This window comes from Natribaculum luteum, assembly GCF_023008545.1.
In the GTDB taxonomy this organism is placed as follows: Archaea; Halobacteriota; Halobacteria; order Halobacteriales; family Natrialbaceae; genus Natribaculum; species Natribaculum luteum.
Genome location: NZ_CP095398.1, coordinates 632,872 through 748,214, shown reverse-complemented (window position 1 = coordinate 748,214; position 115,343 = coordinate 632,872). Strand labels below are relative to the sequence as shown.

The window sequence follows — 115,343 nt, the reverse complement described above, 5'->3', positions numbered from 1 at the left end:
TCGCTGGATCCTGTCTACGGGTCGCCGAAGACGTCAGCTGTCTCCGGGATGTGGTCGGTGGTCGCTTCTGGTTCGCCCGGGACATCAGCGTCGTCGGCGAGGACGGGTCGGGTTCAATGTACTCAAGGCCGTTCTTTCGTTCGGTCTTCTTGCGAACGGCGAGGCGGTTTTTCGACAGTTCGAGAGCGTCAAGAGGTATGGTTCTTCTCAACGAACGAGTAGTATGAGCGACCGAGGTGACCGGACCGAACCGTTCCCCGCCCGTCGCCGGGGAACGGTCGACTATATGCAAACGGCGGGTCGGCGGAGCAACGTCCACGGGCTCGTCGAAGTCGACGTGACCGAGGCGCGACGACGTATCGAGGCCATCGAAGCGGAGACGGGAGAATCCCAGTCGTTTACAGCGTTTCTCGTGTGCTGTCTCGCACGGGCCATCGACGACCATCCCCACGTCAACGCGTATCGAGATTGGCGTGGTCGCGTACACGTGTTCGAGGACGTCGACGTGAACGTCCTCGTCGAGACGACGGTCCGGGGCGATCGAATGGGCGTTCCACATGTGGTGAGAAAAGCCAACGAGCGGTCTGTCCGCTCGATTCACGACGAGATCCGGTCGGCACAGCAATCCCGTGACCCGGCGGATCTCTCACCGTTGGCCGAGTTGGCATTTCGGCTCCCCGGGTTCGTTCGACGACTCGTCTGGCGGCTCCCGCAGTGGTTTCCCGAGCGCTGGAAGGACATGGCGGGGACTGTCACCGTGACCTCCGTAGGGATGTTTGGTGAAGGGGGTGGATGGGCCGTCAGCCCGACGAACTACACGTTGCAGTTGACCGTGGGTGGCATCAGCGAGAAACCGAGGGTCGTCGACGGGGAGATCACGACTCGTGAGTTGCTCGACATCACGGTGACGTTCGATCACGACGTCGTCGACGGGGCATCCGCTGCGCGGTTCGTCCAGCGACTGCGGGAACTCGTCGAAGACGGCCACGGGCTCGAAACGTAGCGGGAACCGGGAGCAGCCCCAATCAACAGTGCAGGATGGGGATTCCATCTGGCCCATCGGACCGATGGACATGAGCAGGCTCACGAGCGCGACAGGGAACTCGTGACGAAAAGACAGACGTGCCGGACCATCACCGTTCTTCGGTCGTCGCGACGCCCTCGCTACGACGGGGCTCTCGAGTACGTTCGTTGATAGGTCCGGAACTGCCGGGTCCGCATCACTCGTCGCAAGACACCGAAGCGCCCGCAGTCTCACTCGGTGAAATTGTCTCAATGTCATCTATAGCGTGAGTTTGCGCCGCTGGCGATTCCAGATACCTGTCGTCTCCAAACTCACTTGCGACCACCGTCTGTAGCGACAACCACTGAGGACCACTCGGGGGAGCCACCCACGAGTAGCCATCCTCGAAGCCGCGATCGTGGTGTGAATCGGTCGTCCTCTGAGACGTGGGGTGCTCTCGAGGAGGGCTCTCGCCCCCTGTCCCAGCCGAAGACGGGTGTCATCTGGATCAGGACCTGAAATTCCGACGTTCACGATCGCAACTCGAGCCGATAGTCTCTCCTGGAACGGCGACGTCCGCCGGGAGGACGAGCCGCCGTTTGGTGTACTTATGGACGAAACGTGACCGTCAAGAAATACATCAATCTATCGACGGAAAGACGCTGATCAAGGGGTAGAACTAGACAGTGACCCAGAACAAAGATTACCAGTCAACTGTAACCTCCACTGGTTGATGTCTACCGACATTGAATTCGATTGCGAGACATATGATGCTCTTGAAGATCAAATCAAAAGCAAGCCGACTGGATTATTCTCGAAAGTCCTTCCTGAAACGCTGTACCGGTTGTTCTTTGGTTCACAACCACTTGACTTAGATTTAGTTGTTTCTCGTCGAGAGCAGGCGTTTCAAGCATATCAAAGCCTTATCTATAAGCACCGTTCAATTTGTGAGAACCTCTCAGTAGCTCTAGAAGGGGGGCCAACAGATCAATCTTCGGACAGGGAACTCATTATGGACTTTGAGAATATCTCGCTCGATAGTTCCTCGTTCGAGGTCTCGGACACAACCCAAAAAAATGTCCAAAGACATCTACGTGTACTCGAAACGAAAATTGATCGAATTGAAAAACTCTGTACCGATATTGAATCTTTACTGAGTGGGGATAATCGAGTATTCCTTCGTGCAGATGAACAGGACCAACTTGAGCTCGCTCAACAGACGCTAAAAGCGTATCTTCGAAAACTCAATATTAGACGGAAAGAGATACGAGTAGCGCAGTTCGATCAGCAGATCGACTGTTTGGAAGCGAGACTGGAGACGCTCGAAGCGCGAATGGAGCCCTACCTTTCCTATGAAAGATATGAACTCGAGAATGGCCTTGACAGGTCTCTTAACCAGCTTCAAGATGAACTAGCATCAGCAGAACAAGAAGTGGATCTCAGTATTCTCACCGATGATCAAGTAAATGAATTGAAGAGAATCAGACAGCGCATCCAAGATTTTTCCAGCCATTTGCAGGGTTATCAACACGAATATGTAGATCGTCTGTTCACGGAACGAGTGGAGGAACTCAAGGATGAATTACTGGACCTACAACACGCTCTCACACCTGCCAAAGCTCAGGGACAGCCGATAGATCGAGAATCCAAACTCCGGGATCAGATAGCCGAGATTCGTAGTAAAATAGCCGAGCTGAAGAAGTATCCCTTCCAGGATCATCTCACTGAATCTCGAATTAGTACACTCGACTCATTGCGATCCCGTACTGACGATATCGAGGCGTATATCGATTCGAAAGTTGCGTTTGATGCTCGAATTGACTCGGTCGAATCGAAAGTTTCGTCGTTACAACACACTGCTTCTTCATACCTAAACTACGAGGAGTATCTCACTCAACCTTCTCGCTCACGTATCAATCAGATAATCGAAACGATCACCTCTAATCTTCAGACGGTACGCCGTGAAGTCGATCTCGATCAATTGAGTTCTCCTGATCAAGAGCGATTTGCTGAGCTCGTTGAGGCTGTTTCTGAAGTCGACGACTGTCTCGATGGATATAATGACTCGTTCATCAGTCGTGAGCGCGATCGATACGAAGATCTGTTCTCTGATATCGGGTCGAACGATCTGAGTTTAACTCCTGAACAACAGCGAGCCGTTATCCGAAATGGCATCTATAATCAGGTGATCGCTGCTGCTGGCACCGGTAAGACCTTGACACTCACGACGCGGGTCGCTTATTTAATAGAAAGCCAAGAAATCGACCCCAGCGATATTCTCGTCATTGCGTTCACCAAGGAAGCGCGCGACGAAATGGAGGAGCGGTTGTCAGACCACTTTGGAATTACTGACGTTCAAATCGAAACCGTTCACGCGTTCGGGAATAGTATTATTCAATCAAAACTTGGTAGAGATATTAATCCGATCGGTGGGAATCAAATACGTAACCTCGTAGATAGATTCATTCGAACGGCTCGCTCCGAAGATGACGAACGATTCCTTTCACATTACTATCAATTTTTAGTCCATTTTGATGATGTCTACTTTGATGAGGCCGATTTCGAAAAAAAAGAGGACTACGTTCAGGCTCGAGTAGAACAGCGATATCAGACGCTTCAGGGCGAAGAAGTCAGGTCTCGGGCCGAAAAGCGAATTGCTGACTTCCTGTTTACCCATCAGGTTGACTATCGATACGAGGACATAGCGACGTGGGCCGAAACGAGCGAGGAGAAACGTTCCTACGAACCAGATTTCTATCTTCCCGAATACGACATTTACATCGAACACTTAGGAATCGATCTAGCGGGCGAGATTGCTCCGTGGTTTTCGTGGCCTACGAAGGAGTACCACGAAAAGATTCGATGGGCACGCGAACAATTCGCAACTGCTGAATCTACGCTCATCGAGACATACGAATTCGAACACGAAGCGGGGTGTCTCGATCGCTCGCTCCGAGCTCGGTTAGAACATCATGGTGTCGAACTCGATCGAATGCAATTTGAAGACCTAGTCGAATCTGCCTTCGATTATAACCAACGTGTGGGGTGGATAAAGCGCAAATTCGCGGACTTCATTCAAAGCGCTAAGCGATTCGACGTTAAGCCAGACGATATTGAGAAGCAGCTAGATCCGGACAACCCTCGCCAATACCACTTTGGTCACTGTGGTATTATTCTTCTTCAACGATATCAGCGTTTCCTCGTCGAGAACAATCTGATCGATTTTAGTGACATGATCACTCGTTCGCTGGAACTGATACAGGCCAATCGCGATCAGTACCGATCCCGATACGATCATGTCCTCGTCGACGAATTCCAGGATATCGGAAAAGGAAAACTTGAGCTGATCCGAGAGTTCGTTGGTCCAGCATCGGCACATCTGTTCGCTGTCGGTGACGATTGGCAGAGTATTTATTCATTCCAGGGAGCAGTCGTGGAATACTTTCTCAACTTCGACGACCACTTCGGTACTCCTACCCGAACGACACTCACTGAGAACTTTCGATCCCCGCCGCAAATAATCGAAGCCGGAAACGCACTGATTGACACCAATGACGAGCAGATCGAGAAGAAAGTGAATCCGACGGTAAGTCACGATACGACGCCTTTTGTACACGCATTACAGGGATACACGTTCTACGATTACGTACACCGCGTCAGCCGATACGCTACTACCCTCGTTCAGGAGTATCTTCAGCAAGGTGCTGAACCAGACGATATCATGATACTTTGTCGATTCGACGGAGCAGTACCATATTTGGATGAGATTAAATCTCTACTTCGGAAGTCTGGTATTCCATATAGTGGAAAATCTGATTCTTACCACGGTAAAAACGGTGGCGTGGACACAGGTGTGTCCGTCTACTCGGTCTATCAGTCGAAAGGCCGTGAAGCAGAACACGTTATTCTGGTACACGCTTCCGAAGGGCCGTTTGGGTTCCCGCCAGCAGGTCGTAAGAACGAACTCTTGGAACCAGTCAAGAGAGTCGACGGAAATACGGTCGCTGAGGAACGCCGAGCGTTCTACGTCGCAATCACCCGATCAGAGCATACGCTCGATATTTTGACTCGGAATGGTCAGGAGTCTCGGTTCCTCGATGAGATCGAGGACTTCACTAAGGTGGTCAATCAGTCGAACTCTATCGAACCGCTCGACGATGTCGGTTCGGAAATGGCGATCACTGCGAAAGTTAATCACCTGTTTGATGACATTCACGAAAAGAAACATCAAGAAGGGTATCTAATCGATCAATACGGAGAATCTGCTCCATTTGTATCCTGGAAGAGTAACAACCCACCTACACTGGTGAAAGATGAATGGTATCGATTCGATGGTGTGAAAGTGGATCAGTTCAATGATCAAAAAGAACTGGTCGTAACGCATAGAAGTTCCATTAATACTCACGGACATAAGTACGTAAAGACATCTGGCACGTTGATCTCGTCCAGTGCACAGAGAGCAGCATCACGAAGTTCGTCAAGCGTTTCGAATAGGCGGTTGCCGAGTGATTGATCGAGTTGTCGCCAGCACTCTTCCGCGGGGTTCAGCTCTGGTGAACCCCGCGGAAGGTAACACAGTTCGATCGGAGTACCTTCAACGAACTCTTGGACTCTGTTCGCCGTGAAATACGAGGCGTTGTCGAGGACAACGCAGATTTTCTCGCCGAACTCGGTCTGGAGAGCGTCCAGAAAACGAATCGTCGTGTCGCTGTTGAAGTTCTCTTCGCAGGGGAGAAAGAACGTCTCATCAGTATCGCTGACTGCACCGAGAAGTTTGATGCTGTCCCACGCGCCCGTCACCGGGAGTGACGGGCGCTCACCCTTGGGAAACCATGCGTGAATCAGTGTCGAGAGAACCTGTCGCGTCTGATCAATGGCTAAGATCGTGTATTCGTCGTCCAGGTTGTCGCGCTTTTTTTGAACCCGTCTTGCCATGCTTCCTGTGCTCTCTCATCGGATTTGTGAAACTCCGGCCGGGCTGTCTTCCAGGACAGCCCGGCCTCGGTCATCAATCGTCGAACGTGACGCTCACTGTACTCAACGTCGAATTCCTCGGCGAGATAGTGACGAGCTAGTGGAACGGACCACGCAGGCGCGTCAAGTCCAACTTCCTCTGGAGACTTGTGAAGCGCTTCAACGAACTGTTCATGTTCTTTGTCGGAGAGTTTTGAGGGCCTTCCTGAACGGTGCTCGTCGTAGACGACCTCCTCGAACGGCTCGTCGGCGAGCCGTTCGAGTCGATCAAGCCACCGCGAGAGCCAGCCAGCAGTGTATCCATAGCGTTCAGCGACCTCTTGTAGCGTTGCACCGTCTTCTTCAAGGTAATTGATCGCCGCCATGAGCCGTTGTGATGGCTTTTTTCCCTCGACCTCCGCCAAGACCTGGCGGAGGTCTTCGGTAGAGACGTTGTCGAGAGAGGTCATATCGGAGTAACGTGCTTTTCTTTGAAATATTTTTGGCTGACAGTATAAGAAACTTGATTCTCCAAACGTTCACACTCCCGTTTCTGAGTCCAACCAATTGACAGACTCTGATCGTTCTACTCTTAAGTTACAGGACTTTCTCGAGTCAGATCTGGACCACTATAGTGCATCATCTGGTTCAAAGACAGTCAGGGATGGAGGATCACAGAAATTACCCGGATTCGAGTGCAAACCCCATCATTATTGGCATTTCGTAGCCTTAGCGGATTTATTTTGACAGGACCGATATATGGCGTTTCGAGAATCGGCGGCGGTACCACGAAACGTCTCACTCCCGTTGACGAGGGAACAGACAGCACTTCTGTCCCGCACGAAGTAGCCGAAAGTCGATGTTCTCTGCCGCGTTGTCGTCTGCAGTGACCTTATAGCCACACTTTTATTGACATCCTCCTCCGCGTAAACGCAGAGGAATCCTGAGCGTTGGAGATTTCAGGTTTGCAGTCCCACCGAACCCCGACGCGGTGAGAATCCGTGTGGGGTTCACGGACTGTGGCAAGTAGGACTGCTGGGAGTGCCAAGCCCCCGGTACTCCTATCCTCAGTCGTGTTCGGACTCCCGGAGTTGTTTTTGCCTCGGGGAGTCCGGCAGACTTCGGCGGACTTGGAGTTACTTTCTGTGGTGCTTTCAAGCAGTCGGGCACTGCATCGGTTCAGTATAGGAACCGACCGTTCACCTAACTGGTTCCGATTACTGTCTCATTGCTTGGGGCGGACAGGCCGCCATCGTAGGACTGACGGGAATCGCTCCGTTCCCAGCCTGATTCCTACCTATACGTAGGATTGTCTGTCACTTTAAGCTACGGATTGCCAAATCTCAGAGTGGCTATTGCAGCGTAGTAGTTGGATAGCGATTTGCCGTCAGACCGATTTCGTAGCAGTCTCATGAATGGTCTCTCAATGGTGAACCAAGTGTGTCGCTGGGGATTGGCGGATCGCCGGAATCGATAGATTCCGCGATCCGCACCGAGAACAGTACGCATCTCCGCCAGCAACTCGTAGTCCAGAAGCTTGAGAACCGTCTTCTCCGTCGCCAACTCGCTGCACAGCAACAACAGATCGAACAACTTGAGACTCGCCTCAAGAGGTACGAAAACCCAAACACACCACCCAGTAAGCAGGGTGGTGCGGCTGGATCACCTGGCAACGACGACAGCGACGAGGAAAAGGACGAAAACCAGGAAGACGACGCTGGCGGCGACGCTGACGCCGCCGCCAGCGACTCATCCCCAGGACGTAGCGAAGGTCACGAAGGAACAACTCGACCGCCACCTGAACCAGAGGAGACTATTCGAGTCGATCAGGGATATTGTCCAGATTGTGAGCAAAGCCTCTCTAACCCGGACAGCTACGTCTCACGAACTGTTATCGACATTCCTCTTCCCATTCCAACCACTGTCATCGAGTACAAACTCGGCAAACACCGCTGTTCCTGTGGAAACGAGGTCGTTGCTGAACATCCTGACTGCCCGGAAACCGGGCGGTTTGGGCCGAATATCATGGCCCAAACCGCCCTCGGTAGGTTCCATCAGCGACTTCCGAACCGTAAACAGGCGGAGCTGTTTGATTGGGAACTCGATATTCCCATCTCTCATCGGACGATCTACAACCTGACCAAGCGGGTCGCAGACCGGCTGCGACCCGCGTATGACGATGTCAAAGCCCGTATTCAGGAAAGTGACGTCGTCTACTGCGATGAAACGGGATTTCCTGTTGACGGAGAGCAACACTGGGCGTGGACGTTCGTTACTGACGAAGAGGTGCTGTTCTGGGTTGATGAGATCGTGGAAGCCAGGTGTTAGAGGACGTCCTCGGCGAGGAATTCGCCGAGGACTCGACGCTCAGCTGTGACGGTTGGTCAGCGTATCCGAGCTATCACACGAAGCTCCAGCGGTGCTGGGCACATCTGTTGCGGGAGGCGGAGTACGTTGCTGAACGGTACGAGGAAGCAGAGAAGTTATCTGCGGAGTTACACGCTCTCCATGACGATTTAACGGCGTTCGACAAGGAGGATCCATCCGCCTCCGCCCGCGAGCAGAAGCGGGCGGAGGCGTCGTTACATCTGGAAGGCCTGATCAGGGAAGACTATGAGGCACAGGAGGTCCAGAAGCTGATCGAGAAGATCAGGAACGGGTTAGGCCACTGGCTGACGTTCGTCACAGAGCCAGACGTCGATTCGACGAATAATCGCGCAGAGCGCGCTCTGCGCGAGCAAGTTGTGCTGCGGAAGATGTTCCGGACCCTCCGCTCAGCCGAAGGGGTCCAGATTCACGAGACGATCACGACCATGTTAGCCACGTGGAAACGGCGAGGACTAGATCCGCCTGAACAGCTCCAGTCCATCCTCGGTGGGAAAGAACTCAGTTCAGGATGAGAGGTATCACTGATCGGTGAATCCTGGTCACGCTATCCAACTACGCAGCGTAGATTGACTCCGAGTTGTCGGATTCATCCTGCGGCTTCAGCCGCAGGTATTCTCCTTGACCTCTATAATAGATCCGAGGGGAATTCCCACTTCTGAAGAGAGTAGGAGATCAAATTGCGTCACAGAGACATTCATGTCCCTGTGAAGATCGACCAACAATTAGAGCGTGAATCTCAGTCGCGAGCAAGAACATTCGTTCAGCACGGTTCGCAACAGCGAGACCATCTTGATAAGCGAAGAACGTCGTCTGCTGTTTTGATACCAGATAGATTGCTATCGTCGCTCTGAGGATAGTGATACAGACCCTCATATCTCGTTTCCTCATTTCAGACACTGTCCGATACTGTGCAACGAGGCATACCGGATAGTGATCAGAAGTCCAGATAACAGCGAAAACACTGCTGAGTGCGGCAACAGCAAGTGGGGCGGAATGTACGCCACGACGACAGTGAACTGATCAGCTAAATACGCCTGGTCGAGACCGACCCCCTCTGACATTCCAATTCATTGGTCCACTCCTCTTGATCTCTCTACAGGCGGAGCAGGCCGACTGCCTCGAGGTCGTTCGGAAATCTTTAATCTTCCATGATCGGGCGAACGCAACGCGTTCGCAGACCTCGCGAAGCCGAAGGCTTCGCTCAGTGACGAGGCGCTTCGCGTCTCGAATACTTGCCCTCGAGGCAGTTGACGATGCATTGATTTCTGCTGTACCTGCTCCGAACACCCAGACATCGCCGTCGCCATGCTCGTGTTGGTCAGCGTACTCGAGTCGACTGTCGCTGGGTCGTTTGCTCGTATTGCTACGGACTGCTGTACGTCATGACCGGGACAACCGCGAACCGTCTTGCGGTTGCCCCGGGACACAGTTACAGCAGGTCGTATGAGTCCGGAGACAATCCCACGAATACAGAATAATCGGCGGACGCTGTTTCCGTTCTATAGGACGATAGTCAGTCGAGAGGAACTCTGTGGGGGCTTTCAGTTCGATGATGAGTTCTGCATGCCGTCCGTTAGTCTTTGTCGTCGCTGCCGATTACCTTGTCAACGGCCCTGGAGAGGATTTCTGTCCCCTTCCCACTCTTCTGGCCCTTTTCCTCAGCTTTCTCCCGGCTCTCGGCACTCATGTACGGACGTACACTCTTCAGCACTAAATAGCTACGGCTGTGACGGCCCCGATGATACCGAGAACCAGCGTCGCCTGTGTGGCGGTCAACAATCTAGAGTTCCATCGAATATCGTCGTAGTTTTCAGCAATCATACCTGCCATCGTTTGAAGGAGATCTTCTTCCCACGGTGAGTCGGAGAAGTCATCTTCGGCAAGGACTTCAATGTATTCACCTCGAGGTCCTACATAGAGGTTCGATTCGTTGTAGGTGATGACGCCGCACAATGTCGAGAGGATAAGGAGCGCGAACGCCGCCTGAAGGACAGTGGTGTAGAACATATCTGGTGCAAACTGAAGCCCGGTAACCAGCAATCCGAGCAAAACTGTATTGAGACGCACAGTCCGCATCGCCTTATCATCGATATCGGTCATTGTGTTATTCTGCGAGTCAATGACTGCCCGCGCCTCTGTATAGGCGATTTCCCGGCGCTTGTCAGGCCAGTCATCAGTCATAAAAACAGATGTGTTCTATGATATCAAAATGGTTCGGATCGAATATCCGGGGACATTCGTCGTCTCCAGCCCACACCGTGGGTTCCGTCCGTCGCGATGACCACCGAGGACCACTCGAGAGAGACACCCACAGGTAGTCGCCCTCGCAGACTGCCGCGGTCGTGGTGTGGCGTGGATCCTTCTCTGAGATGTGTCGGGGTTCTCAAGGTGGGCTCTCGCCCCCTGTCCACGGTCAGCCGAGGACGTCAGCTGTCACCCGGACCTTGATTTCGAACGCTGGAAATCGCAACTCGAGTCGATAGCCGCACCTGGGACGTCAGCGTCGTCGGGGAGGATCAGCCGACGCTCGGTGTACTCGAGGCCGTTCTTGCGCTCGGTCTTCTTGCGAACGGCGAGGCGATTCTTCGACAGTTCGAGGGCGGCGTCGATCGTCCTCGAGACGAGTTTCTTGGCGTACGCCTCGCTGGTGCCGGGTTCCTGCCGGCGGATCCAGTGTTTCAGATCGCTCGCTTTGACGTACTCGCGGATTCCCTTGCAGCCCGATTGCCACGGATCGTCGCCGACGCTGGGATCGGTCCGTGCCCGCCAGAGTCTGGCGGCGAGTCGCGTCGGGAGGGCGTTCGTCGTCGACCGCAGCATGTCTTCGTCCATCCGGGCCAGTTGCTGGATCGGGAGCAGATCGCCGTGGGCGAGTGCGACCGAGCCGTCGCGCTCGAGTGGATCGGCCGACTCGGGCAGCCGGTAGTACGTCCGGCCGTCGTCTTTCGTGATCTTCTCGAGGTGGTTTGTCGTCACCTCGAGCTCACAGCGGTCGACGTTCTCGGTCCGGAGGTGGGCTCCCTTCTCGAGTTCCCGTGCCTGGAGTTCCTCGATGCGTGCTTTGTTCGCGCCCGTGCGCTTGCGCGTGGCGTCTGTCGCCGCTTCGAGGCGGCTCGTCGTGTCCTCACAGTCTGCGAGGCGGTCACGAAGCCTGTCGGTCGTCTCCCGGAGGGCGGCGTTTTCGTCTTCGAGGGTTTCGTGTTCGGCCTCGAGCGTTTCGTGTTGTGACTCGAGAGTCTCTTTTTCGGCTTCGAGACGTTCGAGGCGATTTTGTGTTTCCTCGAGTTCGTTCTCGAGGTCGGCCACGCGGTTGACGAGTTGCTGGTTCTGTTCGCACAGGCGTTCGACCAGTCGTCCGAGTTCGAGGTCGGTGGGGTGGTCATCGTGCATCGCGATCACCTCCCTCGGCGGTGGGTCGTGGGTTTGGATGCTGGGCACTCGAGTGGGTCGTCTGGGTGCTCGAGCAGGTGCTGGCTTCCTGATCGCTCGAGTGGGGGTCCGTCTGATCACTCGAGCAGGAGACGTCTGCGACGAACTCGGTGCCGACCTGTCGCCACTGCGAATTGCGGCGCTCGAACTCGCGTCGGATCCACGCGTTCTCATTGGGTTCGTCGCTCGGTTCGAAGACGACCTTGCGCGTCGGGCCGTGTGTCGGCGTCCACTCGAGCGTAAGGTGGTCGGTCATCGGTCCACCTCCACTGCGTCGAGCAGTTCACAGTACGCACGTTCGAGGTCACCCGGCGTGATCGGATGTTCGAGCTCTACTTCTAGCTCGACGTCGAGCTCGTGGCGTGGACGCGTCTCGAGGTGGCTCTCGCGGTCAGGGTGTCGGTCGTCGGCTTCGGGACGACGATCGTCGGATTCAGGACGTCGATCGTCGGCGCTCTCGAGGTGCGTCGTCGGTTCGCGGTTTGAGTGGGTCTCGCAGTGGGGTGTCTGGGAGTCGAGTCGACGATCGTGCTCGTCGACGCGCGACTCGAGTGCATCGAGTCGTCGGTCGACGTCCTCGAGTGCTGTTTCGAGGGTCTCGACCTGGGCGTCCGTTCGCTCGAGTTCGGCCTCGAGGATCTCGAGTTCGGTCCTGGACGTCTCGAGGCGGTCGAGCAGGGTCGTGTGGCGAGACTCGAGGGAATCACTCATCGCGATCACCTCGAGCCTGGTCACAGTCGGTGTCGTCGGGTGTCTGTTCGTGGTCGTCGGTGGTCTGGTTGTGGTCGTCGTCGGGGATTTGTGTCGTGTCGTCGGTGGTCTGTGTCGTGTTCGTGTCGGCTGGTGTCTCGTCGGTCTCCCGGTGATCGCCGATGACGTGTGCAGTATCGCTCGGGACGAGTGCACTCTCGGGGTCGACGATCGCGAACTCGAACTCCGGGTTCGGTTCGCCGGCCGGTCGGTACGGGATCGCCGCCTCCGGGCCGATCAACAGCAGTCCGACCCGGCTCGTCTCCGCCCTGATCTCCCGCAGTCGGCGGACGACCTCTCGGCGCGTGTCTGGACTGGGGTCGATTCCGGTGGCGTCCTGGACGTCCGCGAGCAATCGCCGGGTCAGGTAGTCGATCGCCTCGAGGCGTCTCTTGACCGGTCGGGTGCCGCCGTCCGTGATTCGGGTGGTCGATGCGTTCCGTCGGTCGGGGCTTTCATTACCCCGCGAATCGTCGTTCGACATGGCTTCCGTAGCGTGGATACGGGAGCTTCTCGCGGACTCGGTGTCTCCAGCACCGATCCGCTGCTTTTGGCTCGTGAGTGCCAAATCCGCGTATAGCTTCCCTGAGATGAGATACGTGTCATAGCTACTTAGTTTCTAGGGTGTATAGCTCAATTCCAGGGCATATGTCTCAATCAGTGTTCGATCCGGTGCAGTTAATCACCGAACAGTTGACCACCGGGATATGCGGGCCCGTGTCTCCTGGATGAACGAGGCCGACGACGCGATTCTCGAGTATTTGCAGGAACTGGAGACCGCCACGGACCACCGGATCTCGCTGCCACCAACTGCCGTCTGGTACAATCTCGTTGAAGAACTCGGTGTGCTCGATCGGAGTCAAAATACAATTTCTCGGCGCATGAACGTGCTCTCCGAGGAAGGATTACTCGAGAAGACCGACGAGAAACGTGGTTACTACAGAATTACTGACAAGGGCCTCGCGTATCTCGACGGCGAACTCGATGCGAGCGATCTCGAGCGAGATGAAGAGTAATCGAGAACCGCTCGAGTAACAACACCCAGAAAGCCCCGACGTGCTCGAGGGCTGCGACTCGCTGCGCTCCTCGCGTCGCTGCGGTGCTTGACTTCGTCTCGCACCTCGAGCCCGTCGCCCCTTTCATTCCCACCCGGTGTGGTTAGGTTGGCCAGCCGTTGTCGGCGTGGTTTCGTCGGTGAGTTCGATCTCACTCGAGGGGTTCTCGATCTAGATGTGACTCGAACTAGTCCCGTTAGTCCTGTAGCGCCGTCGCTGTTCGAATGCGATCACGAGAACCTCTGTGGGTGTCTATTCGATAACCCCTCGAGAGACGGTGACGTAGGTTACGTCTCACCCAGGTTCGACGACAATTCGATGGATAATCCCACGATCCCGAGGACTAACGCGAGAAGCATGATTCCCCTCCCAAGTGCGGGTAATCCACTCGGGAATTCTATTGCCGCATAGACATCAAGAAATCCACCGAACAGTAGCAAGAGTATCGAAAATCGTTGTATTGCAGCGCCAACCATTGGTAAGGCAATTTTAGCCAACACCCATATTTGTTGTGACTATTATTTCATCTTCCATCCAAATGGCTCTGTTGAAATCCTTAGTGAGTTACAGGTTCAGTCGGTAGTTTGAGTAGATGCAGACCCTCCCAAAGTCTCGGTTGCTCCGATTTGTTGAGGAAGCATTTCAGTTAGCGCAACGTGCCGTAGCTCGATACTCCTCGAAGTTCTCGAAAAAACGCTATACGCTCCATCAGCACATCGTTCTCCTCTGTCTCAAAGTTCGAAAGGATACAACGTATCGAACACTCCTCGACGAACTCATCGAAATGCCCCGTATTCGGAACGCGATTAATCTCACTGAACTGCCTGCCCCATCAACACTGTGCAAAGCGTTCGATAGACTCGATATGGCTGTCTGGCGAGTGCTGCTCAATCTCTCTGTTTCACTGCTCCCGACCAACGGCATTGGGGGGATTGATGCTTCGGGATTCGACCGCAGCCACGCCTCAAACCACTACACGAAACGAGCCAAACTCACGATTCAGCAACTCAAAGTAACACTGCTAGTCGATTCCAAAGTGAACGCCATCCTTGATTTACACGTGACGACGACACGAAAACACGATAGCCAGATCGCGCCGTCGTTGATCAAACGCAACCCCGAGACTATCGACATCCTGCTCGGTGAAAAAGGCTACGACGACCAGAAAATCAGACGGCTTGCCCGTCAATACGAGGTTCGTCCACTGATCAAGCATCGTGAGTTCACATCGCTCCACAAGGCATGGAACGCACGCTTAGACACTGATCTCTACGGACAGCGGAGTCAATCCGAGACTGTCAACTCAACACTCAAGCGAAAGTACGGTGCGTTCGTCCGCTCACGACGCTGGTGGAAACAATTTCGTGAGCTCACCATCGCCTGTCTCGTTCATAATATCGACCGATCACTCTGAGCGGTCAATGCAGGATGAAAGTATCATAGAATAGCTCAAGCGGATGCAGAACGCCGTTTTGCAGCGTGTACTCCGAGAAGATAGATGAGGATGACGAGAAGTTCGACTACGACTAACTCGATGACAGTACTGAAAACGAATGCAAGCCCCACTCCTAGAACGAATACAGATGCTCCTACGACTACCGGGGAGCGCGAGCCATACTTTTTCGCCTCAGAATAGACGAACCACGAGATGAGAGCTTGTACGACGAGGAATATCGGGGTTCCAACACCGAATGCAGGCATAGAAACATGTTTTCCCCCGTCTATACAAGTACTTTCGGTGAAGATTGTCCACATCTCATGACAGAGAGATGGAAACTACGCAGTTCCCATCTATCGACTGTTTCATTCTACATTGTGCATGAAGAATAGGATTTCAACAGAGCCATCCAAATCCAAATCGAGGCTCTATTGAAACCCTTAGCAGTTGACATAAACAGCGTGCTGAATACAGGGCGCGAGTCGGTCAACTACTGGCTAGCGCTGGGCTGGTTAAACAAGGCCATGATCGTAAACGCACCATAGGCTCCGAGCGTGTGAATCGCGACCTTGGAGACGAAGTCAGCGGTCGTTTGGATGTCTTGGAGATGGATAAAGAGTACATCAGTAGCCACGATGAAGACGGTGAGGACTATACCGAAAGCCAACCGCCGAATGCTAAAAAGAGGGCTTGACCGGACGAAATCGAGCATTAGAGTATCTTGTACTTAAAACGAAGTGGTAAAGAAGCTTGTCCATGGCTCAGGTCGACTGCTGACTACACTCTATATCTTGCACGCCGTTTCTGACAACAGTTCGGTAGTTAGTCGAGTCTCTGGAAGATACAAGGCGCGACTGCGGCACGAGTCGAAGGTCGATCTACGAAGGGTGGTGAACGGTCAGTAGAGATTCTTCACATAGCATCTCAGCCAATCCAATTGGGCATCTCGTCATCCCAAAATAATCGTACTAATGAGTAAATTACCCCGATGACGAACAATATAGCGATAACAGAGAGCACAGTTTCCATATTGATATCTTAGAGTTTGATACGAAATAACCTTTGATCAATTCGCACATGAAGTGAGCAGATGGTTCACCGGTTTCGACGCGAAACAAACGAAGCCGTCGTGCTAAACTCGTCCTCTATCTCGCACGCCGCTCTTGACAGCGCCTCAGGATTTCGGTCAGAGTCTGCTGAATACAGCGCGCGAATGTGACACGGATTGAGAACTGATCTGCGATGAGGGAGATCGATCAGTACAGAGTCCTACGGGTCGATATGATGTACCGCTTCTGGCGAAAGCAGACGGCCAGTTGGTAAAGCAACCCAACTATTTGGGAGAATACGAACTTTACCCTGGTGAAGAACCTGTTCCTGTTCAAAATCGCCGTACACAGTTGCATCTTCGTACTCGATTACCAACCCGTCTGCAACTTCGTTCGCAATTTCGTCCCATACTGACGTCGTTGAAATGACCATATCTAACAAATGGTTCACTGAATAAAAATTCTTTCCGCGAGTTAGAGATTGATCGATTTACAAGTATACTGCTCGAATAATTCATTAGATTCAGAATGAAACAAGCGAAGCTGCCGTGCTGAACTTATGCTCTGTATGCAGCACGGCTCCGAAAAACTATCATCGATTAAGTATTTCAATAGAGCCAGTAATCTATCTCGTCTGGTGACGGAATATTGCCCGCACTGTGTTCACCTTTTCATTTGACCAGGGTAGTACTCGAGTTTGTTCGCTGGTGCTGTCGCTCCTCGAATGTGATCACCACGATGCATTCCGGTGTAGATCCGGCGAAATCCTGGGATGAGAGCGCCTCGATGAGAAGGACGGGGAGTGCACTCAACAGGCGTACCACGACTCGATCGAATTATCCGATCGTAAGGTGATCCCGATATCCTCTCCCTCACAGTCGATGTCCAGATCAGGTGCATACTCCCAGGTCGCAGCGGCCCCTTCTGGCGTGAACGCGGTCACCGTCGACGGAGTCGTTTCGATACCAGCAGCTGAATCGAGATGCCCGGGCTCGAGTTCGTATACCCGACTAAACAACGTCTCTCCGTCGTCGTCCTCTACTCGAACGCCGATCGTTGCGCGCTCGTCCGTCCGATTTTCGACCATGATCTCGATCGTATCTCCTTCGCCCTCTGTGCCGTTGGAGAACGCGAAATCACTACATCCCGATATGGTAATCGGGACTATCGATCCCATAAAAGCAAGCCATCCTCGTCGAGAAATGCTTTCGGTGAACACAGTGGGCATGGGGGGCGGCTCGACCATTATCTATCCATTTGTCAATCATGGGTGAATATTTTTGCTCATTCTCTATCGCCAGTCAGTACGTACATCGCACGCCGAAGGAAGTCGAAGCTCTCTACCAGAAACGGGCAGCGATCGAGACAGCCTTCCGAACGATGAGAGAGGCACATGCGTGTACGAGTACAACCGATCCAGTCGTTCGGTTGTTGTTTGTGCTTGTGAGCTTCCTGTTGCGGAACTTGTGGTTGATCGTCCGGTAGGGCGTGCTCGCCACGCCGCGCCGCGGCGGGCGAGCACTCCCAGTTTGGTTCCGCTTCGAAGTATTCCGGGAGTGGATCGACCATGCTCTCGACAAAGCACTGCTGCGGAAATGGGAGGCACCGACCAACGGCGTCGGGATTCCCGCAGTGTATGAGAATCTGGACGCGGGCTTGATCAGCCCGCGTCCAGCGATAGCCATCTCAGGGAGCGACGGCTCCGCATCGGAGGAACAGATCTGGCGCTCGATTTGTAAGTCAACAGTAGATTAGTTGTCAAGAAAATCGGCTGCAGTCATCTGTTCTAGATACGATTCACTTGCATACCAGAACTCAATCTGATCTGGGAAACCGTATTCAGGAAGCAAGGTTTCTGCGGCTCGTCCAGCAGGCTTGTCTGTCGTCAACAATATCACCTTCTCAGCCTCACCGTTATCAAGAAGTTGAACCGCAAGACCAACAAGCGCTGTATCCGTTTTTTCAATACTGTCTTCGGGCCGATTTGTCTCATTCGCGATAAACCGTCTGGAAGCGTCCATAATTCCAGAAACGAGTGGATTCGCGTACTCGAGGTAGTTGGATAGCGTGACCAGGATTCACCGGCCAGTGATGCCTCTCATCCTAATCTGAGTTCTTGCCCACCGAGGATGGACTGGAGCTGTTCAGGCGGATCAAGTCCTCGTCGTTTCCACGTGGCTAACATGGTCGTAATCGTCTCGTGAATCTGGACCCCTTCGGCTGAGCGGAGGGTCCGGAACATCTTCCGCAGCACAACTTGCTCGCGCAGAGCGCGCTCTGCGCGATTATTCGTCGAATCGACGTCTGGCTCTGTAACGAACGTCAGCCAGTGCCCTAACCCGTTCCTGATCTTCTCGATCAGCTTCTTGACCTCCTGTGCCTCGTAGTCTTCCCTGATCAGGCCTTCCAGATGTAACGACGCCTCCGCCCGCTTTTGCTCGCGGGCGGAGGCGGACGGATCCTCCTCGTCGAACGCCGTTAAATCGTCATGGAGAGCGTGTAACTCCTCAGACAACCTCTCTGCTTCCTCGTACCGTTCAGCAACGTACTCCGCCTCCCGCAACAGATGTGCCCAGCACCGCTGGAGCTTCGTGTGATAGCTCGGATACGCTGACCAACCGTCACAGCTGAGCGTTGAGTCCTCGGCGAAGTCCTCGCCGAGGACGTCCTCTAACACCTGACTTCCACGACTCTCATCAACCCAGAACAGCACTTCTTCGTCAGTAACGAACGTCCACGCCCAGTGTTGCTCTCCGTCAACAGGAAATCCCGTTTCATCGCAGTAGACGACGTCACTTTCCTGAATACGGGCTTTGACATCGTCATACGCGGGTCGCAGCCGGTCTGCGACCCGCTTGGTCAGGTTGTAGATCGTCCGATGAGAGATGGGTGTATCGAGTTCCCAGTCAAACAGCTCCGCCTGTTTACGGTTTGGAAGTCGCTGATGGAACCTACCGAGGGCGGTTTGGGCCATGATATTTGGCCCAAACCGCCCGGTTTCCGGGCAGTCTGGATGTTCAGCAACGACTTCGTTTCCACAGGAACAGCGGTGTTTGCCGAGTTCGTACTCGACGACAGTGGTTGGAATAGGGAGAGGTATGTCGATAATCGTCCGTGAGATGTAGCTGTCCGGGTTAGAGAGGATTTGCTCACAGTCTGGGCAATATCCCTGATCGACTCGAATAGTCTCCTCTGGTTCCGGAGGCGGTCGAGTTGTTCCTTCGTGACCTTCGTCACGTCCTGGAGAGGAGCCGCTGGCGGCGTCAGCGTCGCCGCCAGCGTCGTCCCCTTGGTCTTCGTTCTCTTCCTCGTCGCTGTCATCGTTGCCAGGTGATCCAGCCACGCCACCCTGCTTACTGGGAGGTGTGTTTGGGTTTTCGTACCGCTTGAGGCGAGCCTCAAGTTGTTCGATCTGCTGTTGTTTTGCAGTGATCTGACGACGAAGAAGTCGGTTCTCAAGCTCTTTGACGACGAGTTGCTGGCGGAGATGCGTACTGTTCTCGGTGCGGATCGTGGAATCTATCGATTCCAGCGATCCGCTAACCCCCAGCGACACACTTGATTCACCATTGAGAGACCATTCATGAGACTGCTACGAAATCGGTCTGACGGCAAATCGCTATCCAACTACTACTCGAGTTCTTCAGCTACGAGAATCCATCCTTCCTCGATACCTTCTTGCCATGGAATCTGGCTCGAGGAATAAGACACATCGTTCGGCTTCCCACCTAATTCGAGATGCACTCGTCGAGGAATGAGCAGTTCGACATCTGCCTGTCGGACTGCACGGCGCAATCGCTGATATTTGTCAGCGTCTGGGCCACCACACCGGACGAAAACACCAGTGTCTGCGATATATTCGATCTTCATTCGTCACGGTATTCAAGAACAACCGATTCGAGTGCCTGCAAGATGATTTCAGCTTCCAGCGGAGAGATGTCAACTTCGCGGGCCATAATTCGATGGTTGACCGTTCCGTCGACATACTCACGAGCATACTCGAGAGCCGTCGCAAGGCCATCGATCCCGTGACGATCAAGATAAACATCAATATCTTTGTCTGCCTCACGACGACCGACTGCGTCAACGAGTTCGGCTGTGATCGTTCGTTCTTCACCGTCTGTCGTGAGCGTGATTGAAAGTGGCTCCGCTGCAAATTCGTACGGTCGCTCTTTACGCACCTTTGTTATCAAACCCGCCTCCTCGAGTCGACCGACATAATCATAGGCAGTCCCTTGTGGGATATCGAGTTCAGAGATGAGATCCTCGACAGTCGGATCTTCAGTTCGCAACACATGAGTATAGATTCGAGCGAGCGTCGGATTCTCTAAAAGGTCAACGAGCGTCCGAAGTTGCTGAATCGGTGGCGTCCCACCCGGTGTCGTAGATTGAGACATCATATTATGAGTTATGCGTAATTCGTAATAACACTTCCGCAGGTCGCTTTGCGTTTGAGAGTATCCGACAGTCCGGTGCGATTTCTGTGGTATCACATGGGTGGACACCATGACAGGCCATCCAACGCTCTCGGAGTTCGCGACGAACGAAGAGACTGACTCGAGGTCGGCCAGTCAGCCATCGACTGACGAGACCGTGGCGATGACGGCTGACGAGCGGGTCGCGACGTACCTCATCGAAGACCAGATGGCGGATCTCACAGACGCGATTCGCGAAACTGTTCAAATGACATCGACATTTCTGGGTCGTCCCGTGTGTTGGTCAGTATCTCGCCTGAACGATCGCTCATCCTCGATGACGGCGCTGGTGTTGACCTCGAGTCGACCGAGGGACGACGCGATCTGTCGGTGCTTGGTGCGGGAAGGAGTCGTTTCGATACCAGCAGCTGAATCGAGATGCCCGGGCTCGAGTTCGTTCTGCTAGCAGGAGGTTGGGAATAGATGGTAGAGCGGGTTCCCTGGATGGCACCAGTCGATTACGAGATCATGCTCTTTTTCGACGAGCATCCAATTTTGGTCTCTCCGAAGGTTCTTGCAGCGGACATCGAATACGATCGCCACTACGTGAGCAAACGGTGCAAGATACTCACCGAAGCTGGGTTGCTGACAAAAGTAGAAACCGGCCTCTACGAACTCACAGAAACAGGTCAGACGTACCTCGAGGGCGATCTCGACGTGAGCGAACTCGAGGTCGACGAGTAGATCGATTTCGGACTGCTCGATTCGACTACAACTACCCAGAAAGCCCCGACGTGCTCGAGGGCTGCGACTCGCTGTCGTTCGAGAGAGAGAAGCTCTCTCGTGATGACGAAAGGCGCGAAGCGCCTTTCGAACCACGCTCCTCGCTTCGCTGCGGTGCTTGACTTCGTCTCGCACCTCGAGCCCGTCGCCCCTTTCATTCCCACCCGGTGTGGTTAGGTTGGCCAGCCGTTGTCGGCGTGGTTCCGTCGGTGAGTTCGATCTCACTCGAGGGATTCTCGGTCTGGGTCTGCTCGAGTTCGTCCTGGGTGTCCCGGACGTGCTCCTCGGTTACGGTTTCAGATACGATCGCGATTCGATCAAGAGTCCGTGTTCGATGAGTGCCCCGCTCTGGTCGTGTTCACGGACACTGAGGATGTAGTGTGAGTCGTTGGCAAGTGGCTTGAATTTATAGCGTCGGCGACTATACGCTAGCGTGAACACACCCAATACAACCAGCATCGACTGATGCCGGTTGGATTTCCCGTTCCAGACCGGTATTCCGTCGATCCCGTCCGACACCACGGAGGGGATGACGATCACGTAGTGATCGTACAGCAGGTACCCACTCGACTGTAGCTGTCCACCCCAACAATGGCACACAACACGACGCATCGGGATCAGCCCGATACGACCGATGCAATCGACAGTACGGTAGAAAACCAGCGACAGCGCCTCAACGTTGTTACCCAGGAAACGCGGTTTGTCCTGATCCAGAACATTTTCTCTCATCCGACGCAGCTTCCCACGCTCAAAGAACTCGACTACGTGAACCCGAGCAAAAGCAAAAGCACCATCCGCGAACATCTCGAGGTGCTGATCGAGCACGACATCGTAGAGGAGCGTACGCTTCCGAAGGAAGAACGCAAGCGCGACCTGCCGTGGCGCTTCTATGGCCTCACCGACATCGGTCGCGACCTGTTCGAGGAGATGGGATTGCTTGGGGCCGAGGGCACGCTGCAGGATATGTACGAGATGCTGGAAACGACAGACGAGATCGAGAAATACGCACAGGCTCCTCGCCCAGGAGACGACAGTGAAGACGAGGAGCTAACTGGTAGTGACGCTCTCGCGGCCTACATTCGAGATCGGAAGGCGAACACCCACAGTGTTGCTGACCAGATTTCCGTTGCCACTGCGCTGTATGAGAACGGGATTGGCCCCGATCACGAGGGTTTGACTCGAAACGAGATCGCGGAACGCCTGGCATTCGAGTACTCGTCGCGGACGGTGCTGAACCACCTCGTCGATCTCGACATCCTCGAGGAATTCCAGCCACCCGGTCCGTCGACGTACGTGATCAGCGAACGTCGGGATCAGATCATCAACGGCGAGGCAGAGGAGACGGTCGACGAGGAAATCGAGCGTCTCATCGACAACATGGTCGCCCACATGGACGATCGGATCGTACCGATGGATGACGGCCAACCTGGGGATCGGGTAGTCATTGCGGATGGCGCTGGTCGAACGATTCGATCCATCCTGGCCGACGAATTTGAGGTCCCCTCGGACGACGTTGCGTCCTATCTCCGCGAAGGTGATCGACTGACGAAACTGAACCGAGCTGTCGACGCGATCGAAGAGAGTGAGGACATCGACAGGGGCGATGACTATGGGCGAGTCATCTTCCGTACTGCTGCCTACCGATATCGGCTTTCCGAGTTTGGAATGTCTCTCGTCGAAGGTGGCGCGAGCCCGGAACGATAGTCCTGTTCCGGGCTATCGGCTATCCTATCGCAACCGCTGGTGCTGTCGCTGCTCGACTGCGATCGCCACGATGTATGAGTGGATGTGAAACGCTCTGAGCAAGAGATTTGTCGTGCCTCGATAGGAAGGAGAGGTAACACACTCAACAGGCGTACCACGACTCGATCGAATTATCCGATCGTAAGGTAATCCCGATATCCTCCCCCTCACAGTCGATGTCCAGACCAGGTGCATACTCCCAGGTCGCAGCGGCCCCTTCTGGCGTGAACGCGGTCACCGTCGACGGAGTCGTTTCGATACCAGCAGCTGAATCGAGATGCCCGGGCTCGAGTTCGTATACCCGACTAAACAGCATCTCTCCGTCGTCGTTCTCTACTCGAACGCCGATCGCTGCGCGCTCGTCCGTCTGGTTTTCGACCATGATCTCGATTGTATCACCTTCTCCTTCTGTGCCGTTGGAGAACGCGAAATCACTACATCCCGATATGGTGACCGGGACTATCGATCCCATCACAGCGAGTAATTCTCGTCGAGAAACACTTCCGGTGAGTGTAGTGGACATGGAGGGCAGCTCGACCATTATCTATCCACTTGTCAATCCTGGGTGAATAATTTTGCTCACTCTGTGGGTGTCATAGAACGGTCTCGTACCCCCTACGTGGACATTCCGATTCGATAAGTACAGGTTAAATACATATCAAACAATCACTCTTCTTGATAATACATATTATGTCGCCTCTCCAAAATCCGATAATGGATTCGACTCGTCGCCAGTTCCTGATTGGAAGTAGCACCACAGTATCATTTCTTTCTGGATGTACCCGATTGACAGGCGACAAAGTCACAATCAACCAGCTAGAGGTAGAGTTAGTAAATAAGACAGACAGCAAACAGATATTTCATTTTGCCGTGGAAACAACTGAAGGACTCGATCACTGGCAGTCACGTGAAGTGAATGCGGAGACCAGCGAATCTGTCAAACGAGATGTCCCCGACGGATACGACCCACTTGCAATTCACGGGGTCGTTGATGATCAGACGGCAAGTGGTGATTTGATTGGTCGTGATGGTATGGAAAGCGAGGAAATCTGTTATCATATTGTGTTCGAGTACGAAGTCGGTGACAGTCCGTCGTTTCTAGAAAGTACGGATGGTCGTTGTGACTAATACTTCGGTCAGATGTGTAGCGGTAACCAATACCGTAGGCAGAGGTCTATGCCGTCCTCCACTCTCCCTATCGACAGTCACTACACAGTGCCCTAGTGTCGTTTTTCACGGATTTAACACTCGAAAATCGGTTTTCGGCAGCTACCTCTCAGGTTTATATACGGTTACGGGGCCAACACCGACGATGTTTTCCGATCAACATGCACAGGACGACCTCCTGATCGTGATGGCGCTCGCCCGCCTCGCGCACGATTTCCGCGACGCCGATCCCCAACTGGCTGACCGTGCCTGGTGGCTCGCCGTCGAGATCGCTGCGTCCCACAGATTGACACCGAGCGAAGCCGTGCTTCGAGTCGAGTAGGAGCTGCAGAACCAAGTCTGTCACTGGATCACAGTTCGAAACGCTTCCCGTCGCGTTTTTTACTGCAGGTGTAGCGAGGGTATCGGAGGACTCTTGCTACAGTGGTGCTCACATCCACGTCTGCAGTGAATTTTCAGACCAGTGGATATGCAACTAGATCGGTTCTACTCGAAAATACTATACGTAAACACGCAGACAATTCCATATGGTCGCCGACACGCTGACTGCACTTTCCCAGCGCGATGAGGCGTTCTGGATCGGCCTGGGCTTACTTGTCGCAGGCGCACTCGTTTCCTCGTTCACTCAGATTAGCAATCCGCCGGTTGGAGAGGTGCTCGGAATACTCGGAGCGACTGCGCTCGCAGTCAGACTTCTCGTCGGTCTCTACGAAATCTTCCGGACGTCGGCCGAGGCAGGACGAATGGGCTATCGAGAGGGCAGAGATAACTGATCCAGCACTTCACTGTACCTCGCGCACAGTTCCCTGAGGTAACGCCCTTATCGCGTGCCAGTCGACGGCGATCGCTCGCAGACAGTGTGGGGAGACACGACCAGCGAGGACAGCTTCGGTGACCCCCGTTTGCACCAGTCTATCGGTCGTCGACCGCGAGCGGGGGAACTCGTCGGACCGGGCAGCGAGGCGTTCGAAACACAACTCCAGCCGAAGCGAGAGGGCGAACGGAACGAGTCGAGTCGACCGTCTTCGTGTTCTCGAGTGGGAAGTATCGCCCGGTGCCGGAGAGAGTGTGCGAGTGCAACAGGAAGCCTGGCGCAATTTGTGAGGAGGGCGACCGTTCGGTACAGGGTATGGAGGGGCCGGACGTCTCAGTTAGTTATCGGTACAGTGATACTCGATTTCGAGTGAATCGATTTCGTCTCGCTGTCCGTTTTCGGCGAGTAACGTGAGGCGGCCGTGGTGGGGAGTCGAGCCGATCGTAATGCGATACTCACGTGCATCGGTCGTGGGGATTTCGTGCAGGAGATCTCCTGCCGAGTTGTTGATGAGGATCGACTCGATGGGGAGTGTGTCACCTGGTTCTTGCAACGAGATCAGCAGGAAAACGGACTCATCGTCCAGCATAGCGGCCGCTTGCTGGAGGATATCTCCGTCACCGTGCTCGAGGGCTGTCGTCGTACAATCGGCAGAGTCGGAACTGGCTTCCGACGAACACCCTGCAAGCCCGGTAGCACCAACGACAGCACTCGCTGCGAGGACTTTTCGACGTGACAGTGCTTCGCTGGAGGGAGTATGATCGGAGACCATACACGTAACTTGTAACCAAATATGATAAAATCCGTGGTACGTGATAATAGTAGAGTTCCACAGGAGGTCGTCACGACGGGATCTCGTGTCGAGGCCACAGTCACCGATACCCATCGACGCGTTGCCGTAACCGACCATCACGTCTTCGGGGAACTGTACTCGACGACCGTCGATCTGACCGACCGAAAATACGTTCCGTCAGGCCGGAGCCGATACTTCCTCAGCTGTCCGTGTCGACTGGGTGCCAACGTAGTGGGTGCGAGAGTCGTTCTCCGACGCCTCCACAGGCGTAGCGATTCGTAGCAACTGGATCAGGTCGGTCAGGGTGTGGTCCGTCCGAGTCGGAGCCTACCGCTGAACGGTACCTTTTGTGCTGACAGGACAGTAGATTTATCTTGTTACAGTTCAACAATCAGAACGGAAGCCGCTCTCCGGCGGGGACACGTATCGAAAGTGTCCCGGGTGCGCACACACCCGAGACGTGGCTTCCAAACCCATCGGGGTTTCGAAAGCCATGTTCGGATTCGTCCTAGCACGGTATAAACGTCCCGCACGACCGACGGTTCTCCATCGTTCGACAGCCCCGACTGTGGAGTCGGGCTGGAGGTCGTCGACGAGTGTGTCGGGTATCTCGGGCGCTGTGTCGACGTCACCCTTCGGTTGTCTACCATGTGGCAGGTTCGTTCCGGGTATCGCAAGTGCGACGGCTCACCGTGCTCGATCCGATGGCTGTCGAATCCTCGTGGGTACCGTGTCGAGTGACTGACCACCTCGAGGACGATCACGGCTACGACCACCACCATCCACCATTCGAGTCCGCGTCCTCGAGGCGTCATTTTTTATAAAATTGTGATCTCGTAAGTCGTAGACACAATGAGCGAGGTGGAACTCCGACGAGCGACCAGCGCCGACGCCGAGGAACTCGCACGAGTGTACCGGAGTGCGTATCGCGAAAATCGCCAGCTTGGGTTCCCGGCGAAGGCAGAATCCGTGACGCCACACACCGTTGCAGAGTGGATTCGGGACAGCCGAGTCTACGTCACTACGGTCGAGAATGAACTCGTCGGTGGCGTTCGACTCGAGGTGACGGACCCGGATCGCGTCAAACTGAGCCATCTCGGCGTGCACGAGAACTGGAAAGGTGAGGGGATCGGCAGCAGATTGCTAGATCACGCAGAGGAGGTGACTCGAGAGTGGGGTCATACTACTGTGTGGCTGACGACGCCTGAAGATCACCCCTATCTGCCTGAACTCTATCGACGTCGAGGGTACGAGAAGACGAGACCGTATCCGCTGGAGTACCGTGACTACGACGAGATCGTTATGGAAAAACAGGTCCAGTAAGTCTTGCACATTTGGTCTGGAGTGCTGATCTCGGACCGTCTTGAAGAGTCCACTAGAGTGAATGGATCGAATGTAACTCGAGCCAGTAGATATAAAAATCTGATATGTGTCGGTAGAACCGGATGCAATCTATTCAAAGGAAAAGTGGGGACGAACGAGAGGTGCTTGCTCTCGTGGAAGGGACAGAATGTACGTATTGTCAGGGAATGCTCGTTTCAGCGCGGTACAAAGGAAATGAGGCCGTCGTTTGCGACGACTGCGGGACCCCAGCGGTCCAGATTTGGTAGGTTCAGCGTTAGATTTCCCAACTTTTGTAGATCCTTGTTTGAGAAAGAGCCCTCCGATAGAAGATACGGAGACGACCTGTCAAGCGTTCACTCCTTCTTGAGGGCCGGTCTAATCCACAGTCTACTATATTATAAACTATACTCATACAAGTCGATTCGCTGGCCAATTTATCTAATAAGATTGATAATATAGTTTAATTATATTTAAAGGGGCAGATCTCCTATGAGCATCGTTATTTTCCCACAATAAGAAAATAGGGTGGCACAAATTCGCACGCCTCAGTGGGGTTCGGCCGCTAAGCTTATGTAAGTTCCCCCAAAAGTGGATTATGACTGAAATATGATCTATCGTGATTGTCTATCATATGTGAAAGAGACTGCGATCCGATCAGGCAGGCGGTCACTGGGTGAGTAAAACTGTGGGGGAGGACTAATGGAGTTCGAATACACGGAGATTTCAAACACCAAAAACCAGCAGAAAGAACAGATACTTGAAACGCCTGATGCTGCATCGAGAAAGCAGCAACATCCCGCGGTTGGGTTTGTAGCGACGTCGGACAACACCGATGCGCTGGTGAGAGAAATCCTCCGAGCAATCGCAGCGGGACATACCGTGTTCGTGACGCATGCGAACCAACCTGACTTGGAGGGCCTCGAGTTAGCCAAACAGTTGGACGTCTCCATCGTAGAGCCACATGGGTCGGATCCGGATCGTAACGAACTGAAACAAGAACTGGTCACGACTGCCAAAGCGCACTCTGCTCCCGGACTCATTTACAATCCGGACGTCAGCGTTCCAACCGATTACGAGAATAGCACGTCACGGATTGCGGAGACCGGCCAGTACTGTCTTGAGCGAATTCCGACCGCCACAGAACAAGCCAACGTACTCGCCGCGATCCCCGCATACAATGAGGCAGCCACAATCGCCGACGTCGTGACATCAGCACAGGCCTATGCTGATACCGTCCTCGTGGTTGACGACGGAAGTGGGGATAACACTGCCTCTCTTGCACGCGATGCTGGCGCAATCGTCGCCGAACACGATTCGAATAGCGGTTACGGGGCTGCACTGAAAACGATCTTTCAGGAAGCCAAAAAACGGCAGGCAGCGCACTTAGTCATCATCGATGCAGATGGACAGCACGACCCCGCTGATATTCCAAATCTGATTGAGGCTCAACGGAACACCGAGGCCGAAATTGTCATCGCGAGCCGGTTTACAGATGATGGGTCGATGAACGCACCTCTTTATCGGCGGTTCGGCCTGTTCGTCGTGAACACGCTGACAAATCTGAGCTTTGGCGTCGTGAGACCACAGTCGTGGATTGGAGACACCCAAAGCGGGTTTCGCGCCTACGACCGGCAGGCGATCGAGAGCTTGGCGGCTGACGACGAGATCGGCGACCGTATGAGCGCCAGCACCGACATCCTCCATCACGCCCATACACAGGGGTATGACGTGGAAGAGGTCGGAACAACGGTCAATTACGACGTGGAGGACGCGAGCAGTCAGCACCCCCTTTCTCACGGACTTACGCTCGTGAGTAATATCCTAAAGACGGTCGAGCGCGAACGGCCAATCACGGTCCTTGGTATGCCAGGCTTCACAAGTGCGTTCGTGGGACTTGGATTTGGATATTGGACGTTCTCGAACTATATTTCGACGGGAACGTTTCCGCTTGGGCTGGCGATTATGTCCGTCTTCTTTGCCCTCGCAGGGATTTTCACAGGCTTTACGGCGATCATTCTTCATTCACTAAATCACCATCTCGATAGCTAACCGCTTACAACCAATGTATTCCAGTTAACATCATGCCAACAGCCGCACTTGATAACTACGCCTCAATCACTACCGAATGGCCTACTGATCAAACCGTTTATCTTACACTCGACTTTGAGTGTGACTACGGTACTGCCCTTCCTACGAATAGTTACAAGGCACTTGAGGCGACTGATCAGCTCGTAGCTCTGTTAGAGGAAAAGAAAGTACCGTTAACCTGTTTCGTCCAGACGGCGGTCCTTGACAAACATCCTGAGGCAGTAGAGACGCTTCGGGCATCATCTATTCCTGTGTCATTTCACCCACATTCTCACACACATAAACCGCGTAATCAAACGTCGATCGAATACGAGGTGGCCGAAAGTACAAGCCGATATCGGGAGTTCTTCGGGACCGATCCAGTTGGGTATCGTTTGCCAAATGGGAATATTCGAGCGGCGGATTACGAACACCTTGTTGCCTACGATTATGATTTCGACGCCAGCGTCTTTCCCTCTTGGCGTCCAGGCCACTTCAATAATACAGATGCGGCGACTAACCCGACCTACTTCCCCGACTTTGATCTCATCGAACTGCCGTTTACTGTCTACTCGGACACCGTCCGTATACCGACTGCCCTTTCGTATTGCCAAGTACTAGGATTTCCGTACAGTCAACTTCTTACTTTTTCTCCGCCGTCTTCTGCTGTACTCAATATCCATATGCACGATCTCACCACCCCAGAAAGCTACAAAAATCTCCCCCGGTTCTACAAGATGATTTATGCTCGGAATGAGAACGGTTTTCCGATGCTCCAGAACCTCCTTTCGCGATTTCAAGCGCAGGACTATCAGTTCGCCCAGTTAGACGATGCTCATAAGTCAATCCGAAACGAGGTCGCCAATGATTGAAGCAGACCTTCACATCCATACATCGAAATCATACGATTCGTTACAATCTCCGGAAATCGTAGCCAGATATGCAGAGCAAGCAGGGTTAGATGCCATTGCGATCACCGACCATAATGCATATGGTGCCCATGAAGAAGTCCGCTCGAAGACAGATTCAGTTCTAGTAATCCCTGGCCAAGAGATTCGAACATCAGATTACGACGACTTGGTCGGGCTATTTCTTGATCAGCCGGTCGAATCTACGACCTTCACCAGTGCTATCGATGAAATCCATCGTCAGGACGGAATCGCTATCCTTCCCCATCCGTATCGGAAAGTCAGCGAGTATCCCCGCTCGTTGCTTCACCAAGTGGACGCCATTGAGAGAATAAACGCGCGTTCCAAGGAGAAGAACAATGCGGCGGCCGGTGAACTAGCTGCTGAGAGCACCCTTCCGACCGTTGGGGGGAGCGATGCACACACACCCTGGGAGATCGGTCGGGCGCGAACGAGGATTGAAGCGGCAACGCTCAGCCCTGCCGCTCTCAAAACGGCACTCTTGGAGGGCAAGGTGCAACCACTTGGAACTGAATCGCCATACTACCTATTCCATGGGCTGAGTTACGGTATGGAGCTGTACAAAAGTATGCGAGAGACGGTGGTTGGACAGAAATGACGACCGTCTTTGTAACCGATGGCCAACTTCGAAGTGCACTGGCAGCAGTTCGATCGCTCGGCCGTCGTGATGTAACAGTCGTCTGTGGCGAATCAACCCGGTTTGCGACCGCCTTCGCCTCTAAATACGTTGATCGGACGGTAGTCTATCCCTCTCCTGAAGAAGAACCCATGTCGTTCATCAGGTTTCTCCATCGCTTCCTTGACCGCCACGAGATCGACGTCCTGATGCCGATTGGCCATGAAGCCACCCGCCTGGTCAACCATCATGCTGAGACGTTATCGGACCATACGGCTGTTCCAGTTGCTGGCCGTAAGAAGTTCGATGCACTCGTCCAGAAAGATGCGGTAATGCGCCGTGCGGCCCGTCTCGGGGTTCCACATCCGAAGACAGTGTTTCCATCAGACGTTGGTGATGCTGTCTCACAGATCGATGGCTTGGAGTTTCCCGTGGTCATCAAACCACGGGATAGTTCCGGATCTCGTGGTCTTCGGTTCATCGAATCACCGGCTGCCTTTCGTGCAGCATACGCAGAGGTCCATGGGAAGTATCCGCGCCCACTTGTCCAAGAACGAATCCCAGTCGAGGGACGTGGGATGGGCGGTGCTTTTCTCATCTGGGATGGGGAGGTGAAAGCCCAATTCGCCTATCAGCGGCTTCGGGAGTATCCTCCGAACGGCGGCCCCTCAACGCTACGAGAAAGCGTTCATAATGAAACAATCCTAGAGGCGGGACGCAAATTACTGCTAGATGCCGACTGGGAAGGCGTGGCAATGGTGGAGTTCAAAAATGATCTACGGACTGATACACCACAATTGATGGAAATCAACCCCCGGTTTTGGGGATCGCTTCACCTCCCCTACTATTCTGGCATTGATTTTCCGTGGCTCCTCATGCAGTGCGCACTCGGAAAACCACTCGAAGCCACCTTGGATTATCAAACTGGGACCCAGTGTCGGTATCTCTTGCCAGGTGATTTGCTCTATCTAGCACGGACACAAAACGTACAAGATTTCTTTCCTCTTCAGGCAGAGAATCTGTACTACGATATCGCCGATAGTGATGATCCTCTTCCAATTATCGGTCGGCTAGCTGCGATGGCTCGGTATTCCTTCGACATAGACATGTGGAAAAAAGTTATCTTACGATAGGCTATCTATTATCAGAACTATCTATTGCCTGTTCATAGATAGTAAGATGGCGGTCGGCAAACTCTGTCCAAGAGATCTCATTTGATTGTTGCTGTGATTGTTGTGCCATCGATTCTCGTTCGTCATCGTTCTCCAAGAGCCGCTGAATAGCGGAAGCCAATGCTGCTGAATCGCCTTCTGGTACGATGAGACCACTCCCACTGTCGGCAATCTGGGCTTTGAATTCGCCTACATCTGTCGCAATTATTGGCACTCCGAATGAGTGGCCGATCGTGCGGACACCGCTATGGCCCATTTGTCCTTCTCGGCTTAGATAAGGGAGAATGAGTGCCTGTGCCCGTTCGAAATATTCGCCCACTTCGTCGTTCGGAACGAACTCCGTTCGAACCTCGAAGAGATCAGGGTGGTTTTGGATCCGTTTCCTGCTGGCCTTGGGCAGTTCCCCATTCCCCGCGATGATCGCTGTCAGGTCGTTAATCTCCTGAGCAGCTTTCACCGCTGCACTCGTAAAGAGATCAATATCTTTATACGGAACAATAGTCCCGAAATAAAGAATGGTATTTTTCTCCTCTCTGGTCTTCATCTCAGCATTATCGAACATGTCATAGCTCGGGTGTGAGATGACATGGACATCATCCGATGGTCGACCACGTTCAACGAGGTTTGCCTTTGCGGCATCTGTATGAACGATCGTCTTTTCCTCGGCTGGCGACGGAAGCCCCCGATTGATCCAGTTATGAACGATTCCAGGGAGGGGACGGTCGGGGAGGAGCTTGTTTGGGAATACCTCGTGATACGTGACGATAAACGGATACGAATCACCGATCCCGTACCACTTCGCCGCAAGTTGGACTTGTGGGAAGAGGTTTGTCGGGGTATGGACAACGTCAGGGTCGAGATCCGGAACCTTCGTGAGGTTGCGGTACGAGAGAAAGCCATCCGCGACTGCTTTCGGCGAGATGTTCCATTGCGCGAGTTCGACCAATGAGAGCTCCATCGGCTGGAAGGCGTTTATTGTCCGAACGTCGTCGGAAAAGACATCATCGGCAGTTGTCTCCGATGGTTTAAGAACTGTAACGTTCGCCTCTTTCGCGACGGCGTTCGCTAACTGTGCCGTATAATGGGGCAGCCCACTTTCACTCTGCGAGAGGATATATAGGACGTCCATCACATATACCCCAGATCCTTTAAATGCTCAATTCGCTCATCGCTATACTCTTGGTCCGTCTCCTTGGCATCCGTCGTTGGCAAGTCCGTTAGGATCTCTAATGCTGTTTCCCGGGTGAAATCCGGCGAGCCGTAGACAGACTCTGCCTCGGTCAGCGTCTTATATGCTCGCCGATACGACTTCGTTCGGCGAATGTGTTTCCCCTGGCCAAGCATAAAGACACGAAAGAGATAGAACAGATGCTTTCCGACCGTCGGCGTCCGATTGAATACATATCCGCCTTCTTCATCCCATACGCTTGCCAGTTCGAATTGAATGTCTGGGAAGTGACGGGCATACTCTCCCTTTCCTACCGAATCATGGAGCAGACGGAAGACATAGTCAGAGATCGATCGGTTGTAGTAGTTCACCCCGTATTCGGCAAGGGGCTCGGAGAAGAGCGACCGACCGGGGAACGAAACCGACGTCTCTATCCCCGCTGCCTCATAAGCGGTCGGAAGTAAATCGATATGTCGCATCACTCCGCCCGTTTGTTGGCCAGGATCTAAATCCGGATGGATAAATGTCGTAGGGACATAGACTAATTCTGGAACTGCTGGATAGTCATGGCCGATTTGGCCATACTCGCCGAGGAGTTCACCATGATCCGATGTGACGACTACGAGTGTGTCGTCCCGAAGTCCGCGCTCCTCTAACTGAGTGAGATAGTCGTCTACACGATCAATGAAGGCGCTAGCGCCTGCTTCATACTCTCGTCGCATTCGCGCTTCATCACCGGCATACCGATCAAGATATTCCTGCGAGGTGATCTCGTGATAGCTCTTCCCATCATCCGTTGTTGGGGTCTCTCCAGAACTATAACGATTGTAGGGTGCGTGCCCGCCAAAATCACGATTGACCCAGATAAACGGCGGCTCCATCTCGGCGAGGTTTTTCTGCGGTTGTTTACCGAATATGGCCTGTTTCGAACTAAGCCACCCGCTCACTTCGCCGGTATTCCATGCCGTCGTATGTGAATGGACATCAAAGATATGAGTTTCTCCCCGAAATTGTTGGTGAAAACCAGTTACCGAGTGCTCGGTTGGTTGTGTTCCTGAGAGCATCGTTGTGAACGAAGTCGGCGTATGGAGCGATGCGCCGACTGTCTTTATTGTTGGACCATACTCTGACAACTGATCGAATGCAGAATCCCATCGAATAGCATCCCCAACTAAAATTACAATATTTTCTATATCGATAGTCTGTAGCATGTGCGGTTATCGATAAGTCCAAGTATTTAGTCTTTCTCTTCTGGGAGTGTAACTACACTAGCCCATTAAAATATAGTGTGATTTTATAGTATTTTATTATGTTTTAAACCACATAGTAAATTTAATTATAAGTAATTATATTTAGATGGGGTGGCAATCTCATGGATAGTCAACAATGTGTATAGAACTAGGATTGTAGATGGTTAGAAAGAACGTTGTCCGTAAGCGCGAGAGCGGAAAATTCGGTAGGTATCCAGCTAAATGTATATAGCGAGAGCATTTTCATCTGCGGGGACGTATGGGGTAAAAACGGAATCCTTGCAGACGATCCTACTGGATCAACTATTGCGACAATTCATACCTCAAATAATATCCCAAGGGATATATGGCTTGTATTCCTGATCTAACATCAGTTAATGAGCCAGAACGTATTGTTAATCGCCCTAGATTCGGCGAGAAAGGATGTGTATGATTCGGTGTCCCACACACGCGATATTGCAGGACTACGGTTTGAAAATGCACGCGCTGCGTCTTGTTGGAGTGTCCCAAGCCATCCAAGTATTTTCACTGGAATGTTGCCCAGTCAACACGGGATCCATGCTCATAACATAAATCTAGATCTGACCGATTTCGATACAATCTGTGATCAATGGGATGGAAGAACGTTTGGTGTCTCTTCAAATGTGTATGCTAGCTCCTCATACGGATTTAATAAAATATTTGACCGGTTTGTCGATGTACCTCGTTACCAGCCCTTCCTAGATGGGCTTGATGCAACAGATTATTTCCGAAACACCGACCGTGAGGGCATTAGTATGCATTTCGGTTTTCTGGCTGAATCAATAAAGAGTCAGTCGATAGTGAAGAGTCTCCTTAATGGAGGTGCGGCACAGGCAAAGAAGACACTGATGGGTACTCCCATCCCCGAACCTCTTGATGATGGTGCAACGCTTGCGCTTAATCTCCTAAAGCAAGAAGTTAAGCGGAGTGACAAATCCGTATTTGGGTTTGCAAATCTGATGGAGACCCATGAGCCGTACAGTTTCTTTCGAGGAATGGACGAGAACCTCGTCGATAAAAAAGGCTGGTCATCACTCCATGTTGATCGTTGGGACCTTATATACAATGAATGTGCCAAAAGAGATAAAGTACTTATGCGGCAGTACCACCGAGCAACGGTAGAGTATGTAACACGGAAAATCGCAGAACTAGCGGAAGACCTCCCTAATACTACGATTATTGTGACATCGGATCACGGTGAAAATCTTGGCTATCCTGAAGAAGATAATCTCTGGGGACACACAAGTAGTCTCTCTGATGCACTATGTCATGTTCCCCTAGATATCATTAACCCGCCTACCAACGTTGGCGCTGTCGAAAAATTGGTAAGCCATTTGGACCTTCCCAAGATTGTGCAATCGCTGGCTGACGGAGAGATCCCAGAGATTGATCGCGCGGTAGCACCAGCTGAAACGCTTGGAATGGCTGCTGGACCAGAACCGCCAGCAGATAAAGACCACTGGAACCGAGGAATACGAGCTGTCTGGTCTGATGATCAGATGGTCGTCTGGGACTCCGAAAGCAACGAATTACCAGCTTGGGCTCAGGACGAATTTGACATCTCGATTGAGAAAGCTAAATCAAATGCCTCGGACAAGGATGTGAGTATTGACGCAGCGACCGAGGCTCGTCTTGAAGAATTGGGGTATATCTGACTACTACTGTTTGTTACCCCCATATATGATTAAAATAAACATTCTATGGACACCAACATTATTTTCCCAATCCGGTGGTGAATATTATACGGTTTAGTAAGTATGATATGGGATAAATTGATGTTTTATATTATAAACTATAGTTGGTGGTTCTCAATATAGAATACTTGTTTTTATTTTAGAAAATATATGTTAAATCCATTTCCTATATTATTAAGTTTATATACTACTAATTAGTCACTATCTATCCGTAAACTATTTCAACCCCTTTTACAAAAGCAATCTACCATAGTGAGAGAGAGTTACCTTAGAATCATTTCAATTCTACTTGCCGCTTTTTCCATTTGTATTCCAATTGTCCTATTTATAGCCGGCTTTCAAACATTCGCCATTCTTTCCGTTTACGCATGTGTGCCACTCTCACTTACTCCGCTTATTTTCTATCGAAGCAAACGATCATCAGGCAACCATCTATTCAACAGAAAAGTGATAAAGATATTGATAACTATATTTGCCGCCTCAATTTCCATTTCGGTAGCCACTTCTCATCTTGAGCCTCGGCCGAGATACTGGTTCGTCGCGATAGCCATTGCGTTCTCCATACCAGTTCTTTTGGCTTTATCGACGCGGAAACAGATAACATCGTTAATATTATCAAGTATCGCTTATGCAACATTCCACTTGGCGACAACATACACATCAGTCCTTTGGACCGGATCCGGTGATGGTGGGAGGGTCTGGGCTGCGATTAAAAATTCAATGATTAGTAAACAGGTAGAGCCCACTGCTAGCTATCAACGTTTCCCTGCCTACTTTGCAAGCGGCGCGATTGATGGGATTGTTACAGGCCTACCAGCGCGATCTGCATACGTTATCTACGGCGTATCAGTTGCACTCGCCTCAATGTGGCTTCTCGCATTCCTTGTTCGCCGGACAGAACTTCTCTCCAAATATAACACAGTAGTCCCTGCAACGCTGCTACCATTCCTATACAAGTTCAATCAATCTGCCACATATTCGATAGCGTCAACTAGTTACGCACTCCTAACCATGCTTCCACTTGCATATGTTTTATACGATCTCAACTCACAACGGCATTTTTCCCTAAGACACTCCATCGTATTACTAGTCGGGGTTGCATACCTCAACTGGCTTCATAAACTCGCACATATCTGGTTATTTGGAGTGGTTATACTGGTCACATTCGCTTATTTCTTCGCCTCTGGGAGTGATCTGACAACACTGACCAAGAAGAAATCGCTGGGAATCATTGCGGCATATGCAGTATTCGTATTTTGGAATAGCGCAGCTCGAATGAGCGTAATCGTTGTACGGATTCGTGCTCTATTTGGAGGTGCTCCAACAGAAGTGAGTAACTTTGGCTTGCTCCAATCTCCGGTCCCGCTGTTGTTGACTTTTATTGGGTCATCCATTATTTTGGGATTGGTGATTGCCGGAACTATCGTCATTCTGCGAAATGACTCGGCAGTTCTCAATCAAAATCGAGTGATGTGGACAACAATTCTTACTGCACTGATTCCACTATCGACTGTATATTTCCCAGGCCCAGCGTATCTTCTTGAATCGATCGCAGCAGGCCTCAATCTGTTCCGGATCTCCCGATACGGAATTCCATTTGTTGCATTAATTAGCAGTATAGGTCTATGTGCTCTATGGCAACGTTCTCAGGTACAACGCGTTGTCCTTGCACTGTTGTTGGTTACAGGTGGGGTAGTAACTGCGTCTAATGACATTTATACGAGAGATAATTCACTCGCAAATACGGACGCAGCGATGAACTATCTTACGCAGGAGCAGTATCAGGCAGCCAACTGGACATGGAATCATAAACTCAGTGCCGCGATGAGTCAGACTGTCTATAGCTACTATCGCGGAATCGAAATTGCTGAATGGAGAGTAAGACCACCGGACCCACGATTTATTACGCGGGATCAACAACTTTGCTCAGTTCCGCTCATGGTTGACGGTGTCTTACTTGATCGCCGAGGGCATATGGTCATTGAAGACAACGGACAACTATCAGCAAATCATGTTATTAGAGATGAACACAGTATAAACTCGAGCCGAAGTAAGCTCTATACAAACGGAAAAATGAGAGTATATTCAAAGTGCTGATTAGTTTACCCGCGACAGCTTCGCCGTCAGCAGAACGTAAATTCTTCCAATGGGGCGCACGAGAGCGTTGCTCTCGTAGCTATCGGCGCATCTGGCAACTGGCAGCAGTCAATAGCCTACTATCGGATTGCTTGATGAGAGCGTGCACGCCGATCAATTGAAAAATGGATTATATTTTGCAAAGCAGACACCAGTCTCGTGAAACTGGGCGGTGAACACTTGACAGATATCGTCGTCTGTTCATATTCCAAGTTTCGTTACATTTTGCCACGTAATGTCAGCTAGTTCTCACCTAACTAAACTTTATAATTTTCTTTTCAAACCATTCCAATTGGATTATTCTATACTATAATTCAGTGCAGTAAATAGAGGTGGTGGGATATAAACTAAATTATTTATTCACACAACACTCCGATAGATCTTGTTATGTTTATCTGCAATCCGTCCCCAACCCCACTCTTCCTTTACTGCTCCCAGTTGTTTCCTAATATGTTCTCGGAGTTTAGGATCTGCTAACTGCTGAAATCCCTTTGCAACTGCCTTTGGTTTAGGTTCAACAAGAATGCCTGTTTCCCCATCAGTTACTCGTTCTGGTGCTGCCCCGACGTGAGTTACCATGCATGGAACCTCCCAACCAATCCCCAACGAGAGCGTAGCCGACGCACCAGGCTGAATCCGGGGTGTCTGTGCGTGGAACTCTGCTTGCTCGAATAAACTACGGATATCACCAGCATCAACGAACCCTGTTATCGTGAGATCAACTTCGAATTCAGTTGCTTGCTCTCGAAGCTGCTGTTGATAACCGGGATACTCGTTCGACTCGGATCCAGCGAGCACGAGTTGCCAGTTATCATTGAGGTTGGCTTTGGCGAATCCATCAATAAGGAGATCTACACTCTTCCGTGGGCTCTGCACACCAAACGAGAGTACGGTCGGCCGCTCTGGGTCGAACCCGTATTTCTCACGAAGGGACGCCATGATATACCACCTCCACGCTATTAGTTGGAACAGAAAATGTCTCCTCGAGACGATCCCGGAAAACTTCTCCATGAACAATAGTCCGGTCTGAGAGTCGGACAATCCCATGATAGAGGAACAGCAAGAGCGGCATGATCATGGGCTTGAACAGCGGACGAGGGGCGAGCATGGCGACAGAGGCTTCTCGCTCTTCTTTCCCAAACAATGGCCCATGGAGGGTAGTTACAACGCTCACATCAAGTAATCGCAAGATTCCAATCAGAAACGGTACTAACACTACTCCGAAGATAGAGCCAAAGTTATTAGGCTCAAATTGGATATGAACGAGATCGTATTCGCTTTTCCACGCGGATGTAGCGATTGTAAACGGATAAGACCACCACGAACATACTGCCCCCCGTCTAAGATTCTCTTTCTTCGGAGTCCATCCGCGATCTTCGAACTGATGTACTGTCACGGTATGATCTTCCGGGAATTGTTCTAGTAAAAATTGAGAATATGCTTGGGGTTGGATTGTTCCACAGATGTAACCGATTTGCATATTTGATTGCTATTCACTCGGCTAACAAAACCGTACCGGAAAACTGATTCACTGTATTTAATATCAGCACAGCACATCTCGATTGACATATGGATTGGCGATCAATACTCAAGACGTTAGTAAAAGCAGCTGTCACAGCTGTTGCCCTATTTTTGATCATCCGCACGGTACCGATTCGGAAGTTTGACGACACACTCTCAGAAATTTCTCCATCTCTGCTGGCGATATTGGTCCTCGTAACTGTTATCCAGTTTATCATCACTTCAGCGTCACTTCGATCGCTTCTCGCGGCAGTTGAGGATGTATCACTAACAACAGCCATCCGAATTGACGCGACCGGCGGTGCGCTAAATACGCTAATTCCATCCCGTGCTGGGGCTCTGCTAACTGTTCCTGCACTAATCGCACATCGAACAACTCTCTCCCCATCTGACGGGGCGAAAGTAAAGGCGATACAGTTTGTTGGCATCGCGTCTTGGAGCGGTATTATCGGATCAGTTGGACTGGTTATAGTTTCCGGCTTGCTCCCGGTAAAAGTCCTTACCCCTTTAGCATTATCAGCGGTCATTTATCTCGGATTCGTCGCTATCGCCTTGACTGCGATGGTCTACGGTGTCCCCTTTGCTGAGCTACTTCCATCAATAATCCAAAATCTCACTCAAGGCACAATCTCAATCAACCGCCAACAACTCGTTCAGGCGTTCGGTTTGCTCATACTATCACTATTAGCTCCGGCTCTACGGTGGATATTGATTGCCCCAGCTGTCGATATCGAGCTTTCGCTTGTCGTCTTGCTCGTCGCACCGACAGTCGCGTATCTCCCAACGGTGCTACCGATATCTTTCGGAGGAATTGGAGTAGCTGAACTATCTGGCGTAGCAGTCCTTACCGCACTGTCTGGTGACCCAACAGCCGCGGCCGCGCTTGTATTTGTCGACCGTGTCATTGGAGACTATCTTCCGCTACTGGGATCGGGGCTGATTGCTACAGTCGACCTCTGGATACTCGAGTATATATGAACGTCATGTGGACGGATAGCGCCATCACATATTTTGGACTAGATCTGGAGCGATTAGTACATCAACGTCGTCCATCCGCGAAAGGTTTGGCATTACGTTCGTGAAGACGATGGCGAGAATTATACAGCCATTGCAGCAGAACATGCCGAATCAACCGCCTCTGAGAAGGTCGACGATGCGCACTTCCTCGCATCTCCGACAGTCGACGACATTGCCAGTATTCTCGATCGTACACTAAAGTGGTTGCGTGGGCGTGGAGATGCGTGCCGCCGCCTTCCGACAAAAGGTGACTCAATTCGTGTACCAGAAGACCCATGTAACGGCTGTTGACATTATCTCATATGCAAACTGGTGGGGTTACTAACCAAACGGTGCTGATCACGGGCGGCGCGGGATTCATCGGGGGCCATCTTGCCCGGACGCTCGTCGACGACAATGAGGTTCGGATTCTCGATAACTTCACGACCGGCCGGCGGGCGAACGTCCCCGCAGAGGCGACGCTCATCGAAGCCGATTGCCGCGATGAGGACACGATCGCTCGCGCGACCCAGAATGTTGACCTGATCTTCCACGAGGCGGCACTCGTGAGCGTTGGACGCTCGATCGAGGATCCACAGACGAGCCATGAAATCAACACTGACGCCACACTCGCCCTGCTCGAGGCTGCCCGGGCCGAGGACGCCCGCGTCGTCCTTGCCTCGAGTGCGGCGATCTACGGCCACCCCGAACGGGTCCCCATCGCCGAGAGCGATCCGAAGGAGCCGATGTCGCCATACGGGCTCGACAAACTGACGATTGACCACTACGCCCGCCAATATCACGAGCTTTACGGGCTCGAGACGGTCTCTCTGCGCTACTTCAACGCGTTCGGCCCCGGCCAGGTGGCCGGCGACTACAGCGGCGTCATTAGTATCTTTCTTGAGCAGGCGCTCGCGGGCGAGCCGATCACCGTCGACGGCGACGGGACCCAGACACGGGACTTCGTCTACATCGACGATATTGTCCAGGCCAACCTCCAAGCGGCCACGACGGACGCCGTCGGCGAGGCGTTCAACGTCGGGACCGGTGAGGCGGTCTCGATCCGCGAGCTGGCCGAAACCGTCCAGGAGGTCACGGACACGGAGTCGGAGATCGTCCACACCAACCCGCGGCCGGGCGATATCGACCACTCGACGGCGGCCATCGCGAAAGCAGAGGACCGACTTGGCTTTGAACCGACGGTCTCATTTCGGGAAGGGCTTGAGCGCACGGCTGCGTGGGCCCGAAGTCGCTAATTACGCGACGGTAGTGCTTGGCCTGAAACTTTCTCTCTGCTATTGACGATACGCTTTTTAACCGAAAATCATAGTTACCACAGTTGACTTCACAGCGATTGGGTTCGCCAGATCTGGTAGCCTGTCGGCCAGCCTTTGGTGCGTCTCGCTACGCGCACAGCCAGTCGAATTTCCAGAACCTGACGTATACCGATCCGTCTACAGACGGGACTAACGCAAAATAATCGCCGGAGTCGCCGCGAAATCCAACCCTTGAGTTTTCTCTCAACACTATAAAACGACAACTATAGACTGCACAGTATCGCGGATATTTCAAATCAATCCAATATCTTGATGTGGCTGCACTATCGCGTTCCATAGTATATGGATGCTGTCGTGCTAGCTGGTGGGTATGCGACGCGTATGTGGCCGATCACACTCGACCGGCCGAAGATGTTTCTGCCGCTCGGGGGGAAGACAGTCGTCGACAGGATCTTCGTCGATCTCGAGGGTGACGACAGAATCGACCGCGTGTTCGTCAGCACGAATCGCGAATTTGCAGACGAGTTCCGTGACTATCTCTCGGACACCGATTTCGACAAGCCACAGGTGAGCGTCGAGGAGACGACCCACGAGGACGAGAAGTTCGGCGTCGTCGGTGCCCTGGCCCAGCTCATCGATCGCGAAGACGTCACCGACGACCTGCTCGTCGTGGCTGGAGACAACTACATTAGCTTCGATCTGGCGGATTTCGTCGACACGTTCGAACGCCACGAGTCACCGACGCTCGCTGCCTACGACGTCGGCTCGCGCGAGAAGGCAAAATCCTACGGACTCGTCACCCTCGACGGCTCGCAGGTCGTCGACTTCCAGGAGAAACCCGACGATCCACAGAGCACCCTCGTTTCGATCGCCTGTTATGCATTCCCGGCCGAGACGCTCGAGTTGTTCGAGAAGTACCTCGCGGGCGGCAACAATCCCGACGAGCCCGGCTGGTTCATCCAGTGGCTCCACGATCGGCTTCCGACCTACGCGTTTACGTTCGACGGTGCCTGGTTCGACATCGGCACGCCCGAGTCGTATCTGGACGCCGTCGCCTACCATCTCGATGGCGACGCTCAGATCGACCCAGACGCACGCGTCGAGAACAGCACTGTCGGGGCAAACGTACACGTGATGGCAGAGGCGGAGGTCGTCGACGCCAATCTCGAGGAGGCGGTCGTCTTCCCGAACGCCACCGTCGAGAACGCCACGCTCTCGAGTTCGATCGTCGACGAGGAATCGACCATCTCGGGCGTCGACCTCTCCGGGAGTCTGGTCGGGCCGCATACGGACATTTCCACAGCAGACTAACCACTGCTGGAACCCCCGAAAAATAGAGCGAACGACTCCGCGACGCCTTACTCGGTGTACTGCGCACAGACGCGCCGCAGCCCTTCTTCGAACGTCACCTGTGGTTCCCAGCCCGTCGCCTCGAGCATTTTCGTCGGGTCGGCACAGGTGTCGTGGACGTACACGTCCTCCGGGATCGGGTTTGCGACGTACTCCGGCTCGATGTCGGTGCCGAGTTCCTCGTTGAGCATGTCGACGAGCGTGTTGAACGAGTAGCTCTCGCCGGTTCCGAGGTTGTAGATGTCGTCCAGTTCGTGCTCGGCCGCCAGCTCGAGTCCGCGGACGATGTCGTCGACGTGCGTGAAGTCTCGCGTCTGGGTGCCGTCGCCGTACAGTACCGGTGCGTCCCCGTTCGCGAGGTCGTCGGCGAACTGGGCGATGACGTTCGCGTACTCACCTTTGTGTTCTTCGGCCCCGCCGTAGCCCTGGTAGACGGAGAAAAACCGCATTCCGGCCATCGTCACGTCGTAGTGGTTCGAGAAGTACTCGGCGTAGCTCTCTCGAGCCATCTTGGACGCCTCGTACCCTGTGTTCACGGTCACGTCCATCTCCTCCGGCGAGGGCTCGGTCTGACTGCCGTAGATCGAGGACGTGGAGGCGTAGACGACCGTGTCACACCCGTCCTGGCGAGCCTGTTCGACGACGTTGACGAACCCTTCGACGTTCACCCGCGCCCCCGTCGTCGGATTCTCCTCGTGCATCGCGTACGACGACAGCGCCGCGAGGTGAAACACGACGTCGACGTCCGTCGGGAGGTCGTCCTCGAGGACGCTCCGCTCGTGGAACTCGACGCTCTCCTCGAGGTTTTCCGGCGTCCCGAGATAGCCATCGTCGACGACGACCACGTCGTTGGACGCCGCCAGCTGATTCGCCAGATTAGAGCCAATAAATCCTGCACCGCCGGTGACAAGCACGCGCTTGTTTTGCATGTCCGTATCTGTCTGTCGACGTTACTAAAGTCGTTCTATGAAAATCTGCCCCTGCCTGTGATTGCGAGCGGACCACAGACCCGGCTTCCCGGATTTTCGTTCGCCCGAAGGTCCTCGGACGCTGGGTTCGACTCGAGTCACACAGGAGGCACGTCTTCGTCTGCGCTGCTGCTTCTGCCCGGCACGATCGTCGTCGAGCTAGTGTCATAGATACTGTCTTTCATACCTGAGATATCAATATAAAAACTTATACAGACGTGGGAGACAGCCGGTGGTAGAGACGTGAACGTGACATACAGAAAGAAGGTATGGGCACGATCGAGGGGTACCGAACGGCTGGACGAGTGGATGGTGGAACGATGAGTGAGACGGACGAACTCGAGGTGAACGTCTCCTACGCGGAGATCGTGGTCGTCGGTTTCCTCGCGCTCGTGGTCGGGGTGCTTGCCCTGCCGATGGTTCAGGGCGTTCTCTATTCGGCGGTTTTCGCAAATCCAAGTATTCTCCAGTGGGGAATCGTGTCGATCCTGCTTGCAGCAGTCGCGCTCCGGCAACAGAGCGTCGCCCTGTTCGTCCTCGCAGTAGCGATCTTTCTCGTCCTCGGCCTCTTCGTCGGCCCGATAGCCGGGAACACGTATGCACACACAGATATGGCGAACCAGATGCAGACCAGTGCCGAGGAGGTAGAGACGCTTCCGAACACGTCGAAAGAGAACGTGCGGGTGCTACCGCGGAGTGTCTCGGACAACTACGCCCAGTCGTCGATGCAGTACCCGCAGTACAAACTCGGCGCGTCGGATATCGCCTATCGGAACGGCTCGTACGCGTGGTCGCACGCGCTCGAGCCCGACAACCCGATGGTGGCGTTGTTAGGGCAACAGCGGGGGGCGCTGTACGTCGAGATGACTGGTACAGAAAAGCACGTCGACGTCGAAGAGACCAAGTTTGCGAACGGGCGCGGTCAGTACCTCTTCGGCTCGTACCGGTATCAGAGTGTCCTCAGCTCACCGTTCAAGAAACACAACTGGGACACGACGTTCAACGCGCAAGCGAACGGGGAGTCGTACATCGCCCACTCGACGACCACCTACGAGTGGAAGTTCAGAATGGGGCCGATTCCACAGCTCTACGCGGTCCCACAGCACGGGTCAGTCGAAGTGATGTCTCCAGATGGTGAGATCGAGAGTCTGTCCCCAGAGGAAGCACAGGAGTCGAGCCTTCTCCGGGGGCAAAATTTCTACCCGTACGACGTTGCGATGTACAAGGTCGAGTCGATGCAGTACGTCAATGGCGCACTCAACAAGTGGTTCTGGAAAGAAGACGTGCTCCAGATCGCTGACCTGCCAGAGGACGGGAACGAGTGGCCGATCGCCGTCCCGACAGCGGGTGACTCGCCTGGCTTGACGTACTTTATCGCAACGGAGCCAACGGGAAGTGGCAACGGGGTCTACGAGATCTGGACGATCGATGGCCAGAGTGGAGAAACAGCCGTCCGAGAGTACAGTGAATCGCAACTCGGACCGCAGAAAGCCGTGGACTTTACCGAACGGCGTTCGGAGGTGAATCGGCTGTCGAACGCCGAAGCGATCGCGCCAGTGCCCGTCGTGAAGGGTGACACACTCTACTGGCACGTCAAGGTGGTTTCCCAGAGCCGGTCCGGAGTGATCTACACCGCATTCGTCAACGCCGAGAGTGGCGATGTGACACTCGTCGAGGGCACGAAACAGATCTATGCGTTCCTCACGCAATCGGAAGTCGAAGAAATACAGAACGAGACCGACGACAGAAGTGATGGGATGGACGACGGAAGTGATGGGATGTCGGTGACGGTGGTCGTCACTGACGCAGATGGTGAGATCGTCGGGACACGGAACATCAGTGTCCCAGCAGGCGGGAATTTCGAAGTGAGCGTGGACGACGAATCAGCGACTCCCGCAGCCACGTAGCTGTCCGCGCTTTCGAAGCAGAGTGGTGGTCCGAGCGGATTGTCGCTTGCAAACGTAGTGGGTACGGGTGATGCGTCAGCAGCTCCCGACTACGTTCCCAGTTGACGTGTTTTGCTCTGCAGTGAGCGCCCGCCAGTACCTGCGCTGCCGATCGGAGTCGGTGACCACGTCCAGAAACTCCCTGAGTCGCTGCTCGAGTACGGCACCGATCGAGTGTCTCATACTGATGGCTGTGACTGGTTACCGACGCAACCGCGACCCGTCTTGCGGTTGCGACGAGAACGACTCACAGCTATCGTCATCAGTGGTATCGCTGGACGGAGTGTGGACGGACGGGCAACGACAGGATCGGCAGCGTCAGCGGGCTTCGCGCACGCGACGATCGGTTCCAACACCGAACCTCTTGGTCACGCACTCGATAGGCGAGGCGAGTACCCTGGACTCGTCAGGTGACCTGGAATCGGACGCATATGCTTTCGGAAGCGCAGGGCGATCCGCTGGCAACTGCGCCGTCACGGAGCCCCAATTTGAAAGGAATTCAGGTTGACACAACTCGGCGAAGTCGTGGCTACCGCGGAAATCGTCGATCTCCGTGCGCACGATGACAGGGGCGCATTCGGCATGAACGGGGGTATCTTTTACCTGCAATACTTGCCGTCCAGGCATTCTGGATACCGGGAAAATGCCTGGACAGGGATGTCCAGGGAAAATCCGCACGACTGCGGCGGATGTCCAGGGAAAATCGGGGCAAAAACCGACTAGTATAGAGGGGGGTTACCCCGTCGGTCCAGGCAATCGAGATCAGGCGAGAGTTCGGTTCCTCGAGTGCTTGTGACTCCGGCAGCGTCGGCGAGTCGTTATCGATGGAGATCGAGTATGATGTGTCCGAAAGGGGAGAACTCGTAGCGAAGCGCGGTGGGTCTTTCCACTATCCTCTTGGAGTTGTATTGTCGCATGATCTGTATTCAAACTGAGGAATAATGAGAGAGAACGCGAGTGGGGGTGAAAGCATGGCTCGTCACGACGCTAGTGGGAGTGGATTCTCGACGGAAGCGTTGCTCGTTCTCAAACGACCGAAATCAGCCGATTCGATAGGCCACTTTCTGTTCCGAATGTGAATCGAGCCGAAAAGCGAGAATCACGAACTCGCCACTGCACCAACACAGGCAGCGGTCCAAGGCACGGTCACGACACGTGCACAACGCAGCGATCGCCGTTGGTTGCCGTGACAGTGACGTCCTCGTTCTACCGACCGACTGTGGCCAGCAAGCTGCCAGAGCCGACGTCGAATCACATTTCGTGATTTCTCAGTCAAACCACTCGAGGTAGTCGTCGAAATTCGTGCATCTCGCGCGAGTACACCACCGTTCTCCTCGTTTGTGCTTGCCGGGTGGGAATTGAACGGTCCTGACTGTTATACAGACGGGGAAAATCTGCCAGCTGGTCAGCCTCGGAGAACGGAAACGATCGTGCCGAGTACGAGGATAGCACCGAGCCCGATGATGTACAGCGGTTTGTTGCTGCTCTCGTATTTGAGAAACGCATTTTCAGGCGAATCCGATGGCACGTAGGCTGTCACGGTGGCTCCCGGCTCGTACCCCTCTAACTGCGCCCTGGCGTCTTCTTGGGTCCCGAATTCGTGCAACACGTCTCCTGGATACACGTGTGAGGACGTATAGGTCTCTCCCTCGTAGGTGTAGTTGAACGTCGCTTGCGGACTGTAGTCGTCCGTTCCCCGTCGTGCGTCGTGCCGTTCGATCGAGGTCGAGACGATCGTCGCATCGACCGTCTCTGTGGAGTCCAACGCCGCAGATTGGGCCGAATAACTGTAGCCACCGTACCCGATCGCTCCAAGCCCCACGATCAATGTGAGTGCGATCTGGAGCGCTCCGGACGGGCCATTGAAATTGAATTCCATAGCTGAGTGCAAAAGTGGGAGAACAATAAAGGCCGAGTCGCTGTTTCTCGCTCTGTAACAGCCACCCAACAGACGTTCTGCTGGGGAATGATGGTTTTCTTGAACCCATTGGATGTTGGCATAGCGACGAGTTCTCCTTCCAACCGATGTGCGTGAATCCAGTCGAAAACTGGCCGTTCAGCAAATCGCAAGACAGAACACGGATTTCGACAGAACCTTTTGCGACAGTTCTATCGAAATGGCAGCGTCAGCCGCTGAGAAAGCTTAAATCTGGTTTTGATACTACGATTGACCTAATACGCGACGACGGCGATTTGTGGATACGATGGTCACCGTTTCCGCCTTCAAAGACGGATTCACTGCCCTCCGATCGAATCCGATCCTGCTCGTCGCTGGCTTTCTCTTCGGGGTCGGAAGCCAACTGCAATACGTAGATCGCCTGATCGAATCACCATTGCTGTCAGCAGGTGTCTTACTCGCGTGGTTGGTTGTTTTCCCGTTCGTTCTCGGCGGCTTCATCGGAACCGCTCAGGCCGCAATCGAAGGAACAGGCGCATCGCTCACCCAGTTTTTTACTGCAGCGCGGACACATTACCTCCCACTTCTCCTTGGAACTGTGTTGTTCGTGCTTATCGTCCTTGGAGTCGCTATGGGACTCGGCTCCATTGGGTTCGTCCTCGGAGTCGGATCGATATCGCTCGCCGCGATTAACGAGATGGCTGCCTTCGCCGCAGGCGTCGGCTCTATACTCGTTTGGCTGCTGTCTATCCTCATCGTCATTATGTTCGTGCAGTTTTATGACACTGCGATCGTCATCGAAAACGAGAGTGTTACTGGTTCGTTCCGGAGAAGTATTGCCCTCGTCCGCTCGAATCTCAAAAGCGTCGTCGGGTTCTCGCTGGTCTGGATCCTTCTGCTGAACGCCTTCTTCATACCCGAGTACCTCCTCCAGTTGACGCTGACGGATACTGGACCGACTGACGTATTCCCGATCGACCTCGGAATTCCGATCGCTGTCCTCCTCCCGATCGGGATCGGTCTTTACGCGGTCGGCTTCGCGTACCTCTATACGGTGTACACGGCCTACTACCTGCGATTGATCGCTGCTTCACCTGCCACCTCGGGGGCAGTATGAACACTCACCAACAACTACATATTACGGTCTCGAACAGCCACTGATCGGATCGGATCCCTGCGACCGCCATTCACAGAATCCCCGTAACTATGACACGGCTCTTTCCGACACAAACAGACGCCGCCGTCGAACGAAGCGATTCCCCAGCCGTACTGAGCCTCGACGACGACGCGACGCGAGAGGTGATCGAAGCGTTATCCTCTGAAACCGCCTACGAGATCTTCCGGCTGCTCAACGAGACGCCGGCGACACCGGCGCGGATCGCTGAGCAACTCGACCAGAGCGTTCAAAACGTTCACTATCACCTGACGAACCTCGAATCGGCCGGGGTAATCGAAGTCACTGACACCTGCTATTCGGAGAAAGGCCGAGAGATGAGTGTGTACGTCGTTTCCGAAGATCCGACACTGCTCTTTCTCGGTACCGAAGACGATCGGCCGAGTCTCAAACGCGCGTTCAAATCCTTCGCCTCGCTGCTCGGTCCACCATCGATCCTGCTTGCAGTCGGTGAATCCATCTCACAGTTTGTTACTGCTGAATGAGCGAACGCACCGACGCACCGATCCGAAGTATTTCTACCATTTACGACACAGTCACGTGTGGCATGGCGCCAACGATCAAGGAACGAGACGATGTCGACGGGTGTGGGTGTCTCGAATGCCGAAACATCGAGACGACTACCACCAATCGGACCGTCCTCGATGCGTTGGTCTGGTCCGTTCGACTGTTGCGATCCTCCCCGTCGATTGTCGCCTTCGCCGGCGTGATCGTCCTCGCCAACCGGCTTCTCGAGACGGACAGTATCGACGTGCTCCCGCTGCCTGTAATCGACGTACTCGAGGCCTTGGCAGCGTTCGCGTTCATCTTCTTGATTCGAGCCTACGTGGGAACGATTGTCGCCGGAGAACTGGCTGGTGACCCCGTCACGATACGCGCGGGACTGCATCGAAGTATTGCTCGGATACCGGCGGTAGTTGGCGGCGTCCTTCTACTCGTATTCTTCGTTATGATGATCCCATCCCTCCTCACTCTGCCACTACTCGTGCTTGTTGGTCTTATTCCGGGCAATCCCGTGGAGATGGTCAGCTTTCCCGTTGCGGCGGCAGTCGGCGGGATCGTCTTTGCCGTGCCGTTTCTTCTCTTGATGTTCAAATTCTGGTTCGTACCGGAAGCCTGTGTCATCGGCCAGTACGGCCCCATCGAATCACTTCGGGTTAGCTGGCGCATCACGACGAACTACCGAGGGAAGGTCGTACTCATCGTAGTGATCGCTATCGGGAGTGCAATCAGCTTTTATTTGCCGCCATCTCTCCTCGAGATGGGGACGAGCCTGGCTTCGTCGACTCCCGGTTTGAGTATGATCTCATCGAGCGTCGGTGAACTCCTGTCCATCGTGTGGGCGGGTGCGTACGCTCACATCTACGTCCAGGAGATCGTGTCGTAGACTCGATCCCCACGAACGGTGTCGATTACGATTGCCCCGATCACGACCAGCCCCATTGGAACTGAACGGTTCTGTTGACATCCTCTGTCGTTGATACACTCCAGCCGGATACGTTCAGTACACAGACTGCCGTTAGTTGTGACAAGAAGAATGGTGGTGTTCAGATAATACTGGCAGGCTCTGTCGAAATCCTATTCTTCAGATATATTCTCGCTCGAAACAGCTGATCGCTAAGGAGTGAGAACAGAGCGTTGTATCGCACTAAATCACTTTCCCGCTATTTTGAGCCATTTTACTGTAACTGTGTGATATGTCGAGCTCATCGTGGTGGTACGGGATTTTTGGCCTTGTTGAAACCCTCGGTCTGTGACAGGTTCCATCGGCCGTGCTGAACTCAGCGCGCATGTTCATCTGGGGTGGGCAAATGGATCCGTGGGTGTACATATTTTGTGTCCTACATCAAAGTCTCAGCACATGAACCAGCCCTCATCGCTTGCCAAACTTCGCACCCGGATCGATGCGTTCCGTATGAAGAACGCTTCGGAGGCCGAGATAAGGGAGCGTCAACACCAGCGGCTCCAAGAACTGCTCGATTTTGTGCTCCGCAAATCTCGGTTTTACAAGCGGCTATACGAAGATGTTGACCGGCCGATTACAACTCTGGACTCACTCCCACCGGTTACCAAGCCCCAGTTGATGGAACACTTCGATTCAGTCGTCACAGACACAGCAGTGGAGCTGGATGACGTTAAGGATTTCACTGCAGATACTGAGACTATCGGCGAGCGCTTTCTGGGGCGTTACCCAGTTTGGATGATGCCTTGTTTTGCCGCCGAATGACGACAGTCTCAGACGCTCTCACGGTTATCTTCCGTCAGATTAACCGGGAAATGGACGCCGTCTGGCGATATGGCATCGCTCAGACGGCTAGCGCGAATGTGTCGAGACCTTGCCAAACAGCACGTTGACAATCCGGACGTACCCGCCGCGCCGGACGGCGCGGACGGGTACGCCAAGTGGACACAGATCGCGTTAATTCTGTTCCGCGTCGAACTGGAGAAGAGCCTCCGTGAAACTGAAGACTACCTCAACGAGATGCCAGCTGTTCTTGCTGTATTCGATCTCAACGAGGCACCGCACTACAGTTCGCTGTCCCGATGGGAACAACAGTATCGAATGCGTGAACTCCGCCGCCTGCTCCGCGCTTCGGCGGAGCAGGCGGGCTGGAGTGGTGAAGCCGCGATTGATGCAAGTGGCTTCCAGCGCGATCAAACCAGCTACCACTACCGCGACCGAGCGAACTACTCGTGGAGCGACCTCCGTGAGGAGTGTCGCTCCGAGTCAACGCGACCGTTGATCAAGCACATGGAGCAGACACCGTTGCAGAAGGCCCACAACGCACGAATGAACGATGACTACAACCAGCGCTGGATGAGTGAAACCGGCTTCTCGCAGTTGAAGCAAGACGACGGCGAGAAGCTCCGCTCCCGGAGCTGGCACGGCCAGTTCCGGGAGCTAACTCGCAAGTGCATCGTGCATAACCTAACGCAGGCGGCGAGTTAGGGCTCGCCGCCTGCTCCCCTTTTCCGGACGTATCCGGGAGAGGCATCGCCGTCGTCACCGGAACAACGGAGCAAGGTACCATAGTTTTGACCCATCAGCAATCGCTGTGACTGACAGCTACTGCATCTTCTGAGGTCGAAAAGTCGTCTCTAACGCCGTGAAATTGTAGATCAGCAACCCCACCCGATGCCGTCTTGCGTTCAACAAGGCAAGAATCCATCAAAAATACAGCTTTGCTCACCGCCGATACCTGCTCGGCAATCTGATAGGGAAATACTAATTAAAGACCTAACTTATATCTCATGTTCAAACTATTTCCCAGAAGGAACCAATATGGTAGTTGGATAGCGTGACCAGGATTCACCGATCAGTGATACCTCTCATCCTGAACTGAGTTCTTTCCCACCGAGGATGGACTGGAGCTGTTCAGGCGGATCTAGTCCTCGCCGTTTCCACGTGGCTAACATGGTCGTGATCGTCTCGTGAATCTGGACCCCTTCGGCTGAGCGGAGGGTCCGGAACATCTTCCGCAGCACAACTTGCTCGCGCAGAGCGCGCTCTGCGCGATTATTCGTCGAATCGACGTCTGGCTCTGTGACGAACGTCAGCCAGTGGCCTAACCCGTTCCTGATCTTCTCGATCAGCTTCTGGACCTCCTGTGCCTCATAGTCTTCCCTGATCAGGCCTTCCAGATGTAACGACGCCTCCGCCCGCTTCTGCTCGCGGGCGGAGGCGGATGGATCCTCCTTGTCGAACGCCGTTAAATCGTCATGGAGAGCGTGTAACTCCGCAGATAACTTCTCTGCTTCCTCGTACCGTTCAGCAACGTACTCCGCCTCCCGCAACAGATGTGCCCAGCACCGCTGGAGCTTCGTGTGATAGCTCGGATACGCTGACCAACCGTCACAGCTGAGCGTCGAGTCCTCGGCGAATTCCTCGCCGAGGACGTCCTCTAACACCTGGCTTCCACGACTCTCATCAACCCAGAACAGCACCTCTTCGTCAGTAACGAACGTCCACGCCCAGTGTTGCTCTCCGTCAACAGGAAATCCCGTTTCATCGCAGTAGACGACGTCACTTTCCTGAATACGGGCTTTGACATCGTCATACGCGGGTCGCAGCCGGTCTGCGACCCGCTTGGTCAGGTTGTAGATCGTCCGATGAGAGATGGGAATATCGAGTTCCCAATCAAACAGCTCCGCCTGTTTACGGTTCGGAAGTCGCTGATGGAACCTACCGAGGGCGGTTTGGGCCATGATATTCGGCCCAAACCGCCCGGTTTCCGGGCAGTCAGGATGTTCAGCAACGACCTCGTTTCCACAGGAACAGCGGTGTTTGCCGAGTTTGTACTCGATGACAGTGGTTGGAATGGGAAGAGGAATGTCGATAACAGTTCGTGAGACGTAGCTGTCCGGGTTAGAGAGGCTTTGCTCACAATCTGGACAATATCCCTGATCGACTCGAATAGTCTCCTCTGGTTCAGGTGGCGGTCGAGTTGTTCCTTCGTGACCTTCGCTACGTCCTGGGGATGAGTCGCTGGCGGCGTCAGCGTCGCCGCCAGCGTCGTCTTCCTGGTTTTCGTCCTTTTCCTCGTCGCTGTCGTCGTTGCCAGGTGATCCAGCCGCACCACCCTGCTTACTGGGTGGTGTGTTTGGGTTTTCGTACCTCTTGAGGCGAGTCTCAAGTTGTTCGATCTGTTGTTGCTGTGCAGCGAGTTGGCGACGGAGAAGACGGTTCTCAAGCTTCTGGACTACGAGTTGCTGGCGGAGATGCGTACTGTTCTCGGTGCGGATCGCGGAATCTATCGATTCCGGCGATCCGCCAATCCCCAGCGACACACTTGGTTCACCATTGAGAGACCATTCATGAGACTGCTACGAAATCGGTCTGACGGCAAATCGCTATCCAACTACCCAATATGAACGATCATGTATTCTTGTTCACTGCTGATGGACTGCGGTACGACCGGCTCTCACAGAACGGATATCCTATCGAAACTACACCGACGCTCGACGCGCTCGCGGATTCAGGAGCCGCCTGTACACAGGCGATAGCGACGGGAACAGGGACGCGTAAGAGCTTTCCAGGGATTCTGACCTCTTCCTATCCGCTGATGTACGGTGGTTACGCACAGTTGACGGACCACCGGACGATGCTCTCGACTGTGTTCGACGAGGCAGGGTATACGACGCTGGGTATCAACGCGAACGCGCAGTTGCATACGCGATTTGGGTGGGATCGTGGCTTTGATGTCTACTTCGATAGCGAGCAGACGGTCATCAACGAAGAAATCGGATCGTTCAACGTCGAGTCGGACGCCGAAATCGCCGTCTCACCGTTCCGTCAGCGGATCAATTCGTTGAAATCTAGCGTCTACGAACGATTGGATCAGGACGGGCCGCTCTACCGGGCAGTCGAACGCATGTATCGACTGGTAGAGGAGCGGACGCCGCCGCATCCCACGGCTGACGAGATCGTCGATCGCACGCTCGAGTACATCGACAAGGCGCCCGACGACCAACCGCTGTTCGTTTTCGCACACTTCATGGAAACGCACTCGCCGTACGTCCCGCCAAAGGAATACCGAGACGCAGTCGGTGCACCGGACGTTTCAGCGGATGAACTGTGGAACATCAACGATCGGTACTTCCCGAAAGTCGCTTCGTGAACTGTGCTGAGTCATTGACGAACAGAGCGAATGCCGGTGTGGTAACCGAGTGAACAGGAAATAGAATCCACGGATGAGGAGAAGTGAAGTAAGAAGGCTGAGATACGCTGTTCTAGGCGAATGCTGTTGCTCACCAAGAGCTTGCCCAAGGCCGCGGGCTGGCGTCAGCCCGTGGCCGGCGCGTATGCTTCTGGCACACCTGTTCCGTTCATCTCGATCTCCCAACTCCGCTCTAGCTCTTCCTCTAATGCATGTCTGATCCAGTCAGAGAAGGTCTTGAACGTGAATTCCTCGGGCAGGTCGCGCCCGCCCCGACGCGGGCGGGCGACGACCGCCCACCGAAGCACGAGCCAGAGGTTCTCCAGCAAGAACCCGACCAAGACGAATGCAAAGCGGACGACTGGATCTTGTGTCGTCGTTACCACTCGTGCTTGGCGAAACACCCGGTAGCTTGTTTCAATCGCTGACCGTTTCCGGTACAGCTGTTCGACCTGCTTGGGCGTGCGATCAGCCAGATCGCACGCCACATACCCTCGCACAACCTCCCCGCTTTTCCCTCGATCTCCAGCGTGATAGGACACAGCGACCGCGAGCGGGAATTCTAGTTCCCGCTCGCGGTCTTTGTACATCCGATAGGTTGTCATGTACGAACGGTGCGTGTCCAACTTTTCCTTCATGTGTTCTCCCTTCTTTTGGACGGGAACGACAGTCGCAGCAATCTCCTGAGAACGACGCAGAATACGTTCGTTGTAGAAGCCACGATCAGCCAACAGAAGCTCTATGTCGAAGGGATAGGCTTCGACGCGGTCGAGGACGCGCTCGACCGCGTCGGCCTCTTTCTCATCGCTACGGACGTACGTCATCGCCAACGTCACTGGCTTTCCGTTCGAGACGAGATACGCTGTGCAGTACCGGTGGCACGTCGTTGTTCCGTCTTTCGCGTGCATGCGGCAGAGTTCACCTTCTTCATCGGCGTACGTTCCGTGGTAGGGATTATCGACGAAGTCAATGGAGACGATCCTCGACCGATTAGGGTCGAGGATCGTCATCGCTACCTCCCTGAGAAGGCGGTTAGCAACCTGCTCAAGCCACTCTCGGTTGAGCGTATGGAGCCAGTCCATGACAGTATCGTCACAGACAGCGTTGTCATTGTCCTTGCACGTCTCCCAGATGGAGGTCTGATTGACTGCTGCAAGAATGACGACCGCCCAGATATCGCCGGGATCGAGGGGCGAGCCCTCGATCCCTGGCAAAGGGAGCTGGCAAATGACGTCTTCCGCTAGATCTTTCACGTCTGAGTCTGAAAGAACACCGTCTGGTTGAGGGACGCTGAACACATTCACTCAGCCAGACATCTTCCTCATGAGATGCCTTGTTGAACGCAAGACGGCATCGGGGTGGGGTTGCTGATCTACAATTTCACGACGTTAGAGACGGCTTTTCGACCTCAGAAGATGCAGTAGCTGTCAGTCACAGCGATTGCTGATGAGTCAAAACTATGGTACCTTGCTCCGTTGTTCCGGTGACGACGGCGATGCCTCTCCCGGATACGTCCGGAAAAGGGGAGCAGGCGGCGAGCCCTAACTCGCCGCCTGCGTTAGGTTATGCACGATGCACTTGCGAGTTAGCTCCCGGAACTGGCCGTGCCAGCTCCGGGAGCGGAGCTTCTCGCCGTCGTCTTGCTTCAACTGCGAGAAGCCGGTTTCACTCATCCAGCGCTGGTTGTAGTCATCGTTCATTCGTGCGTTGTGGGCCTTCTGCAACGGTGTCTGCTCCCTGTGCTTGATCAACGGTCGCGTTGACTCGGAGCGACACTCCTCACGGAGGTCGCTCCACGAGTAGTTCGCGTCAGCAGACAACACACGCAGGTCTTCCGCGTTCCGGCGGAAGACCTGCATCCCGATGTGGCCGTCCCAGGCCTTCTGCGTCGTAAAATGAACGTCCTTGATCGCCAGTGAGTTCACGTCGATCAAGATCGTTGTCTTCATCGACTGGAATGAGTAGTTCGCTCGGTCGCGGTAGTGGTAGCTGGTTTGATCGCGCTGGAAGCCACTTGCATCAATCGCAGCTTCACCACTCCAGCCCGCCTGCTCCGCCGAAGCGCGGAGCAGGCGGCGCAGTTCACGCATCTGATACTCCTGCTCCCACCGACAGAACGAGCTGTAGTGCGGTGCCTCGTCGAGATCGAACACAGCAAGAACACCTGGCATCTCGTTGAGGTAGTCTTCAGTCTCACGGAGGCTCTTCTCCAGTTCGACGCGGAACAGAATTAACGCGATCTGTGTCCACTTGGCGTACCCGTCCGCGCCATCCGGCGCGGCGGGTACGTCCGGATCGTCAACGTGCTGTTTGGCAAGGTCTCGACACATTCGCGCTAGTCGTCTGAGCGATGCCATATCGCCAGACGGCGTCCATTTCCCGGTTAATCTGACGGAACCTTCCTGTGAGAACGTCTGAAGTTGCCGTCAATCGGCGGCAAAACAAGGCATCATGAGACCAACGCTTTAGCTTCAGCTCTCACACCAGTTGGGAAGTACCGACGATAGGCTTCACACGAATCCACAGGACCTCTCGACCGAAGAGGTCGACATCGTCTCATCGATGTACGATGCGTCGCTTCGACAGCTCGACGCTGAACTCGAACGGCTCATCGACGGTCTCAAGGAACGGGGGTTGTGGAAACAATCGCACGTCGCATTCACTTCGGACCACGGCGAGGAGTTTCGAGAGCACGGAAACTTGACCCACTGCACCGAGCCCTTCGAAGAGGGAGCACACGTCCCGCTGCTGTTCAAACTCGGGACCGAAGACCTCACTGACGTCGAACAGGTAACCTCGACGATCGATATCGGTCCGACGCTGCTCGGGGCAGCCCTCGACAACCCTTACAACCCGAGGCGATTTCACGGGACGTCGCTTTGTCCTGCTCTCCGCGGCGAATCCTCGCTTCCAGAGGACCGCGCGGTGTTCGCCCAGAACGCGAATCGGGACGGCCGAGAGGTAGATCTCGATCTTCTAATCACCGGCTGTCGAACCTCGGAGTGGAAGTTCATCACTGCGCGTGACAAACACATTTCGACGAAACTATTCCACCTCCCGTCTGACCCCCGTGAGCAGACGAACGTCGCCGAAGAAGAACCGGAACGCGTCGCCCGGTTCGAGAAGATCGTTGCTGACCACTACGATCAGCCTGCATACACCGATTACGGTATCGACGACGCTCTCGAAACGGGGGTCGTCGGCGAACGTCTCGAGGCTCTCGGTTACATCGGGCACTGATTTTCTTGAGAGCCATCGGGACCGGTCTTCAGCAGCCAGCCTCAGCTACCGGAACGTTCAGAGTGAGCGTCTTTCAACCGGTAGGGCTCGCCGTGGACTCGGAGGTGTGGGTTCACCCGCGACTGCGAGTGGACCCAATAGATTTAGGTCGATCCGATTCGCGGAACCAGTATGACAGTTGGATTGTATCTCGGACGAGACTGTCCGCCGAATATGGAGGCCTATCTCGATTCCCTCGCGGCACGTGAAGACGACGCGGCGTTCGACCTGATTATCGGAAGCGACTGCGATCTTCCCGCGTGGATTCGTCACGGCGACGCGTTCGAAATCCATCGGTATCGAATGGAAGACGCATCGGGGATCTCGTTGATTTCGGCGTGTGCTGACGTGGTTTCGCAGTACGTTGCGGAGAACGACGTGACGGAGGTTCGCCAGATCACCCAACCGCGGTGGCATGCGCCGGGCGTGCTTCTCGGCGCACGCGGGAGCGGTCTGCGGACGTGTACTCGCGTCTCTCGGTCAAATTTCACGGAGTACATGAATTCCGATGGCATCGCCAGATGCAGAGACTACGCCGTGAATAATCTCATCGGCAAAGCAGTGTTCCTCGCCGACGCCGTATACACGCCGGCCTACGGCGGTGTTGAGATTCCCTGGTGGTCGAACGCCGAACGAATCGCGGAGCCGCGGATCGCATCCCCCTCGCATTTCCATCCGGCCGTCGAGGCGCATCCGGAACTCTTCTCACAGGATAGTCGCCGGGTTCTCACGGTCGGCCGAATCAGCCAGAAGAAAGGCATCGATCTGGTGTTAGATGTGGCCGAGGAACTCCCGGCGTGGGAGTTCGTCCTCGTCGGTCCAAAGCGTGACGACGAACTCGTCGATCGCGCGGAAGCTCTCTCGAACGTTCGTCTCGAAGGTGCCGTCGACTACAGTGAGATGCCCGAACTCTACGCCGCCTCCGATGTGCTCCTCTCTGCATCACGCGTCGAATGGGGCGGTATCTCGCGTGCGATGTTGGAAGCAGCCGCTGTCGGCCGGCCAGTCGTCGCACTCGACAGCGGTGACGCCGCGTCAGTGGCGACACAAACCGTCGACGCTGACCCGCAGTCTATCATCGACGGGTTAGCGGAGGTGCCGCTTCCCGGCGATCGCGAAGAAGCAGAGGACGTGACAGAGCCGTCGATGGTCAACACGGCCTAGCTATCGTCGAAACCCGTCAGGCTGAAAAGAGCATCCCGACCGATCGATCACTGATACTTCTCTCAGCATCACCCGCGAGTCGGCCACGGGCGAGCGAACCAGGCCGGGCTCTCGTGTCGGCGATGACGCTGAGTCGCTTGTAGGCGCTGAGTCGACGACCGTGACGCCGACACGACGATTGGTCGAAGACCCTCGGAGACCTGGGTCCGCACGGCGTAGACGCCTCCGAGTCAATCGAAGTAGAGACCACCCACTCACGAACACCGGCACAGTGGCCGCCGAGGACCGGGCGGAAGCGCGAGTTCGTGACCGTGGCAGGGAGACGAATCTCGACAGCGGCGGCGTGGGTCAGCGAGGAACCGGGGTCGGTCACCGGACGTGCGATCACGACAGCCGCTCGAGTAACGTGTTGAGATGCCGACTTTCGACGCCGAGCCGTTCCTGAATCGACAGAATCACCATCTCTTCCTCGGGCCGGATGCCGGTAACCACGAGCAACGTCACGAGAAACGCGGTCGAGAAGAGAGCGGTCGTAACGACGATTGCAGCGATCGACGGTGGAACGATCGGTTTCACGTACCAGACCGCAGCGAGGAGCGGAAGTGCCAGTGCAACTGGTTCGGCGAGGTCCCGGCCGAGGATTACCTCACCGGTATCGTACCAGAGTTCCAGCGTAAACAGCGCATCATAGATGAGATACGAGATCACCGTCGCGACGGCTGCTCCTTCGATTCCCCACCGCGGAATCAGGAGAATGTTCAGGACGACGTTTACCACCGCGCTACCGGCCGAATTCGCTGCGATTAGCTTCGATCTCCCCAGTGCCTTCAAGAGGTTCGATTGAGTGCTCAAGACGTTGTGGACCGCGAATCCGGCCACGAGAATCGAGAGGGCGACAGCCCCGCCAGCGTATCGAGACGAGTAGACGATCGAGATAAACTCCGGCGAAAACAGCACTAACGGAACGAACACCGGAATGCTCGCGGCTGTGATCCACCGGAGAACCGGGCGTTGGACGTCGACCGCCGCGGCGATCCCGCCGCCGCTCTCGAGCTCGCTTGCAACCGGCATGCTCATGAAGTTAAACGCGGTCGAGAACATGAGCATCAGCTTTGCCGCCGCGTACGCGACGCCATAGATGCCGACCGCTTCGCTGTCGAGGAAATACAGTAGCAAGAAAATGTCTGCGCTCCGATAGATGAACCCCGCTGTCGCAGAGAGAATAAACGGGGTCGAATATCGAAGAACCGACCGTGTCAGATCCCAATCAACGCTCCACGTCTCGGTGAGTTCGGGGAGCGTCCGAGCGAGAAGCACCACGGCAAGCACAGAACCGAGAACGTACGGGATCGCGTACGACCCGGCAAAGCCGGCCTGTCCAAGTCCGTAGACGACAGCAACGATAACGAGGCTGAACCGGACGACCGGTCGGACGAGATTTTCGACGTAGACCCGATAACGGGCGTTCTTCTGGCCTTGAATTCCGCCGACGACGACCCGCAACGTCGCTGCAAACGGGATGGTCGCCCCGAAGATGAGGATACTCGGCGTCACCGTCGGGTCACCGAATACGTCTGCGGCAAGGAATTCGGCATTGAGAGTAACCAGGCCGCTGATGACGACTGACACGGGGAACGTAATAAGAAAACTCGCGCGTGCTAACTCGGACTTCGTCGCCGCGTCGTGGCGCGGAAAATATCTCGCCAGGCCGTTTCCGAATCCGACCGAAGAAACGATCGCGCCGATATTGAGCAACGCGACACCAGCCGTTACGCCACCAAAATCGCTTGCCGAAAGGTACCGGGCGGCAAGGACCTGTGCGAGAAACGCGATCGCCATCTCGAGGACCAGCCCGCTGTAGACGAAGCCGGCGCCCTTGACGATATCACGAATGGCTTGATCTTTTGTCTGCCCCATATTACATTATCCGTGCAAGTAGCTGCGGTCCGTACGCCGATCACGGACGCCCCCTGACGTGGCAGCGGGTTCCGTTCCTGGCTCACGATACTGGGCCGAATGCTGGGGCACAATCCCCGTTTCGCTCTCGACGGGAGGGTGCGCAACTGATGCGGTTGCAAAATCAGAGACCGACGACACAGCAGCCACGACTGCACGAGCGTCGGACACATCCGTCCGGACTCGAGCCAGTCTCTCCGCGGCTGTCTCGTACCGGCGTCGCTGATACTCCAGTTCGTCCAGCATCGGGCGCGGTGACCGACAGAAACCAGATCGCCAAACCAGCAGCCCCTCCAGTTCGGTCGCACTGTCGGCGGGTTCAACTCGCCGTGACGGGATGTCAACCGAGTCTGTGAGGTCCCGCTCATCGCGTAACTCGGAGTCGAGCCCCTCCCGCCCGAATCCGATGACCTGCTCACTCATTTTTGGAGATGTTCTAGCTCGAGTATATCAACTTTGTCTCACGGCCCGACATGCCTACACCCCCTGACAACTGTAGCTGCATCAGTTCCGCCGGGCGGGAACTCGAGGACATCGACGAACCAGACGATAACAACCTGTTCGACGACGTCGACGACGAGCCGGAGATCTGGGTACAGAGGATACCTTGGATACCTTATCGTGTGTTGGCGGAGTCGGCATCCAGCTCGAGAGAACCGACATCGGTGAGTGGGTGATCGACCCGGTTACCTGTCTCCCTTCGTTGTCGGTTTGAGAGAATCAGTTAGCCACGTCGCCAGCCCGTCAAGACCGGGAAACAGCGTCCGGTGGTTGACGTTCGACTGGTTGAGTTTCTCCCGGAACGGCTGTTTTTGCTCGGCGGGGATGACGACTTTCCGGAAGAACTCCGGGTGGGTCTCGAGCCATTCGTCCATCGGCTGTTGAGGGGCAGCTGGAAACCAGCTCGCAAAGAGCGCTCCCTGGTTGGCAATCCGCTGGTCGATCGGTGGTGGTTCGAAGAACACTGCGTACGACTCTGGGTGTTGGTCGATGAATTCCGTCACGACCGATTTGATCTCTAAGAGGTTTGCCGACCCAGCCCGCACGTGAGCCCGTGCCGTCTCCTCACCGCTCTCTCGAAGTAGCATTTCGATCCCCGCTTCCAGCAGATCGGTGTCGAGCATCTCGGTCTCTGCCAGCTCACAGACTTCCTGCAGATTGTCCGGCAGATGCTCGTGAGCGGCTGCATAGTCAACGACGAGCACTTCCCCATCGACGTCGGGGTCGCCGCCTGTCGCGAAGTATGTCGCTACCAATGGCGAATACGTCCAGTCGAGGAGCCGCGTCGGGAGCCCGTGGTGTTGCGCGAGCGACTGAAGATGAAAGAACGACTCCGGTTCGTCGATGAACTGTTGGGCGTACTTGTTGAACTCCCGCAAGAGGCGGATCTCCAGTTGCCACTCGCCGGTGGTGCCGACGAACCGCTGGAGAGATGTCCGGAGTGTGTATGCCTCGTTGGAGTGCCCACGGAACACCTCCGACGTGCGATACTGGTCACCTGGGTCTCGATCCTCGGACGACTCCCCGTAGAGGTGCCGCTGAAGGGTCTGCCAGTCTTCGGCCCGTTCGACTGTCACGCTCCCGCCAGCCATACTAGCAAATCGAGTGCGAATCAGTTATAGTACAAGGCCACGCCCGCCAGCGAACCCTGAAATCCGGGATAGTGAGTATGGCGTCTGGACAGAAACGTGATCGCAACAGCACCTCGATGAATACGCGAGTTGGGGCCTGTTTACAGGCTGTCGAGGCGAATGTCACGGGGCTTGACCCCGTGGATGAAGCCGACAACTCGTGAACCAACCCATTAAATCGAAACACACCAATAGCCACGGTACAGCGATGTGGTACGACTACCGCTTCCGCGCCTACCCCGACCGAACAGGCGTGACTGCGGAAGCGGAACGCCACATCGACATCCACCGCCAAGCCTACAACCACACCCGCCACGAATACAACGCCCGCGACACCGACGAAGACAACATCGGTTCGGCATACCAACACCAGAAACGCCTCACCGAGTGGAAGGATGAGTGGTCCGTGTTCTCGGAAGTCCACTCGAAGGCGTTGCAGAAGACCGTCGAACGCTTCTACGACAATCTCTCGAACCTCTCCGACAGGAAAGAGGCAGGGTACAAGGTCGGCGAACTCCGGTGGAAGTCACCGCGAGAGTACCAGAGTATGACGTACTCGCAGTCCGGCTTCGAACTCAAAGACACGAGTGGTCGGACTGCCACACTCTGGCTTTCGAAAATCGATGACATCCCCATTCGCTATCACCGACCCATTCCCGACAACGCTACCATCAAGGAGGTGACGTTGAAGAAAGAGACTACTGGTGAGTAGTACGTCACATTCGGCCTCGAAGTCGAAGACACCGCACTCCCCGAGAAACCCGACGTGGGTGACTTGGATGTTGAGGACTGCGTTGGCATCGACCTCGGCATCAACAACTACATCTACACGTCGGACGGCGATAGTGTGGACTGGCTCGACCTCTCCGACGAATACGAACGCCTACGTCGGGAACAGCACAGTCTCTCCCGCAAGGAACACGGTAGCAACAACTGGGAGAAGCAACGCCGTGAGGTTGCCAAGGTCAAGCGTCGAATCAAGCGGAAGGTCAAAGACTTCCAGCACAAGCTCACGACGTGGCTCGTCAAGACGTATGACGCCGTGTTCGTGGAGGACTTGAACGTTTCAGGGATGTTTCAACAGCGTGGGAATGCGCGGAACAAGCAGGATGCCGCGTGGCGCGGGTTCATCGAGATGTTGGAGTACAAGGGCGACCTGTACGGGACGCACGTTGTCCAAGTGAACCCTGCGGGGACGACCAAGGAGTGTGCTGAGTGTGGTGTCGAGACGGAGAAGCCGTTGTGGGTGCGGGAACACAGTTGCCCGAGTTGTGGTTTTGAGGCAGACAGGGATGCAAATGCGTCGTATAACGTTCTTTCTCGCGGTCTTCAGGAGTTCGGTCTGGGACAGGCCGAAGTCACGCCCGTGGAGACTGCGACCGCTGTGGAAACCGATGGAGGGCGGTCTTCGTCGGTTCCTGCAAGTCGCGTCGTTGAAACGGGAAGCCTCGGGGCTTGACCCCGAGGCGGTTCACCGGTCAGTGGATCCGACACGCTGGTACGTGTTGAGCCGACCACTCCGGTCGACGGTGATCTGGCCGTCTTCCTCGAGTTGCCGGAGTTTGTTGTAGATCTGGTGATCGGCTGGTCTTTGCAACTCAGAACGGTTCACCAACTGGTGGGAAATCTGTGAGTCGACAGGCCGCGCAAGTGGACGGTGTGTTCGTCGTTCAAAAGCCGTATTGCGAAATTCGGCCATCCCTGCTGTGGCTGTGTTTAACACACCCTGATCAATTTTAATACAATTGCCACGATAGTTCAGGTTGACGTCCGACACACCCCTCGAACTAGGAGCGTTCAACACGATGGTCGCAACTCGCCTCAACCCGCGGCGTGCTCGTTCTCGCGTAGCCACGGGTCCCGTGTTCGGCGAGTGTCTACAACACCAGCGTGCGAAGAGACCGGACGCGAACCGCCGGATCTACGTCGGCTTCGAATACGAGAGTTCGACGCAATCCGGCGACGGCCGGACACTCTCACCCGCATAACTCGGCCCCCATACGGACTACCCGTCAGGGGTTGGGGAACACGGGATTGCTGCCTGCCTTCGACCAGTACTCGCTCAGTTCACAGCAACAGACGAGTGCGGGTTGCGAGGCTCGCGGCGGATTGGTCTCCGTTCGTTCTACTACAGTGACGAACGGGCTCCGTACGCGCTGAGTGAACGGAAGTCACTAGCCAACAGCCCCGCAGCGATAGCTGCGGCTACGCCGAGCCCCGGAGTCTCCGCTGGCGAGGGACGCCGGACTTTGAATCCGGAGGTCGCCGGTTCGATTCCGGTCGGGGCGACTACGGTGCCGACGTAGTGTAATCCGGCGAGCATACGACCCTGTCGCGGTCGTGATCCGGGTTCGAATCCCGGCGTCGGCGTGGATGCGTGGCGTGGCCACGTGGGGATCCCCATCGAGGGAGGCACAGTCCGCCAGTCCGATCATCTAGATCGGTCCGGCGGTGACGGACCCAGCAGGGTCTGCAACCTCCATGATCCGGTGTGGTATTCCCGGGGAACACCCGAAGTACGCCCTCACGATGTGAGCCGTAATCGTGACTCCCCAGTTACGGTTGCGCAGTAGGAACCAATCGCACAGCGAAATGACTACCTGCCGACCGATCGGCAGGCTTCGCGAGCCGCCACACCAGAGTGATCAACCGGCACGGTCAAGGGCCGTGTGGGTAGTCCTTCCGCGGTTCGAATCCTCGCAGCGATACGTCTCCCCGTGGTCCAGCGGCGACGACACCTCCCTGTAGAGGAGGAGACGCACGTTCGAGTCGTGCCGGGGAGATTTCGGGACGGTAGAAGAGCCTGGCAGTCACACTCTCGTCGGGTTTTCACCGGAGATCCGGTGCGACGACGAGAGTTCCTTCAACTTCCCTGTACGGAGTAGACGCAGGTTCGAATCCTGCCCGTCCCACTGGCGGTGAAGACGATGGGTCTCTTCGACACAGTCGAGCTCTATGACGGCGTCCACCTGCCGGAGTATCCCGGTGCAGTGGCTCCAGCAGAGGACGTCGACTGGCAGACGAAAGGTATCGCCCGGCCGAGTATGACGACATTCCGAATTACGGCGGACGGTCGGCTCCTCGAAGAGGAGTGGCACACCGAAGCGGTTCCGCCCGAGGACCGACCATACGCGAGCCGTGACGACGTCGACGAGGGCGATCTCCTCTACATGGCTGGCTGTCGGAACCGAGTACACGACGGCTGGATCGAGCGAGACGACTACCACGGTCGTTTCAAACTTAAACACTCCTTCGAGACACTCGATGCACTGGTCACGTATCGAGTGACGTTCACGCACGGGCGACTCAAGGGCTTCGAACGGCTGCGTTGACCCGTGCGTGTCCGCCGCAACCCGGCACCTGATTTGCCCCTACAGCGCTCCCGGAGTCTCCGTTGGCGAGAGACGCCAGCCTTTCGAGCTGGAGGCCAGGGGTTCGATTCCCCTCGGGAGCACTCGGGGGCTGCAGTGGCAAGCGCTTTCCGTACCCTCCCAGCGAGGTACAACGGATTGGAGCGCTGCCACCGTCAGTTCCCCCAGCGTGTGGTCGTCCAGGTGGTGCGTTCCTTCAGCCCACAAGGCACACACCGGGAGTCATAGCCCGTCGCACCGCCGGTTTCCCGACCGCACGTGGCGACCGTCGAGTCGGAGCGTTGCTTCGCCAGGAACTCGCAGGTTCAAATCCTGTCGGTGGCTCAGTCCATCGAGAACATCCCGGACAAAGAGAGTCCGAGGGGACTCTCGACACCGGCCCCGCTCCGATAGTTTTCCGGTCGCCGTGTCGCCAGTGGTCGTCGACCTGGAGCGATCCTTCGATGGCACTCTGCGGGTTCGAATCCCGCTTTCGCTCCAGGAATTTCCCGGCCACGCTCTCGTTCCCGTAGCTCAGTCAGGACAGAGCACCGGCCTTCGAAGCCGGGTGTCGCACGTTCGAATCGTGCCGGGAACGCTCGCTGCTCGCAGATGCTGTGGGCAGCCGCGGTCGGAGTCGCCTGTTGCGGCTCCGGGTGATAGTATGGAATTCAACAGGCCGAAGCAAACGGTCGCGGAGGCGACGCGGACCACCAACTACGAAGGTGGAGAAGCGTTCGAGCCTGCCGACCCCCGACTCGCACTGTACAAGCGCACGATCAACCAGCTGCTGGAAGGGTCGTTCTACGAAACCGATGACGAGCAGTTGGCCGCTGTCATCCACCGTTTCGATGCCGCCGCAGACGAGGACCCGGAGTTCGTCCTGAAGCTCGCCGCGTACGCGCGGCAGGAACTCTACCTGCGGGACATTCCACACGTCCTGCTCGTGCTGGCAGCCAACGACGACCGGTTCAAGGACGAGTCCGACGAGTCACTCATCCGCGAGTGGACGCCGGCGATCATCCAGCGAATGGACGAGACGGCAACTGCGCTCGCTATCCACGATCAGCTGTTCGGTGGCACCGCACCGTGGCCGCTTCGGCGCGGAATCGAGGACGCGCTCGTTGAGATGGCTGACGCCTACACGCTCGGCAAGTACGAGCTGTCGCGCCGCGAGGTGACCCTTCACGACGTCTTCAACCGCGTCCACCCTGCACCCGTCGACGCCGAGCAGGAAGCGCTGTTCGAGCGGTTCATGCGCGGCGACCTCGACGACGATCCCGACGTCGACCCGTTGCCGTCGCCCAACACGTGGGAGACGGTCATCTCCGAGCGCGGGAATACACAGGAGTCCTGGGAACTGCTCATCGAGGACGACGCGTACACGCTGCCGATCTTCGCGTCGATCCGGAACCTCCGGAACATGCTCGAGGCCGGCGTTCCGGAGGATACCGTCGTGAACCACCTCGACCTGGAGGCGGTGCGTCACGCGCCGCTGTACCCATTCCGGTACTACCAGGCGTACACCGCGCTTCAAGACGCGGATGTGCAGGCACCGGCGGTTGAGCAGTGGCTAGAAGACGCAATTGATGTCGCAGTCGAGACGGTGCCCGACGGACTCGGCGACACCTTCGTCGCGGTCGACCTGTCGGGATCGATGGAGCATCCGCTCTCCGCGAACAGCACGCTCCGGTTGAAGGAAATCGGCGCGTTGTTCGGTGCGATCCTGGCTGACCAGGGAGCCGACGTCGGCGGATTCGGTGACGATTTCCAGCCCGTTTCGATGCACGTCGACACGCCAGTACTGCAGCGCCAAGAGTCGGTGCTGGCCATCGACGAGGACGTCGGGAACTCGACGAACGGCTGGAAGGCGATCGAACACCTCCACGATCGAGGCAGATCTCTCGAGCGGATCGTCGTCTTTACAGATATGCAGATCTGGGACAGCACGCCGTTCACGGCACGCGATAACCAGACGGTCAAGGACGCGTTCGAGGCCTATCGGGACGAGGTGTCCGCGGACACCGCGTTGTACCTCGTCGATCTCGCGGCCTACGGCGATCTGGTGACGCCGGACGGCTACGAAAACGTCTACAACATCTCCGGCTGGTCGGAGAACGTCCTCTCGTTCATCGAACACGCCGAGAATCCAAAGCAGGTCATCGACGAGATCAGGGCGTTCAAGCCATCTTAGCTGGAACGAGGGCGCTACGCCCCCGGGAGTGGAGTGTAGCCGATACGGATCTTCACTTTCACCTTCCGTGGCACGGACTTATAACCGAGAACGGCGAATCAGCAATCACGTCGAAAATGACCGACGAACAGGCTCTCGTGAAGACGCTGGCCTTCCAACTCGACGTCCGGAGTGACGATGAGTGATATCGAGGATACACAGGAATCATCGCATTGCTCACAATGTGATTTTGAGCAATTAAAGGCGTTATATCAGCTCAACGTGGAAGCGAAGCGATACGCCGAATCTGCTGAAGACGCCTACACTGCTGGATTCAAGGCAAACGCCCGTCTCTACAGTCTGCGGAAGAAGGCACTCTATGGATTGAAACGAGCGATACTCGAAGAGCTCGTCGACGGAGGCTGTGTTGATACAATCCGTTATCACAATATTGATGGGAAATTATATTACTGTCTCTACGTAGGCGAGTTTTCATTTCATACTCCTACTGATGAATGGGATACTCCACCGCGGGATGCCCCACCATCGCCCTCGAAATCACTCGATTCGTTTGACGCTGATCCTGACAACCGTACCGACCATCTCTCAGAGGCAGAAGCACTGAAACGGCTTACTGAGCAATTCGAAACGCCAAACAACTACCTCCCAACACCATTCGTTGATCGTGGATACGGGTCAGAATTTGCTGGATGGTCACAACTCCCTGGTGCCATCGAGGAAGGTGATAGGGTTGATGGGCGGTTTGGTCGAGAGATAACCAACCCGTACGATGAGTTTCTATTCGCTGTTGGCGATACCTTTCAGACGAAGAAGGGAGACTGCCGAATCCTCGACCGTTATCAGGCGTGGCTGACGCCCTGGCTAGACCGCGCTCCAATCATGCCACGCACGGTATACGATGTTGAACTGGACGGTGAAGTACGTGAAACCGTTCGACAACGCCGGATTGTTGACGACTGGCTTATTCTTGTAGACAGTCTGGACGATCCAGTACCGAATGTAGATGGACGACAGGCGGAGATGGCTGGTGATGCCTACGACCGAGTTGCGTTCGATATCGGTGATATAATCGAACTCAACGCGGAGTGGGATGACGATGGACCACACTACTCTGACTTCTCCCACGACTGAAGTCGTGGGGTTCGACCGCCACAGACGGCCGAGGACCCGTCACAGACGGGCATCCCCACGTCGGGAGTTCCCTGGTCGGATGCCGGGGTTCGGGCCGAGCCAGTACGGCCCCCGACCGAGACAGTGGCTTTGGTGGGCTTGCCTCGGACTCGGTATCCCTGATTTCGTAGGGGATACCAATCAAGCTTACGGGATTCATCCCACGGCTAAAGCCCTGTCTCTTACCCATACGTCGGAGTCTCGCGAAAGTGGCGTTTCGGAAGCTCTCGAGGCGGGCGAGCACGAGCTGAGACCCACAGGAAGAGAGACGAGATCGACGCTCGGTACGGAGCGTAGTACTCGAGTCGACTGCTTTTGGATCCACAATTACGGATTTCACCCGACGAAAGACGCTGAATACTGGTATCTCGATCGCCACTCTCCGATGGATCGCCCGCAGACTGGTGGCGCAACTTGTGGGTAAGAGACAGGGCTAAAGCCGTGGGCTTTCTCCCTGCTTCCCCTTGTAAAATCGTGGAAGCATCACTCTCATATAACCTGGTTATGGTAGAGTTTGAGCCTGTTGAACCGACCGAAGAAGCTCCGCTGGGTCTATCGGTAGCGGAGTTTGCTGATGACGTTGTCGCAGTCCACGACGACCCTCCACACACAGAGTGAATATCGCGGAGATGGCTCACCGAAGCTCGGTGTGAAGAAATCCCTGCTGCGGACGTCGAGTTGAAGAGATGCGTCGCAAAGAGCGGGCAACTGGCCGGGTCGATCCCCGAGAACGACTCGAGTGCGAGCAACTGGCGGAGATCAATCAGCAGGTACAGCAGGTGGCCGACAACGTTCAGGGTGCAGTCGGGCAGTCATCGCGAAGCGGATCGCCGGCCACGTCCTCGAGGGTGCGGACATGTTCGAGGACGTGAGCGCGACGAACGAAGAGTTCCGTCACGTAGCGGGGCCGATCGTTCCGACCGGCAAACTCGAGGAGGTCACAGGGACGCAATGGGAGTCGAGAGTAGGGCCTTCTCGTGCCGTTCAGGCCGGTTCTGAAGTGCATGTTTCTGGAACCACAGCGACCGGCGATGACGGAAATATGGTCGGTAAGGACGACCCGTCTGAGCAGACGAGGCAGGCACCCCGGAGTATCGAAAGTGCCCTCCAAGGGACGGATGCCTCACTCGAGGACGTCGTCGGAACCAGACTGTTCGTCACGGATGTTGATAAATGGGAATCGATCGGCGATGCTCATAGCGAGGTGTTTGGTGGCGTTCGCCCGACGGCAGTATGGTGGAATGAACCGTCTGATCGAGCCTGATTCGCTGGTCAGGGTCGAAGCTGTCGCGATCGTCGCCGAGTAAGCGATCTCACTTTGCGAGTGACCGATACGCGCTGTGGATCTTGCACGTGTGCTATCGACCTCCTCATCTTCTAGCATGACCTGCGTGACCGATACAGAGGTTGAGTTCAGCACGACAAAGTCGGTTATTTAACGTCGAAATCAGTGAATGATCCACTCGCTACACGTACGGACTTTTCGGTACTCCTATTCCCAAGAGATTTGTCCATACATGAAAACAAAACACTATGAATCGACGCTCGTATCTCGTACTTGGGGTTACTATCGGTACCTCTGGTTGCCTCGAGTTCTTCGATCAGGAGGTGTATCTCGGTGGTTTACGTCTCGAAAACACCAGTGAGGCGGACCACAGTGTAGAGATACGGGTCGGAAAAGATGGGGGACAAGTTCACGAAAGCACCGTGGACATTTCCGGTATGGAAGACGACGAGAACGTACTGAGCACGGAGTTCGTGGAGTGTGAATGGCCGAACGACGAATCCGGTGAATTTGAAATTGCTGCGCGTCTGACCGGTGACGACTCGTGGGTAGAAACGACATCAGACGATACGGAAGGCGACGACTCCTGTCAGATGGTGTTCCTACGCATTGAAGAGACTGGTACACTCTGGTTCAACTGGGACGACTGCGAGCGCTACGAAGCGGAGAATCCAGATACCGTCTGCGGCTACGGCACTGGATAGGTACGACTATCCAAAACGTTCGTTCAATACCGACTGAGACTCAGTGGGCAGGTTGTTCTTGTTTATGTACATATAGTTATCCTGCACTGGTCGATCACTACACTTCGCAGATCGGCTCTCAGCCAACGCCGCATTCGCGCTTTGCATCTTGCACGTTTTTCAACCTGCTCGGACTTTGTCAGATAGTGTGTGGTAATAACACGCGAAATCTTGGGCCACCGTGCACGTCTCGGTGGATCTCTTGTTCACGCCAGTTGCTGTCGTGGACGACGACAACTTGCGTGACGAGATCCGCTTACCAAACGACCGTCTCGACGAACTCGCCGAACAGTACGCCGGTGGCGAAACAGTGATCGAAGCATCCGGACTACCGTCCGGTGTACGAGATGCTCGACGAGCCTCTCGACGCTCCTAACTGTTGATAAGTCTCGGTGTACTCGTAGCTATCCCGCGAGTTCGGCGACCTCGAGGAGGAGTCCGGGAACAGCGATGAGGAGAAAGCCGACGGCAACGAGGAAAAGCGGAACGAGAAGAGCGATTTCGGTGAACAGCCAGATGCCGATTCCTGCAAGGATGGCAAGCACACCGAGGACGCGAAATACCCACGTAACGAGCCCCTCGAGTTCTGAGTCCGCGAGCAGATCCAGTACGTCGAGTAGTTCGTCCATATGCGTTCTGACGTCCGTTCCCTGTTAAAACTGTTTGACTATCCTATAAGCTGATTTATCAAAATTCGGGGTGGAACCAACCCCGTGAATCACCTCGAGGTCGAGCTCCGAAGTGCTCCGAACGACCTGTAGAATCGGCAGCAGGACTGAATTAGACGAGTCTAAAAATCAAATTAGGTAGAAAACTTTTTGTCATTAGTCACCTCACTATCCCCTGTTCACAACTCATGAGGTCAGCAGACAACGTATCCTGTGTGCGAGCGGGTTCGCTGCAAAGACAGTGCACTCGAGCGCCGTCGAGGGATACCGCTACGGCAGGGGCTGCACACCGATGACGCCACTCCAACTCGGCATCTCGTTGCAGGAGGCCATCGACATCCTGGTCTTCTCGGTCCGAGACGGCTTCGTGCAGGTGAGTGCGTTTGTTGCGGTCACAGTTCTTCTCTTCAGCTACATCCAGTATCGGACCGGCGGCCGGATCGTCACGTACCTCAAGAACAACGAGCGCATGCAGCCACTGGCGGGGGCGCTGCTGGGGCTCACCCCCGGCTGTGGCGGAGCGATCATCGCGATGCCGTTGTACATCAGGGGCACGGTCAGTTTCGGGACCGTCGTGGCGGCGCTCGCAGCGACCGCCGGCGATTCGGCGTTCGTGATCCTCGCGCTCGCCCCCGAAGCGGCACTGTACGCCTATGGGATGGCGTTTATCGCTGCAATCCTGTTCGGTTACGCGATCGACATCTGGGGTTTGGGGGTCGGCCGTGTCGACGACGCAGTCACCCGGATCGGTCGTCCGATGACCGATGGGGGATTCGCCACGACGAGTGTCGCGGATGGCGGCCCGAGTATCCCCGAATGCGAGATTGGGAGTGATTGCCACGACCACACCCGCTCGAAAACCGACGGCGGACTCGTGACGACGATCAGTCACGGCGTCCACGTTATCTGGTGGACCGTCGCTGCCACGGGCCTCGTCGCGGGCGTGATGTACCTCGCTCGTGGTGCACCCGAGGTGGCTCTGGAGTTTCGTCCGACGTTTTTCGGGTTGTTCACTGTCTCCGGGCTCGTCGGGACGGCCGCCTCGTTTTACCTCCACTTCGTCGGCCGTCGATTCATCGGCAAAGGCGAAGCCGGTCGGATCCGGGACGATTTCTCCAGCGCCTACGAGACGTTCCAGCACGCGGCCATGGAGACCAGCATGGTCACGGTGTGGGTCATCGCGGCCTACCTCATCTACGAGTACAGCATCGTGATCTTCAACATCGAAATCGCCGCTATTGCGGCGGCCGTGGGCGTGCTCGCTCCGATTGGCGGTGCGCTACTCGGGCTGATTCCGGGCTGTGCGCCACAGATCGTCTTCGCCCAGATCTACTCGGCGGGTGCGATTCCCTTCTCGGCGCTGACGGCAAACGCCATCAGTCAGGACGGCGACGCGCTGTTTCCACTGATGGCGATCGACATGAAAGCGGCCATCGTCGCGACCATCTACACGACGATCCCCGCGCTCGTCGTCGGTGTCACGCTGTACTACGTCTGGCCGTACGCGAGCTTCGGCTTCGGGGTGATCTGACGTGTCCGTCTCACCTCTCGTCCACCGACCAACTTTGTGACGTACGGACACGACGTCGACTCGTCCATCGCAATCAGCTGGAGCTACTAGACAGCGCCGCCTTCCGTATCCCATCACTCGCTCATCGGCGCGGATGACCGTGACGCCCGCACACGGACTCCCACAGCGCGATATTTTGGGGCCGTCGTGGAACGGAACCTCGTCGATGACGACGATCGCGTCTTCCTCGCCGAGTGCTTCAAGGAGTGCTCCCCAGTCACGGCGGACGTTCCGCAGCGACGGGAACTGTGCGGTGGCGGTATCGACGAACTGTTCGAGCTGGTTCTGTGCCGTGGACTCGACCGCTTGATAGTAGACAGCGTCGTCCCGATCAGCGATGGACTGGCGAACGAGCTTACTCTTACCGAGGCGACGGCGGCCGTAGATCACGACGAAATTCCCCGTCTCGGACTCATAGCAGTCCGTGAGTTGATCGAGTTCGACGTCTCGATCAACGAAGTGCTCTATACAGCCAGTCGCATCTCCGACCAAGTGGAATTTTCGATTTCAGAAATCACGATTTCCAAACGTGTAATTTCCTTCTACAGGGGGAGGAGCCAATCGAGGAAGATCCACTCGAGTCACTATCGAGAACGGGAAGGCCACTGTCTATCTTTAAGCAGCGAGAGAATCCCGGCGTTTACGCCGGGCGTGAATCGCGTCACTCAACTCCACAATACACTACTCGGTGGCAGACCGGATATTCCACGCTAATCTACACCATTAAGTAGAATTATTTACATAGACTATGTATGGCGATTGAGGTCACGCGCACCTACGTTGGTTCCATCCAGAACCACCGGCAGGTCTGCGATGGCCTCAACTCGCTCGGAGACTCCGCCTCAAAAATCTGGAACGTCGCACGCTGGACAGCAGACCGAATCTGGAACGCAACAGGCGAAATCCCAGATGAAGGGACGCTGAAAGCGTATATGAAGAACCAATCGTGCTGGAAAGACTTGAACGCACAATCCAGTCAGAAAGTCATCGAAGAACTTTCCGACGCTTTCCAGTCGTGGTTCGACCTGCGACAGAAAGACCCAAAGGCGAATCCGCCCGGCTACCGCAAACACGGCGACACCCGGCCAAAAAGTACGGTCACGTTCAAAGCAGACGGGTTCAAACACGACCCCGAAAACAACCGCGTCCGACTCTCAAAGGGTAAGAACCTGAAGGAACACCGTTCTGATTTCCTGCTCTGCGAGTACCAGACCCGTCCAGACGTTGACCTCACCAAAGTCACCAAGGTGCAAAACGTTCGAGCCGTCTGGAACAGCGACGAGTGGGAACTACACTTCGTCTGCAAAGTCGAACTCGAAACCACCGACACCGCAGGCGACGGAGTGGCAGGGATCGACCTTGGCATCAAGAACACCGCCACGGTCGCTTTCCCCGACGAGTACGTTCTCTACCCCGGCAACTCGCTCAAAGAAGACAAGCACTACTTCACCCGAGCAGAGTACGACACGGAGGGTGAGAACGGCCCGTCAGAAAAGTTGATGTGGGCGCGTCGAAAACTTGCAGAGCGTGAAACTCACTTCTTCCACGTTCTCACGGACACGATCATCACCGAGTGTGTTGAACGCGGTGTTGGAACGCTTGCGGTAAGTTGGCCCGAAGACGTGCGCGAGTCCGACTGGGGTAAGACCGGTAACAAGAAGTTGCACTCGTGGGCGTTCGACCGCATCTACCAGTACCTCGAATACAAAGGAGAGATTCGTGGCGTTGAGGTGCTGAAGAAGAACGAGTGGGACACCAGTAAGACCTGCTCACGGTGTGGTGACGACACGAAGTCGAACCGTGTCGAACGTGGCCTGTACGTCTGCTCATCGTGTGAGTTGGTAGCCAACGCGGATTGCAACGGGGCGGAGAATATGCGCCAGAAAATAACTCCGAGTCCTCACGGAGAGGATAGGAGTAACGGCTGTGTGGCACAGCCATCGACATACCTGTTCGACCGCGAGAGCGGGACGTTTCAGACGAGAGAACAGGTCGTGTCGTAGACCAGCAAATATCCCAACGTGCGGTACGGGAAGCCTCGCCGTCGTCGGGCGTAGCCCGACTGCCTGAGGGATCTTCGATCCCTCTCCGTTTACGGCGAGGAGGATGTCACCGGTTGACCTGCGCCTGAAGACGCAGGTATGCGCTATCGATCTCTATCAGCTACATCTCCTCCTGAGTGAACCGTGCTGTCGTCAGCGGCGACACCGGGCAGTCGAAGTGATCTCGGCGCCAGTACTATGAGAGGCCGGAGCGGTCTGTCGGCAGTACAGTTTTACTGACCACATTCTGGAAATATATAATTTCACTAATAAACCAGGTGCAAATACTTATTGTTCATGTGGTGAATAATCACATATGGGACAAGATAGTCCTGCAGCAGATGCACCTGACTCGGAAGACGATGCGACAGAACGCGTTACAACGACGAAGCGGACGTTCTTGCAGGGTACGGGCGTCGCACTGGGGGCCAGCGTGGTCCCAGTTGGAGCCAGTAGCGCATTCGAGGGGACGGCGATAACGACTGATTCCAACGCCGTCGCAGAAGCGGCTGGCGGGATGGTCTCGAGCGTCCACCAGCAGGCGACCGAAGCCGGTATTGGGGTCCTCGAGGACGGTGGGAATGCGATCGATGCCGCAGTCGCCGTTCAGTTCGCACTCAACGTCGTTCAGCCCCACTCGTCGGGGATCGGCGGCGGCGGGTTCATGCTCGTATATAGCGCCACGGAGGACGAGATCATCGCCATCGACAACCGGGAGCGAGCGCCCCTCGGAGCCCAACCCGATATGTTCCTGGACAACCAGGGAGAGGAGGTACCGTTCCTGGCACGCCACACGAACGGGAAGGCAGTCGGCGTACCGGGAACGCTGAAGGCCGCCGACGTGGCTGTCAAGCGGTTCGGACGGAAGGAACTCAGTGAACTCATCCAGCCGGCTATCGACTTAGCCGCACCTGACGGACGGACAGTTACGGTCGACGAGTTCCTGGCGGGTTCGATCGCCGACAACGTCGAGGATGGGGCGCTCACTTCGACCGCCCAGGAAGTGTTCGCTCCGGGAGGCGACCCTCTCGAAGCGGGCGACGAACTCGTCCAGCCGGACCTCGCTGACACTCTCCGAACCATCCGCGACGAAGGCATCGGTCCGTTCTACAGGGGTGAGATCGCGGCGGACATCGCCGAGACCGTCCAGGGTGCGGCACGTTACCGACAGACGGGCGGAAACATGACCGTTGACGACCTGGGCCGATACAACGTCAACATCACCAGGCCCACCTACGTGACCTACGAGGGAGCCGCACACGATGTCACCGTCCGGACGATGCGCTCGCCAACCTCCGGTGGGTACGTCATCGCACAGATTCTTTCCCTCCTCGAACCGTTCGACCTGGCACAGTACGACCGGCGGTCGTTCGACGTCTACCACCGGATTATCGAGGCGTTCCAGCTCGCGTTTGCCGACCGTAACGAGTACCTTGGCGACGAGGAGTTCGTCGACATCCCGTGGCAGGGAATGCTCGACGACGACTACGTCGACTCTCGTCGGCAGGTTATCGACCCGGAAAAAGCGACGGATGCGACCCGCGAACCCGGTGACCCCTTCGAGTACCAGCCAGGCGGACAATACTACACGAGTGCCAGGGACGTCGAACGGGCCCAGCATACCAGCAACGCCTCGGGCGCACGTAGAGGTGAGCGCAACGAGCCCCACGCGAACAGTTCCGTGACCCCTCCCGGTCAGACGACCCACTTCACGACGGCCGACGCCGAGGGGAACATGGTCTCCTGGACTAGCACTATCGAACAGTTGTTCGGGTCGGGGATCATGGTTCCCGGGCGGGGGTTCATGCTCAACAACGAGCTCACCGACTTCGACTCCCATCCTGGTGGCCCGAACGAGGTCCAGCCGGAGAAGCGCCCGCTCAGCAGCACGAGTCCGACGATTGTCACGCGAGACGGCGACCCCTTCCTGACGGTCGGCTCACCTGGCGGCTGGTCGATCATCCACACCGTCTCCCAGATCGTCCTCAACGTCGCCGAGTTCGGTATGGACATCGACGAAGCTGTCGAGGAACCCCGCGTCTACTCTGCGACTGGTACGTGGGTCCAGGCCGAAGGCGGTGTACCCGCCGACGTCGTCGACGAGCTGAACGCCGCCGGTCACGACGTCTCTATCGTGGATACCATCGGCAACGTGCAGTCCATTCTCGTCAAGGACGACGGTGGGTACGTCGGGGTCGCCGACCAGCGAAGGGACGGCGCCGCTGGGTCGCCGTCGTGATGGGACTGACGACTCGGCTTCGGAGAACTGCGATCGGTCGGACGTAGCTTTCACGTCCGACGGCGCTCCGGCGATCTTCTCACCGCCGTCTACCGCAGAGAGGGATGTCACCGCTCACCGCTCACCGTTTACCCCTCGGCTCATCCGACGGTGGCCTGTCTCGTCTCGGGAAGCTTCGTCGCCTCTCGGCGGTTTTTCGCTGCCAGGGCGACGAACAGTGCGAATCCGACGACACGAAGCGTGAGATCTAGCAGGAGTGCGTCGAGCGAAACGGTCACGCCGACGAGTCCGAGGAGATCGAATACCGATACTGAAAGCAGCCGCGGTGCCATAAGCAGAAGCGAACTGAGCGCGAAGCCGGCCCGTTCAGCGCGGTTCACGCTCGTATATAGCGTCCCGATGACGGTTGCACCGAGGGCAATCACCCCGAGGAAGACGCCACTCACGGGAATCAGAATCTCCGGGACCGAGTACGACAACTCTGTGAGGTCGCTGAAACCGACGATTCGATACTGATCGCGGATCGGTAACTCGGCAGCGTTAGCCTTCTCGCGAAGCAGCACGATCCCGGGTGCGAGGACGAACGCAAAGGGGACGATCGCCTTGTTTAGCGACAGCGAGAACGCCTTTACACCCGTCTCGAACGGATCCGACTTGGCTACCCCGCTTGCGGCGTAGGCGGCGACGGCGACTGGAGGGGTGATATCGGCGATGACGCCGAAATAGAGGATAAACAGGTGCGCTGACAGAAGCGGGATGCCGAACTCGACGAGCGGTGTGGCGAGCATCGAGATGAGGATAATGTAGGTGACCGTCGTCGGCATCCCCATCCCGAGGATGATGCTGGCAACGGCCGTCACAAGCAACATCACCACGATCGACCCGCCCGACAGCACGAGCAGCAGCGACGTGAGGTTCGGGCCAAGCCCGGAGACGCTGATGACGCCGGGAATGATGCCCGCGGCTGCGACGGCGATGACGACCGGGACGGCCGTCCGTGCGCCCGAATCCATCGACTTGACGACGAACGTACCGAACCGGAATGGCTGGCTCTCACCCAGGTCACCGCCAACCCGATCGGCGGTAGCCTGGATCGTCGGATTGAGGTTGAGCAGCGGTGCGTCGACGTCTGGATGAGACACCAAGATCAGCACGCCGGCTAGCATCGCGTACCACTCGATCTGGGCGACGACGAGTCCGGTCGCCTCCCCGACTGGCAGTCCGGCACCGCTGGATCCAGCGACGAGGTCGATGACCGGAACGCCGGCGACGACGTAACTCGCCAGTTCGACGCCAACGATGGCTGCGAAGATTCCGAGGAGTCGCCACCGCGTCTCCGCACTGTACGCCGAGACGAGTGCGATCAGCGCCACGAGCGCGACGAGGGTGAACCACGCCGACCGCGAGACAGACAGCCGCTCGACGATGAGATAATACAACAGTAACCCAATCGGGACGAGGTAGAACCACCCGCGTTTGAGGTGTGGACCGATCGAGACGGTGTCGACGTCCTCTGCACCGCCGATCCCCTCTTCGACTGCCTTGAGGTGGACCATGACCCAGACGCCAAAGAAGAAGACGATTGCAGGAAGCGTCGCGAGGATGATGATATCTGCGAACGGTGTCGCCGTGTACTGGACCATAAGGAACGCGGCGGCACCCATCACCGGCGGAAGAATTTGCCCGCCGGAGGACGCCGAGGACTCGACCGCGCCGGAAAATTCCGGTGAGTATCCCGAGCGCTTCATCAGCGGGATCGTGAACGCGCCGGTGGTGACCGTGTTGGCGATCGACGATCCCGAAATCGTCCCCATGAAGCCACTTGCGAGGATGCTCGCCTTCGCTGGGCCGCCTTTGCGACTTCCAGTGGCCGCATACGCGAGGTCGATGAACCACTGGCCGGCGCCGCTCATCTCCAAGAATGCACCGAAGAGGATGAAGATGTAGATGAAGTTCACCGACACCGTCACCGGGATGCCAAAGACCCCGTTTTCGGTGTTGTACCAGAGGTTCTGAACGATATCCGGCCAGGACAACTCGTTGATCGCGAGCAGGCCGATCAGGGGCGTCCCGCTGTTGATGAGGTAGCCCCAGCGCGCGTAGACGATGAAGGTTGCGACGATGATCATGAGCGGAAGTCCGAGCGTCCGGCGGGTCGCCTCGAGTACCAACAGAACGCCGATTACGCCAAGCGCCATCGCGTAGGAGTACTCGCTGACGAACGGAACGCCGCCGAGGACGGACTGGAGGAACGGGTACACCTCGGTGACCGGCCGCCCCGACATGAGACCGAATACCCGCATATTCTGGATCTCAGAGAACTCCGTCAGGAAGTAAATCGCCGACAGTATCGATGCACCGATACACAGGAGGTCGAACGGTGTCACACGCTCCCGGTCGGGATCGAGGAACACCCACCGGAATGCCGTCCGAATGCCCCCGAGAAGGCGCGTGACGAGGTTCTGGTCTCCGAGTTCGCGAGACGCCGCGGGGACGATCCGGCCCAGGTTTCGCGAAACGATCCCGTCACCCATACTCCCCGGGAACAGCAGGAACGTGAGCACGAGCGCAAACGAAACGTGTACCGCGTTCGCCTGCAGGAGCTGTAGCGAGATTTGCCAGTCGTAGAGCATGAACCGCCAGTCGTCGACGATTGGCACGGGGAGCGTAAACGAGAAGCTGCGTGCGGCCAGGAACAGCTGGAAGATCGAAAACAGCACACCGATCGCCGCGACGGCCACCGCGGCGACCCCTTGCAGCGACCGCCGGTGCTCGATCTCCTCGATCAGTTCCTCGGCCTCCTCGTAGGAGACGTCCTCAGCCGGTTCGTCGCTCGACCCGTCGATACCGTCGTCTGTTCGATCGTTCGTATTCATAGAATCAGCTCGATTAGCGATCGTCGTTCCACGTAGATGCGAACGTCGCTGGCGTTCGTCATCGCGACGAGGTCGTATCGTCGGCCGTCGACTATCAGCGTGTGGCCGGCGATCCGTCCCGGCGAGACGGAGAGGCTTCGAAGTTCCGTGATCGGCTCGGACGGATCGTACACGAGCGCCCCATCGACGGTCGTGACGTTGGCCCGGGCGGGCAGTCCCCAGCCATAGGACTCGAACTCCATCCGGGTGTTCACCAGGGTTCGATTGTCCACGCGGTACTCGTCGTATACTCGGGATTTCTCTACGCTATGAGTGTACTCGAGGGCAACGGTGCTCCCGTCGTTGACCGGTTCGGTGAGGTACCGTTCGCCCGTCTCGGCGTCCTCGACGACGAGCACCGATTCGGTTGGCGCGGTTGCCCCAACGGCGACGAAAATCAGTACCGCCGCTAGGAGGATCGCAGCGCGGACGGTTGGACGGAAGACACGAGCCATCTTTTTGTGAAACGTCTTTGAACGCGCGTGAAACGCCAGTGGGACGATACGGTTCCACAGGGAACCGACGTCGTCTGTGTTCACGACTCGGTTCGGCGAATCGACGCGTGGTCCGACCACGCACCAGTGTACGCATCCCCGACAGTCACCACGCTCCAGACCAGTTCTGTATCGTCTGAACCGAGTCAGGCGTCGAAGTACGTCGCCGCACCTTCGTGGAGTTCGATAGACATCCCATCCTGTGCGCTGTCGACCGTGATGAAGTCGGTCTTGATCGTGAGCTCACCGAGGTTGTCGAAGATGGCCGCGGTGACCGTCTCGACGGTATCGGCCGGTACGTCGGAGTGTGTAGCGATCATCGCCTGCACCGCGACGGTCTCGACGTCTTCGTCGACGCCGCTGTAGGTTCCACCGGGGATGGTGTCGTCAGAGAACCAGGAGGCAGCCTCCTTGACGGCCTCGCGGTTCTCGCCTTCGACCGGGACGATCGCGATGTCGTTCGTGGTGGCGAGGTCCTCGATCGCGCCGACCGGCCAGCCGCCGACGACGAAGGCTGCATCGACGTCACCGTTGGCGAGCTGTTCGGACGCCTGGGAGAAACTTGCGTTCTGCTCGGTAAAGTCGGTGATCCCGACCGACTCGAGGATCTGCAGTGCGTTGACCTGCGTCCCCGATCCGAGGTCGCCGGTGTTGATCGTCGCGCCGCTGAGATCCTCGAGAGACGAGATGTTGCTTCCGGCGAGCGTGACGATCGTGATCGTCTCCGGATACAGCGTCGCAACGCCCTGCAGGGTGTCGATCGGCTCGTCCTGGAAGGCGTCGATTCCGGTACCGTTCTTCGCGAAGGATGCGATGTCGTTCTGGATGAGCGCGAAGTCGGCCGAACCGTCCGCGAGACTGCCGACGTTCTCGACGCTCGCCCCTGTCGACTGGACCTGCAGCGAGAAGTCCGTGTTCTCTTCGACGATCGTCTTGAATTCGTTCGAAAGCGGGTAGTACGTCCCGCCAGTACCGCCGGCGTGCCAACTGAGGCGGGTTCCACCGTTTCCACCGCCGGTACCGTTTCCATCGCCGTTACCGTTCCCATCATTATCGTTACCGCCGCCGCTACAGCCGGCGAGCGCGGCTACACCTGCGGCGCTAGCCACTTTGAGGAATCGACGTCTGGTCGCTTCGGAAGACATTACCACTCATGGTACAGTATGGCGGTTTATATCTTTGACTATTTTCAAACAAATTTACTGTTCAGATTATATTGGTGGGGTGTCGATAAAGGGTGTAACCAGGCTCGTGTGGCGTCGGTACCTCCGCGGCGGAGATCGAAGCACGAAGCTATAAATTACAGATATTTGACTATAACGCCCACGAATTTAGACAAATTGAGCATGATTAGGTTAACTGCTGTCTCAAATTCAAGTCTCATGGACAGTATCGTACCTACTCGGGAGGTCGTATGTGGTAATTAGTAATTCAGTTGTATTGACCGCTCAGAGTGATCGGTCTACATTATAATCGGTCTCTAATTGAATCTGGTGCAGTATGCCGATCCTGAGCAGTTCGCGGCATTCGCCGACGAACTGCTCGAGCACTCAGCCAAAACAGCCATCACAATGGAGATTTCAGCTGAAGCTACCAGAGGCGAACTCTAGACGACTTTGGGACGGGACCAATATCCCAAACGCTCGGGATTCCTCCGGCTTTAGCTGGAGGATGTCAACGGTGTTTCCGGTTCGCGAGGAAAGCGATCACGGCTAGCGCGAGGAGCGCGATACTGATACCGAAGCCAGGAACCCCTTCATCTTGATTATCGGTCCCGTCTCGGTCGTTTTGCCCCTCAGTCTCCTCATCACCGGTCTCGTCACTCGTCTGCTCGCCCGTCGATCCATTGCTCGGTGATTCGTCAGCAGGCGACTGCCGTTCCACTGTCCCGACGGCGAACATCGCGAAACCTGGCGTGGTCGACTCGTAGGTGACCGTCTGCTCGCCTTCAGAGAGGACGGCCGTGTCGAGTTCGCTCCACTCACCTGCGTCCGCGTCGTAGCGGTGTAAGGCGACATCCCCGGCGTCTACCCCGCGTTCGTCGAGCGTGTCGGTGTTCACCTCGAACTCGACGGTCGCCGAACTGATTCGGTCGCTGGCGTCGACGCCTCCGGAAGAGACAGTGAACTCGACGTAGGATATCGCGCGGTCCGACTCACTTGCGTTATCGGTGCTATCCTCACTACTGCCATCACCGTCAAGCGGAAATGTGTCTTTGGGGAGTTCTTCGAGACTCGTCGAGCGAGCCGAGAAGGTCACGTTTGTATCCTCGTCGAACGTGAGGTTGACGCGTTCGTAGCGCGTCTCGGATTCCTCGTCACTGAGGAAGTTACCGAGGTCGACGCTGACGGGGTCACTCGCCGAAGCGGAAATAGTCGCACTCACACTCCCGTCGTCGTGAGTTTCGACGTCGACCTCGTCTTCGTCAGTATCGTCGTCGTTCCGAGATGGTGAACTACTGGATGTGTCGTCGCTGGGTGAGTCGTCGCTCGGTGGATTCGAGACCGTCACCGTCGCAGTATCGTTGAGAGTGCTATCGGCCACCCAGGCGAATCCGACGTCGTACTCGCCAGCGTCTCCCTCGTCGACCGTGAACGTCGCCGTTCCGTTCTCGTCGGTCGCTTCGGTATCGCCGGTCGAGAGGCCGCCCAAACCACCGTCGTCAGTCACTTCGACGGAAACGCCCTCCAGTGGGTCGCCGGCGTCGTCGGTCGCCGCGACCTCGAGCTCGCCAGATACACTGGCGGTCGCCGTCGTCTCCCTTGCATCGATCGAATCGACTCCGGAGCCGAACGCGCCGAGCGTTGAGGGCTTGTCAATTTCGTGGGCGGTCAGGACTCCCCGGCTCGCGTTGACGTCGGAGTCGATCGTGTGCCACTCCGAGCCGTCGTGTCGCCACAGTCGAAGGGCGTTTTCGTCGATTTCGATCGCAGACTCGTCGTATCCGAGTTCGGCAGCCGTGAGACTACCGTTGCCGGTCACATCGAAAAAGGCACTCGCGTTCTGGTAGCTCGCCGGGCCTGCGGGTGGCGACGGCTCATCGTCGACCATCACGTCGGTCGCGTCGAACGAGACGGTAGCGCTCGAAAGCGTCAGGTTCGTCACGGTGACGTCCGATCCGTCGTCGACCGCCAGCGAGTCGGCGTCGGTGCTCCCGATCGTGTCGTTCGTCAGCGTGACAGCATTCGAGTTAATGATGTTCACACCATAGTCGGTCGCGTCCGTAATCTCGTTGCCCCGGACAGCCGTGCCGTCGGAATCGCTGATCCGAATACCGTGCGATCCGGTGTCCGAAATCTCGTTCGCCACGACCACGCTTCCGTCCGCTCCGCCGAGGGACACGCCGAAGTAGGCGCTGTTTCGGACGTCGTTGCCCTCGACCACCGAGCCGCCGGCCTGCACGTAGATGCCGCTTCCTCCCGCCACGACGGTGTTTCCGGTGACGTTCGCCCGGCCGTTCGGTCTGGCGTAGATGGCGGAACTCGTCGATCCGGTGGCGTTCAGTTCGTTGTCCGTAATCTCGAACGGTACTGAGGGCGTGCCGTCGACGTCGATTTCGATCGCCGAACCGTCGCTATGAGTGACGGTGTTTCGGTCGACGGTGACGGAGTCAGAGTCCCCCAGCAGAACGATACCACCGCGGTTGCTTCCTTCGACGGTGTTGTTCGCAATGTGCGCGTTCGTGACGCCGTCGGCCTCAATCCCGTTCCTGCCAGCGTAGGTCACGGTGGTGTTCTGAATCGTGCTGTCGGTCGTCTCGCGCAGTCCGATGCCGTCGTCGCTTCCGTCAAACGTGCTGTCTGCGACGGTGACGTCATCGGCCTCGTTCAGGTAGACGCCGACGAACGCGCCGGTCGCGTTCACGTTCGAGACGAGGCTCTCGGACACGTTGTCGAGGGCGATGCCCTGTCCGAAGCCGTCGATATTCCCGTCGGTTTGAGCTGAGTCGTTCCCACCGTCCCAGTCGACGAGCGTGACGTTCTCGACGGTGACATTCGACAGTTCGCCCGCCGAGCCGTCGACGAGGATGCCGGAATCCTCGTTCTCGCTCGCCGTCGACGTGACGGTGTAGCCCTTACCGTCGAGATGGACGTCGCTCGCGGTGATTTCGATACAGGTCTCGTCGCTTTCGAGATCGCCGACGAGTTCGTGCGCTCCCGGGGAGTCGATCGTCGTGCAGGTGTCGATAGGCACTTTCTCTGTGACCGTCACCGTCGCGGTATCGGTGTCGGTGTTCCCGGCGTCGTCCTCGACCGTCAGCGAGACATCGTAGGTGCCGGCCTCGTCGAAGGTGTGCGTGACGGTTTCGCCGGTGTCGGTCGCCCCGTCGTCGAAGTCCCACTCGTAGCCGGTGACATCGACGTTGTCGGTGGAACCGGAGCCGTCGAAGTCGAGTTGCTGACCAGATTTCACAATCCGGTCGCCCCCGGCGTCGGCCGTCGGCGGCGTCACGTCCCGCACCGTGACGTTGAGGGTGTCGGTATCGCTGTTTCCGGCCGTGTCGGTGACGGTGAGCGTCACCGTGTACGTTCCCGGATCGGCGTACGTGTGCGTCGGTGTCGGCCCGGTCGCCTCGGTACCGTCACCGAACTCCCACTCGTAGCTGTCGATAGCTTCGTTGTCGGTCGATCCTGATCCGTCGAAGGTCAGGGCCGTGTCCTCGTCGACAGTCTGGTCCGCCCCGGCATCGGCAGTCGGCGGAGTGGTGTCCTCGACAGTAACGGTCACCGTCGCGTCGTCGCTCCCTGCCTCGTTCTTCAGGCGGTACTCGAACGTGTAGGTTCCCGGTTCCGTGGGACCGGAAAGTTCGAGCGAGCCGTTCGACGCGACCGTCAGGTTCCCACCAGCGAGTGTCACGACCTCACCCGCGGCGTGTGTCGTGACGTTGCCGCCTAGGTCCCCGGCGCCGAAGCTCACGACCTCGCCCTGGGGCTCCCCGAGGTAGTCCGTCCCGTTGCCGTGATCGTCGAAGACGGACGCCGCGAGCGTGTCGTCGAGGGCGATAGACAGCCCACCGACGTCTTTCGCGTCCGGCACCGGGTCGGGTTTGAACGAGAGGTCGTCGAAGTAGACGCCCGCGTAGGTTCCGCCGTCGACGTGAGCCATCGAGAGCCGAATCGTGGCCTGCCTCGCCCCGCTCGGCGCGACCGCGGAGCCGCTGAACTGGTCGAACTCGGTCGTCGAGTCCGACTGGAGGTCCGAGAGTGTCACGCCCTCGCCAGCGATGACGTCGCCGTTCTCGTCCATATACTCGAGTTCGACCTCGCCGTAGTCGTCTCCGGCGTCGGTACCGTAGTAGCCCTCGAGGGCGTACTCCTTGCCCGGGACGACGTAGACGGTCTGTTCGGCCTCCGCGTCACCGCCGAAGTCGGCTGCGAAACTGGTTGCGTCGATAGACGAGTGGCTCGTGTCGTCGTCTTCGTCGAGGTCCAAACAGGTCATACTCCCGGTCGTCACGGCCCATCCCATGGGGTTGCTGTCGGTGTCGGTCTCCTCACAGCCCGAATTGTGGAGCGTGTTATCGTCGACCGTTATCTCTACCGACGCCTCGTCGGAGCTACTCGAGTCCTCGATTCGGTAATCGAACGTGAACGTCCCGGTCTGAGTCGGGTTCGTGAGCTCGAACGACCCGTCGGCGTTCACTTGGAGATGCCCGCCCGCGAGCGAGACGTTGGCTCCCGCGTCGTGTTCGGTCGCATCGCCCGCGAGATCCCCGCCGCCGAAACTCACGAGGTCGGCAGGCTCGCTCCCGAGGTCGTCGTCCTGCTCCGCGTAGTCGTCGTCGTGGAGCGTCCACGACGGGTCGAGGGTCTGCTCGACGCCCGTCTCGACGCCGCTGACGGGGAACGCCGTCACCCCACTGGTGACCTCGCGGAACTCGACCTCGTTGAGGTATGCGTCCGAGTAGCTGGTTCCGTCGATGTCGACGAGGGTTATCCGAACGATGGCGGTGGCCGCGTTCGACGGAGCCACCGTCGAGGTCTCGAACGACTCGTACGTGTCGGCCGCCGGGTGTACTTCCTTCGAGACTCCTCCGGACAGTGTGGAACCGCCGCTGTCGAGGAACTCGACTTCGATTTGGGCGTAGTCCGTGGTACCGGAGTCTTTCCCGACCTCACCACTGAGGTTGTACTCCGCACCGCCGGTCACGTCGACCGACTGCTCGACGATGGCGTCGTTGTCGTCTTGGGAGAAATCGGTGAAGGCGTCCGAGCCATCCGGCGCTGGTGGACCACCGACGGTGGTCGGGTCCGTACATTGGACGTTGGTCGACACTAGGTTCCATCCGTCCGGTGGTGAACCACTGCCGTCGTCGGCGTCACACCCCGGATTGGTGAGCAGGTTCGGCCCCTCGTCCGCCTGGACGGTGCTCGACGAATCGGCAGCCGACACCGCAGAGAGGACGACCGTCCCGGCTGCGAGCGTCGACACGACCAGTACAACTGAAAGGACCAACGTGACTGCGCCGCTGTATCGATCGTCCGAGCGGCTCCGATTCCGTCGCGTCTTTGCAACGAATTTCCGACGGATCATTCGTTCAGCTTTCTGTGAGCGGATGGCAATTCGGCGCGTCTCCGGACGACGACTCCCCGCGGGGTCGAAGTGGGCTGTGACAGCGGGGTGCTGACTGTTACCACTGATGAGAGATGTTGCATTCCTCGTTCGTCGGTACTGACACGACCGGCTTAAATGGGATACCAGCGAATGGTGGTGTGACGGTGTTCCACGGGGTGAAGATCCTCCCATCGACCATCTCCGAGAGATGTTCTTTGCGTGGCCAGAATCGATAGAATGGTACTGCTCGACGCAGAAGGCAGTCACGGATTCATGTACGTATACGGGCTGGTCGCCTACGCGGGGTCAGCGCTCATCGGGGGCCTGCTCGCGGTCGCGCTACTGGCCAGGTACGACCGCCGACAGCCCGCCTTCACGTTCGGGTTGTTCCTGCTTGTCGTCGGTTTCTGGGCAACAACCTACGTCGGATATCTGGTGGCGACGGGGGAGGCGTGGCTGCTGTTTTTCAGTCAACTCTCGTATCTCTCGGTCGTCTCGACCCCGGTCGTCTGGATCGTCTTCGCCCTCCAGTACACTGACCGAGAAGAGTGGCTCTCACAGCGCCGGGTCGTCCTCCTCTCGGTGGTGCCGGTCGGCGTACTTGCGCTCGTCTGGACTGCCCAGTATCACTCGCTGTTCTACACCGAGATCGTCTACACGACCGTCGGCGGCATGGCGGTCCTGGAGACGACGCCCGGGATCGCCCACCGCATCAACGTCGTCTACTCCTACGGCCTACTGGTCGCCGGCACGGGGCTACTCGTCGGCGAGACCGTTACGAGCAATCGGCTCTACCGCCGACAGTCGGCGATTTTACTCGCTTGCCTGAGCGTTCCGTGGATCGCCAACGGCCTGTTCCATCTCGGCTTTCAGCCGATTCCGACGACGGATCTCTCGCCGGTCGTCTTCATCCTCGTCGGGATTCCGCTCGCGGTGATCGTCCAGCGGACCGAACTCGCTAGCTTTCTCCCCGTCGCCCACGAGCGCGTCTTTCACACCCTCGGCGATCCCGTCTTCGTCGTCACCGACTCGAACCGGATTCTCGACGCGAATCGAGCTGCACGCGAGCTGGTCGACGCGACGGGTCCCATCGAGGGGACCGATCTCACTGCCCTCCTCCCCCAAACCCTGCTCGACGACGACGATCTCCGTTCCGACCTCGCAACGGCCATCGAGTGCGTAATCGAGGTTGACGGTAGCCCACGGCACTATATCGCCCGCGTTCGCGAGACCGACCCGACTCTGCAGGACCCGCGTGGATTTATACTCTCGCTGACCGACATCACGCTGCAAAAGCGCCAACAGGAGAGCCTGGAAGCCAAAAACGAACAGCTCGAACGCCTCGCAGGCGTCGTCTCACACGATCTGGCGACCCCGCTGGCGACAGGCGAGAGCCTGCTTCATCTCCTTCGCACGGACCTCGATGCGCCCGACCCGGAGATCGAACGGTCGCTATCCGATCTCGAAGACGTCCATCGCCGACTTCGGGCCTTCGCGGAGGGGCTGCCTGCGCTCGCCCGCGAGAGCACGGACGTAGAGACGCGGACCGACTGCGATCTCGAAACGGTCGCCCGGGCCGCCTGGGACGTGGTCGACACCGGCGAGCTGCGACTCGTCGTCGAATCGACTCGGACGCTCTCTGCGGATGCGAATCGACTCCAGCAGGCCTTCGAGAATCTCTTTCAGAACTGCGTCGATCATGCTGTCGGCGGTCGGGCGGGCGCGACGACTGTCCGAGTCGGGAGTCTGTCGACGGCGTCCGGATTCTACGTTGAGGACGACGGGCCGGGAATCCCGGCGAATCGACGGGGGGATCTGCTGTCGTTCGGCGTGTCGACCGGGAGTGGCTCCGGATACGGGCTGGCGATTGTCCGGACCATCGTCGAAGCGCACGGCTGGTCTCTCGCGGTCGGTGACGGCACAGACGGCGGCGCGCGCTTCGAGGTCGAGACCGCTCCCCACGCTCGTGAACCCGACGTGATGGGATAGTCTGAGCTGGATGCCGCACGCACACCACCTCATGCTGGTATGAAGTTTAAGCGGACGTAATGAGACGTCCAGATATGACAACTCGAATTCGAAACAGTGCGGCTGACTTCGATACCGGACACCCACCGAGTGGAGTGTGACCGTGAACTCGACGGATGGACCGGTCTCGGGATCGGCTGATCCACCGATCTCTGTCGTGCTGATCGACGACGATGAGACATGGGTCCGAACCCAGCGTCGACTGCTCGAACGCGCTCACGACAGGCTGCAGGTGTCGACGGCGACCAGCTACGAGGACGCACAGGCCACGCTCGGCGAGCAACGACCGGACTGTATCGTCTGCGATTACCAACTCGGAGACGGAACCGGACTCGATCTGTTGACCGCGATCCGTGCCGCCGAGCCGGATATCCCGTTTATTCTCGTGACCGGAGAGGGTAACGAAGCAGTTGCGAGCGACGCGATCGGCGAGCAGGTCACCGATTACATCCGGAAGCGGGATTTGAGTTCCCAGCCGACGCGACTCGCCACGCGGATCGAATCGGCAGTCACGGCTGATCGGACCCGACGGGCCCTGACCCGCGAGCGCAAAACCAAAGAGACGCTGCTTGAACTGGTGACGGCTTCGACCACCCGCTCGGAACTCGGTCGAAACGTCTGCGAGCATCTGGTCGACACTGGATACGCCTGCGCGTGGATCGGCACCCTCGATGACGACCGACAGCTCGTGCCGCTCTCGACGGCTGGCGAAACGGAGTATCTCGAATCCGCCCTCCCCATCGACACCCGACCGACGAACCGTTCGGAACCCGCGTTCCTCGCACTCGATAGAACCGAACCGGTCGTCCGGTCGCTCGGACACACGGATGGGTCGACCGATACCGATACCGATACCGAAGACACGAAATGGAGGCAACTCGCCATCAACCACGGCTTCGGGTCGGTAGCGGCACTCCCGATCAGTCACGACGACCTCTGTTTCGGCGTGTTGACGGTCTATAGTCAAAACCCACGGATCGACAGTTCGGAGCAAACACTCCTCTCGGAGTATACCGAGACTGTGGGGTATGCATTCCAAACCACCACGTGGAAACGAACGCTGCTCTCGTCAGCAACCGCGACCGTGACGTTCTCTCTCAGCAGTCGAGAACATCCACTCGTCGCACTCGCTGCCGCCCTCCCCGAGGAGGTAACGCTTCACACGCGCTCGGTTATCCCGCGGAACGACGACAAAGTTCTCTACGCCACGACCTTCGATGGAGCGACGAATGCCGGTCTCACTGCCCGCATTGAGTCGGATGATTCCATCTCCTCGGTCGAATTCTACCGAACCGACGCCGAGAACCGTGTCCAGTTCGGGCTCATCGTCGCGTCACCGACCCCCGAAACGCTGCTCGTCGACGCCGGTGTCTCACTCTCTCACACGGTGGTTGAGGACGAAACAGCGAAGGTCACGGCTGTTGTCGGGCCACAAACGACGATTCAGGCGTGTGTCGACATTCTCTCCGAGACGTACGGTGAGAGCAACGTGATGACCTTCTGGACGGCGTCTGATCGGTCCGAAGACGAGAACGTTGCGCCCGAGGAATTGACAGACCGACAGCGACAGGTGCTCGAACTCGCCATCGAAGCGGGATACTTCGAGCGCCCCCGACACAACAATACGAGCGAACTCGCCGATGCTCTTGGCATCTCACGGGCCACCTTCACCCAGCATCTCCGGGCCGCACAGCGGAAACTGTTTGCGAGAGGACTTCACAAACGGTGAGTCGACGAAGAAGACCGGTTGCCAGGGTAGCATTATTTGTACGACCACAGCCACCAACAGGATGTAAGCGGCGGGACGGTAACGACGACAGCCAGAGTCATTGATCAACCATCGGTTCAACTTGGACGGTCGGCTCATCGCCTGTCTGTGGCGAAAGCGTTGACATCCTCCTCCGCCTGAAGGCGGAGGTATTCTCCTCGCATCTCTATTGCCGGGCGTTCGCAGAATTTCCATGCCACGATCGCTCCCAGTGTTTAACCCTCTGGAGGAATTCTATACAATCGATCAATGAAACGCCTGACTCGCCAGAAAGCAGACGGGGATCAAACGGAGCACGAAGCTGCTGATCAGGCAGGAGTTCGGACCTGCCCGGAATGCGATTCAAGTGCGGTCACGAGAAGTTCAGACGAGAGCGAAATTAGTTGCGAGGAGTGTGGATTGATTCTCGAAGAGGAGACGATCGATCGGGGGCCAGAATGGCGGGCATTCAACGCGTCGGAGCGAGACAGCAAATCTCGCGTTGGTGCGCCAACGACCCAGACGATGCACGATAAGGGCTTAACTACCAGCATCGACTGGAAAAACAAAGACGCCTACGGACGGTCTCTCTCCTCGGAGAAGCGGAGTCAAATGAACCGGCTGCGAAAATGGCAAGAGCGTATTCGGACGAAGGACGCTGGCGAACGCAATCTCCAGTTCGCACTCTCCGAAACTGACCGGATGGCCTCTTCTCTGGGCGTTCCGCGATCCATTCGGGAGGTCGCCAGCGTCCTCTACCGACGCGCGCTCGAGGAGGACCTCATCCGTGGACGCTCAATCGAGGGTGTTGCCACGAGTACGTTATACGCGGCCTGCCGGATGGAAGGGATTCCACGATCCCTGGACGAAGTTGCTGCAGTCTCACGTGTTGATCGGATGGAGATCGGTCGCACGTATCGGTATATTTCGAAGGAACTCAGTCTCGAGATGGAGCCCGTCGATCCGAAGAAATACGTTCCTCGGTTCTGTTCTGAACTCGAGCTTTCCGAAGAAGTGCAGGCGAAAGCTAACGAAATTATCGATACCACGGCCGAAAAGGGGATGTTATCGGGAAAATCGCCGACCGGATATGCCGCAGCTGCAATCTATGCGAGTGCGCTCCTGTGTAATGAGAAAAAGACGCAGAACGAAGTCGCCACTGTCGCCCAGGTGACCGAGGTCACCATTCGAAACCGATACCAGGAACAGATCGGCGCGATGGGTCTTCCCAACTGAATACGGCCGCCAATCCCCGTACTCAGACTCGAGAACCAAGCCTGACAGTGCTGAGGTTGGCTCTACTTATCGAACAGACAGTATTTACAAAGAAAGACGAATTACAGTATTAGGAATGCCCGAGATCAGTCAGAAAGAGCAAGTCACCTTCAAGGGAATGAATGGGAAGACCACTGTAACAGCAAAGGCAGATGTCGGAGCCGACCGCACCACCATTGATCACAAAGTAGCAGCTCGGATTGGTGCCGGCCCTGTCGTTAGCAGCGTAAAAGTAAACGGCAGTGATCGCCGACCGGTCGCTAAAGTCTGGGTGGAGCTGAAAGATGTAGAGAAACTGGTGGAAGTGAGTTTGTCGGACCGTGAGGAGAAAAGCACTGAAGCGTTGTTAGGAAAACCATTTCTGAAGCACTTCCAGATCCAGGTCGAGACTTGATGCGGTCTGCTGTCCCTGTGTTCCGCAGCGACCGCCCAACTGGACGTGGTCGCTGCGGGACGGACGGACAGTGGTCCGTATGAAGCGGGAAATTTTGCAGTGTTGAACGCAAGACAGCGCCGTCATAGAAATTTTGACATTCGCTTTTCCACCGGTAGCTACGCTCTATCGGTAGGTTCTGAGATCGGACGATTCGATTTCAGCCGACTTGTGCAGTGATCAAAACATCAGTTTCACAAGATGCTGCACGAAGTGTGAGATGGACGATGGCGATGCCTCTCTCGAATACGTCCGGAGAAGAGGAGCAGGCGGCGAGCCTTAACTCGCCGCCTGCGCGAGGTTATGGACGATGCACTTCCGTGTGAGCTCCCGGAACTGGCCATGCCAGCTCCGGGAGCGGAGCTCGTCGCCGTCGTCCTTCAGCATCGCAAATACGGTCTCACTCATTGACCGTTGATTGTAGACTTCGTCGTCAATTCTGGCGTTGTGAGCCTTCTTGAGTGCGTTTTGCTCACAGTGTTTGATCACTGGTCGCGTTGACGCTTCACGGCAGGCCTCCCGGAGATTGCTCCATGAGTACATCTTGTCAGCCAGAAGTGCCTGCAGGTCTTCGGCGTTGCGCCGAAAGACCTGCAGCCCAATGTGACCGTCATAGGCTTTCTTTGTGGTGAAATGAGCGTCCATGATAGCAAGTGACTCCGTATCGACGAGCAGCGTTGTCTTCATCGCATTGAACGAGTAGCCGACACGATTTCGGTAGTGCGAACTAGCCTGATCTCGCTGGAAGCCGCTGGCATCGATCGAGGCAGTTCCTGAGAGCCCCGCCTGCTCCGCTGACCGGCGGAGCAGGCGGCGCAACTCTTTCATCGGGAATTCTCCGTCCCACACGCTGAAAGACGTGTAATCAGGTGATTTCTCAAGGCCGAACACAGCAAGGATTCCCGGCATCTCGTTCAGATAGTCCTCGAACTGCCGGAGCGGCTTGTTGACTTCCTCTTTGAGCAAGAGCAACGCGATCTTCGTGGACTTGGCGTACCCGTCCGCGCCGTCCGGCGCGGCGGGTACGTCTGGTTCTTCTACGTGGGTCGTGGCGAACTCGTGAAACGTCTGTGCGAGGTTCCTGAGACGTCCCATATCGCCAGACGGCGTCCAAATCCCCTGAAATCAGCGATACAATCCGCAGAGGGCGTCGGCGTTCAACAGAGCAGGAAATTTTGGACGTGAACCGCCCGCCGTTTCCCACTGTATCTTTCTAGATCGAACGGTCGAAGTCGTCGAACTCCGGCAATTCACCAGAGCCCTGCATATGAATCCCCAGCAGGGCAACCTAACGAGGGTACCCCCCAGTATTAAGATGGATCGGTTGGCATCATTCAGGCATGCAAGATAGTGACAATCTACCGAACGACTCGGATATCGTCATCATCGGCGGTGGAATCATGGGCACGAGCATCGCATTTTTCCTCTCATCAGAAACAGAGCTGGATATTACTCTCGTAGAAAAGGATAGTATTGCAACCGGTTCAACTGGTGACTCCTCAGCAATTCTCCGCCATCACTACGGCGACCAAGAAATATACAGCAAAATGGCGTGGTGGAGCCATCGCTTCTATCGCCGATTTGATGAAAAAACAGGAGAAGCCATAGCCTACGAAGAGAATCCGCTGGTTCGGTTTGCAAACGAAGATACCCCTGGCGGCACGTATGCTCAAGACGGATACGAAGTTCTTTCTGATCTTGATATCCCTGTCACGCGATACGGGAGCGAAGAGCTCCCGGATCAGTACCCCATGCTGACCGGTGTCGAGGACTATGATTTCGGAATCTCCGATGATGAGGCGGGGTATTCCGATGGAGCGGATGCCGCTAACGGTTTCGACCGTGCAGCACGACGTAACGGTGCAACCGTCATCACAGGGACCGGAGTTGAATCAATCACTGTTGATGATGGGGCAGTCGTCGGTGTCGAAACCGAAGATGGAGAGATTACGTGTGAAACTGTGGTAGTTGCAGCCGGACCCTGGACGCCACGACTGGGTGAGACAGTTGACGTAGACATCCCGATTTCAGTGACACGTGAACAGATAATCGGTACTTCCCGAAAGTCGCTTCGTGAACTGTGCTGAGTCATTGACGAACAGAGCGAATGCCGGTGTGGTAACCGAGTGAACAGGAAATAGAATCCACGGATGAGGAGAAGTGAAGTAAGAAGGCTGAGATACGCTGTTCTAGGCGAATGCTGTTGCTCACCAAGAGCTTGCCCAAGGCCGCGGGCTGGCGTCAGCCCGTGGCCGGCGCGTATGCTTCTGGCACACCTGTTCCGTTCATCTCGATCTCCCAACTCCGCTCTAGCTCTTCCTCTAATGCATGTCTGATCCAGTCAGAGAAGGTCTTGAACGTGAATTCCTCGGGCAGGTCGCGCCCGCCCCGACGCGGGCGGGCGACGACCGCCCACCGAAGCACGAGCCAGAGGTTCTCCAGCAAGAACCCGACCAAGACGAATGCAAAGCGGACGACTGGATCTTGTGTCGTCGTTACCACTCGTGCTTGGCGAAACACCCGGTAGCTTGTTTCAATCGCTGACCGTTTCCGGTACAGCTGTTCGACCTGCTTGGGCGTGCGATCAGCCAGATCGCACGCCACATACCCTCGCACAACCTCCCCGCTTTTCCCTCGATCTCCAGCGTGATAGGACACAGCGACCGCGAGCGGGAATTCTAGTTCCCGCTCGCGGTCTTTGTACATCCGATAGGTTGTCATGTACGAACGGTGCGTGTCCAACTTTTCCTTCATGCGTTCTCCCTTCTTTTGGACGGGAACGACAGTCGCAGCAATCTCCTGAGAACGACGCAGAATACGTTCGTTGTAGAAGCCACGATCAGCCAACAGAAGCTCTATGTCGAAGGGATAGGCTTCGACGCGGTCGAGGACGCGCTCGACCGCGTCGGCCTCTTTCTCATCGCTACGGACGTACGTCATCGCCAACGTCACTGGCTTTCCGTTCGAGACGAGATACGCTGTGCAGTACCGGTGGCACGTCGTTGTTCCGTCTTTCGCGTGCATGCGGCAGAGTTCACCTTCTTCATCGGCGTACGTTCCGTGGTAGGGATTATCGACGAAGTCAATGGAGACGATCCTCGACCGATTAGGGTCGAGGATCGTCATCGCTACCTCCCTGAGAAGGCGGTTAGCAACCTGCTCAAGCCACTCTCGGTTGAGCGTATGGAGCCAGTCCATGACAGTATCGTCACAGACAGCGTTGTCATTGTCCTTGCACGTCTCCCAGATGGAGGTCTGATTGACTGCTGCAAGAATGACGACCGCCCAGATATCGCCGGGATCGAGGGGCGAGCCCTCGATCCCTGGCAAAGGGAGCTGGCAAATGACGTCTTCCGCTAGATCTTTCACGTCTGAGTCTGAAAGAACACCGTCTGGTTGAGGGACGCTGAACACATTCACTCAGCCAGACATCTTCCTCATGAGACCAACGCTTTAGCTTCAGCTCTCACACCAGTTGGGAAGTACCGATAATCATCCTTGAACCGCCGGAAGATTACAAAAACGAATATCCGGACCTGGTACCAACGACAGCACTCCCCGGCGGAGAATGGTATATTCGTCCGGACTTTGGCGATGGAATCCTCGTTGCCACGCATCACACTGATGAGGAGGTAAATCCGGATCACTATGACAATACGCCTGACGAGAAGACGATCCTCGAGCTAACCGACCAACTCGGAGAAGTGATCCCCGAATTACGCGATGCAGGCATCCGCGGACAGTACTGTGGTGTCTATTCGTCGACTCCCGATCACGACTTCATTCTCGATCAGATCGGTCCAGACGGGTGTTACTTTGCCTGCGGATTCTCCGGACACGGGTTCAAGCAAGCGCCCGCAGTCGGTAAAATAATGTCCGATTTAGTTACGACTGGGTCAACACCGTTAGTCGACGCCACTTTCTTCTCCTACGATCGGTTCAGTGAATCCGCTGCTGGACACGGGAAAGCTGCAGACAACGTGTAGCAGCACCGTTACATAAAAGTGCGATATGCCCAACGTAAATGTAATTCAGCCGAATGGATCTGCCGATTCTATCATCAAACAAAAAGGATTATCGGTAGACCAGAGTACAGTTCGAGTCCTTGGATTCCCGAAGTTTCTGGTCGAGTTTGATATCGATCTCGAGCACAAGTTATTCGGTACCAAGAGTATGGCCATTTCTGTCACTATCGATTTGTTAACAGGTACGTGCAGAAAGAATGATGTCTATCCAGAATTACAGACTCGAACACTATCGTCTACTTCGTTGCTGAATCCTCGATTAGGGAAGGACACAGCAGCAGAAACAGCACGTTCATTTGTTCGACGTCAGATCAGTAGTAAATCATTCACAACGCCACGAGTCAGCGTTGGACGCGAAGATACAGTTTTTAAGCTATTCTGGGTTGTCCCAGCTTCTTCCCCGAATACAGTACACTTGATCGATACAATAACGAGTCAGTTCGTCGCTGAGGATATCGAACTAGATGAATTCACCCAGTAGCAATCAGTCGAAGCCCATTTGATAGGGAAACTGGATCAGCTGTCCACAGGAGAAAGGTCGTCTAACTGCCGTTTTGAGAGATACGTGGTGGCGATGTCCTCTTCAGTAGCAGCTACGAGCTGCTGGGTATCGGGTTCTTGTGCCGTCTGTGCTGCCGAGTACTGGCGTTCTCGAACGAGATCCACTTCGTTTTGCAGCGGCTTCGCGATCTCCTCGAGTTCGCGCTGAATCTCCTCCTCGCTTCGGTTTGGCGGGCCAGATAGGTAACTGACCAGAATGACTGCCAACATCGCGAAGATAAACGCAGGGAGAAGCTCATAGATATCGAAGACCATGCCAGGTCCACCAGACATTTGATTCCAGATGACGGTGGTAACGAGTCCGGTGATCATCCCTGCGATCACGCCGGGACCGGTGGTTCTCTTCCAATACACGGACATCACTAGAGCAGGTCCGATTCCAGCACCGAGTCCTGCCCATGCAAACAGGATCGTTGTGTGGACCGATCCAGGTGTTGTCCACGCCCACGCTGCAGCGAGGAGTCCAATTCCGAGAACGGCGATACGGTTTGCACGGAGGACGTTCTTGTCACTTGCACCTTGGTTGATAATTCCATTATATACGTCCTCGCCGAGGGCGCTTCCTGCAACCAGAAGCTGCGAGTCAGCAGTGCTCATGATCGCGGCAACTCCACCTGCGAGAAGGAATCCAGCGAGCCACGGTGGCAACGTTTCGAGAATCATCATCGGGGCGACCAGGTCCTGATTCTCTATCCCTGGCAGCATAACGACAGCACCAAGGGAGATGATTGGAATTCCAATTAGGGCGATCAGCATAAACACGATTGCAACGACCATCGCAAGTCCTGCTTTTGAAGGTCGCTTCATCCCCATGTATCGAACAACACCGTGGGGCTGTCCCAGTCCTCCTAGTGCGATAACTGCGATCGTTGAGAAAATGAGGAACTCATAAGGGGAACGTCCACCGGTGAAGGAGGTCATATTATCGCTTGCAGCATTATTGAACTGGGTCATCAGTTCGTTTGGACCACCGACGACTACCAGTACTGCTACAGGGACGATGAGAGCAAATGCAGTCATCAACAGGGCCTGAAGTACGTCCGTATACGACGAGGCTGTGAACCCGCCCATGACGGTGTAAATAACAACGACGCCGAGGGCAATCACGAACCCTAAATCATAGGAGAGATCGAATCCGACAGAAATCGCGCTTGCGGCGGCGAGTAACTGGCCTGCAATGTAGCCTGACATGAAAATCACGATAACCAGTGTACTTGTTAATCGGATTAAATGGCGGCTATCCCCGTACCTTGCGGATAGAAACCCAGGAATGGTCAATGAGTCTAGGACGCGTGAATATCTGCCAATCCGCTTCGCCAAAATTCCCCATGTGACAATTCCCAGTGGAATTTGCCAGACCATCCACCATAATGACGAGACGCCGTTCGCATATATTAGCGCAGGAAAGCCAATAACCAACCAGCCACTCCATAAACTGGCCTGTTCACTTAGTGCTCCGCTGAAGAGATTCAGCTTTCTGCCGCCAAGCAAGTAATCTGGTGCTGTTTTGGTGAGTCGCCCACCGTATACGCCGATAATAAGTAGAGCTGCAAGATAGAGGACAAACTCCACATATATTATCGTCTCAACCATGGTCGATACCTCCCTCGGAGCTGGATCTCTCTCGAGCGTTCCCTACTATGGTCTCATCCGATTCATGGAAATAATGGACGTACAGCAACGCAATTCCTAGCCATACGACGACGTTTGCACCGTAGGTATGAGTTTACCCCGAAGTCTCGACAGCCGGCACAGCGTGATCCCGTGAGAGCATCTCATTGTTGTTGACGACTCGGCGAAGTTCTTCGTATGGATTGCGTCCCTGCTGGCGCCATGTCGCCAGCAGGGACAAGATCGTCTCGTGAACGAACATACCTCGATCGTTACGGAGTGTCCCGATGATTTTCCGGAGAACGACTGGTTCACGAAGTGCGTTCTCAGCTGCGTTGTTCGTCTGGGAGACCTCTGGCTCACCGACGAAGGTGAGCCAGTGGTCGATCCCTCCTTCGATCTTCCCGAGTAGTGTTGCCACTGCCTCGTCGGTTACTGACCGCTCAACGAGCGATCTAAGCCCGTTCTGGCATGATCGGTGCATCTGTGCTCTCTCACGAGGACTCGGGTCGGTCTCCAGCCACGACTGGAGACCGACGAACATCTGTTTGAGATACCGGTGAACCGGCTCTGCCTCCTCGTGGTCACTAGCAACGTCCTCGGCTTCCCGGAGAAGATGTGCCCAGCACCGCTGAAGGTTACTTGTGAACGCTGGATACGCCGTCCACCCATCGCAGATGACCGTTCCCGCGAAGTCCTCGCCGAGGACTTCCGCGGGGACATCGCTCCCACGACTCTCTCTTACGGCGTACAGCGTGTGCTCTCCCGTCCGAAACGTCCAGATCCATGCTTGCTCACCCTCGCGTTTGATACCAGTTTCGTCGACGTGAACGATCTCTGCTTGCTGAATCTGTCTTCGAATCTGTTCGTATTCGCAGCGACCGGCGCGCGCAGCGCGCTCGGTCGCGTGCCATGCGGACGCGCCTGAGAGTTCTAACCCGTGCAGTTGCTCGAAGCGATCAGCGATTTTCCGGTAGGGAAGGCGGTGATCGTACCGAGAAAGTGCTGCTTGGGAGATGACGTTCACCCCGAACTGCCCCTCATCGGGGCAGTCGGGGTGTTTAGCAACAGTTTCTGTTCCACAAGAGTCGCACTGGTAGCAGTGGCGATTGTACTGGGTGACTTCAGGAGGCTGCGGATCAGGAACCTCCTCGACGAGTCGGGGGCTGACGCCCACCGACTCGTCGAAGTGTTCGCCACATTCGGGACAACAGTCACGGGTGACTTCGATCTCTTTGTCGGGACCAGCTGTTACACGCCACTCTGGATCATGGCCGTCCTTCCGTCCAGGAGTGCCGCCGTCGGTTCGAACATTCTCGTCTTCGTCGTCCTGCGAGGTCGGGGACTCGTCAGTCCCCGACCGTCGCTTACTGGGCGGTGTATGCGGATTTTCGTATTTGCGAAGACGTGTTTCGAGTTCTTCTATCCGCTCGTCCTTCTGGTCAAGTTGCTCTTGCAACTGATCGATCTTCTTGTCCTTCCGCTTGTTTTCTTGTTCAAGTTCTTCGACCCGCTGCTCAAGCTGAAGCAACCGAGAAAATAACTCTTCTTTGGTGAAATCGTCTGCGTTCACAGACTCCACCAACCAGTTATGACAGCAGAGGCAACGGGATGGGCTCCGCTGCGGAGCCCATCCCTGAGAGTCGTATCCGATGTCTGCTGCCTGTTCATGTCGCGTCCGTTGAACGCTTCCTACGAGACAGTACCGAAATCAGCTCGGGCTAAACACATACCACCGTAGAAAAGCAATAGTTTGGACCACGTCAGCATACCACATTATATTGGCCAGGATCTATTATAGAACGACGTGAATGCAAAATACCCCTGTTCACGTACCTTTATTATATACCAATATATTTATTTATTAATGTATTGAAACCATCATAGAGTGAAAAGTTTGATTCCCTAATTGATTTGCAGCTGGAAGAGTACCGATTCAGGTCTCACCTGTCGACGTTCGTGGGACGATACAGGCCGTCCGATCTCTCGTCGACCTCGAGTACGGGACGTCCTCCACGGAGGAGTGGACGTACCCACTCCGCCGTCACTACATCACCGGTTTCGATCTCGGCTCCCGCGGGACTCTGGACGTCAATTCCATCCGATCGAAGTTGTGTCACTGTTACAGTTCCGCTGTAGGTGCGGATCTTCCCGTACTCGATGAACCGCCCATATTCTCGGCTAGCGGTACGACCGACGCCTGCCAGTGCACCGATAACGCCTTCTCCGGTACCGCCATACTCCTCGAGAAAGAGACCCGATTCATCAGCCAGATCGTACGCCTGTTGCTCTTCGACCAGTTCATTCCCTGCAGTGATTCCAAAGTCCTGTACCGCTTTGTTAACTTCGAACGTACGACCGACACAGATCCCGGGATCGGACCCGTCTGCTGCGATCTCTTCGATGAAGTTCGACGCGATTTCGACGATAGTGTGGCGTGGGACTGTCTTCGGACCTTCGCAGACGAGGGTAGCAGAGCTATTGTGGGTCGTATAGGGGACTCGTGGGTCGAGGAGTAACTGTTGGCGTACGCTACCGACCCATCGAAGATTCGAGATCCGTTCGTCGAGGTGATCCCCGAGAAGCCGGCTAATTTTCCCAGTCCCATACTCGCTCTCGAGTGTATCTGTATCGTCGATTCCGACGAGAATCGTCGACTCCGAAATTACGGGGTTCGATCCACGCTGTCTATGTACAGTCACAAGAAGTTTTATTGCCTACAATTATAAATCAATGTATCTATGTCGAAACATCGTTCTCGAAGACGATTTATCCAGATGGCGGTGGCAGCTGGGGGCATCACGACGTTCGCAGGGTGCAACGAGAACACTCCAGAGTCATCAGACCCGACGGAGACGACGGAGTCATCAGACTCGACGGGGACGACCACAGAATCCACTTCGACCCAGACCATCGAGGATCTGGTCGGTCGTACGGTCGAAGTTCCCAGTTCGGTCGAGAGTGTGATCGGTGTCGGGTCCGGGGCACTCCGACTGCTTACGTATATCGGGGCGGAGGACGACGTCGTCGGCGTCGAAGAGATCGAGACGACAAACGAGAAGCGGCCATTTCGTCCGTATATCCACGCCAACCCGTCACTCTCCGAATTACCATCAGTAGGATCCCGAAACAGCCCCGATGCGGAGTTGCTTCTACAACAGAACCCAGACGTGATCTTCTGGGCGTGGGCCGACGAAGGTGACGCGAATACCTTACAGAGTCAGACAGGCATTCCCGTCGTCGTTATTCAGCCAGGAGATATTAACGAAGAGCACCGATCACTCTTCTTCGATTCATTAGATCTGCTCGGGACGATCACTGGCCGGAGCGATGCGGCCTCTGAACTGCGAACGTACACGACTGACGTGATCAACGATCTCGACGAACGAACCCGTGATATTCCCGAGGAGGAGCGTCTGTCCACGTACGTCGGCTATCTTGGCCGCGGAAATCACGGGCTCACACGTACGCAACCGCTGTACACCCCGTTCACGTTTGTGAACGCGAACAACGTCGCCAGTACTCTAACGGGGCCACTCACGGAAACGAAGGGGGCCGCCCGTATCGATATCGACCCCGAAGAAATTATCGACCAGGATCCGAGCTATCTGTTCGTCGATATGGGGACGGTAGCCTACGACGAACTCTCGGAACCACAGTACGAGTCAGTTACCGCGATCGAGAACGGTGACGTGTATACACTATTCCCAGTTCGAGAATACTCCATCAACTTTGGAACGACACTTGCTAACGCATACTACGTTGGTAGTGTACTGTACCCGGACCGGTTCAGTGACGTCGATCCGGTTGCCAGGGCTGACAGAATCTACGAAACGTTCGTCGGGGCTCCCGTATACGAACAGCTAGCTGAAACATACGGCCAGGGCTTCAGCCGACTCGAGGGATAACTGCCGACAGATGCAAGGGAAGTCACCTGCACAGGGAGATGGTGGTACATCGACGGAGGGGTGGTCTGTCGACGTTTCGGATGGGAATCCGGATGACGACGATCTCGCCCGATCAAAGCTGCTAGACCAGCATCAAAAACGACACCGAGAGAAACTCACCGTTATCACCGGCGTGATCGCCATCCTCGTCTCTGTGTGGGTGTACGCTACCATCACGGGGCCGATCGAGATCTCGATCTCCGAATTTCTCTCTGTCCTCTCCGGACAAGAGCGGGGAGTGGAATATCAAGTCGTGTGGAATATTCGGCTTCCGCGAATCGTTGCTGCGGTCGGTGCTGGGGCCGGGTTGGCCGTGGCAGGGACGGTTCTTCAGAGCGTCCTTCGAAACCCGCTCGCCTCGCCGTATACACTCGGCATTTCCCAGGGGGCGGCCTTCGGGGCCGCCTTTTCGATCGTCGTGCTTGGAACGGGGACGACCAGCGGGAGCGGACCGATCCTTTCGGTCGTGGACCCGTATCTTACCTCTGTGCTGGCGTTCGTCGGCGCACTCACGTCAACAGGGGCAATTTACCTCGTTGCGAAGTACAAGCGCGCAACGCCTGAAACACTGATCCTGACAGGGATCGCACTCGCCTCGCTATTCACAGCAGGGACGACCAGTCTCGAGTATTTCGCCACGAACACTGAACTCGCAGCACTCGTCTACTGGAAATTTGGCGATGTAAGTGGGGCAACGTGGCAGTTTAACTTGCTGCTCTGGATCACCGTAATTCTCGTGACCGGATACTTCACGCAGCGTGCGTGGGCGTACACAGTATTGAACGCGGGCGACGAAACGGCTCGCAGTCTCGGCGTCCCAGTCCAGCGGACCCGTCTGGCCGGGATGGTTTTCGCTTCGTTCGTTACGGCCGTCGTCGTTGCGATGTTCGGGATAATCGGTTTCGTCGGTCTGGTCGTACCGCATATCATCAGACGAGTTATCGGCGGTGAAGAGCGAACGCTCATCCCGGCGTCGACGGTCGCTGGAGGAGCACTTCTTCTTTCTGCAGACACCATCGCACGGACCGTCATCTCGCCGATCGTTCTTCCAGTCGGTATCGTCACGTCGTTCGTCGGTGTCCCCCTGTTTCTCTACTTGATTCTCCGAGGGAGGGAGTACTGGTGATCCGAAAACAAGCTGATTCGTCGGCCACACCGACGATATCATACGATACTGTTGCCGCAGGATACGATGGCGCGGAGGTGATCTCCGACGTGTCGGTAGATGTCCACGCCGGTGACGTCGTTGGGTTGTTGGGCCCGAACGGCGTCGGCAAAAGCACACTCCTCAAATGTGCAGTTGGGCTCCTCGACCCGCTCGCTGGTGAAGTGACGATCGGCGACCGTCCGGTCCGTTCGTTCGACCGTGATGCACTCGCGCGCAACGTCGGATACGTGCCACAGAGCGAACCGACGAACTTCCCACGGACGGTGTTCCAGACAGTGCTTATGGGACGGAAACCACACTTCGGGGCCCGCCCACGCACCCGTGACCGGCAAGTCGTCGCAACACTGCTGAATCGATTAGATCTCGCCGACTTAGCGATGCGAGACGTCAATTCACTCAGCGGTGGGCAACATCAGAAGGTGATTCTTGCACGGGTGCTCGCCCAGGAACCGCGGGCCCTGGTCTTGGACGAGCCGACGAGTAACCTCGACATCCGTCACGAGGTCGAAGTCCTTTCGCTTCTGCGGAAAGAGGCACCGGATGGGCTCGCCATCCTTCACGCGATGCACGATCTGACGCTCGCAGTTCGATACAGTGACTGGATCGTCCTGCTCGGTGAGGGAGGCGTCCATACACAGGGGCCACCCAGTGAACTCACAGCGAAAGATATCCGTGATGTGTATGGAATCGACGTCTCGATACACGAGACGAACGACGGAATCGTGATCGCACCGGTCGATACACTCGAAAATTATCGTGGCTGATACTCACGGACATAAGTACGTAAAGACATCTGGCACGTTGATCTCGTCCAGTGCACAGAGAGCAGCATCACGAAGTTCGTCAAGCGTTTCGAATAGGCGGTTGCCGAGTGATTGATCGAGTTGTCGCCAGCACTCTTCCGCGGGGTTCAGCTCTGGTGAACCCCGCGGAAGGTAACACAGTTCGATCGGAGTACCTTCAACGAACTCTTGGACTCTGTTCGCCGTGAAATACGAGGCGTTGTCGAGGACAACGCAGATTTTCTCGCCGAACTCGGTCTGGAGAGCGTCCAGAAGACGAATCGTCGTGTCGCTGTTGAAGTTCTCCTCGCAGGGGAGAAAGAACGTCTCATCAGTATCGCTGACTGCACCGAGAAGTTTGATGCTGTCCCACGCGCCCGTCACTCCCGGTGACGGGCGCTCACCCTTGGGAAACCATGCGTGAATCAGTGTCGAGAGAACCTGTCGCGTCTGATCAATGGCTAAGATCGTGTATTCGTCGTCCAGGTTGTCGCGCTTTTTTTGAACCCGTCTTGCCATGCTTCCTGTGCTCTCTCATCGGATTTGTGAAACTCCGGCCGGGCTGTCTTCCAGGACAGCCCGGCCTCGGTCATCAATCGTCGAACGTGACGCTCACTGTACTCAACGTCGAATTCCTCGGCGAGATAGTGACGAGCTAGTGGAACGGACCACGCAGGCGCGTCAAGTCCAACTTCCTCTGGAGACTTGTGAAGCGCTTCAACGAACTGTTCATGCTCTTTGTCGGAGAGTTTTGAGGGCCTTCCTGAACGGTGCTCGTCGTAGACGACCTCCTCGAACGGCTCGTCGGCGAGCCGTTCGAGTCGATCAAGCCACCGCGAGAGCCAGCCAGCAGTGTATCCATAGCGTTCAGCGACCTCTTGTAGCGTTGCACCGTCTTCTTCAAGGTAATTGATCGCCGCCATGAGCCGTTGTGACGGCTTTTTTCCCTCGACCTCCGCCAAGACCTGGCGGAGGTCTTCGGTAGAGACGTTGTCGAGAGAGGTCATATCGGAGTAACGTATTCTTCTTTGAGGTATTTTTGGCTGACAGTATGAACAGGCGGGTGATGAAGCCGACACTCCGACGAACAATCCACCAGTTACACCACGGCAGGATATGCCATAGCTACATCCGTCTTTAGCTAAGCCAAGAACCGCATGACAGCGGCGGCTTATCGGAGTTGCTTTTCGGAAGGAATGAGGAGGTGACAGCTGTGCACACCGAAACCTCCTCACGTCACATTGAACGCCGTCTCACTAACCTCCTTCCCTCTGAAGCGCTCGAAGACCACGCCGATGCCGTCGGCGTGGTCGAGCGCGAGGGGAAGCTTCAGCTCCCGCCACTTGTCTGGTCGTTTGCGTTCGGCTTCGCCGCAGGCGAAAGCCGAACGCTTGCGGCCTTCAGACGTACCTACAACTCTACCGCTGACGAGTCACTTTCTCCGGGCGGCTTCTACCAGCGGTTGACTCCGACGCTCGCAGAGTACCTCCGCGACCTCGTCGAATACGGGTTCGACGAGGTCGCTGTCCCTCACACCGTCTCTGATGAGTTCGACCGGTTTCGAGACGTGATGATCGCTGATGGAACCGTCCTGCGGTTGCACGAGTTGCTCTCTGAAGCGTACAAAGCACGTCACGAGGAGCAGGCTGGAGCGAAGCTCCACCTGCTCCACAACGTCACTGACCAGACAGTCGAACATTTCAACGTCACAGACGAGAAAACGCACGACAGCACGTTGTTTAACACAGGATCGTGGCTGGAAGGACGGCTAGCGATCTTCGACCTCGCCTATTTCAAGTACCGGCGGTTCGCGTTGATCGACGAGAACGACGGCTACTTCGTGAGCCGACTGAAAAAGAGCGCGAACCCGGTTGTAACGGAGGAATTACGGGAATGGCGCGGCCGCGCCATTCCCTTAGAAGGCGAGAAGATCTTCGACATCGTGGATGATCTCTCCCGGAAGTACATCGACGTGGAAGTCGAGGTCGAGTTTGACCGACGAGAGTACGCGGGCACGCAGTCACGTGATACGAAACGGTTCCGCGTCGTCGGCGTCCGCAACGAGGACGCCGACGACTACCATCTGTACATCACGAACCTTTCTCGGGAAGAGTTTCTCCCGGCCGATCTAGCGACGATCTACCGATGTAGATGGGAAGTAGAGCTGTTGTTCCGTGAACTGAAGACGCAGTACGAACTGGACGAGTTCGACACGACGAAGAAGCACATCGTAGAGATTCTGCTGTACGCAGCGTTGTTATCCTTGGTCGTGAGTCGTGATTTACTCGGTCTGGTCATAGAGCACGCTGATGATGGGATCGTGTTTCCGCCGGAACGCTGGGCGGCGACCTTTCGGTCGCACGCCCAGCTCATCCTCCGCGAACTGAGAGAGTATCTCGCCTACTCACCGCCGCCACTGCTACAACGACTGATCGAAGACGCTCAGAAGATCCACAGGCAACGACCAATCCTGCAAGAACAGCTCGCTACTACCATCCAACCGGCTGCTGAGGCTTAGCTAAAGACCAATGGCCATAGCTATTAAATAACACGATTTCATAACAACAAGCACCGGATGTTGACGACACGCCGTACCTACGTCTGCCGCATCCAGAACCACTCGCAAGTGGCTGATGCGCTTGATAGACACGGATGGTCAGCATCCAAACTCTTGAACGTTGCGAACTACTACGCCCGCCAACAGTGGGACGAAACCGGCACAATCCCCGACGAAAACGAACTCAAACGCGAGCTGAAAACCCACCCCAAATACACGGGACTGCATAGCCAGTCCAGCCAGAACGTTTTAGAAGAACTTTCTGGAGCGTTCAGTTCGTGGTTCGGCTCCGACGACGACCGGGACAACCCACCGGGCTACCGCAAACAGAACTACTACGACGACGACGGCAACAGAGTCCACGAAGAACATCCGCGCTCGACGGTGACGTGGAAGAAGAACGGCATCCGCCACGACACGAAACACGACCGAATCCGCCTGAGCAAAGGCAAAAACCACAAAGACGGACGCGACTTCATCCTCTGTGAGTACCAGGCTCCACCAGAAGTCGAAGTGGAGAACATTCGACAAGTGCGTGCTGTCTACACCACTGCAAAAGGCCGATGGGAGTTGCACGTCGTCTGTGAAGTGGAAATCAACGCAGCGTCACCCGGCGAGAACACGGCAGGTGTCGACCTTGGTATTTGTAATCCTGCCGCCGTCGCGTTCCCTGACGACGCCCTGCTCTATCCAGGCAACACGTTGCGTGAAGACAAGCACTACTTCCAGCAGGCAGAATACCAGACTGCAGGTGACCACGGCCCCAGTCAGAAGGCACAGTGGGCGCGTGAAAAGCGTGCCCGGCGGAAAGACCACTTCCTGCACGCCCTGTCGAAAGACATCGTCGAACGATGCGTCAACCACGACGTAGGCACACTTGTTGTCGGTGACCCGAGCGGTGTTGATGACGATGATTGGGGCAGGCACGGCAACAAGCGGCTCGATAACTGGGCGTACAAGCGGCTGCTGAACCTCATCGACTACAAAGCCCGTGAGCGTGGAATTGCGGTGGAGATGCCGGACGAACGCGGTACGTCGTCGTCGTGTAGTGTCTGTGGCCACAAAGACCGGGATAGTCGTGTTGAGCGTGGCCTGTGGAAGTGCGACCGTTGTGGCGTCGTCGCGCATGGCGACGTGAATGGAGCCGATAACATCAGACAGGAAACGCTAACCGTGACTCCCCCACTCGGGGATAGCGGTAACGGCTGTTTGGCCCAGCCTCGCGTCATTCACTTCAGCCGGACTTACGGATTCCAACCGCGAGCAACCGCCGAGTGACGCGCAAACCCTAATATCCCAACGCTCGGGATTCCACCGCGTTCACGCGGGGGAGGAGGTCAAATGAGACGGTAATGTACGGTTGTTCGAGTCGGACCCAACGGTTGGCGCTGGACACTCAAAAAGTACGAGCGCATGTGATGAGACACATGACACGACTGCTGAATCGGAATTGCCGGCAGGCAACACGCCGATCCGTGCTTCGAGGGACGGGCGTCGCCGGATTACTGGCGATGAGCGCCGATAGTGCCAGCGCCCACGGAGACGTCCCAGGCCAGAACACCCACCAACAGCAACACCCACCAACAGCGATAGTTACCACGACCAGGTGGTGAATTTCGATGTCAACAGAACGCCTCAAAGAACGAATCAGCCGACGATTTTCGTCGGTTCTGCCGGTGCTGAAGTGGCTTCCGCGGTACGACACGTCGTGGCTCCGTCTGGACGTCGTCGCGGGAATCACCGTCGCAGCGTCAGTCGTTCCCGAGGGGTTGGCGTACGCGTCGCTGGCGAACTTGCCACCGGAGACCGGTTTGTACGCCGGGTTGCTGGCCGTCACCGTCTACTTTTTTCTTGGCACTTCTCGGCAAGTCATCGTCGGACCGACCTCGGCGCTGGCGATCCTGCTCGAGAGTGGTGTCGGGGCAGTCGCTGGCGGGAACACCGCCTCGTACGCGTCACTTGTCATCGTGACGACGATCCTCGTCGGTGTCTTCGCAGTTATCGCGTGGGCATTTCGGTTAGGATTTCTCGTCCACTTCATCTCGGGATCGGTGCTTACGGGGTTTTCCGCCGGAGCGGCGCTGTATATAATGTCAACGCAACTTGGGAAACTGTTCGGCATCGAGAGCAGCACGTCGGACACCTTCTTCGGACAAACGTTCTTCGGGCGAATATGGTACGTCGGAACCCATTTTGCTGAGACGAACCCCGAGACGCTGGCCGTCGGCGGTGCTGGCATCGTGTTGCTCGTGCTCGGAGAACGGTACTTGCCACGTGCACCGAACGCACTCGTCGTCGTCGTTCTCTCGATCGTGCTCATGTCGATTACGAATCTCCAGGCCCGCGGTGTCGACATCGTCGGGTCGATTCCGAGCGGTCTCCCCACGTTGACGGTTCCGGCGATTCCCAGTATTTCGACACTGGCTTCTCTCGTCCCCGTCGCCGCCGCGTTGTTCCTTCTCTCGTACGTCCAGGGTATCGGTGCAGTCGAGACGTTCGCCAGACGCCACGACTATCGAACCGATGCGAATCAGGAGCTGCTGGCCGATGGCGTCGCCAACCTCGCTGCTGGTCTCGGTGGCGGATTCGCTGTCGGTGGCAGCATGTCTCGGTCGGCACTCAACGACGCCGTCGGCGGCAAGACTCAACTCACGAACGCCGTCGTCGCGCTCGTTCTCGTCGTCGTCTTGCTCTTTCTCACCGGCGTGTTCACGAATCTCCCAGAAACGATTCTCGCAGCGATCGTTATCGTCGCCGTCACGGGCCTTATCGACACGAGCGCACTCCGCCAACTGTACCACGTGAGCAAGAGCGAGTTCGCCATCGCGATGTCGGCCCTGCTCGGAGTCCTCACGGTCGGGATGCTCTGGGGTGTCTTCGTCGGCGTCGTCCTCTCGTTGCTGGTCGCGATTTCTCGAGTCAGCCGTCCGTCGACACACGAACTCGGTCAAATCGGCGGGACGGACCATTTCGTCGCTCTCGACCTGTACCCGGCGGCGACGACCAGCAGTGACGCGTTCGTCTACCGTGTCGAAGCCGAGCTGTTCTACGCGAACGCGGAAACGGTTCGGACCGACCTCCTCGATCGGCTCGCAAAACGCGACGCCGACGTCGAACTGGTCGTCTTCGATCTCACATCGTCGCCAACGGTCGACTTCGAGGCCGCACAGATGTTGGAGGAACTGCAACAGAAACTCGACTCACGCGGAATCGACCTCCGTTTTGCGGGGGCAGATTCCGAGGTTGTGCAGATGCTCGAAACGACGGGACTTGCGGCGAACACTGGCGGCGTGAAACCCGAGGAACCGATCGCCGACGTCATCGATCGCTGGAGAGCGGAGCGGTCGTCGTGACCTACCTCTGCCTACTCACTCGCGGCTAGCGCCGCTCGTTCTATGAGGCAGTGGCTTCCTGTTTCCACACACGAAACGTCATCGAGGAGTTGTGCGGCAACAGGTCGATCACTCCCGGAAAGCCGATCCGGCCACGTTCGACGCGAGCACCCGGCCGATAGCCACCTGCTTCCAGACCAACCAGCCGCCGCTTCCGATCCCTGCCAACCCGAGCAGTGAGAGGCCAACAGCATCCCACCGGGTCGCTGCGAGCATACAGGAAAGCGTTTCGCTGGAACAACCTCTCGCGAATAGCTCCCTGACGATCGCCCCATCGTAGACGAGTCCGATACCCACCACCACGAGGACCACACCTGCCAGCGTTTTGAGCACGGCTTCCAACACGGACGGCGGGTTGTCGAGAATCGCCTCGTGTACTCCCGGTCGGGGAGCCGTCCAAAGTGACGCAACTGCAGCTCCGAGCAGCGCGAGCGAAGCCGGGGCGACGAAGGGGCCGAGCGACCACATCCCGACGATGGACAGTCCAGCGAGTAGTAGCGCTGTAACCCATACGAGAGCGGTCCGGCGTGTCCATGCGCCAAGCGCCCCGACCACAGCGAGGACGACGGCGAAGAGCACCCACGCCGCGAAGAACGCGTCAGCCAGCGGGCGAGGAACCAGGAGGACGATAGCCGCCAGGGTAGCCAGCACGACGGCGAGTCCGGCGAGAAATCGGCTGACGGTCAACGCATCCGGAAGGCGAGGAGAGGGGCTCATATCCGTGATATCGGGCGGCTCGATTGTAAATCATGGCTCGTTCTTCGCCGAGTGAATCGTCACGTTCTAGCGCGTCGGATGGGGCGGCAGGCCGCTGCTTCCGAATTCATTTTTGTGCTTCACGAGTCGATCTACAGAAAAAGCAGGCCGAGTGTCTCGGGGCTTGATCCCGAGGCGGTTCACGCAATTATATAGAATTTTATATATCAACTGGCACGACATTCGCCGTCAGTACCAGAAAGCTACTTTTCAGTCCTCGGTGGGCATTTTCGTGGAGATGCCAATGAAGAAACTCATCGTACTGGCGTTCGATAATCAGTCCGGCGCACTCGAGGTGCGGGACAAGCTCTTCGAATTGCAAAAACAGGAGTTAATCACGATGGACGACGCCGCCGTCGTGGTCCGAGACGAGGAGGGCAAAACGAACGTGAAACAGGCACAGAGTCTCGTCGGTACGGGCGCCCTCGGCGGTGCGTTCTGGGGCCTGCTCATCGGGCTAATCTTCCTTGCACCTGTGCTGGGGATGGCAGTCGGCGCAGTGTCCGGCGCGTTGGGTGGGAAGTTCGCCGACATCGGTATCGACGATTCGTTCATCAAAGAAGTCGGCGAGACGATCGACCCGGGTGAGTCTGCGCTGTTCATGCTCGTGAGTGACGTCCAGCGGGACCGCGTCATCGACGAACTCGAACCCTACAGTCCCGAACTCCTGGAGACGAATCTTTCACCGGAAGACGAAGACAAACTCCGCGAGCACTTCGCCGCAGACGAAGTGACCGCGTGAATCACTCCGGGCTCAGGCCGTTCGAGACGTTTCGGCGTCCATCACCGAGCGGAACCGTCGACCTCGAGAGCTCCAAACGAGCGCTCGTGCTCTTTTGAGGGCCACGAGACCGGAGCTCTCTCGAGCGACCTCGAGGCCGAGCCGGTCGCGTGATCCGAGTGCGCGGACATCGGTCCTGGCGTCTCTGGTGACTACATCGACGCGAGACCAACTGTCGACTCGTCTATCATCGTACGCGGCCGATTCTTCCAGCCGGAAATCCCGACGAACGGACTTCAGCAGCCGTTTCGATCCCGTCCTGGATTTGTGGGCGTCCTGCGACAACCAAGATATAATAGATATAATAGATAAAATAGATAGAATAGGTGCAATAGGTAGACCAGGCTGTTTCACACCCACCTCGAGTTTTCGGAGTCCTGCGACGCCATCACCGAAACGAGACGGACAAACCCCCACAGGGGATTCGAACGAGCAGTAACCGGCAGGTACATCGCTTCTGCCGTCGGTAGCTACTTCGGCGTGATGTCTGCGGCGAACGTCTGAAAGACGATCTCGTCGTCGGGAATGTGGAACGTGTCGGTCGCGAACTCGTAGACGTTCTCCGGCGTTTCGGCGTTCCAGACGATGTAGCCGAATTCGCCTTCGACGAGCTGTTCGTCGATGGACATCGTCGTTCCGGACTGGGAGAACTCCGCGAACAGGTTCTCGAATAGCCCTTCGATCTCCTCGAGTCCGCGGAAGACGCCCTGATTGGTCACGATCGTCGATTCGTCGGTGTAGTCTTCCATAACCGCCGAGAGGTCCTGTTCGCCGAACGCCTCGAGGTGGTGTTCCAGGGTTGTTTCAGTTGTCATCGTGGCTCACAGGGTTGACAGATCGACGCGACGTCGCATAAGTATGTGGGTGCTGGTACCAGATATCACTACAGTACCGACGGTCGGCCGGCGTGTACGCGTTCGGTCATCGCGGCGGGTACGTCTCCGCCCAGGGACGAACGCGTTCGATGGCACCACTGGCCGCGAACACGTCCTCGTCAGCGAACCGGTCACCGACGAGCTGGAGGCCGACCGGAAGCCCGTCGGACGTCAGCCCGGCCGGGACCGACGCGGCGGGGTGGCCGGTGAAGTTGATCGGATGCGTGAGACACCAGCCGATCAGCGGCTCGACGTCTTCCCCGTCGATCTCCGTCGGACCGAGCGTACTCCCCTCGTCAGGACCCGCGTTCTCGACGGGCGGCACCGCGAGCGTCGGGGTGACGAGCAGGTCGTACTCCGCGAAGACGTCCTGGACGTGATCGTAAATACGAGTCCGGACGTGATCGTCGCGTTTGAGATCGAGCATCGTCAAATCGGCCGTGTCCTCCAGGAGTGACGCGAACTCGCGCGTCAACTCGTCGCGATGGTCGGCGAGGAGGTCCATGCCGTCGGCTTTGAACCCCTCGACGGCCGAGTGATACAGCGAGCCGATCTCTCGCAGCCACAGGTCGGCGAGTTCGCGGTGATCGACCTCGAGTCCGAGTTCGACCTCGTCGACGTTCGCACCGGTCGCCTCGAGGTCGCTCACGGCGTCGTCGACGACGTCTCGCACCCGATCGTCGATCGGGAAGACGTCGAAGTCGGGACTGTACGCGATCTCGAAGTCGTCGATGCCGCGCGTGACCGCGCCCCGGAAGTCGGTCCCCTCGTCGGGGATGCTCAGTGGATCCCGCGGATGGGGTCCAACCATGGCCTCGAGCATCAGCGCCGCATCTTCGACGGTGCGCGTGAGCGGGCCGGCGTGGATGAACGGCGTATGCGAAAGAAAGGCGTCGGGTCGAATCGCCTGGGCGACTCGACCGAACGACGCCTTGAATCCGTACACACCGCAAAAGGACGCCGGAATTCGGATCGAGCCGCCGCCGTCCGACCCCTGTGCGATCGGTACCATCCCGTCGGCGACTGCCGCGGCCGAGCCGCCGGAGGAGCCGCCAGCGTTGCGATCGAGGTCGAACGGGGTGCTCGTCGGGCCGACGACCTCGTTGTCCGTGATCCCCTTGTGGCCCATTTCGGGCGTGTTGGTCTTCCCGACGACGATCGCGCCGGCCGCTTCTAGCCGTTCGACG

At 56.2% G+C, this 115,343-nt stretch carries 93 protein-coding genes, 6 tRNA genes and 5 pseudogenes (2 of these 104 only partly in view); 60 read left to right on the top strand and 44 right to left on the bottom strand.

Features of this window, described 5'->3' with window-relative positions:
* Window positions 1-319: the 5' portion of a DUF8008 family protein gene (locus MU558_RS23575; protein WP_486642006.1), read on the bottom strand. It extends 89 nt beyond the left edge of the window; the window shows 319 of its 408 coding nt (coding positions 1-319); it begins with the start codon at window positions 317-319; the stop codon falls past the left edge of the window.
* On the opposite strand from MU558_RS23575, the gene MU558_RS22080 reads away from it, so the two are divergent.
* Together MU558_RS22080 and MU558_RS22075 are read left to right on the top strand one after the other, a co-directional pair.
* Window positions 224-1,003, top strand: coding sequence for a 2-oxo acid dehydrogenase subunit E2 (locus tag MU558_RS22080; protein ID WP_246975584.1), 780 nt, complete (start codon window positions 224-226; stop codon window positions 1,001-1,003). The genes MU558_RS23575 and MU558_RS22080 overlap by 96 nt on opposite strands.
* A 733-nt stretch (window positions 1,004-1,736) precedes the next feature.
* The gene (locus MU558_RS22075; protein ID WP_246975582.1) at window positions 1,737-5,516 is read left to right on the top strand and encodes a UvrD-helicase domain-containing protein; all 3,780 of its coding nucleotides are present in this window, start codon (window positions 1,737-1,739) and stop codon (window positions 5,514-5,516) included.
* Here MU558_RS22075 and MU558_RS22070 read toward each other — a convergent pair.
* Window positions 5,405-6,426, bottom strand: a protein-coding gene (locus MU558_RS22070; protein ID WP_425607624.1) for an IS630 family transposase whose coding sequence is annotated in 2 segments (ribosomal slippage) — window positions 5,405-5,922 and window positions 5,922-6,426 — 1,023 coding nt in all. Because the reading frame shifts where the segments join, the coding sequence is not laid out codon by codon here. The genes MU558_RS22075 and MU558_RS22070 overlap by 112 nt on opposite strands.
* A gap of 970 nt (window positions 6,427-7,396) precedes the next feature.
* Here MU558_RS22070 and tnpC (MU558_RS22065) point away from each other — a divergent pair.
* Window positions 7,397-8,856, top strand: a pseudogene (tnpC, locus tag MU558_RS22065) (IS66 family transposase).
* A 160-nt stretch (window positions 8,857-9,016) separates the two neighbouring features.
* Here the strand turns inward: tnpC (MU558_RS22065) and MU558_RS23570 are convergent.
* The 6 genes from MU558_RS23570 to MU558_RS22040 form a co-directional block, all read right to left on the bottom strand.
* Complete coding sequence (locus tag MU558_RS23570; RefSeq protein ID WP_486642005.1) at window positions 9,017-9,217, bottom strand: DUF8154 family protein; 201 nt, start codon at window positions 9,215-9,217, stop codon at window positions 9,017-9,019.
* Between the two features lie 837 nt (window positions 9,218-10,054).
* Window positions 10,055-10,525 (bottom strand): hypothetical protein, encoded by a 471-nt coding sequence (locus tag MU558_RS22060; RefSeq protein ID WP_246975580.1) that lies wholly within the window; start codon window positions 10,523-10,525, stop codon window positions 10,055-10,057.
* A gap of 252 nt (window positions 10,526-10,777) precedes the next feature.
* The gene (locus MU558_RS22055; protein ID WP_246975579.1) at window positions 10,778-11,734 is read right to left on the bottom strand and encodes a DUF8008 family protein; all 957 of its coding nucleotides are present in this window, start codon (window positions 11,732-11,734) and stop codon (window positions 10,778-10,780) included.
* Window positions 11,724-12,029 carry a hypothetical protein gene (locus MU558_RS22050; protein WP_246975578.1) on the bottom strand — a complete coding sequence of 102 codons (306 nt, stop codon included), beginning with the start codon at window positions 12,027-12,029 and terminating at the stop codon, window positions 11,724-11,726. The genes MU558_RS22055 and MU558_RS22050 overlap by 11 nt, the downstream gene beginning before the upstream one ends.
* Window positions 12,026-12,484, bottom strand: a complete 459-nt coding sequence (locus MU558_RS22045; protein ID WP_246975577.1) for a hypothetical protein — start codon at window positions 12,482-12,484, stop codon at window positions 12,026-12,028. The genes MU558_RS22050 and MU558_RS22045 overlap by 4 nt, the downstream gene beginning before the upstream one ends.
* Entirely contained in the window at window positions 12,477-13,007 is a 531-nt protein-coding gene (locus MU558_RS22040; protein ID WP_246975576.1) for a hypothetical protein, read from the bottom strand. The genes MU558_RS22045 and MU558_RS22040 overlap by 8 nt, the downstream gene beginning before the upstream one ends.
* A 223-nt stretch (window positions 13,008-13,230) precedes the next feature.
* Between MU558_RS22040 and MU558_RS22035 the strand changes: the two genes are divergently transcribed.
* A complete protein-coding gene (locus MU558_RS22035; RefSeq protein ID WP_246975575.1) occupies window positions 13,231-13,539 on the top strand; it encodes a transcriptional regulator in 309 nt (102 codons plus the stop codon).
* Between the two features lie 631 nt (window positions 13,540-14,170).
* Window positions 14,171-14,992 (top strand): IS5 family transposase, encoded by an 822-nt coding sequence (locus MU558_RS22030; RefSeq protein ID WP_246975574.1) that lies wholly within the window; start codon window positions 14,171-14,173, stop codon window positions 14,990-14,992.
* Window positions 14,993-15,027: 35 nt separating this feature from the next.
* On the opposite strand, the gene MU558_RS22025 is transcribed toward MU558_RS22030, so the two are convergent.
* The 7 genes from MU558_RS22025 to MU558_RS22000 form a co-directional block, all read right to left on the bottom strand.
* Entirely contained in the window at window positions 15,028-15,279 is a 252-nt protein-coding gene (locus MU558_RS22025; RefSeq protein ID WP_246975573.1) for a sporulation control protein, read from the bottom strand.
* Between the two features lie 1,006 nt (window positions 15,280-16,285).
* Window positions 16,286-16,498: a hypothetical protein gene (locus MU558_RS22020; protein ID WP_246975572.1), complete on the bottom strand. Its 213-nt coding sequence runs from the start codon at window positions 16,496-16,498 to the stop codon at window positions 16,286-16,288.
* 375 nt (window positions 16,499-16,873) lie between these two features.
* Window positions 16,874-17,242 carry a hypothetical protein gene (locus MU558_RS22015; RefSeq protein ID WP_246975571.1) on the bottom strand — a complete coding sequence of 123 codons (369 nt, stop codon included), beginning with the start codon at window positions 17,240-17,242 and terminating at the stop codon, window positions 16,874-16,876.
* Between the two features lie 574 nt (window positions 17,243-17,816).
* Window positions 17,817-18,140, bottom strand: a complete 324-nt coding sequence (locus tag MU558_RS22010) for a PIN domain-containing protein (RefSeq protein ID WP_486642009.1) — start codon at window positions 18,138-18,140, stop codon at window positions 17,817-17,819.
* A gap of 23 nt (window positions 18,141-18,163) precedes the next feature.
* Entirely contained in the window at window positions 18,164-19,621 is a 1,458-nt protein-coding gene (tnpC, locus tag MU558_RS22005; RefSeq protein ID WP_246971934.1) for an IS66 family transposase, read from the bottom strand.
* Between the two features lie 74 nt (window positions 19,622-19,695).
* Entirely contained in the window at window positions 19,696-19,935 is a 240-nt protein-coding gene (locus tag MU558_RS23565) for a PIN domain-containing protein (RefSeq protein WP_486642004.1), read from the bottom strand.
* Window positions 19,932-20,462, bottom strand: coding sequence for a winged helix-turn-helix domain-containing protein (locus MU558_RS22000; protein WP_246975570.1), 531 nt, complete (start codon window positions 20,460-20,462; stop codon window positions 19,932-19,934). Before MU558_RS22000 ends, MU558_RS23565 begins: the two co-directional genes overlap by 4 nt.
* A 109-nt stretch (window positions 20,463-20,571) precedes the next feature.
* Here MU558_RS22000 and MU558_RS21995 point away from each other — a divergent pair.
* From MU558_RS21995 to MU558_RS21985, 3 genes and pseudogenes are all read left to right on the top strand, one after another.
* A pseudogene (locus tag MU558_RS21995) lies at window positions 20,572-20,885 on the top strand (ATP-binding protein); the annotation flags it as partial.
* A 78-nt stretch (window positions 20,886-20,963) separates the two neighbouring features.
* Complete coding sequence (locus tag MU558_RS21990; RefSeq protein WP_246975569.1) at window positions 20,964-21,224, top strand: MarR family transcriptional regulator; 261 nt, start codon at window positions 20,964-20,966, stop codon at window positions 21,222-21,224.
* A 630-nt stretch (window positions 21,225-21,854) separates the two neighbouring features.
* Window positions 21,855-22,967 carry a helix-turn-helix domain-containing protein gene (locus tag MU558_RS21985; RefSeq protein ID WP_246975567.1) on the top strand — a complete coding sequence of 371 codons (1,113 nt, stop codon included), beginning with the start codon at window positions 21,855-21,857 and terminating at the stop codon, window positions 22,965-22,967.
* 142 nt (window positions 22,968-23,109) lie between these two features.
* On the opposite strand, the gene MU558_RS21980 is transcribed toward MU558_RS21985, so the two are convergent.
* Window positions 23,110-23,388, bottom strand: coding sequence for a hypothetical protein (locus MU558_RS21980; RefSeq protein ID WP_246975565.1), 279 nt, complete (start codon window positions 23,386-23,388; stop codon window positions 23,110-23,112).
* 332 nt (window positions 23,389-23,720) lie between these two features.
* Here MU558_RS21980 and MU558_RS21975 point away from each other — a divergent pair, with 332 nt between their 5' ends.
* From MU558_RS21975 to MU558_RS21940, 9 genes are all read left to right on the top strand, one after another.
* Window positions 23,721-24,134, top strand: a complete 414-nt coding sequence (locus MU558_RS21975; RefSeq protein WP_246975563.1) for a hypothetical protein — start codon at window positions 23,721-23,723, stop codon at window positions 24,132-24,134.
* A 184-nt stretch (window positions 24,135-24,318) separates the two neighbouring features.
* The gene (locus MU558_RS21970) at window positions 24,319-24,495 is read left to right on the top strand and encodes a hypothetical protein (protein WP_246975561.1); all 177 of its coding nucleotides are present in this window, start codon (window positions 24,319-24,321) and stop codon (window positions 24,493-24,495) included.
* 205 nt (window positions 24,496-24,700) lie between these two features.
* Window positions 24,701-24,946, top strand: coding sequence for a hypothetical protein (locus tag MU558_RS21965; protein ID WP_246975559.1), 246 nt, complete (start codon window positions 24,701-24,703; stop codon window positions 24,944-24,946).
* A 1,686-nt stretch (window positions 24,947-26,632) separates the two neighbouring features.
* Window positions 26,633-27,103, top strand: coding sequence for a GNAT family N-acetyltransferase (locus MU558_RS21960; protein ID WP_246975557.1), 471 nt, complete (start codon window positions 26,633-26,635; stop codon window positions 27,101-27,103).
* 122 nt (window positions 27,104-27,225) lie between these two features.
* Window positions 27,226-27,390, top strand: coding sequence for an HVO_A0556 family zinc finger protein (locus tag MU558_RS23255; protein WP_322987055.1), 165 nt, complete (start codon window positions 27,226-27,228; stop codon window positions 27,388-27,390).
* Between the two features lie 433 nt (window positions 27,391-27,823).
* Window positions 27,824-29,173, top strand: coding sequence for a glycosyltransferase family 2 protein (locus MU558_RS21955; RefSeq protein WP_246975555.1), 1,350 nt, complete (start codon window positions 27,824-27,826; stop codon window positions 29,171-29,173).
* Between the two features lie 32 nt (window positions 29,174-29,205).
* A complete protein-coding gene (locus MU558_RS21950) occupies window positions 29,206-30,063 on the top strand; it encodes a polysaccharide deacetylase family protein (protein WP_246975553.1) in 858 nt (285 codons plus the stop codon).
* Window positions 30,056-30,718, top strand: a complete 663-nt coding sequence (locus MU558_RS21945) for a PHP domain-containing protein (RefSeq protein ID WP_246975550.1) — start codon at window positions 30,056-30,058, stop codon at window positions 30,716-30,718. The genes MU558_RS21950 and MU558_RS21945 overlap by 8 nt, the downstream gene beginning before the upstream one ends.
* Complete coding sequence (locus tag MU558_RS21940) at window positions 30,715-31,869, top strand: carboxylate--amine ligase (protein WP_246975548.1); 1,155 nt, start codon at window positions 30,715-30,717, stop codon at window positions 31,867-31,869. The genes MU558_RS21945 and MU558_RS21940 overlap by 4 nt, the downstream gene beginning before the upstream one ends.
* 1 nt (window position 31,870) lies before the next feature.
* On the opposite strand, the gene MU558_RS21935 is transcribed toward MU558_RS21940, so the two are convergent.
* On the bottom strand, window positions 31,871-33,037 hold the full coding sequence (locus MU558_RS21935; protein ID WP_246975547.1) for a glycosyltransferase family 4 protein: 1,167 nt from the start codon (window positions 33,035-33,037) through the stop codon (window positions 31,871-31,873).
* A complete protein-coding gene (locus MU558_RS21930) occupies window positions 33,037-34,287 on the bottom strand; it encodes a sulfatase-like hydrolase/transferase (RefSeq protein WP_246975545.1) in 1,251 nt (416 codons plus the stop codon). Before MU558_RS21930 ends, MU558_RS21935 begins: the two co-directional genes overlap by 1 nt.
* Before the next feature lie 416 nt (window positions 34,288-34,703).
* On the opposite strand from MU558_RS21930, the gene MU558_RS21925 reads away from it, so the two are divergent.
* The gene (locus MU558_RS21925) at window positions 34,704-36,002 is read left to right on the top strand and encodes a sulfatase-like hydrolase/transferase (RefSeq protein ID WP_246975543.1); all 1,299 of its coding nucleotides are present in this window, start codon (window positions 34,704-34,706) and stop codon (window positions 36,000-36,002) included.
* Window positions 36,003-36,761: 759 nt separating this feature from the next.
* Entirely contained in the window at window positions 36,762-38,138 is a 1,377-nt protein-coding gene (locus MU558_RS21920) for a hypothetical protein (protein ID WP_246975541.1), read from the top strand.
* A 399-nt stretch (window positions 38,139-38,537) separates the two neighbouring features.
* Here MU558_RS21920 and MU558_RS21915 read toward each other — a convergent pair whose 3' ends face one another.
* Both MU558_RS21915 and MU558_RS21910 read right to left on the bottom strand, forming a co-directional pair.
* Window positions 38,538-39,116: a glycosyltransferase family 4 protein gene (locus MU558_RS21915; RefSeq protein WP_246975539.1), complete on the bottom strand. Its 579-nt coding sequence runs from the start codon at window positions 39,114-39,116 to the stop codon at window positions 38,538-38,540.
* Window positions 39,100-39,657 carry a glycosyltransferase family 4 protein gene (locus MU558_RS21910; protein WP_246975537.1) on the bottom strand — a complete coding sequence of 186 codons (558 nt, stop codon included), beginning with the start codon at window positions 39,655-39,657 and terminating at the stop codon, window positions 39,100-39,102. The genes MU558_RS21915 and MU558_RS21910 overlap by 17 nt, the downstream gene beginning before the upstream one ends.
* Before the next feature lie 89 nt (window positions 39,658-39,746).
* Here MU558_RS21910 and MU558_RS21905 point away from each other — a divergent pair, with 89 nt between their 5' ends.
* From MU558_RS21905 to MU558_RS21895, 3 genes are all read left to right on the top strand, one after another.
* Window positions 39,747-40,676 carry a lysylphosphatidylglycerol synthase transmembrane domain-containing protein gene (locus MU558_RS21905; protein WP_246975535.1) on the top strand — a complete coding sequence of 310 codons (930 nt, stop codon included), beginning with the start codon at window positions 39,747-39,749 and terminating at the stop codon, window positions 40,674-40,676.
* 341 nt (window positions 40,677-41,017) lie between these two features.
* On the top strand, window positions 41,018-41,950 hold the full coding sequence (locus tag MU558_RS21900; protein WP_246975534.1) for an NAD-dependent epimerase/dehydratase family protein: 933 nt from the start codon (window positions 41,018-41,020) through the stop codon (window positions 41,948-41,950).
* A 363-nt stretch (window positions 41,951-42,313) separates the two neighbouring features.
* Window positions 42,314-43,282, top strand: coding sequence for a nucleotidyltransferase family protein (locus MU558_RS21895; RefSeq protein ID WP_246975532.1), 969 nt, complete (start codon window positions 42,314-42,316; stop codon window positions 43,280-43,282).
* Window positions 43,283-43,329: 47 nt separating this feature from the next.
* Here MU558_RS21895 and MU558_RS21890 read toward each other — a convergent pair whose 3' ends face one another.
* On the bottom strand, window positions 43,330-44,250 hold the full coding sequence (locus MU558_RS21890) for an NAD-dependent epimerase/dehydratase family protein (protein ID WP_246975530.1): 921 nt from the start codon (window positions 44,248-44,250) through the stop codon (window positions 43,330-43,332).
* Between the two features lie 359 nt (window positions 44,251-44,609).
* On the opposite strand from MU558_RS21890, the gene MU558_RS21885 reads away from it, so the two are divergent.
* Entirely contained in the window at window positions 44,610-46,196 is a 1,587-nt protein-coding gene (locus MU558_RS21885; RefSeq protein ID WP_246975528.1) for a poly-gamma-glutamate biosynthesis protein PgsC/CapC, read from the top strand.
* 75 nt (window positions 46,197-46,271) lie between these two features.
* Here MU558_RS21885 and MU558_RS21880 read toward each other — a convergent pair whose 3' ends face one another.
* Both MU558_RS21880 and MU558_RS21875 read right to left on the bottom strand, forming a co-directional pair.
* Window positions 46,272-46,418, bottom strand: coding sequence for a hypothetical protein (locus tag MU558_RS21880; protein ID WP_246975526.1), 147 nt, complete (start codon window positions 46,416-46,418; stop codon window positions 46,272-46,274).
* Window positions 46,419-47,640: 1,222 nt separating this feature from the next.
* Window positions 47,641-48,114: a DUF3592 domain-containing protein gene (locus MU558_RS21875; RefSeq protein WP_246975524.1), complete on the bottom strand. Its 474-nt coding sequence runs from the start codon at window positions 48,112-48,114 to the stop codon at window positions 47,641-47,643.
* Window positions 48,115-48,439: 325 nt separating this feature from the next.
* Here MU558_RS21875 and MU558_RS21870 point away from each other — a divergent pair, with 325 nt between their 5' ends.
* The 5 genes from MU558_RS21870 (at window position 48,440) to MU558_RS21850 (ending at window position 52,256) form a co-directional block, all read left to right on the top strand.
* Entirely contained in the window at window positions 48,440-49,249 is an 810-nt protein-coding gene (locus MU558_RS21870; RefSeq protein WP_246976634.1) for a DUF7847 domain-containing protein, read from the top strand.
* Window positions 49,250-49,338: 89 nt separating this feature from the next.
* Window positions 49,339-49,791 carry an ArsR/SmtB family transcription factor gene (locus tag MU558_RS21865; protein ID WP_246975522.1) on the top strand — a complete coding sequence of 151 codons (453 nt, stop codon included), beginning with the start codon at window positions 49,339-49,341 and terminating at the stop codon, window positions 49,789-49,791.
* Window positions 49,792-49,853: 62 nt separating this feature from the next.
* Entirely contained in the window at window positions 49,854-50,693 is an 840-nt protein-coding gene (locus MU558_RS21860) for a DUF7847 domain-containing protein (protein WP_246975520.1), read from the top strand.
* Window positions 50,694-51,167: 474 nt separating this feature from the next.
* The gene (locus MU558_RS21855; RefSeq protein WP_246975518.1) at window positions 51,168-51,533 is read left to right on the top strand and encodes a hypothetical protein; all 366 of its coding nucleotides are present in this window, start codon (window positions 51,168-51,170) and stop codon (window positions 51,531-51,533) included.
* Window positions 51,534-51,602: 69 nt separating this feature from the next.
* Window positions 51,603-52,256 (top strand): transposase, encoded by a 654-nt coding sequence (locus MU558_RS21850; RefSeq protein ID WP_246975516.1) that lies wholly within the window; start codon window positions 51,603-51,605, stop codon window positions 52,254-52,256.
* A gap of 380 nt (window positions 52,257-52,636) precedes the next feature.
* Here MU558_RS21850 and tnpC (MU558_RS21845) read toward each other — a convergent pair whose 3' ends face one another.
* Window positions 52,637-54,094, bottom strand: a complete 1,458-nt coding sequence (gene tnpC / locus MU558_RS21845) for an IS66 family transposase (RefSeq protein ID WP_246966203.1) — start codon at window positions 54,092-54,094, stop codon at window positions 52,637-52,639.
* A gap of 80 nt (window positions 54,095-54,174) precedes the next feature.
* On the opposite strand from tnpC (MU558_RS21845), the gene MU558_RS21840 reads away from it, so the two are divergent.
* Entirely contained in the window at window positions 54,175-54,924 is a 750-nt protein-coding gene (locus MU558_RS21840; protein WP_246975514.1) for a sulfatase-like hydrolase/transferase, read from the top strand.
* A gap of 164 nt (window positions 54,925-55,088) precedes the next feature.
* Here MU558_RS21840 and MU558_RS21835 read toward each other — a convergent pair whose 3' ends face one another.
* Both MU558_RS21835 and MU558_RS21830 read right to left on the bottom strand, forming a co-directional pair.
* Window positions 55,089-56,261: an ISH3 family transposase gene (locus MU558_RS21835; protein WP_246975512.1), complete on the bottom strand. Its 1,173-nt coding sequence runs from the start codon at window positions 56,259-56,261 to the stop codon at window positions 55,089-55,091.
* A 243-nt stretch (window positions 56,262-56,504) separates the two neighbouring features.
* Window positions 56,505-57,320 (bottom strand): IS5 family transposase, encoded by an 816-nt coding sequence (locus tag MU558_RS21830; protein WP_246972198.1) that lies wholly within the window; start codon window positions 57,318-57,320, stop codon window positions 56,505-56,507.
* 130 nt (window positions 57,321-57,450) lie between these two features.
* On the opposite strand from MU558_RS21830, the gene MU558_RS21825 reads away from it, so the two are divergent.
* A complete protein-coding gene (locus tag MU558_RS21825) occupies window positions 57,451-58,203 on the top strand; it encodes a sulfatase family protein (protein WP_246975510.1) in 753 nt (250 codons plus the stop codon).
* A 171-nt stretch (window positions 58,204-58,374) separates the two neighbouring features.
* Entirely contained in the window at window positions 58,375-59,406 is a 1,032-nt protein-coding gene (locus MU558_RS21820) for a glycosyltransferase family 4 protein (protein ID WP_246975508.1), read from the top strand.
* A 384-nt stretch (window positions 59,407-59,790) separates the two neighbouring features.
* Here MU558_RS21820 and MU558_RS21815 read toward each other — a convergent pair whose 3' ends face one another.
* Window positions 59,791-61,323: a flippase gene (locus tag MU558_RS21815; RefSeq protein ID WP_246975506.1), complete on the bottom strand. Its 1,533-nt coding sequence runs from the start codon at window positions 61,321-61,323 to the stop codon at window positions 59,791-59,793.
* A gap of 725 nt (window positions 61,324-62,048) precedes the next feature.
* A complete protein-coding gene (locus MU558_RS21810) occupies window positions 62,049-62,954 on the bottom strand; it encodes an FRG domain-containing protein (RefSeq protein WP_246975504.1) in 906 nt (301 codons plus the stop codon).
* A 247-nt stretch (window positions 62,955-63,201) separates the two neighbouring features.
* Here MU558_RS21810 and MU558_RS21805 point away from each other — a divergent pair.
* A pseudogene (locus MU558_RS21805) lies at window positions 63,202-64,452 on the top strand (RNA-guided endonuclease InsQ/TnpB family protein).
* 12 nt (window positions 64,453-64,464) lie between these two features.
* Here the strand turns inward: MU558_RS21805 and MU558_RS23215 are convergent.
* Window positions 64,465-64,590 (bottom strand): hypothetical protein, encoded by a 126-nt coding sequence (locus MU558_RS23215; RefSeq protein ID WP_265781593.1) that lies wholly within the window; start codon window positions 64,588-64,590, stop codon window positions 64,465-64,467.
* A gap of 616 nt (window positions 64,591-65,206) precedes the next feature.
* On the opposite strand from MU558_RS23215, the gene MU558_RS21800 reads away from it, so the two are divergent.
* The 9 genes from MU558_RS21800 (at window position 65,207) to MU558_RS21760 (ending at window position 69,668) form a co-directional block, all read left to right on the top strand.
* Window positions 65,207-65,282, top strand: a tRNA-Gln gene (locus tag MU558_RS21800).
* Window positions 65,283-65,289: 7 nt separating this feature from the next.
* Window positions 65,290-65,363: transfer RNA gene (locus MU558_RS21795), tRNA-Asp, on the top strand.
* Window positions 65,364-65,704: 341 nt separating this feature from the next.
* Window positions 65,705-65,776, top strand: a tRNA-Tyr gene (locus tag MU558_RS21790).
* A gap of 4 nt (window positions 65,777-65,780) precedes the next feature.
* A tRNA-Thr gene (locus MU558_RS21785) sits at window positions 65,781-65,905 on the top strand.
* Window positions 65,906-65,920: 15 nt separating this feature from the next.
* Window positions 65,921-66,325 carry a hypothetical protein gene (locus tag MU558_RS21780; protein ID WP_246975502.1) on the top strand — a complete coding sequence of 135 codons (405 nt, stop codon included), beginning with the start codon at window positions 65,921-65,923 and terminating at the stop codon, window positions 66,323-66,325.
* A gap of 46 nt (window positions 66,326-66,371) precedes the next feature.
* A tRNA-Glu gene (locus tag MU558_RS21775) sits at window positions 66,372-66,447 on the top strand.
* A 419-nt stretch (window positions 66,448-66,866) separates the two neighbouring features.
* A tRNA-Arg gene (locus tag MU558_RS21770) sits at window positions 66,867-66,941 on the top strand.
* Window positions 66,942-67,007: 66 nt separating this feature from the next.
* Window positions 67,008-68,537 (top strand): TROVE domain-containing protein, encoded by a 1,530-nt coding sequence (locus MU558_RS21765; protein ID WP_246975500.1) that lies wholly within the window; start codon window positions 67,008-67,010, stop codon window positions 68,535-68,537.
* Window positions 68,538-68,714: 177 nt separating this feature from the next.
* Entirely contained in the window at window positions 68,715-69,668 is a 954-nt protein-coding gene (locus MU558_RS21760; RefSeq protein ID WP_246975498.1) for a hypothetical protein, read from the top strand.
* Between the two features lie 832 nt (window positions 69,669-70,500).
* On the opposite strand, the gene MU558_RS21755 is transcribed toward MU558_RS21760, so the two are convergent.
* Complete coding sequence (locus tag MU558_RS21755) at window positions 70,501-70,713, bottom strand: hypothetical protein (protein WP_246976688.1); 213 nt, start codon at window positions 70,711-70,713, stop codon at window positions 70,501-70,503.
* Between MU558_RS21755 and MU558_RS21750 the strand changes: the two genes are divergently transcribed.
* The 3 genes and pseudogenes from MU558_RS21750 to MU558_RS23485 all read left to right on the top strand — a co-directional run.
* The gene (locus MU558_RS21750) at window positions 70,708-70,971 is read left to right on the top strand and encodes a Rid family hydrolase (RefSeq protein WP_322987064.1); all 264 of its coding nucleotides are present in this window, start codon (window positions 70,708-70,710) and stop codon (window positions 70,969-70,971) included. The genes MU558_RS21755 and MU558_RS21750 overlap by 6 nt on opposite strands.
* A 269-nt stretch (window positions 70,972-71,240) precedes the next feature.
* Window positions 71,241-71,696 carry a hypothetical protein gene (locus MU558_RS21745; protein WP_246975496.1) on the top strand — a complete coding sequence of 152 codons (456 nt, stop codon included), beginning with the start codon at window positions 71,241-71,243 and terminating at the stop codon, window positions 71,694-71,696.
* 220 nt (window positions 71,697-71,916) lie between these two features.
* Window positions 71,917-72,103: pseudogene (locus MU558_RS23485) on the top strand (IS110 family transposase); the annotation flags it as partial.
* A gap of 36 nt (window positions 72,104-72,139) precedes the next feature.
* Here the strand turns inward: MU558_RS23485 and MU558_RS21740 are convergent.
* Complete coding sequence (locus tag MU558_RS21740) at window positions 72,140-72,364, bottom strand: hypothetical protein (RefSeq protein WP_246975494.1); 225 nt, start codon at window positions 72,362-72,364, stop codon at window positions 72,140-72,142.
* Window positions 72,365-72,695: 331 nt separating this feature from the next.
* Between MU558_RS21740 and MU558_RS21735 the strand changes: the two genes are divergently transcribed.
* Window positions 72,696-73,934 (top strand): putative manganese transporter, encoded by a 1,239-nt coding sequence (locus MU558_RS21735; RefSeq protein WP_246975492.1) that lies wholly within the window; start codon window positions 72,696-72,698, stop codon window positions 73,932-73,934.
* 189 nt (window positions 73,935-74,123) lie between these two features.
* Here the strand turns inward: MU558_RS21735 and MU558_RS21730 are convergent.
* A pseudogene (locus MU558_RS21730) lies at window positions 74,124-74,441 on the bottom strand (AAA family ATPase); the annotation flags it as partial.
* Window positions 74,442-74,725: 284 nt separating this feature from the next.
* Between MU558_RS21730 and MU558_RS21725 the strand changes: the two are divergent.
* Both MU558_RS21725 and ggt read left to right on the top strand, forming a co-directional pair.
* The gene (locus MU558_RS21725; RefSeq protein ID WP_246975490.1) at window positions 74,726-75,976 is read left to right on the top strand and encodes an RNA-guided endonuclease InsQ/TnpB family protein; all 1,251 of its coding nucleotides are present in this window, start codon (window positions 74,726-74,728) and stop codon (window positions 75,974-75,976) included.
* 355 nt (window positions 75,977-76,331) lie between these two features.
* Window positions 76,332-78,254, top strand: a complete 1,923-nt coding sequence (gene ggt / locus MU558_RS21720; RefSeq protein ID WP_246975487.1) for a gamma-glutamyltransferase — start codon at window positions 76,332-76,334, stop codon at window positions 78,252-78,254.
* A gap of 140 nt (window positions 78,255-78,394) precedes the next feature.
* Here the strand turns inward: ggt and MU558_RS21715 are convergent, their stop codons facing one another.
* From MU558_RS21715 to MU558_RS21700, 4 genes are all read right to left on the bottom strand, one after another.
* Window positions 78,395-81,130 (bottom strand): TRAP transporter permease, encoded by a 2,736-nt coding sequence (locus MU558_RS21715; protein ID WP_246975485.1) that lies wholly within the window; start codon window positions 81,128-81,130, stop codon window positions 78,395-78,397.
* A complete protein-coding gene (locus tag MU558_RS21710; RefSeq protein WP_246975483.1) occupies window positions 81,127-81,624 on the bottom strand; it encodes a DUF1850 domain-containing protein in 498 nt (165 codons plus the stop codon). The genes MU558_RS21715 and MU558_RS21710 overlap by 4 nt, the downstream gene beginning before the upstream one ends.
* A gap of 185 nt (window positions 81,625-81,809) precedes the next feature.
* A complete protein-coding gene (locus MU558_RS21705; protein WP_246975480.1) occupies window positions 81,810-82,808 on the bottom strand; it encodes a TAXI family TRAP transporter solute-binding subunit in 999 nt (332 codons plus the stop codon).
* Between the two features lie 529 nt (window positions 82,809-83,337).
* Window positions 83,338-88,095 carry a PKD domain-containing protein gene (locus MU558_RS21700; protein ID WP_246975478.1) on the bottom strand — a complete coding sequence of 1,586 codons (4,758 nt, stop codon included), beginning with the start codon at window positions 88,093-88,095 and terminating at the stop codon, window positions 83,338-83,340.
* A gap of 360 nt (window positions 88,096-88,455) precedes the next feature.
* On the opposite strand from MU558_RS21700, the gene MU558_RS21695 reads away from it, so the two are divergent.
* The 4 genes from MU558_RS21695 (at window position 88,456) to MU558_RS21680 (ending at window position 93,662) form a co-directional block, all read left to right on the top strand.
* A complete protein-coding gene (locus MU558_RS21695) occupies window positions 88,456-90,207 on the top strand; it encodes a sensor histidine kinase (RefSeq protein ID WP_246975476.1) in 1,752 nt (583 codons plus the stop codon).
* Between the two features lie 142 nt (window positions 90,208-90,349).
* Entirely contained in the window at window positions 90,350-91,975 is a 1,626-nt protein-coding gene (locus tag MU558_RS21690; protein ID WP_246975475.1) for a helix-turn-helix domain-containing protein, read from the top strand.
* Window positions 91,976-92,263: 288 nt separating this feature from the next.
* Window positions 92,264-93,229 (top strand): transcription initiation factor IIB, encoded by a 966-nt coding sequence (locus MU558_RS21685; RefSeq protein ID WP_246975473.1) that lies wholly within the window; start codon window positions 92,264-92,266, stop codon window positions 93,227-93,229.
* A gap of 115 nt (window positions 93,230-93,344) precedes the next feature.
* Window positions 93,345-93,662, top strand: coding sequence for a hypothetical protein (locus MU558_RS21680; protein WP_246975471.1), 318 nt, complete (start codon window positions 93,345-93,347; stop codon window positions 93,660-93,662).
* A gap of 318 nt (window positions 93,663-93,980) precedes the next feature.
* On the opposite strand, the gene MU558_RS21675 is transcribed toward MU558_RS21680, so the two are convergent.
* Window positions 93,981-94,796, bottom strand: coding sequence for an IS5 family transposase (locus MU558_RS21675; RefSeq protein WP_246972087.1), 816 nt, complete (start codon window positions 94,794-94,796; stop codon window positions 93,981-93,983).
* Window positions 94,797-95,041: 245 nt separating this feature from the next.
* Between MU558_RS21675 and MU558_RS21670 the strand changes: the two genes are divergently transcribed.
* Window positions 95,042-95,788 carry an NAD(P)/FAD-dependent oxidoreductase gene (locus MU558_RS21670; protein WP_246975469.1) on the top strand — a complete coding sequence of 249 codons (747 nt, stop codon included), beginning with the start codon at window positions 95,042-95,044 and terminating at the stop codon, window positions 95,786-95,788.
* A 154-nt stretch (window positions 95,789-95,942) separates the two neighbouring features.
* On the opposite strand, the gene MU558_RS21665 is transcribed toward MU558_RS21670, so the two are convergent.
* Window positions 95,943-97,115, bottom strand: a complete 1,173-nt coding sequence (locus MU558_RS21665) for an ISH3 family transposase (RefSeq protein ID WP_246972200.1) — start codon at window positions 97,113-97,115, stop codon at window positions 95,943-95,945.
* A 74-nt stretch (window positions 97,116-97,189) separates the two neighbouring features.
* Between MU558_RS21665 and MU558_RS21660 the strand changes: the two genes are divergently transcribed.
* Complete coding sequence (locus MU558_RS21660) at window positions 97,190-97,687, top strand: NAD(P)/FAD-dependent oxidoreductase (RefSeq protein ID WP_322987063.1); 498 nt, start codon at window positions 97,190-97,192, stop codon at window positions 97,685-97,687.
* A 555-nt stretch (window positions 97,688-98,242) separates the two neighbouring features.
* Here MU558_RS21660 and MU558_RS21655 read toward each other — a convergent pair.
* Together MU558_RS21655 and MU558_RS21650 are read right to left on the bottom strand one after the other, a co-directional pair.
* Entirely contained in the window at window positions 98,243-99,880 is a 1,638-nt protein-coding gene (locus tag MU558_RS21655) for a sodium/proline symporter (protein WP_246975467.1), read from the bottom strand.
* Between the two features lie 133 nt (window positions 99,881-100,013).
* Window positions 100,014-101,471, bottom strand: coding sequence for an IS66-like element ISNpe25 family transposase (locus tag MU558_RS21650; RefSeq protein ID WP_246975465.1), 1,458 nt, complete (start codon window positions 101,469-101,471; stop codon window positions 100,014-100,016).
* A 1,390-nt stretch (window positions 101,472-102,861) separates the two neighbouring features.
* Between MU558_RS21650 and MU558_RS21645 the strand changes: the two genes are divergently transcribed.
* From MU558_RS21645 to MU558_RS21635, 3 genes are all read left to right on the top strand, one after another.
* Window positions 102,862-103,806, top strand: a complete 945-nt coding sequence (locus MU558_RS21645; RefSeq protein WP_246975463.1) for an ABC transporter substrate-binding protein — start codon at window positions 102,862-102,864, stop codon at window positions 103,804-103,806.
* 10 nt (window positions 103,807-103,816) lie between these two features.
* A complete protein-coding gene (locus MU558_RS21640) occupies window positions 103,817-104,971 on the top strand; it encodes a FecCD family ABC transporter permease (protein ID WP_246975461.1) in 1,155 nt (384 codons plus the stop codon).
* Window positions 104,972-105,060: 89 nt separating this feature from the next.
* Window positions 105,061-105,777: an ABC transporter ATP-binding protein gene (locus MU558_RS21635; RefSeq protein WP_246975459.1), complete on the top strand. Its 717-nt coding sequence runs from the start codon at window positions 105,061-105,063 to the stop codon at window positions 105,775-105,777.
* 3 nt (window positions 105,778-105,780) lie between these two features.
* On the opposite strand, the gene MU558_RS21630 is transcribed toward MU558_RS21635, so the two are convergent.
* Window positions 105,781-106,802, bottom strand: a protein-coding gene (locus tag MU558_RS21630) for an IS630 family transposase (protein ID WP_425607631.1) whose coding sequence is annotated in 2 segments (ribosomal slippage) — window positions 105,781-106,298 and window positions 106,298-106,802 — 1,023 coding nt in all. Because the reading frame shifts where the segments join, the coding sequence is not laid out codon by codon here.
* A gap of 206 nt (window positions 106,803-107,008) precedes the next feature.
* Between MU558_RS21630 and MU558_RS21625 the strand changes: the two genes are divergently transcribed.
* The 3 genes from MU558_RS21625 (at window position 107,009) to MU558_RS21615 (ending at window position 111,705) form a co-directional block, all read left to right on the top strand.
* Window positions 107,009-108,313 (top strand): IS4 family transposase, encoded by a 1,305-nt coding sequence (locus tag MU558_RS21625; protein ID WP_425607621.1) that lies wholly within the window; start codon window positions 107,009-107,011, stop codon window positions 108,311-108,313.
* Window positions 108,314-108,370: 57 nt separating this feature from the next.
* The gene (locus MU558_RS21620) at window positions 108,371-109,630 is read left to right on the top strand and encodes an RNA-guided endonuclease InsQ/TnpB family protein (protein WP_246975455.1); all 1,260 of its coding nucleotides are present in this window, start codon (window positions 108,371-108,373) and stop codon (window positions 109,628-109,630) included.
* A gap of 341 nt (window positions 109,631-109,971) precedes the next feature.
* Window positions 109,972-111,705, top strand: coding sequence for a SulP family inorganic anion transporter (locus MU558_RS21615; RefSeq protein WP_246975453.1), 1,734 nt, complete (start codon window positions 109,972-109,974; stop codon window positions 111,703-111,705).
* 108 nt (window positions 111,706-111,813) lie between these two features.
* Here MU558_RS21615 and MU558_RS21610 read toward each other — a convergent pair whose 3' ends face one another.
* Window positions 111,814-112,461: a hypothetical protein gene (locus MU558_RS21610; RefSeq protein ID WP_246975451.1), complete on the bottom strand. Its 648-nt coding sequence runs from the start codon at window positions 112,459-112,461 to the stop codon at window positions 111,814-111,816.
* A 283-nt stretch (window positions 112,462-112,744) separates the two neighbouring features.
* On the opposite strand from MU558_RS21610, the gene MU558_RS21605 reads away from it, so the two are divergent.
* Window positions 112,745-113,242, top strand: coding sequence for a DUF1269 domain-containing protein (locus MU558_RS21605; RefSeq protein ID WP_246975449.1), 498 nt, complete (start codon window positions 112,745-112,747; stop codon window positions 113,240-113,242).
* Window positions 113,243-113,751: 509 nt separating this feature from the next.
* Here MU558_RS21605 and MU558_RS21600 read toward each other — a convergent pair.
* Window positions 113,752-114,096 (bottom strand): nuclear transport factor 2 family protein, encoded by a 345-nt coding sequence (locus MU558_RS21600; RefSeq protein ID WP_246975448.1) that lies wholly within the window; start codon window positions 114,094-114,096, stop codon window positions 113,752-113,754.
* Window positions 114,097-114,202: 106 nt separating this feature from the next.
* Window positions 114,203-115,343 carry the 3' portion of an amidase gene (locus MU558_RS21595; protein WP_246975446.1) on the bottom strand. The gene runs 326 nt beyond the window's last position, so 1,141 of the gene's 1,467 nt are visible here — the last part of the coding sequence; its start codon lies beyond the right edge, outside the window — the gene reads right to left on this strand; its stop codon occupies window positions 114,203-114,205.

Excerpts from the sequence above, each read along its gene's own strand:
- MU558_RS21980 (WP_246975565.1), bottom strand. The coding sequence starts at position 23,388 with ATGGTCGAAAACCAGACGGACGAGCGCGCAGCGATCGGCGTTCGAGTA.
- MU558_RS21740 (WP_246975494.1), bottom strand. The coding sequence starts at position 72,364 with ATGGACGAACTACTCGACGTACTGGATCTGCTCGCGGACTCAGAACTC.
- MU558_RS22045 (WP_246975577.1), bottom strand. The coding sequence starts at position 12,484 with ATGAGTGATTCCCTCGAGTCTCGCCACACGACCCTGCTCGACCGCCTC.
- MU558_RS21605 (WP_246975449.1), top strand. The coding sequence starts at position 112,745 with ATGAAGAAACTCATCGTACTGGCGTTCGATAATCAGTCCGGCGCACTC.
- MU558_RS21950 (WP_246975553.1), top strand. The coding sequence starts at position 29,206 with ATGCCAACAGCCGCACTTGATAACTACGCCTCAATCACTACCGAATGG.
- MU558_RS21930 (WP_246975545.1), bottom strand. The coding sequence starts at position 34,287 with ATGCTACAGACTATCGATATAGAAAATATTGTAATTTTAGTTGGGGAT.
- MU558_RS22055 (WP_246975579.1), bottom strand. The coding sequence starts at position 11,734 with ATGCACGATGACCACCCCACCGACCTCGAACTCGGACGACTGGTCGAA.
- MU558_RS21935 (WP_246975547.1), bottom strand. The coding sequence starts at position 33,037 with ATGGACGTCCTATATATCCTCTCGCAGAGTGAAAGTGGGCTGCCCCAT.
- ggt (WP_246975487.1), top strand. The coding sequence starts at position 76,332 with ATGGGACAAGATAGTCCTGCAGCAGATGCACCTGACTCGGAAGACGAT.
- MU558_RS21990 (WP_246975569.1), top strand. The coding sequence starts at position 20,964 with ATGGTAGAGCGGGTTCCCTGGATGGCACCAGTCGATTACGAGATCATG.
- MU558_RS21865 (WP_246975522.1), top strand. The coding sequence starts at position 49,339 with ATGACACGGCTCTTTCCGACACAAACAGACGCCGCCGTCGAACGAAGC.
- MU558_RS22015 (WP_246975571.1), bottom strand. The coding sequence starts at position 17,242 with ATGGGATCGATAGTCCCGATTACCATATCGGGATGTAGTGATTTCGCG.
- MU558_RS21710 (WP_246975483.1), bottom strand. The coding sequence starts at position 81,624 with ATGGCTCGTGTCTTCCGTCCAACCGTCCGCGCTGCGATCCTCCTAGCG.
- MU558_RS21810 (WP_246975504.1), bottom strand. The coding sequence starts at position 62,954 with ATGGCTGGCGGGAGCGTGACAGTCGAACGGGCCGAAGACTGGCAGACC.
- MU558_RS21900 (WP_246975534.1), top strand. The coding sequence starts at position 41,018 with ATGCAAACTGGTGGGGTTACTAACCAAACGGTGCTGATCACGGGCGGC.
- MU558_RS21680 (WP_246975471.1), top strand. The coding sequence starts at position 93,345 with ATGCCCGAGATCAGTCAGAAAGAGCAAGTCACCTTCAAGGGAATGAAT.
- MU558_RS21675 (WP_246972087.1), bottom strand. The coding sequence starts at position 94,796 with ATGGGACGTCTCAGGAACCTCGCACAGACGTTTCACGAGTTCGCCACG.
- MU558_RS21885 (WP_246975528.1), top strand. The coding sequence starts at position 44,610 with ATGAGTGAGACGGACGAACTCGAGGTGAACGTCTCCTACGCGGAGATC.
- MU558_RS21895 (WP_246975532.1), top strand. The coding sequence starts at position 42,314 with ATGGATGCTGTCGTGCTAGCTGGTGGGTATGCGACGCGTATGTGGCCG.
- MU558_RS21985 (WP_246975567.1), top strand. The coding sequence starts at position 21,855 with ATGGCACACAACACGACGCATCGGGATCAGCCCGATACGACCGATGCA.
- MU558_RS23255 (WP_322987055.1), top strand. The coding sequence starts at position 27,226 with ATGCAATCTATTCAAAGGAAAAGTGGGGACGAACGAGAGGTGCTTGCT.
- MU558_RS21715 (WP_246975485.1), bottom strand. The coding sequence starts at position 81,130 with ATGAATACGAACGATCGAACAGACGACGGTATCGACGGGTCGAGCGAC.
- MU558_RS21620 (WP_246975455.1), top strand. The coding sequence starts at position 108,371 with ATGTTGACGACACGCCGTACCTACGTCTGCCGCATCCAGAACCACTCG.
- MU558_RS21940 (WP_246975548.1), top strand. The coding sequence starts at position 30,715 with ATGACGACCGTCTTTGTAACCGATGGCCAACTTCGAAGTGCACTGGCA.
- MU558_RS22030 (WP_246975574.1), top strand. The coding sequence starts at position 14,171 with ATGCAGACCCTCCCAAAGTCTCGGTTGCTCCGATTTGTTGAGGAAGCA.
- MU558_RS23570 (WP_486642005.1), bottom strand. The coding sequence starts at position 9,217 with ATGAGGGTCTGTATCACTATCCTCAGAGCGACGATAGCAATCTATCTG.
- MU558_RS21955 (WP_246975555.1), top strand. The coding sequence starts at position 27,824 with ATGGAGTTCGAATACACGGAGATTTCAAACACCAAAAACCAGCAGAAA.
- MU558_RS21600 (WP_246975448.1), bottom strand. The coding sequence starts at position 114,096 with ATGACAACTGAAACAACCCTGGAACACCACCTCGAGGCGTTCGGCGAA.
- MU558_RS22000 (WP_246975570.1), bottom strand. The coding sequence starts at position 20,462 with ATGTCTCAATCTACGACACCGGGTGGGACGCCACCGATTCAGCAACTT.
- MU558_RS22060 (WP_246975580.1), bottom strand. The coding sequence starts at position 10,525 with ATGACTGATGACTGGCCTGACAAGCGCCGGGAAATCGCCTATACAGAG.
- MU558_RS21695 (WP_246975476.1), top strand. The coding sequence starts at position 88,456 with ATGGTACTGCTCGACGCAGAAGGCAGTCACGGATTCATGTACGTATAC.
- MU558_RS21965 (WP_246975559.1), top strand. The coding sequence starts at position 24,701 with ATGGTCGCCGACACGCTGACTGCACTTTCCCAGCGCGATGAGGCGTTC.
- MU558_RS21960 (WP_246975557.1), top strand. The coding sequence starts at position 26,633 with ATGAGCGAGGTGGAACTCCGACGAGCGACCAGCGCCGACGCCGAGGAA.
- MU558_RS21725 (WP_246975490.1), top strand. The coding sequence starts at position 74,726 with ATGGCGATTGAGGTCACGCGCACCTACGTTGGTTCCATCCAGAACCAC.
- MU558_RS21890 (WP_246975530.1), bottom strand. The coding sequence starts at position 44,250 with ATGCAAAACAAGCGCGTGCTTGTCACCGGCGGTGCAGGATTTATTGGC.
- MU558_RS21780 (WP_246975502.1), top strand. The coding sequence starts at position 65,921 with ATGGGTCTCTTCGACACAGTCGAGCTCTATGACGGCGTCCACCTGCCG.
- MU558_RS21760 (WP_246975498.1), top strand. The coding sequence starts at position 68,715 with ATGAGTGATATCGAGGATACACAGGAATCATCGCATTGCTCACAATGT.
- MU558_RS21755 (WP_246976688.1), bottom strand. The coding sequence starts at position 70,713 with ATGCACTTCAGAACCGGCCTGAACGGCACGAGAAGGCCCTACTCTCGA.
- MU558_RS21820 (WP_246975508.1), top strand. The coding sequence starts at position 58,375 with ATGACAGTTGGATTGTATCTCGGACGAGACTGTCCGCCGAATATGGAG.
- MU558_RS21830 (WP_246972198.1), bottom strand. The coding sequence starts at position 57,320 with ATGGCATCGCTCAGACGACTAGCGCGAATGTGTCGAGACCTTGCCAAA.
- MU558_RS21745 (WP_246975496.1), top strand. The coding sequence starts at position 71,241 with ATGAATCGACGCTCGTATCTCGTACTTGGGGTTACTATCGGTACCTCT.
- MU558_RS21945 (WP_246975550.1), top strand. The coding sequence starts at position 30,056 with ATGATTGAAGCAGACCTTCACATCCATACATCGAAATCATACGATTCG.
- MU558_RS21655 (WP_246975467.1), bottom strand. The coding sequence starts at position 99,880 with ATGGTTGAGACGATAATATATGTGGAGTTTGTCCTCTATCTTGCAGCT.
- MU558_RS21970 (WP_246975561.1), top strand. The coding sequence starts at position 24,319 with ATGTTTTCCGATCAACATGCACAGGACGACCTCCTGATCGTGATGGCG.
- MU558_RS21975 (WP_246975563.1), top strand. The coding sequence starts at position 23,721 with ATGGATTCGACTCGTCGCCAGTTCCTGATTGGAAGTAGCACCACAGTA.
- MU558_RS21855 (WP_246975518.1), top strand. The coding sequence starts at position 51,168 with ATGAACCAGCCCTCATCGCTTGCCAAACTTCGCACCCGGATCGATGCG.
- MU558_RS21925 (WP_246975543.1), top strand. The coding sequence starts at position 34,704 with ATGAGCCAGAACGTATTGTTAATCGCCCTAGATTCGGCGAGAAAGGAT.
- MU558_RS21685 (WP_246975473.1), top strand. The coding sequence starts at position 92,264 with ATGAAACGCCTGACTCGCCAGAAAGCAGACGGGGATCAAACGGAGCAC.
- MU558_RS22080 (WP_246975584.1), top strand. The coding sequence starts at position 224 with ATGAGCGACCGAGGTGACCGGACCGAACCGTTCCCCGCCCGTCGCCGG.
- MU558_RS21815 (WP_246975506.1), bottom strand. The coding sequence starts at position 61,323 with ATGGGGCAGACAAAAGATCAAGCCATTCGTGATATCGTCAAGGGCGCC.
- MU558_RS21735 (WP_246975492.1), top strand. The coding sequence starts at position 72,696 with ATGACGCCACTCCAACTCGGCATCTCGTTGCAGGAGGCCATCGACATC.
- MU558_RS21860 (WP_246975520.1), top strand. The coding sequence starts at position 49,854 with ATGGCGCCAACGATCAAGGAACGAGACGATGTCGACGGGTGTGGGTGT.
- MU558_RS22075 (WP_246975582.1), top strand. The coding sequence starts at position 1,737 with ATGTCTACCGACATTGAATTCGATTGCGAGACATATGATGCTCTTGAA.
- MU558_RS21765 (WP_246975500.1), top strand. The coding sequence starts at position 67,008 with ATGGAATTCAACAGGCCGAAGCAAACGGTCGCGGAGGCGACGCGGACC.
- MU558_RS21610 (WP_246975451.1), bottom strand. The coding sequence starts at position 112,461 with ATGAGCCCCTCTCCTCGCCTTCCGGATGCGTTGACCGTCAGCCGATTT.
- MU558_RS22035 (WP_246975575.1), top strand. The coding sequence starts at position 13,231 with ATGCGGGCCCGTGTCTCCTGGATGAACGAGGCCGACGACGCGATTCTC.
- MU558_RS22020 (WP_246975572.1), bottom strand. The coding sequence starts at position 16,498 with ATGGTCATTTCAACGACGTCAGTATGGGACGAAATTGCGAACGAAGTT.
- MU558_RS21875 (WP_246975524.1), bottom strand. The coding sequence starts at position 48,114 with ATGGAATTCAATTTCAATGGCCCGTCCGGAGCGCTCCAGATCGCACTC.
- MU558_RS22040 (WP_246975576.1), bottom strand. The coding sequence starts at position 13,007 with ATGTCGAACGACGATTCGCGGGGTAATGAAAGCCCCGACCGACGGAAC.
- MU558_RS21870 (WP_246976634.1), top strand. The coding sequence starts at position 48,440 with ATGGTCACCGTTTCCGCCTTCAAAGACGGATTCACTGCCCTCCGATCG.
- MU558_RS21615 (WP_246975453.1), top strand. The coding sequence starts at position 109,972 with ATGTCAACAGAACGCCTCAAAGAACGAATCAGCCGACGATTTTCGTCG.
- MU558_RS21910 (WP_246975537.1), bottom strand. The coding sequence starts at position 39,657 with ATGCAAATCGGTTACATCTGTGGAACAATCCAACCCCAAGCATATTCT.
- MU558_RS21840 (WP_246975514.1), top strand. The coding sequence starts at position 54,175 with ATGAACGATCATGTATTCTTGTTCACTGCTGATGGACTGCGGTACGAC.
- MU558_RS21915 (WP_246975539.1), bottom strand. The coding sequence starts at position 39,116 with ATGGCGTCCCTTCGTGAGAAATACGGGTTCGACCCAGAGCGGCCGACC.
- MU558_RS22050 (WP_246975578.1), bottom strand. The coding sequence starts at position 12,029 with ATGACCGACCACCTTACGCTCGAGTGGACGCCGACACACGGCCCGACG.
- MU558_RS21880 (WP_246975526.1), bottom strand. The coding sequence starts at position 46,418 with ATGAGACACTCGATCGGTGCCGTACTCGAGCAGCGACTCAGGGAGTTT.
- MU558_RS21670 (WP_246975469.1), top strand. The coding sequence starts at position 95,042 with ATGCAAGATAGTGACAATCTACCGAACGACTCGGATATCGTCATCATC.
- MU558_RS22025 (WP_246975573.1), bottom strand. The coding sequence starts at position 15,279 with ATGCCTGCATTCGGTGTTGGAACCCCGATATTCCTCGTCGTACAAGCT.
- MU558_RS21920 (WP_246975541.1), top strand. The coding sequence starts at position 36,762 with ATGATTAGTAAACAGGTAGAGCCCACTGCTAGCTATCAACGTTTCCCT.
- MU558_RS21640 (WP_246975461.1), top strand. The coding sequence starts at position 103,817 with ATGCAAGGGAAGTCACCTGCACAGGGAGATGGTGGTACATCGACGGAG.
- MU558_RS21905 (WP_246975535.1), top strand. The coding sequence starts at position 39,747 with ATGGATTGGCGATCAATACTCAAGACGTTAGTAAAAGCAGCTGTCACA.
- MU558_RS23565 (WP_486642004.1), bottom strand. The coding sequence starts at position 19,935 with ATGAAGATCGAATATATCGCAGACACTGGTGTTTTCGTCCGGTGTGGT.
- MU558_RS21705 (WP_246975480.1), bottom strand. The coding sequence starts at position 82,808 with ATGTCTTCCGAAGCGACCAGACGTCGATTCCTCAAAGTGGCTAGCGCC.
- MU558_RS21850 (WP_246975516.1), top strand. The coding sequence starts at position 51,603 with ATGGCATCGCTCAGACGGCTAGCGCGAATGTGTCGAGACCTTGCCAAA.